This window comes from Streptomyces sp. NPDC087440, from assembly GCF_044744005.1.
Lineage (GTDB): Bacteria > Actinomycetota > Actinomycetes > Streptomycetales > Streptomycetaceae > Streptomyces.
Window position 1 is genome coordinate 1 of sequence record NZ_JBIUXN010000013.1, and the last position, 115,343, is coordinate 115,343.

General features: G+C 72.3%; 96 protein-coding genes (1 of these 96 running past the window's edge). 61 read left to right on the forward strand and 35 right to left on the reverse strand.

The window, feature by feature from the left end; genetic code table 11:
* The first annotated feature begins 170 nt into the window (after positions 1-170).
* The 3 genes from panD (at position 171) to ACIO3O_RS24260 (ending at position 3,982) form a co-directional block, all read left to right on the forward strand.
* Positions 171-596 (forward strand): aspartate 1-decarboxylase, encoded by a 426-nt coding sequence (gene panD / locus ACIO3O_RS24250; RefSeq protein ID WP_401749139.1) that lies wholly within the window; start codon positions 171-173, stop codon positions 594-596.
* A gap of 641 nt (positions 597-1,237) precedes the next feature.
* Positions 1,238-2,449, forward strand: coding sequence for a Cmx/CmrA family chloramphenicol efflux MFS transporter (locus ACIO3O_RS24255; protein WP_401749141.1), 1,212 nt, complete (start codon positions 1,238-1,240; stop codon positions 2,447-2,449).
* A gap of 114 nt (positions 2,450-2,563) precedes the next feature.
* Positions 2,564-3,982: a transglycosylase family protein gene (locus ACIO3O_RS24260; protein WP_401749142.1), complete on the forward strand. Its 1,419-nt coding sequence runs from the start codon at positions 2,564-2,566 to the stop codon at positions 3,980-3,982.
* Here ACIO3O_RS24260 and ACIO3O_RS24265 read toward each other — a convergent pair.
* Both ACIO3O_RS24265 and ACIO3O_RS24270 read right to left on the reverse strand, forming a co-directional pair.
* A complete protein-coding gene (locus ACIO3O_RS24265; RefSeq protein ID WP_401749144.1) occupies positions 3,972-4,913 on the reverse strand; it encodes a DMT family transporter in 942 nt (313 codons plus the stop codon). The two genes, ACIO3O_RS24260 and ACIO3O_RS24265, sit on opposite strands and share 11 nt — an antisense overlap.
* Positions 4,914-5,076: 163 nt before the next feature.
* Positions 5,077-5,829 carry a carbonic anhydrase gene (locus ACIO3O_RS24270; protein WP_401749146.1) on the reverse strand — a complete coding sequence of 251 codons (753 nt, stop codon included), beginning with the start codon at positions 5,827-5,829 and terminating at the stop codon, positions 5,077-5,079.
* Positions 5,830-5,910: 81 nt separating this feature from the next.
* On the opposite strand from ACIO3O_RS24270, the gene ACIO3O_RS24275 reads away from it, so the two are divergent.
* The 4 genes from ACIO3O_RS24275 to ACIO3O_RS24290 all read left to right on the forward strand — a co-directional run bounded on the left by ACIO3O_RS24275 (position 5,911) and on the right by ACIO3O_RS24290 (position 10,723).
* A complete protein-coding gene (locus ACIO3O_RS24275) occupies positions 5,911-6,624 on the forward strand; it encodes a (2Fe-2S)-binding protein (RefSeq protein WP_401749566.1) in 714 nt (237 codons plus the stop codon).
* A 10-nt stretch (positions 6,625-6,634) separates the two neighbouring features.
* Entirely contained in the window at positions 6,635-7,807 is a 1,173-nt protein-coding gene (gene glgA, locus ACIO3O_RS24280) for a glycogen synthase (RefSeq protein WP_401749147.1), read from the forward strand.
* A 29-nt stretch (positions 7,808-7,836) separates the two neighbouring features.
* Positions 7,837-9,054 carry a glucose-1-phosphate adenylyltransferase gene (gene glgC / locus ACIO3O_RS24285; protein ID WP_401749149.1) on the forward strand — a complete coding sequence of 406 codons (1,218 nt, stop codon included), beginning with the start codon at positions 7,837-7,839 and terminating at the stop codon, positions 9,052-9,054.
* Positions 9,055-9,211: 157 nt separating this feature from the next.
* Positions 9,212-10,723, forward strand: coding sequence for an SDR family NAD(P)-dependent oxidoreductase (locus ACIO3O_RS24290; protein WP_401749151.1), 1,512 nt, complete (start codon positions 9,212-9,214; stop codon positions 10,721-10,723).
* A gap of 66 nt (positions 10,724-10,789) precedes the next feature.
* On the opposite strand, the gene ACIO3O_RS24295 is transcribed toward ACIO3O_RS24290, so the two are convergent.
* Complete coding sequence (locus ACIO3O_RS24295; protein WP_401749152.1) at positions 10,790-13,588, reverse strand: right-handed parallel beta-helix repeat-containing protein; 2,799 nt, start codon at positions 13,586-13,588, stop codon at positions 10,790-10,792.
* Positions 13,589-14,022: 434 nt separating this feature from the next.
* Here ACIO3O_RS24295 and ACIO3O_RS24300 point away from each other — a divergent pair, with 434 nt between their 5' ends.
* Positions 14,023-14,223 (forward strand): hypothetical protein, encoded by a 201-nt coding sequence (locus tag ACIO3O_RS24300; protein WP_401749154.1) that lies wholly within the window; start codon positions 14,023-14,025, stop codon positions 14,221-14,223.
* 64 nt (positions 14,224-14,287) lie between these two features.
* Here ACIO3O_RS24300 and ACIO3O_RS24305 read toward each other — a convergent pair whose 3' ends face one another.
* The 3 genes from ACIO3O_RS24305 to ACIO3O_RS24315 are packed head-to-tail and all read right to left on the reverse strand — an operon-like array spanning position 14,288 to position 17,952.
* Entirely contained in the window at positions 14,288-15,220 is a 933-nt protein-coding gene (locus ACIO3O_RS24305; protein WP_401749155.1) for a winged helix-turn-helix transcriptional regulator, read from the reverse strand.
* A 10-nt stretch (positions 15,221-15,230) separates the two neighbouring features.
* The gene (locus ACIO3O_RS24310; RefSeq protein WP_401749157.1) at positions 15,231-16,712 is read right to left on the reverse strand and encodes a carotenoid oxygenase family protein; all 1,482 of its coding nucleotides are present in this window, start codon (positions 16,710-16,712) and stop codon (positions 15,231-15,233) included.
* Complete coding sequence (locus tag ACIO3O_RS24315; protein ID WP_401749159.1) at positions 16,702-17,952, reverse strand: acetyl-CoA acetyltransferase; 1,251 nt, start codon at positions 17,950-17,952, stop codon at positions 16,702-16,704. The genes ACIO3O_RS24310 and ACIO3O_RS24315 overlap by 11 nt, the downstream gene beginning before the upstream one ends.
* Positions 17,953-18,018: 66 nt before the next feature.
* On the opposite strand from ACIO3O_RS24315, the gene ACIO3O_RS24320 reads away from it, so the two are divergent.
* Together ACIO3O_RS24320 and ACIO3O_RS24325 are read left to right on the forward strand one after the other, a co-directional pair.
* Positions 18,019-19,215 carry an acetyl-CoA C-acyltransferase gene (locus ACIO3O_RS24320; RefSeq protein ID WP_401749161.1) on the forward strand — a complete coding sequence of 399 codons (1,197 nt, stop codon included), beginning with the start codon at positions 18,019-18,021 and terminating at the stop codon, positions 19,213-19,215.
* Between the two features lie 156 nt (positions 19,216-19,371).
* A complete protein-coding gene (locus tag ACIO3O_RS24325; protein ID WP_401749162.1) occupies positions 19,372-21,399 on the forward strand; it encodes a S9 family peptidase in 2,028 nt (675 codons plus the stop codon).
* A 52-nt stretch (positions 21,400-21,451) separates the two neighbouring features.
* Here ACIO3O_RS24325 and ACIO3O_RS24330 read toward each other — a convergent pair whose 3' ends face one another.
* From ACIO3O_RS24330 to ACIO3O_RS24340, 3 genes are all read right to left on the reverse strand, one after another.
* A complete protein-coding gene (locus ACIO3O_RS24330; protein WP_401749164.1) occupies positions 21,452-23,155 on the reverse strand; it encodes a class I adenylate-forming enzyme family protein in 1,704 nt (567 codons plus the stop codon).
* An 88-nt stretch (positions 23,156-23,243) separates the two neighbouring features.
* A complete protein-coding gene (locus ACIO3O_RS24335; RefSeq protein ID WP_401749166.1) occupies positions 23,244-24,227 on the reverse strand; it encodes an LLM class F420-dependent oxidoreductase in 984 nt (327 codons plus the stop codon).
* A 25-nt stretch (positions 24,228-24,252) separates the two neighbouring features.
* On the reverse strand, positions 24,253-25,695 hold the full coding sequence (locus tag ACIO3O_RS24340) for an amidase (RefSeq protein WP_401749168.1): 1,443 nt from the start codon (positions 25,693-25,695) through the stop codon (positions 24,253-24,255).
* A 193-nt stretch (positions 25,696-25,888) separates the two neighbouring features.
* Between ACIO3O_RS24340 and ACIO3O_RS24345 the strand changes: the two genes are divergently transcribed.
* The 8 genes from ACIO3O_RS24345 to ACIO3O_RS24380 all read left to right on the forward strand — a co-directional run bounded on the left by ACIO3O_RS24345 (position 25,889) and on the right by ACIO3O_RS24380 (position 36,209).
* Positions 25,889-27,187, forward strand: a complete 1,299-nt coding sequence (locus ACIO3O_RS24345) for a DUF6777 domain-containing protein (protein ID WP_401749170.1) — start codon at positions 25,889-25,891, stop codon at positions 27,185-27,187.
* 169 nt (positions 27,188-27,356) lie between these two features.
* On the forward strand, positions 27,357-29,357 hold the full coding sequence (locus tag ACIO3O_RS24350; RefSeq protein WP_401749568.1) for a SpoIIE family protein phosphatase: 2,001 nt from the start codon (positions 27,357-27,359) through the stop codon (positions 29,355-29,357).
* 186 nt (positions 29,358-29,543) lie between these two features.
* Positions 29,544-31,004 carry a wax ester/triacylglycerol synthase family O-acyltransferase gene (locus tag ACIO3O_RS24355; protein WP_401749172.1) on the forward strand — a complete coding sequence of 487 codons (1,461 nt, stop codon included), beginning with the start codon at positions 29,544-29,546 and terminating at the stop codon, positions 31,002-31,004.
* A 354-nt stretch (positions 31,005-31,358) separates the two neighbouring features.
* Positions 31,359-32,135 carry a LytR/AlgR family response regulator transcription factor gene (locus ACIO3O_RS24360; RefSeq protein ID WP_401749174.1) on the forward strand — a complete coding sequence of 259 codons (777 nt, stop codon included), beginning with the start codon at positions 31,359-31,361 and terminating at the stop codon, positions 32,133-32,135.
* Between the two features lie 135 nt (positions 32,136-32,270).
* Positions 32,271-32,531: a hypothetical protein gene (locus tag ACIO3O_RS24365; RefSeq protein ID WP_401749176.1), complete on the forward strand. Its 261-nt coding sequence runs from the start codon at positions 32,271-32,273 to the stop codon at positions 32,529-32,531.
* A 106-nt stretch (positions 32,532-32,637) separates the two neighbouring features.
* The gene (locus ACIO3O_RS24370) at positions 32,638-33,030 is read left to right on the forward strand and encodes a hypothetical protein (RefSeq protein ID WP_401749177.1); all 393 of its coding nucleotides are present in this window, start codon (positions 32,638-32,640) and stop codon (positions 33,028-33,030) included.
* Between the two features lie 10 nt (positions 33,031-33,040).
* A complete protein-coding gene (locus ACIO3O_RS24375; RefSeq protein WP_401749179.1) occupies positions 33,041-34,786 on the forward strand; it encodes a cation acetate symporter in 1,746 nt (581 codons plus the stop codon).
* A gap of 211 nt (positions 34,787-34,997) precedes the next feature.
* Positions 34,998-36,209 (forward strand): sensor histidine kinase, encoded by a 1,212-nt coding sequence (locus ACIO3O_RS24380; protein WP_401749181.1) that lies wholly within the window; start codon positions 34,998-35,000, stop codon positions 36,207-36,209.
* Positions 36,210-36,234: 25 nt separating this feature from the next.
* Here ACIO3O_RS24380 and ACIO3O_RS24385 read toward each other — a convergent pair whose 3' ends face one another.
* Positions 36,235-36,744 carry a hypothetical protein gene (locus ACIO3O_RS24385; RefSeq protein ID WP_401749569.1) on the reverse strand — a complete coding sequence of 170 codons (510 nt, stop codon included), beginning with the start codon at positions 36,742-36,744 and terminating at the stop codon, positions 36,235-36,237.
* Positions 36,745-37,023: 279 nt separating this feature from the next.
* Positions 37,024-37,587, reverse strand: coding sequence for a sigma-70 family RNA polymerase sigma factor (locus ACIO3O_RS24390; RefSeq protein ID WP_401749183.1), 564 nt, complete (start codon positions 37,585-37,587; stop codon positions 37,024-37,026).
* A 427-nt stretch (positions 37,588-38,014) separates the two neighbouring features.
* Between ACIO3O_RS24390 and ACIO3O_RS24395 the strand changes: the two genes are divergently transcribed.
* The 4 genes from ACIO3O_RS24395 (at position 38,015) to ACIO3O_RS24410 (ending at position 43,044) form a co-directional block, all read left to right on the forward strand.
* A complete protein-coding gene (locus ACIO3O_RS24395; RefSeq protein WP_401749185.1) occupies positions 38,015-39,247 on the forward strand; it encodes a CapA family protein in 1,233 nt (410 codons plus the stop codon).
* A 183-nt stretch (positions 39,248-39,430) separates the two neighbouring features.
* The gene (locus ACIO3O_RS24400) at positions 39,431-40,432 is read left to right on the forward strand and encodes an ABC transporter permease (protein ID WP_401749187.1); all 1,002 of its coding nucleotides are present in this window, start codon (positions 39,431-39,433) and stop codon (positions 40,430-40,432) included.
* Positions 40,429-41,358 (forward strand): carbohydrate ABC transporter permease, encoded by a 930-nt coding sequence (locus tag ACIO3O_RS24405; RefSeq protein WP_401749189.1) that lies wholly within the window; start codon positions 40,429-40,431, stop codon positions 41,356-41,358. Before ACIO3O_RS24400 ends, ACIO3O_RS24405 begins: the two co-directional genes overlap by 4 nt.
* 39 nt (positions 41,359-41,397) lie before the next feature.
* Positions 41,398-43,044: a hypothetical protein gene (locus ACIO3O_RS24410; protein WP_401749191.1), complete on the forward strand. Its 1,647-nt coding sequence runs from the start codon at positions 41,398-41,400 to the stop codon at positions 43,042-43,044.
* 18 nt (positions 43,045-43,062) lie between these two features.
* On the opposite strand, the gene ACIO3O_RS24415 is transcribed toward ACIO3O_RS24410, so the two are convergent.
* Positions 43,063-43,533 (reverse strand): universal stress protein, encoded by a 471-nt coding sequence (locus ACIO3O_RS24415; RefSeq protein ID WP_401749193.1) that lies wholly within the window; start codon positions 43,531-43,533, stop codon positions 43,063-43,065.
* A gap of 142 nt (positions 43,534-43,675) precedes the next feature.
* Between ACIO3O_RS24415 and lysX the strand changes: the two genes are divergently transcribed.
* Together lysX and ACIO3O_RS24425 are read left to right on the forward strand one after the other, a co-directional pair.
* Positions 43,676-46,978 (forward strand): bifunctional lysylphosphatidylglycerol synthetase/lysine--tRNA ligase LysX, encoded by a 3,303-nt coding sequence (gene lysX / locus ACIO3O_RS24420; protein ID WP_401749195.1) that lies wholly within the window; start codon positions 43,676-43,678, stop codon positions 46,976-46,978.
* A gap of 90 nt (positions 46,979-47,068) precedes the next feature.
* The gene (locus ACIO3O_RS24425) at positions 47,069-47,998 is read left to right on the forward strand and encodes a polysaccharide deacetylase family protein (RefSeq protein WP_401749197.1); all 930 of its coding nucleotides are present in this window, start codon (positions 47,069-47,071) and stop codon (positions 47,996-47,998) included.
* A 29-nt stretch (positions 47,999-48,027) separates the two neighbouring features.
* Here the strand turns inward: ACIO3O_RS24425 and ACIO3O_RS24430 are convergent, their stop codons facing one another.
* On the reverse strand, positions 48,028-48,696 hold the full coding sequence (locus ACIO3O_RS24430) for a class F sortase (protein WP_401749199.1): 669 nt from the start codon (positions 48,694-48,696) through the stop codon (positions 48,028-48,030).
* 324 nt (positions 48,697-49,020) lie between these two features.
* Between ACIO3O_RS24430 and ACIO3O_RS24435 the strand changes: the two genes are divergently transcribed.
* Positions 49,021-49,500, forward strand: a complete 480-nt coding sequence (locus ACIO3O_RS24435) for a hypothetical protein (protein WP_401749201.1) — start codon at positions 49,021-49,023, stop codon at positions 49,498-49,500.
* 188 nt (positions 49,501-49,688) lie between these two features.
* Here the strand turns inward: ACIO3O_RS24435 and ACIO3O_RS24440 are convergent, their stop codons facing one another.
* Positions 49,689-50,270 carry a hypothetical protein gene (locus ACIO3O_RS24440; RefSeq protein WP_401749203.1) on the reverse strand — a complete coding sequence of 194 codons (582 nt, stop codon included), beginning with the start codon at positions 50,268-50,270 and terminating at the stop codon, positions 49,689-49,691.
* A gap of 256 nt (positions 50,271-50,526) precedes the next feature.
* Here ACIO3O_RS24440 and ACIO3O_RS24445 point away from each other — a divergent pair, with 256 nt between their 5' ends.
* Both ACIO3O_RS24445 and ACIO3O_RS24450 read left to right on the forward strand, forming a co-directional pair.
* Positions 50,527-52,053 (forward strand): FAD-dependent monooxygenase, encoded by a 1,527-nt coding sequence (locus ACIO3O_RS24445; RefSeq protein ID WP_401749205.1) that lies wholly within the window; start codon positions 50,527-50,529, stop codon positions 52,051-52,053.
* 70 nt (positions 52,054-52,123) lie between these two features.
* Positions 52,124-52,759, forward strand: coding sequence for a hypothetical protein (locus tag ACIO3O_RS24450; protein WP_401749571.1), 636 nt, complete (start codon positions 52,124-52,126; stop codon positions 52,757-52,759).
* A gap of 134 nt (positions 52,760-52,893) precedes the next feature.
* Here ACIO3O_RS24450 and ACIO3O_RS24455 read toward each other — a convergent pair whose 3' ends face one another.
* A complete protein-coding gene (locus tag ACIO3O_RS24455) occupies positions 52,894-53,655 on the reverse strand; it encodes a hypothetical protein (protein WP_401749207.1) in 762 nt (253 codons plus the stop codon).
* Between the two features lie 25 nt (positions 53,656-53,680).
* The gene (locus tag ACIO3O_RS24460; RefSeq protein WP_401749209.1) at positions 53,681-54,304 is read right to left on the reverse strand and encodes a hypothetical protein; all 624 of its coding nucleotides are present in this window, start codon (positions 54,302-54,304) and stop codon (positions 53,681-53,683) included.
* 258 nt (positions 54,305-54,562) lie between these two features.
* Here ACIO3O_RS24460 and ACIO3O_RS24465 point away from each other — a divergent pair, with 258 nt between their 5' ends.
* The 3 genes from ACIO3O_RS24465 to ACIO3O_RS24475 all read left to right on the forward strand — a co-directional run bounded on the left by ACIO3O_RS24465 (position 54,563) and on the right by ACIO3O_RS24475 (position 59,316).
* Positions 54,563-55,543, forward strand: a complete 981-nt coding sequence (locus tag ACIO3O_RS24465) for an SCO0930 family lipoprotein (RefSeq protein ID WP_401749211.1) — start codon at positions 54,563-54,565, stop codon at positions 55,541-55,543.
* A 330-nt stretch (positions 55,544-55,873) separates the two neighbouring features.
* Positions 55,874-56,686, forward strand: a complete 813-nt coding sequence (locus tag ACIO3O_RS24470; RefSeq protein ID WP_401749213.1) for an SAM-dependent methyltransferase — start codon at positions 55,874-55,876, stop codon at positions 56,684-56,686.
* Positions 56,683-59,316 carry an EAL domain-containing protein gene (locus tag ACIO3O_RS24475; RefSeq protein ID WP_401749215.1) on the forward strand — a complete coding sequence of 878 codons (2,634 nt, stop codon included), beginning with the start codon at positions 56,683-56,685 and terminating at the stop codon, positions 59,314-59,316. The genes ACIO3O_RS24470 and ACIO3O_RS24475 overlap by 4 nt, the downstream gene beginning before the upstream one ends.
* A gap of 75 nt (positions 59,317-59,391) precedes the next feature.
* On the opposite strand, the gene ACIO3O_RS24480 is transcribed toward ACIO3O_RS24475, so the two are convergent.
* On the reverse strand, positions 59,392-60,273 hold the full coding sequence (locus ACIO3O_RS24480) for a LysR family transcriptional regulator (RefSeq protein WP_401749217.1): 882 nt from the start codon (positions 60,271-60,273) through the stop codon (positions 59,392-59,394).
* A 97-nt stretch (positions 60,274-60,370) separates the two neighbouring features.
* Between ACIO3O_RS24480 and ACIO3O_RS24485 the strand changes: the two genes are divergently transcribed.
* The 4 genes from ACIO3O_RS24485 to ACIO3O_RS24500 all read left to right on the forward strand — a co-directional run bounded on the left by ACIO3O_RS24485 (position 60,371) and on the right by ACIO3O_RS24500 (position 65,671).
* Positions 60,371-61,102: a succinate dehydrogenase cytochrome b subunit gene (locus ACIO3O_RS24485; protein WP_401749219.1), complete on the forward strand. Its 732-nt coding sequence runs from the start codon at positions 60,371-60,373 to the stop codon at positions 61,100-61,102.
* A 3-nt stretch (positions 61,103-61,105) separates the two neighbouring features.
* Entirely contained in the window at positions 61,106-63,058 is a 1,953-nt protein-coding gene (locus tag ACIO3O_RS24490; protein WP_401749221.1) for a fumarate reductase/succinate dehydrogenase flavoprotein subunit, read from the forward strand.
* On the forward strand, positions 63,055-63,801 hold the full coding sequence (locus tag ACIO3O_RS24495; RefSeq protein WP_401749223.1) for a succinate dehydrogenase/fumarate reductase iron-sulfur subunit: 747 nt from the start codon (positions 63,055-63,057) through the stop codon (positions 63,799-63,801). The genes ACIO3O_RS24490 and ACIO3O_RS24495 overlap by 4 nt, the downstream gene beginning before the upstream one ends.
* Before the next feature lie 343 nt (positions 63,802-64,144).
* A complete protein-coding gene (locus tag ACIO3O_RS24500; RefSeq protein WP_401749225.1) occupies positions 64,145-65,671 on the forward strand; it encodes an acyl-CoA synthetase in 1,527 nt (508 codons plus the stop codon).
* Here the strand turns inward: ACIO3O_RS24500 and ACIO3O_RS24505 are convergent, their stop codons facing one another.
* Positions 65,672-66,529: a helix-turn-helix domain-containing protein gene (locus ACIO3O_RS24505; RefSeq protein ID WP_401749227.1), complete on the reverse strand. Its 858-nt coding sequence runs from the start codon at positions 66,527-66,529 to the stop codon at positions 65,672-65,674.
* A 101-nt stretch (positions 66,530-66,630) separates the two neighbouring features.
* On the opposite strand from ACIO3O_RS24505, the gene ACIO3O_RS24510 reads away from it, so the two are divergent.
* Positions 66,631-67,197, forward strand: coding sequence for a YceI family protein (locus tag ACIO3O_RS24510; RefSeq protein WP_401749229.1), 567 nt, complete (start codon positions 66,631-66,633; stop codon positions 67,195-67,197).
* 253 nt (positions 67,198-67,450) lie between these two features.
* On the opposite strand, the gene ACIO3O_RS24515 is transcribed toward ACIO3O_RS24510, so the two are convergent.
* Both ACIO3O_RS24515 and ACIO3O_RS24520 read right to left on the reverse strand, forming a co-directional pair.
* Complete coding sequence (locus ACIO3O_RS24515) at positions 67,451-69,793, reverse strand: ATP-binding cassette domain-containing protein (RefSeq protein ID WP_401749231.1); 2,343 nt, start codon at positions 69,791-69,793, stop codon at positions 67,451-67,453.
* Positions 69,794-69,952: 159 nt separating this feature from the next.
* The gene (locus tag ACIO3O_RS24520; protein WP_401749233.1) at positions 69,953-70,966 is read right to left on the reverse strand and encodes an LLM class flavin-dependent oxidoreductase; all 1,014 of its coding nucleotides are present in this window, start codon (positions 70,964-70,966) and stop codon (positions 69,953-69,955) included.
* 70 nt (positions 70,967-71,036) lie between these two features.
* Here ACIO3O_RS24520 and ACIO3O_RS24525 point away from each other — a divergent pair, with 70 nt between their 5' ends.
* On the forward strand, positions 71,037-71,528 hold the full coding sequence (locus tag ACIO3O_RS24525) for an HAD family acid phosphatase (protein WP_401749235.1): 492 nt from the start codon (positions 71,037-71,039) through the stop codon (positions 71,526-71,528).
* Positions 71,529-71,654: 126 nt separating this feature from the next.
* Complete coding sequence (locus ACIO3O_RS24530; RefSeq protein WP_401749237.1) at positions 71,655-72,923, forward strand: extracellular solute-binding protein; 1,269 nt, start codon at positions 71,655-71,657, stop codon at positions 72,921-72,923.
* Between the two features lie 111 nt (positions 72,924-73,034).
* Here ACIO3O_RS24530 and egtD read toward each other — a convergent pair whose 3' ends face one another.
* The 4 genes from egtD to egtA are packed head-to-tail and all read right to left on the reverse strand — an operon-like array spanning position 73,035 to position 77,405.
* Positions 73,035-73,997 (reverse strand): L-histidine N(alpha)-methyltransferase, encoded by a 963-nt coding sequence (egtD, locus tag ACIO3O_RS24535; RefSeq protein WP_401749239.1) that lies wholly within the window; start codon positions 73,995-73,997, stop codon positions 73,035-73,037.
* Positions 73,994-74,749: an ergothioneine biosynthesis protein EgtC gene (gene egtC / locus ACIO3O_RS24540; RefSeq protein ID WP_401749240.1), complete on the reverse strand. Its 756-nt coding sequence runs from the start codon at positions 74,747-74,749 to the stop codon at positions 73,994-73,996. The genes egtD and egtC overlap by 4 nt, the downstream gene beginning before the upstream one ends.
* Complete coding sequence (gene egtB, locus ACIO3O_RS24545) at positions 74,749-76,089, reverse strand: ergothioneine biosynthesis protein EgtB (protein ID WP_401749242.1); 1,341 nt, start codon at positions 76,087-76,089, stop codon at positions 74,749-74,751. The genes egtC and egtB overlap by 1 nt, the downstream gene beginning before the upstream one ends.
* The gene (gene egtA / locus ACIO3O_RS24550; RefSeq protein WP_401749244.1) at positions 76,086-77,405 is read right to left on the reverse strand and encodes an ergothioneine biosynthesis glutamate--cysteine ligase EgtA; all 1,320 of its coding nucleotides are present in this window, start codon (positions 77,403-77,405) and stop codon (positions 76,086-76,088) included. The genes egtB and egtA overlap by 4 nt, the downstream gene beginning before the upstream one ends.
* A 286-nt stretch (positions 77,406-77,691) precedes the next feature.
* Here egtA and ACIO3O_RS24555 point away from each other — a divergent pair, with 286 nt between their 5' ends.
* Positions 77,692-78,525 carry a TIGR02452 family protein gene (locus tag ACIO3O_RS24555; RefSeq protein WP_401749246.1) on the forward strand — a complete coding sequence of 278 codons (834 nt, stop codon included), beginning with the start codon at positions 77,692-77,694 and terminating at the stop codon, positions 78,523-78,525.
* 32 nt (positions 78,526-78,557) lie between these two features.
* On the opposite strand, the gene ACIO3O_RS24560 is transcribed toward ACIO3O_RS24555, so the two are convergent.
* The gene (locus ACIO3O_RS24560; RefSeq protein WP_401749247.1) at positions 78,558-79,040 is read right to left on the reverse strand and encodes a type II toxin-antitoxin system PemK/MazF family toxin; all 483 of its coding nucleotides are present in this window, start codon (positions 79,038-79,040) and stop codon (positions 78,558-78,560) included.
* Between the two features lie 97 nt (positions 79,041-79,137).
* Here ACIO3O_RS24560 and ACIO3O_RS24565 point away from each other — a divergent pair, with 97 nt between their 5' ends.
* The gene (locus ACIO3O_RS24565) at positions 79,138-80,193 is read left to right on the forward strand and encodes a glycosyl hydrolase family 18 protein (RefSeq protein WP_401749249.1); all 1,056 of its coding nucleotides are present in this window, start codon (positions 79,138-79,140) and stop codon (positions 80,191-80,193) included.
* A gap of 127 nt (positions 80,194-80,320) precedes the next feature.
* Here ACIO3O_RS24565 and ACIO3O_RS24570 read toward each other — a convergent pair whose 3' ends face one another.
* Both ACIO3O_RS24570 and ACIO3O_RS24575 read right to left on the reverse strand, forming a co-directional pair.
* Positions 80,321-81,016, reverse strand: coding sequence for an alpha/beta fold hydrolase (locus tag ACIO3O_RS24570; protein ID WP_401749251.1), 696 nt, complete (start codon positions 81,014-81,016; stop codon positions 80,321-80,323).
* Between the two features lie 88 nt (positions 81,017-81,104).
* Positions 81,105-82,355, reverse strand: coding sequence for an MFS transporter (locus tag ACIO3O_RS24575; protein ID WP_401749253.1), 1,251 nt, complete (start codon positions 82,353-82,355; stop codon positions 81,105-81,107).
* Between the two features lie 222 nt (positions 82,356-82,577).
* Here ACIO3O_RS24575 and ACIO3O_RS24580 point away from each other — a divergent pair, with 222 nt between their 5' ends.
* Positions 82,578-83,600, forward strand: a complete 1,023-nt coding sequence (locus tag ACIO3O_RS24580; RefSeq protein WP_401749255.1) for a LacI family DNA-binding transcriptional regulator — start codon at positions 82,578-82,580, stop codon at positions 83,598-83,600.
* 140 nt (positions 83,601-83,740) lie between these two features.
* Positions 83,741-84,931, forward strand: coding sequence for a thiolase family protein (locus ACIO3O_RS24585; protein ID WP_401749256.1), 1,191 nt, complete (start codon positions 83,741-83,743; stop codon positions 84,929-84,931).
* An 80-nt stretch (positions 84,932-85,011) separates the two neighbouring features.
* On the opposite strand, the gene trxA is transcribed toward ACIO3O_RS24585, so the two are convergent.
* Positions 85,012-85,407 (reverse strand): thioredoxin, encoded by a 396-nt coding sequence (trxA, locus tag ACIO3O_RS24590; RefSeq protein WP_401749258.1) that lies wholly within the window; start codon positions 85,405-85,407, stop codon positions 85,012-85,014.
* A 125-nt stretch (positions 85,408-85,532) separates the two neighbouring features.
* On the opposite strand from trxA, the gene ACIO3O_RS24595 reads away from it, so the two are divergent.
* From ACIO3O_RS24595 to ACIO3O_RS24615, 5 genes are all read left to right on the forward strand, one after another.
* Entirely contained in the window at positions 85,533-86,984 is a 1,452-nt protein-coding gene (locus tag ACIO3O_RS24595) for a dihydrolipoyl dehydrogenase family protein (RefSeq protein ID WP_401749260.1), read from the forward strand.
* 233 nt (positions 86,985-87,217) lie between these two features.
* Positions 87,218-88,246: an L-threonine 3-dehydrogenase gene (gene tdh / locus ACIO3O_RS24600; protein WP_401749262.1), complete on the forward strand. Its 1,029-nt coding sequence runs from the start codon at positions 87,218-87,220 to the stop codon at positions 88,244-88,246.
* 91 nt (positions 88,247-88,337) lie between these two features.
* The gene (locus ACIO3O_RS24605; RefSeq protein WP_401749264.1) at positions 88,338-89,531 is read left to right on the forward strand and encodes a glycine C-acetyltransferase; all 1,194 of its coding nucleotides are present in this window, start codon (positions 88,338-88,340) and stop codon (positions 89,529-89,531) included.
* Complete coding sequence (locus ACIO3O_RS24610) at positions 89,528-90,442, forward strand: LysR family transcriptional regulator (RefSeq protein ID WP_401749266.1); 915 nt, start codon at positions 89,528-89,530, stop codon at positions 90,440-90,442. The genes ACIO3O_RS24605 and ACIO3O_RS24610 overlap by 4 nt, the downstream gene beginning before the upstream one ends.
* 204 nt (positions 90,443-90,646) lie before the next feature.
* The gene (locus tag ACIO3O_RS24615) at positions 90,647-92,539 is read left to right on the forward strand and encodes an ABC transporter ATP-binding protein (protein WP_401749268.1); all 1,893 of its coding nucleotides are present in this window, start codon (positions 90,647-90,649) and stop codon (positions 92,537-92,539) included.
* A gap of 125 nt (positions 92,540-92,664) precedes the next feature.
* Here the strand turns inward: ACIO3O_RS24615 and ACIO3O_RS24620 are convergent, their stop codons facing one another.
* From ACIO3O_RS24620 to ACIO3O_RS24630, 3 genes are all read right to left on the reverse strand, one after another.
* The gene (locus ACIO3O_RS24620) at positions 92,665-93,114 is read right to left on the reverse strand and encodes a nucleoside deaminase (RefSeq protein WP_401749270.1); all 450 of its coding nucleotides are present in this window, start codon (positions 93,112-93,114) and stop codon (positions 92,665-92,667) included.
* Positions 93,115-93,148: 34 nt separating this feature from the next.
* Entirely contained in the window at positions 93,149-94,516 is a 1,368-nt protein-coding gene (locus tag ACIO3O_RS24625; RefSeq protein WP_401749272.1) for a purine-cytosine permease family protein, read from the reverse strand.
* Positions 94,517-94,679: 163 nt separating this feature from the next.
* Positions 94,680-95,666 (reverse strand): Lrp/AsnC family transcriptional regulator, encoded by a 987-nt coding sequence (locus ACIO3O_RS24630; protein ID WP_401749274.1) that lies wholly within the window; start codon positions 95,664-95,666, stop codon positions 94,680-94,682.
* 129 nt (positions 95,667-95,795) lie between these two features.
* Between ACIO3O_RS24630 and ACIO3O_RS24635 the strand changes: the two genes are divergently transcribed.
* Together ACIO3O_RS24635 and ACIO3O_RS24640 are read left to right on the forward strand one after the other, a co-directional pair.
* Positions 95,796-97,292, forward strand: coding sequence for an MFS transporter (locus ACIO3O_RS24635; protein WP_401749276.1), 1,497 nt, complete (start codon positions 95,796-95,798; stop codon positions 97,290-97,292).
* A 76-nt stretch (positions 97,293-97,368) separates the two neighbouring features.
* Positions 97,369-98,526 (forward strand): methyltransferase, encoded by a 1,158-nt coding sequence (locus ACIO3O_RS24640; protein ID WP_401749278.1) that lies wholly within the window; start codon positions 97,369-97,371, stop codon positions 98,524-98,526.
* A 47-nt stretch (positions 98,527-98,573) separates the two neighbouring features.
* Here ACIO3O_RS24640 and ACIO3O_RS24645 read toward each other — a convergent pair whose 3' ends face one another.
* A complete protein-coding gene (locus ACIO3O_RS24645; RefSeq protein ID WP_401749280.1) occupies positions 98,574-98,948 on the reverse strand; it encodes a tetratricopeptide repeat protein in 375 nt (124 codons plus the stop codon).
* A 175-nt stretch (positions 98,949-99,123) separates the two neighbouring features.
* Between ACIO3O_RS24645 and ACIO3O_RS24650 the strand changes: the two genes are divergently transcribed.
* From ACIO3O_RS24650 to ACIO3O_RS24660, 3 genes are read left to right on the forward strand one after another with little or no spacing between them, the layout of a single operon-like run.
* The gene (locus ACIO3O_RS24650) at positions 99,124-99,795 is read left to right on the forward strand and encodes an ABC transporter permease (RefSeq protein WP_401749282.1); all 672 of its coding nucleotides are present in this window, start codon (positions 99,124-99,126) and stop codon (positions 99,793-99,795) included.
* Positions 99,792-100,466 carry an ABC transporter permease gene (locus tag ACIO3O_RS24655; protein WP_401749284.1) on the forward strand — a complete coding sequence of 225 codons (675 nt, stop codon included), beginning with the start codon at positions 99,792-99,794 and terminating at the stop codon, positions 100,464-100,466. Before ACIO3O_RS24650 ends, ACIO3O_RS24655 begins: the two co-directional genes overlap by 4 nt.
* Positions 100,463-101,407 carry an ABC transporter substrate-binding protein gene (locus ACIO3O_RS24660; protein ID WP_401749286.1) on the forward strand — a complete coding sequence of 315 codons (945 nt, stop codon included), beginning with the start codon at positions 100,463-100,465 and terminating at the stop codon, positions 101,405-101,407. Before ACIO3O_RS24655 ends, ACIO3O_RS24660 begins: the two co-directional genes overlap by 4 nt.
* Here the strand turns inward: ACIO3O_RS24660 and ACIO3O_RS24665 are convergent.
* Complete coding sequence (locus tag ACIO3O_RS24665) at positions 101,380-102,300, reverse strand: ion transporter (protein WP_401749288.1); 921 nt, start codon at positions 102,298-102,300, stop codon at positions 101,380-101,382. The two genes, ACIO3O_RS24660 and ACIO3O_RS24665, sit on opposite strands and share 28 nt — an antisense overlap.
* A gap of 174 nt (positions 102,301-102,474) precedes the next feature.
* On the reverse strand, positions 102,475-103,641 hold the full coding sequence (locus ACIO3O_RS24670) for a betaine/proline/choline family ABC transporter ATP-binding protein (RefSeq protein ID WP_401749290.1): 1,167 nt from the start codon (positions 103,639-103,641) through the stop codon (positions 102,475-102,477).
* 142 nt (positions 103,642-103,783) lie between these two features.
* On the opposite strand from ACIO3O_RS24670, the gene ACIO3O_RS24675 reads away from it, so the two are divergent.
* Together ACIO3O_RS24675 and ACIO3O_RS24680 are read left to right on the forward strand one after the other, a co-directional pair.
* Positions 103,784-105,082, forward strand: a complete 1,299-nt coding sequence (locus ACIO3O_RS24675) for an alpha/beta fold hydrolase (RefSeq protein ID WP_401749292.1) — start codon at positions 103,784-103,786, stop codon at positions 105,080-105,082.
* An 89-nt stretch (positions 105,083-105,171) separates the two neighbouring features.
* Positions 105,172-105,918 (forward strand): PIG-L deacetylase family protein, encoded by a 747-nt coding sequence (locus ACIO3O_RS24680; protein WP_401749294.1) that lies wholly within the window; start codon positions 105,172-105,174, stop codon positions 105,916-105,918.
* A gap of 71 nt (positions 105,919-105,989) precedes the next feature.
* Here the strand turns inward: ACIO3O_RS24680 and ACIO3O_RS24685 are convergent, their stop codons facing one another.
* Complete coding sequence (locus tag ACIO3O_RS24685; protein ID WP_401749573.1) at positions 105,990-106,505, reverse strand: TetR/AcrR family transcriptional regulator; 516 nt, start codon at positions 106,503-106,505, stop codon at positions 105,990-105,992.
* Positions 106,506-106,799: 294 nt separating this feature from the next.
* Between ACIO3O_RS24685 and ACIO3O_RS24690 the strand changes: the two genes are divergently transcribed.
* The 8 genes from ACIO3O_RS24690 to ACIO3O_RS24725 form a co-directional block, all read left to right on the forward strand.
* Positions 106,800-107,576, forward strand: a complete 777-nt coding sequence (locus ACIO3O_RS24690) for an SDR family oxidoreductase (protein WP_401749296.1) — start codon at positions 106,800-106,802, stop codon at positions 107,574-107,576.
* A 916-nt stretch (positions 107,577-108,492) separates the two neighbouring features.
* Positions 108,493-108,927 (forward strand): SRPBCC family protein, encoded by a 435-nt coding sequence (locus ACIO3O_RS24695; RefSeq protein WP_401749297.1) that lies wholly within the window; start codon positions 108,493-108,495, stop codon positions 108,925-108,927.
* 177 nt (positions 108,928-109,104) lie between these two features.
* Entirely contained in the window at positions 109,105-110,073 is a 969-nt protein-coding gene (locus tag ACIO3O_RS24700) for an NADPH:quinone oxidoreductase family protein (RefSeq protein ID WP_401749299.1), read from the forward strand.
* Between the two features lie 8 nt (positions 110,074-110,081).
* Positions 110,082-111,263, forward strand: coding sequence for an acyl-CoA dehydrogenase family protein (locus ACIO3O_RS24705; RefSeq protein ID WP_401749575.1), 1,182 nt, complete (start codon positions 110,082-110,084; stop codon positions 111,261-111,263).
* Complete coding sequence (locus tag ACIO3O_RS24710; RefSeq protein ID WP_401749301.1) at positions 111,260-112,384, forward strand: acyl-CoA dehydrogenase family protein; 1,125 nt, start codon at positions 111,260-111,262, stop codon at positions 112,382-112,384. The genes ACIO3O_RS24705 and ACIO3O_RS24710 overlap by 4 nt, the downstream gene beginning before the upstream one ends.
* Before the next feature lie 133 nt (positions 112,385-112,517).
* Positions 112,518-114,125, forward strand: coding sequence for an ABC transporter substrate-binding protein (locus ACIO3O_RS24715; RefSeq protein WP_401749302.1), 1,608 nt, complete (start codon positions 112,518-112,520; stop codon positions 114,123-114,125).
* A 41-nt stretch (positions 114,126-114,166) separates the two neighbouring features.
* Positions 114,167-115,132, forward strand: a complete 966-nt coding sequence (locus ACIO3O_RS24720) for an ABC transporter permease (protein WP_401749576.1) — start codon at positions 114,167-114,169, stop codon at positions 115,130-115,132.
* Positions 115,125-115,343 carry the 5' end (the start) of an ABC transporter permease gene (locus ACIO3O_RS24725; protein ID WP_401749304.1) on the forward strand. Its footprint extends 690 nt past the window's final position, so the window shows 219 of its 909 coding nt (coding positions 1-219); it begins with the start codon at positions 115,125-115,127; the stop codon falls past the right edge of the window. The genes ACIO3O_RS24720 and ACIO3O_RS24725 overlap by 8 nt, the downstream gene beginning before the upstream one ends.

Below are 115,343 nucleotides of genomic sequence, written 5' to 3' on the forward strand. Positions count from 1 at the left end.
GCAGGGGGGACCCTGTGGGAGAGTAGGACGCCGCCGAACAAATTTTGATAACGGGAAAGCCCCGCACCATTGGTGCGGGGCTTTTCTGCGTTTACGGAGTCGATTACTGTGGCCCTGTCGGCACGTACCCCTCCCCGGGGCGTGACCCTTTTCGCAGGAGTGAGAACGCCATGCTTCGAACCATGTTCAAGTCCAAGATCCACCGGGCTACAGTGACCCAGGCCGATCTGCACTACGTCGGTTCCGTCACCGTCGACGGCGATCTCATGGAAGCCGCGGACCTGCTGCCCGGCGAGCTCGTGCACATCGTCGACATCACCAACGGGGCCCGGCTGGAGACGTACGTCATCGAGGGCGAGCGCGGGTCGGGGGTCATCGGCATCAACGGCGCCGCGGCGCACCTCGTGCACCCCGGTGACCTCGTGATCCTCATCAGTTACGCCCAGATCGACGACGCCGAGGCCCGTTCCTTCGTGCCGAGCATCGTGCACGTCGACGCCGACAACCGGATCGTCGGCACCGGGGGCGACCTCGCCGAACCCGTGCCCGGAGCGGCCGGCCAGAAGCGGAATCCGCAGGCGGTCGCCGTCGGCTGACGTGTGGACTCGGCGGGCGTGGGCAGCCGCATCGGGAGAGAGTGGGGTTGATCCGCACTTCGAGGAAGACTCCGAAACTCTGGAGGTCGATCAGGCATGACCCAGCCGTTTCCCGATCCCGTGCCGCCCACGCCGACGCCTTCGCCGGGGCCGACCGGACCGGACCCCGGGCCGCTGCCCGGACCCCTGCCGGGACCCGCGCCCGTGCCGCCGGTGCCGTCGCCGGACCCGGTTCCGCCGGGGCCGCTGCCCGATCCCGTGCCGCCGGGGCCGGACCCCGACCCGGCTCCCGAGCCGTCACCGGGACCGATGAGCTGACCGCACGCGGGAAGAACACGGGAGAAGGGGTCGGACGGGAGACGAGCCCGTCCGGCCCCTCCGTCGTGTTCCGCCCGCGCCGGGCCGTGGAAAACGGGTGGACTGTCAACGCCCCGCCTCCGTAGCCTGTGGCGCGTGTCCAGTCCCGAGGCGTCAAGACTCTAGCCACCGGTCGTCCGGTGGCTTCTTCGCGCAGTAGTGCCGTCGCACCGCCGCTGTCGCCATCGCGCGCGGACACTTCAGCGACCCCTGCGCCCTGCCACCCGGACCACCGGCGTCGACCAAGGCTGTGTCGAAACACGACGTCGTTGTGGGGTTCTGCTGTGCCGTTCGCTCTCTACCTGCTCGGGCTTGCCGTCTTCGCCCAGGGCACCTCCGAATTCATGCTGTCCGGGCTCGGCCCGGACATCGCCCAGGACCTGGGTGTGTCGTTGTCCGCCGCCGGGGCGCTGACCTCGGCGTTCGCCGTGGGGATGGTCGTCGGGGCGCCGCTGGCCGCCGCCCTGTCGATGCGCTGGGCGCGGCGGCCCGCATTGCTGCTGTTCCTCGGGGTCTTCCTCGCCGTCCACATCGGGGGCGCGCTCACCACCAGCTTCGGGGTGCTCCTCGTGCTGAGGGTCGTGGGGGCGCTCGCCAACGCGGGGTTCCTCGCCGTCGCGCTCACGGCCGCCGCCGGGATGGTGGCGCCGCACGCCAAGGGGCGGGCCACCTCCGTACTGCTCGGCGGGGTCACCCTGGCGTGCGTGATCGGAGTGCCCGCCGGGGCGTGGGCCGGTCAACTCCTGGGCTGGCGGGCGGCGTTCTGGGCCGTCGCGCTGCTGTGCGTACCCGCCGTCGTCGGCATCCTGCACGCCGTCCCCGCCGATCGGGACACGGCTGTCGTACGAGGTGGAGTGCGGGCCGAGGCGAGGGCGCTGCGGGACGGGCGGCTGCGGCTGACCCTGCTGCTGGGCGCGCTCGTCAACGGGGCCACCTTCTGCACCTTCACCTACCTCGCACCCCTGGTCACCCACGTCACCGGACTCGGCGAGAGCCTGGTGCCCCTGGTCCTCGCGCTCTTCGGGGCGGGGGCGTTCGTCGGGGTCGCGGTGGGCGGGCGTCTCGCCGACGCGCGCCCCGTGCCGCTGCTGGTCGGCGGGGGAGCGGTGCTTGCCGCAGGGTGGATGCTGTTCGCGGTCGCCGCCGGGGCGCCGGTGGCGGTGCTGGTGCTCGTCTTCGTACAGGGAGCGCTGTCGTTCGCCGTCGGCTCCACGCTCATCTCCCAGGTGCTGTACGCGGCCGGGGGCGCCCCGACCCTCGCGGGGGCGTTCGCCACCGCCGCGTTCAACGTGGGCGCGGCGGCCGGCCCGTGGGCCGGGGGGCTCGCGCTCGGGGCGGGGCTCGGGTTCCGGGCGCCGGTGTGGGTGAGCGCGGCGCTGGTCGTGGCCGCGCTGGTCAGCGCCGGTGTCGGGCGCTGTGCAGGGTGGGCGCGGGCCGAAGCGGAACCGGGCGCGGACGCCGGGGGAGGCGGCCGGGAACAGGCCGGGAGGATCTGATTCCGTTTCAACTGGACACAGAGGTACGCGAGTTGCTGGTCTTGTCATGGTCCGTACGGTGCCCTTACTTTTGCGACTGCGATGTGTCGGCAGTGTGAGCGGAGGACGAGGGACATGGCCCCTACCGGACGTCATCGGCGGTACCAGCCCAGCCGTATCAACAGCGCCTCGCTGGCCGCGGCGGGGGGCGTGGGCATGGCGCTGCCGCTCGTGGCCGCCGGGAACGCCGGGGCCGCCCCGGTGGACGTCTGGGACAAGGTCGCCGCGTGCGAGTCGACCAACAACTGGAAGATCAACACCGGTAACGGCTACTACGGCGGATTACAGTTCCGGCAGGCCACCTGGAACGCCTACGGCGGCCAGGCCTACGCGCCGCGCGCCGACCTGGCCACCAAGGGCGAGCAGATCGCCGTCGCGGAGCGGCTGCTGAAGGGCCAGGGGCCGACCGCCTGGCCCGTGTGCTCGGTCAAGGCCGGGCTCGTACGCGGCGGTCCCGCGCCCGACATCAGCGTCTCCAGTCCGGAGAAGGGCAAGACGCAGGACAAGCCGGACCAGAAGGACAAGGCCAAGGACAGCACGCCCGCCCAGGGCACCGGTCAGAAGAAGACCGAGCCGCCCGCGCCGAAGCCCCCGGCCCGCCAGACCCCGCCGCCGAAGACCGCCCCCGAGCCGACGCGTCCGGTCCCCGGCGGTTCCACGGCCGGTGCGTACACGGTGGCCCGGGGCGACACCCTGTCCGAGATCGCGGAGTCGGAGAAGGTGACCGGCGGCTGGCAGAAGCTCTACGAGGCCAACCGCCAGGTCATCGGCAGCGACCCGGACGTCATCCGCCCCGGCCAGCGCCTCCTCGTCCGGATCGGCGTGCCGACCAAGCCCGCCCCGGCGCCGACGCAGCCGCGCGACACCGCGCGGCCCGTCCCCGAGGAGACGGCCGGTGCGGACGCCCGCGCCGACCAGGCGCGCAAGGCGGCCGAGGCCAAGCGTCAGGCCGAAGCCAAGCAGCAGGCCGAGGCGAAGAAGGAGGCCGCCGAGAAGGCGGAGAAGGCCAAGCAGGACAAGGCCAAGGCCGAGAAGAAGACGTCGACCCGCGCCGACCAGGCCTCCTCCCGCTCCGCCGCCACCCGCAAGGGCGGGCTCACCGCCCCCGTGGACGCCGGTACGGGCACCCCGTACCGGGCGGCCGGCGGGTCCTGGTCGAAGGGCTACCACACGGGCGTCGACTTCCCGGTGCCGACGGGCACGACCGTCAAGGCGGTCGGGGCCGGGAGTGTCGTCTCGGCCGGGTACGCGGGATCGTACGGCTACCAGGTGGTGCTCAAGCACCCGGACGGCAAGTACACCCAGTACGCGCACCTCTCCGCGCTCACCGTCCGCGAGGGCCAGAAGGTCGACTCCGGGCAGCGCATCGGGCGGTCCGGGTCGACCGGCAACAGCACCGGACCCCACCTGCACTTCGAGGTCCGCACCGGTCCCGGCTTCGGCTCGGACGTCGACCCCGTCGCCTACCTGAGGGCGGGCGGCGTCAGGGTGTGACGTTCCGGCGGTCGCGGGACCCGGCGGTCCCGCGTGCCGGACCCTTCGCCTGTTGCACGGGCACAGCGGGGAGGAGTTCCACGGGGAGCTCCTCCTCCTTGCCGTCGTTGCGCGCGCGGCCCGTGGTGAGCAGCAGCAGGCCCGCCGCCGAGAGCACGGCCGCGGCGACGGCCAGGAGCGCGCCGGTGGCCCCGTACCGGAATGTCTCCCCGAAGACGCCCAGGCCGACGGCGGACGCCACCGCCGGATTGACCACTGTCACCGTCGCCAGCGGAGCCGTCAGACCCGCGTCACGGTAGGACGCCTGCGACAGCAGCACCCCGGCCGCCGCGAACACCACGACCCCGGGCACCGCCTCCCACTGGCCCGTCAGACCCAGCGAACCCCAGCCCACGGCCAGCGACTTGATGAACACCGAGGCGATGCCGAACGCCACCCCGGCGGCCCCGGCCAGCGCCATCGCGCCGAGCACCGGGCGCAGCACCCACCGTGCCAGCACGAACAGCGCGGCGACCACGCCGAGCGCGCCCCCGGCCACCACGAGCTCCGTGCCGTCCGTCATGGACTGCGAGTCGGCCGTGCCGGTCAGCGACAGCAGAGCGGCCAGACCAACCGTGGCCAGCACCGCGCCCACCCGCGCGGCGCGCCCCGCCCGGCGGTGCAGGAACACCGCCGCTATCGGCAGCGCGAACACGATGGTCAGCGCGCCCAGTGGCTGGACCACGCTCAACGGGCCGTAGACCAGCGCCCCCACGTGCAGCAGCGCGCCCAGACCGTTCAGGGCCAGCGCCGCCCACCAGCCGGGCCGCCGCACCGGGGCGTACCGGTGGCCCCGGTCGGTGACGGCGACCCGCTCCTGGACGATCGCCCCGACCGCGTACGCGACCGCGGAGACCAGGGCGAGCAGCACGGACAGCGCGAGAGCACTCATGCACTCCACGATGGCTCGCGCGGGCCTGCACGTCGTCGTCCTGGAGCAGTCATTGGGGCGTACTGCCGTCGCAGTACGGGGGACGGGCGAGCGGTACGCCACCGTGCGGAGCGCGCGGGGCGCGCGCCCGGAAGGAGGCTCGGGAGGGTGCTCGGGAGGGCGGTCAGAAGGGGTGGAAACTGACCCGGCCGGTGTCCAGGTCGAACCGCGCCCCGGCCACCGTCGCCCCGCCGAACGCCGGGTCCGCGGACAGCGCGTGCCGCACCCGCGTCACGTTGGCCCGCACCGCCTGCTCCACCCAGTCCGCCGCCGAGGAGGGGCCCACGGTCTCCAGTGCGGCCGGGGCGATCGCCTGGACCACCCGGGCGAGATGGCCCTCGGCGGCGGTCCCGGCACGGACGTGCTCGACGGCGGCCGAGACCGCCCCGCACCGCTCGTGGCCCAGGACGACGACCAGGCGCACGCCCAGCTCCTCGATGCCGTACTGGATCGAGCCCAGGACCGCGCCGTCCAGCGCCTGGCCCGCCGTGCGGATGCACAGCAGGTCGCCGATGCCCTGGTCGAAGACCTGCTCGGGCGGCACCCGGGAGTCGATGCAGCCCAGCACCATCGCGAAGGGGTGCTGCGCCAGGGAGACCGCGCGCAGGCTGTCGCGGCCCTGGTGGGGGTGGCGGACCCGGCGGGTCGCGAAGCGGTTGTTGCCCTCCCGCAGCCGCGTCAGCGCCTCGTCGGCGGTGGCTGGGAGGGTGTCGGAACGGAACGTGTGGGTGGGCAGGGAGCGTTGGTGCGGGGCGGCCGCGGCGGCGTCGCGGACCTGACCGGGAGTCAGGGGGGCGGCGAGGCCGCCGGTGAGGGCGGCGGCCAGGCCGAGGAAGGTTCTTCTGTTGCTGCTGCGGTAATTGCTTTTCGTGGTCACCCCGTCATGGATACGGTGAGGGGGTAACGGCCACGCCGTATTTACTGAAAAATTGGTTCTTGTGGGTGAAAGGCGGACATGGTGGACTTTGTCGAGCTGGGCTCGGTGAACGGGTTCTTCGCTCTGCGCACGGGGGAGCCCGGCGGGGGCGGCCATGTGCCGCTCTCCCAGGTGTACGGCGCGGATCCGGCCCCTCTGGCCTTCCGCATCGACAAGGTCGCCGCCCGGCTGAACGCGCCCGAACGCCGGGTCGCCGCCTCCATCGCGCACCTCGGCATCGTCGCCCGCCTCTGGTCGATAGCCCTGGGCTCCGCCGCGCTGTACGACGCGGTGCCCGACCTCTCCGCCGACCGCCTGCACTGGGACGCCGACGGCAGCTCGCCCGACGACCTGCTGCTCACGGAAGTGCGGATGCTGCCCGCCACCGCCGAGACCCTGCGCGAAAGCGTCCAGTACGGCCACCTGCTGCCGCTCGCCGAGGCCTTCCGGCGCGACGGCGCCGTGGCGCCGGGCCTGCTGTGGGGCAACGCCGGGTCCGCGCTGGCTGCCGCAGTCTCCCAACTCCGGCTCTGGGCACAGGAGAAGGACCGCCCGGAGGTCGGCAGGCGGGCGGCCGTGATCGCGCACGAGCTGTTCGCCCACCCGGATCTGCACTCCACCGGCTCCCTCAAGGCCGGGGCCTTCCGCCGCAACAGCTGCTGCCTGTACTACCGCTGCCCCGGCGGCGGGCTCTGCGGCGACTGTGTTTTCGATCGCGCACCGCAGCGGTCTTCCGCGCAGCCGGGATCTGAGTGACCATCATGGGGTGAAGGTGGGGCTGATCACGCGCGAGTATCCGCCGGACGTCTACGGAGGCGCCGGCGTCCATGTGGAGTTCCTGGCCCGCGAGTTACGGGGCCTGGTCGACCTCAGGGTGCACTGCTGGGGCAACGGGGAGGGGGACGCCGGGACCGTCCGCCACCGGCCCGCAGCCGAACTGCGGGGTGCGAACGACGCACTGCGCACCTTCTCCGTCGACCTCTCCATGGCCGCCGCCCTCGAAGACCGCGACCTCGTCCACTCGCACACCTGGTACGCGAACCTCGCCGGACACTTCGCCAAACTCCTCTACGGCATACCGCATGTGATGACCTGTCACTCGCTGGAGCCGCTGCGCCCCTGGAAGGCCGAGCAGCTCGGCGGCGGCTACGCCCTCTCCAGCTGGGCGGAGCGGACCGCCGTCGAGGCGGCCGACGCTGTGGTCGCCGTCTCACGCGGCATGCGCGACGACATCCTCGCCTGCTACCCGGACCTCGACCCGGCCAGGGTCCACGTCGTGCACAACGGCATCGACACCGATCTCTACCAACCGGCGGCACAGACGGACGTGCTGGAGCGGATCGGCATCGACCCGGAGCGCTCCTACGTCCTGTTCGTCGGCCGCATCACCCGCCAGAAGGGCGTCCCGCACCTGCTGCGCGCCGCCCGCGCCCTCGACCCCGACGCCCAGCTCGTCCTGTGCGCCGGGGCCCCGGACACCCCCGAGATCGGCGCCGAGTTCCGCGAGCTGGTCGAGGAACTGGAGCGGGTGCGCGACGGAGTCTTCTGGATACCGGAGATGCTGCCGCGCCCCGACGTCGTCCAACTCCTCACCCACGCCGCCGTGTTCGTCTGCCCCTCGGTGTACGAACCGCTCGGCATCGTCAACCTGGAGGCCATGGCCTGCGGGACCGCCGTGGTGGCCTCCGCGGTCGGCGGCATCCCCGAGGTCGTCGACGACGGGCGCACGGGACTGCTCGTACCGTACGAGAAGAAGCGCGCGGCCCGGCACCCCGAGGAGTTCGAGAACGCCCTCACCGAGGCGCTGAACCGGGTCCTGGACGAGCCGGAGGCGGCGGCGCGCATGGGCGCGGCAGGGCGGGTACGCGCAGTGAGTGAGTTCGGGTGGGACGCCGTGGCCCGGCGGACCGCCGAGGTGTACGCGGAGTTGGTCAAGTGACCCTTGCTGGTTGACCCTTGGGGGCGGCGATGCGCGGTGGACCTTCGGTGCTCGGGATCGTACTGGCAGGCGGGGAGGGCAAGCGGCTGATGCCGCTCACGGCCGACCGGGCCAAACCGGCGGTGGTGTTCGGAGGGACGTACCGCCTCGTCGACTTCGTCCTGTCGAACCTCGTCAACGGCGACATCATGCGCAACTGCGTCCTCACGCAGTACAAGTCGCACTCCCTCGACCGGCACGTCACCACCACCTGGCGGATGTCCAGCCTGCTGGGCAACTACGTCACGCCCGTCCCCGCGCAGCAACGCCTGGGCCCGCGCTGGTACTTGGGCAGCGCTGACGCCATCCTCCAGTCGCTCAACCTGGTGCACGACGAGCAGCCCGACTTCATCGCGGTCTTCGGCGCCGACCACGTCTACCGCATGGACCCCCGCCAGATGCTCAAGCAGCACGTCGAGAGCGGGGCCGGGGTCACCGTCGCGGGCATCCGGGTGCCCCGCAAGGACGCCTCCTCGTTCGGGATCATCACCCCGGCCTCCGACGGCACCCGCATCGAACAGTTCCTGGAGAAGCCCACCGACCCGCCCGGGCTGCCCGGCGACCCGCGCCACGTCTTCGCCTCCATGGGCAACTACATCTTCACCACCAAGGTCCTCATCGACGCCCTGCTGCGGGACGCCGAGGACGAGGACTCCGTGCACGACATGGGCGGCAGCATCCTGCCCCAGCTCACCGAACGCGGCACCGCCCAGGTCTACGACTTCACCGACAACCACGTCCCCGGCGAGACCGCCCGCGACCACGGCTACTGGCGCGACGTCGGCACCCTCGACACGTACTACGACGCCCACATGGACCTCGTCGCCGAACAGCCCGAATTCAACCTCTACAACAAGCGCTGGCCCATCTACACCCACTTCGGGCAGCTCCCGCCCGCCCGCTTCTGCTCGGCGGGCATCGCCAGCGAGTCCATCGTCGGCCCCGGCTGCGTGATCAGCGGACAGGTCACCGGATCGGTGCTCTCGCCCGGCGTGGTCGTGGAGCCCGGTGCCGTCGTCCAGGGCTCCGTCCTGCACGACAACGTCCGCATCGGCCGCGGCGCGGTCGTCAGGAACGCCATCCTCGACAAGAACGTCGACGTGCCGCCCGGGGCGACCATCGGCGTCAATCCGGAGCGTGACGCCGAGCTGTACACGGTGTCGCAGAACGGCGTGATCGCCCTGGGGAAGGGCCAGGCCGTCTCGTAATCGCCCGGGGCAAGGGCCAGGAGTCTCGTAACGCTGCGTGTCCGGACACCTCGCGGTTTGTCGCGCTCGCCCCTGCCTCCGTACGATTCCTCTTTTGAGGACTCGTCGGAGGACTCACAGCACGTGCGAGCAGAACGAACGAGAGACGGCAGCGGCGATGACGGTGACAGAGGACAGCCCCGCAGAGGACAGCCCTGTGGAGCCCGGTGAGTCCGGTGAGTACGGGCCCGGCATCGACCCGGAGCGCATGGCGCTGGTCCTCAGCGTCCTCGCTGAGCTGGACCGGCTCGACGTCGACCACCCCGACGCGATCACGATCCGCCGGGCCACCGCCGGGATCTACCGCACGGTGAAGCAGCGCCGTCGCCAGGACCGCCGCGCCGCCAAGACGGCCAACGACAAGGCCGTCACCGAGGCGACCGCCACCGGCTCCGCCGAGCGCATCGACGACGAGACCGAGGGCCTGCTGCCGAAGTCGGCCACCGAGGAGGGCCGGATCGCCGGGATACTCCAGCGGCCGCGCTCCTGCTACGTCTGCAAGACCCGCTACGTCGAGGTCGACTACTTCTACCACCAGCTCTGCCAGCCCTGCGCCGCCCTGAACCGGGCCAAGCGCGACGTCCGCGCCGATCTCACCGGCAAGCGCGCCCTGCTCACCGGCGGCCGCGCGAAGATCGGCATGTACATCGCGCTGCGGCTGCTGCGCGACGGCGCGCACACCACGATCACCACCCGCTTCCCCAAGGACGCCATCCGCCGCTTCAAGGCGATGGAGGACTCCGCGGACTGGATGCACCGCCTGGAGGTCGTCGGCATCGACCTGCGCGACCCCGCGCAGGCCGTCGAGCTGGCCGGTCGGGTCGCCGAGGCGGGCCCGCTGGACATCCTGATCAACAACGCCACCCAGACCGTGCGCCGCCTGCCCTCCGCGTACGCGGCCCTGGTCGACGGCGAGAACGCGCCGCTGCCCCCGGGCGAGCTGCCCGCCCACCAGGTGATCGGCGCGTTCAACTCCGGAGCCGTCGACGGCCTGGCCGCCCTGCCGCTCGGCGTCAGCGGCCTGGACGCCCAGCAGGTCGCCGACCTGGCGCTGGTCGCGGGCAACGCCAGCATCGAGCGGCACCGGGACGGCAGCGCCATCGACGCGGGCGGCCTCGTGCCGGACGTCGTCGACACCAACACCTGGGTGCAGACCATCGAGCAGATCTCCCCGGTGGAGCTCCTCGAAACCCAGCTCTGCAACTACACCTCGCCGTTCATCCTGATCAGCCAGCTGCGCCCGGCGATGGCCGACGCCGCGAAGAAGGCGAGCAGCGGGCGCGCGCACATCGTCAACGTCTCCGCGATGGAGGGTGTGTTCGGGCGCGGCTACAAGGGCGCGGGACACCCCAACACCAACGCCGCCAAGGCCGCGATGAACATGGTGACGCGGACCAGCGCCCAGGAGATGTTCCAGACCGACGGCATCCTGATGACCTCCGTCGACACCGGCTGGATCACCGACGAGCGCCCGCACTTCGACAAGCTGCGCCTCGCCGAGGAGGGTTTCCACGCCCCCCTCGACCTGGTCGACGGCGCGGCCCGCGTGTACGACCCGGTCGTGCGGGGCGAGGCGGGCGAGGACCTGTACGGGGTCTTCCTCAAGGACTACGCGCCCGCCGGCTGGTAGTCCGACGTTGCGGGGGCCGCCAACAGACGGCCCCCGCAGGTCACTCGACCCTCGTGTGCGGCAGGATCACGTGACCTTGAAGGCGTCGACGATCAGGTAGTCGCCCGTCTTCATGACGCCCTTCAGCGTGTGCACGCCGGGTGTCAGACCGGCCTTGGAGAACACCGTCTTCTGGTGCTGGCGCGTCGCACTGCGGTTGTCGATCGTGGTGACGAGGACGCCGTCGAGATAGAGGTCGACCTCGCCCTCGTCGGTGTTGGTCTGCGTGATCAGGTCCACGGCCGTCCCGTTGAAGGCGAACGCGAAGGAGTCGCCCTTGCCCTGGGTGGCGTGCACGTCGTTCAGCCAGCCGCCCGAACCGCCCCGCGAGGGGTTCTTCCAGTCCCAGCCGCCGCCGGTGTAGACGACGCCCGAGGTGTTGTTGAACTGCTCGCCTCCGGTGGGCCGTTGGACGGTCAGCTCGGTCGCGGCCTGGTTGCGCCAGACCTTCAGCTTCACCTGGGCGCCGGGCGCGGTCTTCGCGTACACGCTCCAGAAGCTGGCCCGGTCGGTGACCTGGGTGCCGTTCACCTCGCGGATCACGTCGCTGGCGCGCAGCCCCTGCCGGTACGCGTCCGAGGCCTCCGGCACCTGGGCGAGATAGAGCCCGTTGGAGTCGGTCAGGCCGACGGACGACTTGATCTCGTCGGAGTAGATCCGGGTCGCCCCCGCCCCCAACAGGGCCTCTTGGAAGGCATCCTGGGTGTCCGGGGCGGGCGCGGTGCGCCAGACCAGCGGCGGCGGTACGGGCGTGCCCGCCTTGCCGAAGCCCGTCATCGGGACGTTCTTGAAGCCGAGGCCGAGCGCGGGGGAGTCCGCCTGCACGGTGTAGTCCAGCTTCTTCGGATCGGCGTACGGGCTGGAGCCGGTGAACTTCGGATCGGCGACCAGCGACCGCGTGTCGAGACCCTTCGCCCGCCAGGCGTCATTGAGGTCGGAGACCGAACTCCCCCTGTTCCAGAAGAGGTTGTCGTTGACAACCGGCTTGCTCTTCGCGGTGTCGACCTGGATCAGGTCGTACGGGTCGTCGGTGACGAAGATGTTCTTCTCCACCGTGTCGCCGCTGTCCGCGAACCAGACGTGGAAGTGCGCGCCGCCGTTGACGAAGATGTTGTTGCGGACCGTGCGGTGGAAGCCCTCGCGCAGCTTGACGCCGCCGTTGAGCAGGAGGTTGTTCTCGACGACGTAGTTCGAGGAGCCGTCGTCGAGGTCGATGTTCCAGTGCGAGTCGTGCCAGATCCGGTTGTGCCGGATCACGGTGGGCTCGGCGTCCAATTTCGCGTACGACTTCTTCGTCGCGTCGTCGGCGGTCAGCGGCCAGAAGCGGTCCCGGCCCCAGGCGTTGAAGGGGCCGTGGTCGGAGGTCTCCTTCACGCAGTTGAAGAGGCTGTTGTTCTCGATGACGTGGCCGCCCCAGGTGCCGTCGTTGATGTCGACGCAGGCGCGCGGGCCGTCGTGCACGGTGTTGCCCGAGACGGTGACGCGGCTGCTCATCGAGATCTGCACACCGGAGGTCTGCTTCTCGAACTGCCCGTTGTCGTGCAGGTAGTTGTCGGCGATGCGGATGTCGCGCGGGTAGTTCTCCGACTTCGGCCCGGGCGTGGTGTCGGTGATGGTCTTGCGCATGTTGTCCCAGGTGGACGGCTCGCGCACGGCGTCGGGCCGGCCGACGACCGCGACGTCGGTGGCCCCCGAGCGGCTGAACTCGCTGCCCGTGACGGACGACTTGGAGGCGTACCCGTCGATGAAGACGCCGTTGCCGCCGACCTGGTCGAAGAGGGAGTCCCGGATCGCGACGTTCTCGGTGTTCCTCAGGTACACCGCGCCGGTGCGGGCGATCGCCCAGTCGCCGAGCTGGAGTTTTTCGTACGGTGCCGAGAAGAGCGTCCGGTGGGTCTGGGTGAAGGTGAAGCCGGTGAAGGAGAGGTCGCGGACCGGGGCGGTGGCGCTCGTGCCCTCGACGCGGACGAGCTGCGGGAGCTCCGCCGTCTCCACGGTCACCTTCGTGAGGTCCACCCCGGCCGGGGCCTGGAGGTACAGCTTGCCCGCTGCCTTGTCGTAGAACCACTCGCCGGGGGCGTCCAGCTCCTCGAAGACGTTCTCCACCATGCGGTACGTCGCGTGCAGCCCGGAGCCCCGGTTGTTGTCGCCGACCCAGGCCAGCTGGGGGGTGCCGTCCGCGTTCCGGCCGGTGACCTTGAAGGAGTTGCCGCCCCACATGCCCTGGTGCAGGCCGCGGACCAGGGCGGTGGTGGGGTTCTGCCAGCGGGCGACGCGCTGGGCGGATATCGCGTCGGCCGCGTATCCGCCGAGGATCTTCGTCGCCGGGTTGTAGTTCGGGTAGCGGGCCAGGGTCTGCCGCTTGCCGTCGAGGAACAGCTCGTCGAAGTCCAGGCCCGTGCCGACGTCGGCGACCTGGACGGAGCCGGCGTGGGTGCGCCAGGGCGCGGTGACCTGCCTGCCGCCCTTGAGGACGACCTTCTCGCCGGGGGCGGCCCGGTAGGCGACCGGCCCCGACGCCGTGCCCGAGTCCTCGGGGCCGAAGGCGAGGGTGCGGGTGAGGCGGTACGTACCGCCGTGCACGGTGACGTTCACCGGGCGGCCGGGCGCCGTCCTCGTCGCCTGCCGGGCGAGTGCCTGGGCCCGTTCGAGCGTACGCACCGGAGCCTGCGCGGTGCCGGATGCGGCATCGTCCCCGGTGGGGGAGACGTGCACCTCCGCGGCGAGCGTGAGGGGCGGCGCGGCACCCGCCGCGGCGGGCGGCACGACGACGAGACCCGCAGCAAGGGCGAAGGCGACGAGCGCCTTGACGGGGCTTCTGCTCACGAACGGCTCCTCAGGGAGTGATGGCCAGCCAGGTGCCCGCACCCGGCTCCGCACCATTCATCCGAGGAAAGGTGAGGCTGAAGGGAAGCGAGAGCGAAGAATGGCGGGTTGGGTCGCGAGCAAGCTAAGGAGACATCCGATCACTGTCAAGAGAGCACACAGTGAAGGAATTGCTCTGCGGCACGGGCCGAAACTCGACGGAATCCATCGAGCGCATGGGCGCTCATATGGGTACTCTGTTCGTCACGGACAGAGCGACACCCTCGGCCCGTACACGGGAAGCGCCCACCACCACGGCGGCTCCCGCACGCAAGACCGGCGCCACCGCGACGGAAGAGCCCTTTCCTTCATGCCCCGTGGGGCGAGTTCGGCGGTCCCGGTACGAGGACCGCGCGGACACGTCCGACGGGTTACGCGACACAAAGGAGTGCGCGGTGACACCAGAAATGACCCAGCAGGACCAGCGAAGGTCCGAACGGGCGACGACCTACACCACCAAGGCCGCGGCGGGCGGCCGGGCGGGCAAGCCCAAGAAGATCGGCAATCTGGAAGTGTGGGCCAGGTCGGCACCGATCCGGCTCGCCGGGTACGAGGACGACCTCGCGGAGCCGCACATCCTGCCCGGCGTCGACTAGACCGGACCGCACGTGCAGGACGGGCCGCACCCCTCGCCGGGGTGCGGCCCGCCCTGCACCTGTGTCAGCGGTCCGCCGCCCCCACCACCACGACCTCCCGCTCCGACAGCTCCCCGCCGCACTCCCCGCACAGCAGCCGGGGCGTGAACTCCCGCCCGCAGCCCCGGTGCAGGGACACCAGCGCCGGGCCCTCCGGAGACGCGTACCACCGCTGACCCCAGTCGATCAGCGTCATCACCACCGGGAAAAACGCACGGCCCTTGGGCGTGAGCCGGTACGCACCGCCCTCGGCCTCCAGCACCCCCAGTGCCGCGAACGTCCGCAGCCGGTCCGCGACCATGGACGGCGGAGCGCCGAGCCGCTGCTGGAACTCGCTGAAGCGGTGCGCCCCCAGGAACGCCGCCCCCAGCATCGCCACCGACCACCGGTTGCCGAGCAGCGCCATCGTCTCCGGGAACAGCCCGGCCCCGCCCTCGGTCCCCGACGCGCTGCGCCTGCGGGTCGCCGCCGACGGGATGGACCGGCCGTCCTCCCCGCTCGGGCCCAGCTCACTGCGTACGTCACGGGGCTCGACGGCGTCCCCGCACCCGCCGCACGCGAGCACCGGTTCCATCCGCCGCCCGCACCCCGCGTGCCGCATCCACGGCAGTACTTCGCTGTGGGTGTCCACCCATTGGTACTCCCACCCCCACACGGCGACCAGAACCGGCCAAACCGTACGACCGCGCTCCGTGAGCCGGTACGCGTACCGCACCGGGCGCTCCTGGTACGCGACCCGCTCCAGCAGCCCCTGTTCGGCGAGCCTGGTCAGCCGGGAGGTCAGCACCGCGTCGGAGATCGGCAGCCGCGCCCGCCAGTCGGCGTAGCGCCGCACGCCCTGGAGCGCGTACCGCAGGATCAGCAGCGACCACTCGTCGCCGAGCAGGCCGAAGGCGGTGGCGACGGCGTTGGGACCGCCGGCGGGCAGCGGGACGGGGTGCTGCACGGCGGCGGTCACTTGCGTACTCCTAGACAGTCGGGGGCCCGTCGTGCCATCCCCGGAGCGCCGAGCCGGGGGCCCAGGTCGCGTGGGTGCCGCTGGAGATTCGCTCGGGGAGCCGGATGCGGGCGAGAGGTCCGTCGGACAGGCGCGCCGCGTCGAAGACCAGGCACTCGGAGCGGTCGGCGTTCATGTCGGTGGTCAGGGTAACAAGGTAGGCGTCGTCCTCCGAGGCGCCGCCCGCGCGCGGGACGACGGTCGCCTCGCTGCCGAACACCTCGTCCCCGTACGCGTACCTCTCCTGCGCGCCGGTGAGGAGGTCGTGCTTGACGATGCCGTCCATCAGGAACCAGCCCGGCTTCTGCGTCGCCGCGTACGTGTAGCGGTACGGGCGGGCCGCCGTGTCCGGGTTGATCACCCCGAACTCCGTGTAGCGCTCGCTGAGTTGCTCCTCCTTGACCCGGCCGGTGGTCAGGTTGAGCCGCCACCGCCACAGGGTGACCTGCATCCGCTCCAGCGCCAGGAAGCGGAACATCCGCTGGTAGACGCCCTCGCCGCGCGGGTCCGGCGGCTCCGGGCAGCCCTGCCGGAAGCCGTCGAGGACGATCTCGTCGCCGTCCTCGTAGGCGTTGGTGAAGTGCAGTACGTAGGTGGGGTCGGCTTCGAACCAGCGGACCTCGGAGCCCAGGCGGGGCAGGACCGCGAACCGCGACGGCAGGTCGGGGTGGAAGCGGGAGGCGTACTTGCCCTGGTCGATGAGGTGCTGGTCCCAGAAGAGCGGGAAGTCGTTGAGGATCGCGTAGTTCTCGGTGAACGCCATGTCGTGCGGCAGGCGCGGGCCCGGCAGGGGCACGTCGGTGAGGTGCTTGAGCCGGTTGTCGGGGCCGACCACGCCATAGCGCAGGTACGGGGCCTCGGTGGCGTACGAGAAGAAGAGCAGTTCGCCGGTGCGCTCGTCGACCTTGGTGTGCGCGGAGACACCCCAGTCGGGGGCCCAGACGGACGTGCCGAGGGTGTCCAGGGTGAGCGGGTCGAGGCGGTAGAGGTCGCCGCACTGCCAGAAGCTGGACAGTGCCTGGCCCGCGTGGACGACGATGTCGGTGCTGGAGGCGTCCTTCATCCGGGTCCGCGCGCCCCAGCCGTCCGGGCGCTTGGCGACCGAGGGGCGCTCCGCGATGCCCGCCCACAGGGACTCGCCCGCCTCCTGCTCGGCGAGGAAGCCGTCGGTGCGCACGAACCGGTTGCGGTAGAAGGCCTTCCCGTCGCGGAAGCCCACGACGTGGACCATGCCGTCGCCGTCGAAGGGGTGGTAGAGCCTGGTCGCCGGGTGCACGGGGTTCTCGGTGTTGCGCAGGTACACGCCGTCCAGGTCGGCGGGGATCTCGCCGACGACGTCGAGGTCCTCGGCCTTCCACTCGGTGGTCTGCGGGCGCCATGGACCCGTGCGGTACGGGTGGTCGTCGTCCTCGGGGAGGGTCGACAGGGCGCGTCCGACGATCTCAACGTCCATGACCGGTGTCTCCTTCTGCGGCTTCGACTTCTGCGGCTTCCACGACGAAGCCGACCGTGGTGGTCGTGCTGCCGCCGATGTTCAGTGTGGTGAAGCGGCGGGCGCCCTCCACCTGGAACTCCCCGGCCCGGCCCGTGACTTGACGGCTCGCGTCGAGCAGCATGCGGACCCCCGTCGCGCCGACCGGGTGGCCGCCGCCGATCAGTCCGCCGGACGGATTCACCGGCATCCGGCCGCCGATCTCCAGGTCGCCGCTCTCCACGGCCTTCCAGCCCTCGCCCGGGGCGGTGATGCCGACGTGGTCCAGCGCCATGTACTCCGACATGGCGAAGCAGTCGTGCGTCTCCAGGCCGTCGGTGGCGTCGATGCCCGCGATGCCGGCCCGGTCGAACGCGTCGCGCATCGCCCGGCGGACGTGGGGCAGGACGTACGGGCCGTCCTTGCTGCGCTCGGTCTTGCGGGCCAGCGGGAGACCGACGGTGCGGTGTCCCCATCCGGCGATACGGGCCAGGGGGCGGCCGGTGCGGTGCTGCGCGAGCCAGCGGTCCGAGACCAGGACGACACCGGCCGCCCCGTCCGTCATCTGGCTGCACTCCTGGCGGCGCACCCGGCCCTCGACCCGCGGGTTCGCCGCGTCGTCGGCGGTGAAGCTCGCCCCGGTGAACGTCCAGTCACGCGTCTGCGCAAGGGGGTTGGCGCGGGCGTTGCGGAAGTTCAGCTCGGCGATCGCACGCAGGTGGGCGTCGTCGAGGCCGTACCGGCGGTCGTACTCGTCGGCCAGTTCGGCGAACATGTACGGCCACAGGAAGCGCGCCTCCTGCCCCTCGTGCCCGACCCAGGCCGCCGCGCCCAGATGGCGGGCCGCCTCGTCGCCGGGCACCGTCTTCTCCAGCTCGGCACCCAGCACCAACGCGCAGTCGTAGCGCCCCGATTCGAGGTCCGCCATCGCGGCCAGCACCGCGATCGACCCCGAGGCGCACGCCGCCTCGTGCCGGGAGGCGGGGACGCCCCACAGCTCCTCCGTCACCGTCGCGGGCATGCCGCCCAACTGGCCCTGTCCGGTGAAGAGTTGACCGAAGGCGTTGCCGACGTGGATCACGCCCACGGCCTCCGGCCCGATTCCGGCCGACTCCAGGGTGCCGTGGACCGTCTCCCGTACGAGATCGGAGAAGTCGAGGCCCGTGCGGCTGAAGTTCCGTGCGAAGTCGGTCTGGTGGCCACCCAGCACCCACGTGTGCATCCAGCACCTCCGCTGTGAAGTCTGTTGTGTCACTGCCCGTGATGCTACAACTAACAGAGTTACTCGGTGAAGGGAAGCGACCTGATGCCCGACGTCTACGTCCTCGACTACGTCCGCACGCCCCGGGGCAAGGGATCCCCGCGGGGCGCCCTGCACGGAACGTCCCCGGTGGAGCTGGTGGTCGCGCTCCAACACGCCCTGGTGGAACGGGGGTTGCGGGCGGACGCGGTGGAGGACGTGATGATCGGGACCGCCTCCCAGGTCGACGAACAGGGCGCCAACCTCGCCCGCACCGCCACCCTGCTCGCGGGCTGGGGACACGGCGTCCCCGGCGGCACCCTCAACCGCTTCTGCGCCTCCGGCATCGACGCCGTGGCGCAGACCGCCGCGCGCCTGAAGTCCGGGGACCTCGGGCGGCTCGCGGTGGCCGGGGGAGTGGAGTCGACCTCACGGGTGCCGATGTTCAGCGACCGGGGCCCGCTGTTCTGCGACCCCGCCACGGTACGGACGATCGGTTCCGTGCACATGGGCATCGCCGCCGACCTCAACGCCACGCTGGAGGGCTTCACCCGGGAGGAGCTGGACGCGTACGGGCTGGAGACCCAGCACAAGGCGGCCGCGGCCCGCGCCGAGAAGCGGTCCGCGCGCAGCCTCGTCCCCGTCGCGGGCCTGGACCACGACGAACTCGTCCGCCCGCAGACCACGGCCGACTCCCTCGCCGCCCTGGAACCCGCCTTCGCGGAACTCGGCGCACAGGGCCAGGACGCGCTCGCGCTGGCCGCGCACCCCGAGGCGGGAACCGTCCGCCACCTGCACACCGTGGGCACCTCCCCGGCGCTGGCCGACGGGGCGGCGCTGCTGGTGCTGGGCACGGACCACGCGGCGGGCCCGCCCCGGGCCCGTATCGTCGCCTCGGCCACCGCGAGCACCGACCCCGTGATCATGCTCACGGCGGGGCAGACCGCCGTCGAGCGGGTGCTCGCCAAGGCGGGGCTGCGCCCGGCGGACGTCGACGTCTTCCAGTTCGCGGAGGCCTTCGCCGCACTGTGCCTGCGGCTGCGCCGGGACCTGGCGGTGGGCCCCGAGCGGCTCAACCCGGGCGGCGGCACCATCGCCACCGGCCACGCCTTCGGGGCGACCGGCGCGATCATGGTCGGCGAGTGCGTGGAGGAACTGGAGCGCACCGGCGGGCGGTACGGGGTGGCGTCGGTGAGCGGGGCGGCGGGGCTGGGGGTGGCGGTGCTGGTGGAACGTATCGGGTGACCCGCCGTGCGGACGGACGGACGGACGGACGGACGGGCTGGCCGGCGGGCAGGCCCCCCCGCGCGGATGACCAGGCACGTTGCCCGTGTGAGGGGCTGGTGAGCCCAGAGCGAATTCCCTGGTGCCGACCTGGGGGCGCGGGTGAGGATGACGGGCATGTCTGCAACGTCCAGCGGCAAAACCGCATTTCACGACTTGTCCGCCTTCTTCGCCACCCCGCGCGTGGGCGCGCTCGCGCTCTCCCCGGACGGCACCCGCCTGGTCGCCGCCGTGCAGTCCCTCAACACCGAGGGCACCGCGTACGTCTCCGGGCTCTGGGACGTCGACCCGGCGGGCGAGCGCGAACCGCTGCGCCTGACCCGGTCCGTCAAGGGCGAGTCGGCCCCGAAGTTCGCCGCCGACGGCACCCTCCACTTCCTCTCCGGCCGGGAGAACACCGACGCGGCCGCCGAGAAGGGCGAGGGCAAGGACGGCGCGACCCTGTGGGCGCTGCCCGAGCGAGGCGAGGCCCGCAGGATCGCCCGCCACCCCGGCGGGATCAGCGGCTACGCCCTCGCGGCCCGCACCGACGCCTTCGTCTACTCCGGCAGCCTGCTGCCCGGCGCGGCCGACGCCGAGGCGCACGCCAAGCTGACCAAGGCCCGCGAGGAGGCCAAGGTCACCGCGATCCTCTACGAGGGCGGACCCACCCGCTTCTGGGACCACGACCTGGGCCCCGGCGAGCAGCACGCCTTCGTGCGCGGCCTCGCCGAGGACGCCGCGCCGGTCGACGCGGGCGGGCAGGGAGCCGTGGACGAGGGCGGCGTCGCCCTGTCCCCGGACGGCACCCGGGTGGCGTACGGCCGCTTCGTGCGCGGACGCGTCCCGAACGAGAACCGGAGCGCGGTCGTCGTCGCCGACGCCGCGACCGGCGCGGAACTGCACGTCGTGGACCGGCCCGGCTTCCAGTACGACAGCCCGGTGTTCACCAGCGACGGCACGGCCGTGGTGCTGGTGCGGGAGCTGGAGGAGACGTACGAGACGCCGTACGACATGACGCTCGTACGGATTGACGTGGCGACCGGCGAGGAGACCGACCTGCTGCCCGGCTTCGACAACTGGCCCGGCGGCGTCGCCGTCTCGCCGGTCGCGGGCGACGGCACGCTCTGGTTCACCGCCGACGAGCTGGGCCACCACCCGGTCTTCCGGCGCGACGCGGACGGCACGGTCACCCGGCTGACGGCCTCCGGTGCGTACGGCTCGCTCCAGGTCTCCCCGGACGCCTCGACGCTGTACGCGCTGCGGACCAACATCGACGAGGCCCCGGTGCCGGTCCGGCTGGCGGCCACGGGCGAGGACCAGAGCCCGGTCGCGCTCAAGGCCCCCGGCACGCTGCCCCACCTGCCCGGCACGCTCACCGAGGTCGAGACCACGGGCGAGGACGGCTTCCCGCTGCGGGCGTGGCTCGCGGTGCCGGACGGCGCGTCGGCCGACGCGCCCGCGCCGCTGCTGGTCTTCGTGCACGGCGGACCGCAGGGGTCGTGGAACGCGTGGACGTGGCGCTGGAACCCGTGGCCGTTCGTGGCCCGTGGCTATGCGGTGCTGATGCCGGACCCGGCACTGTCGACCGGCTACGGGCAGAAGATGCACGAGCGCGGCTGGGGCCAGTGGGGCGGACAGCCCTACCGCGACCTGATGGCCCTCACCGACGCGACGGAGGCGCGCGACGACATCGACGAGACGCGCACCGGGCTCGCGGGCGGCTCGTACGGCGGGTACATGGCGAACCGGGTCGCTACCAGCACGGGCCGCTTCCGGGGAATCATGTCGCACGCGTCGATCTGGGACACGGCGGCCTTCCAGAACGACTCCGACGCGTCGTGGTTCTTCCGCCGGATCTTCGGGCACTCGGAGACCCGGCCGGAGCGCCACCGGGCGAACTCGCCGGTGCTGGGGGCCTCGCGGATCACCACACCGATGCTCGTCATCCACGGGGCGCTGGACTACCGGGTGCCGGTGGGGCAGGGGATGGCCCTGTTCCAGGACCTCCAGCGGTTCGAGGTCCCGGCGAAGTTCCTGTACTTCCCGGACGAGAACCACTGGGTGCTGAAGCCGAACCACGCGGTGGTCTGGTACGAGACGGTGCTGAACTTCTTCGACGAGAAGGTCAAGGGCGAGGAGTGGGTGCGGCCGAACCTGCTCTGACGGACGCCTGACACCGGACGCCGGGGGGCTCGCCCCCTGGCGTCCGGCACGGTCACGTGCTCCGCAGCTCCCGCTTCAGGACCTTGCCCACCGGGTTGCGCGGCAGCGCCTCCCGCACCAGCAGCCTCTCCGGCAGCTTGTACGACGCGATGTGCAGGCCCTGCAGATACGCGACCAGGTCCGCCAGCGTCACCGTCGCCCCCGGCACGGGGACGACGACCGCGCACACCTTCTCCCCGAGCACCTCGTCCGGGTAGCCGACCACCGCCACCTCCGCCACCGAGGGGTGGCCCGCCAGCAGGTGCTCCAGCTCGGCCGGGGCGATGTTCATCCCGCCCCGGATGACCAGGTCCTTCGCCCGGTCCACGTACCGCAGGAACTCCCCCTGCTCGCCCGCGATCTCGAAGACGTCACCGGTGCGCAGGAAACCCGACTCGTCGAAGGGGGAGGGGAGCTGGGAGCCGTTCAGATAGCCCGCGAAGACCTGCGGGCTCTTGATGCGCAGCTCGCCCGGCACCCCGGGCTCCTCGATGTCCTCCCCGGTCTCCCGGTCCACGATCCGCAGCTGCGTCCACGACGCCGCCAGCGTCGACCAGCGGTCGGCCGGTCCGTGGCCGTAGCGCGGGAAGTAGCGGGCCCGCTGTTCCGGGTCCGGGACGTCGTAGGGGTCGGTGAGCATGCCGGTGCCCTCGTTGGAGCCGAAGAAATTGATCACCCCGATGCCGTGCCGCTCCTGCCAGCCCCGCACCATCGCCACCGACAGCGGCGCCGACCCCGACCCGATCCGGGTCAGCGAGGACAGGTCGGTGAGCGCCATCAGGTCCTCGCGGGCCAGCAGCATCGTCAGCAGCGCGGGCGGCGCCACCGTGTAGGTCACCCGCTCCCGTGCGATCTGCCGCAGGAACACGGGCAGGTCGAAGGGGTGATGCTGGACCAGGACGCAGCCGACCCGCAGCCAGGGCAGGAACAGGCCTGCGAAACCTGCCATGTTGACCATGGGGAAGGGGTTCAGCAGCACGTCGTCCGCCGTCATGCGCGGGGCCTCCGCGCAGGTGCGCGCGACGGCCAGCCAGTCGTTGTGGCAGCGCGGCACCCCCTTCGGGGTGCTCTCGGTGCCGGACGTCCAGCAGATCGTCACGCAGTCGTTCGCGTCGACGGGATGCTTCTCCGTGTACGCCGCCACCTCCGCCGTGTCGTACGGGAGGGCCAGTTCGGCGGTGAGGGAGACCACACCCGCGGGGAGCCCCTCCCCGTAGGCGAACACGGTCCGCAGCGAAGGGAGTTGACGGCGCAGGCCCGCCACCTCGGCCGCCACCCGGCGCTCCCCGATCCGCCCCGCCGTCAGGAACGCGTCGAACTGTGCCAGAGTGCCCAGCTGCACCGTCTCGTGCTCCCGGTACTGCACCGGCAGTGGAGACACGATCACCCCGATGCGCCAGCACGCCAGGTACACGCAGACCTGCTCCACCGTGTTCGGCAGCTGGACGCCCAGGACGTCGCCCTGGGTCAGGCCGTGCCGCAGCAGCAGGGCCGCGACACGGTCCGCCGCACCGTCCACCTCGGCCCAACTCAGCCGCAGTGGGGCCGAGTCCATCAGGTCGTTCTTGTTCAGCGGGTCGACCAGTGCCAGGCGGTCCGGGTGTTCGCGCACTCTCGCGCGCAGCAGCGAGTCCGTCGTCTCGCCCTCCCACCAGCCCGCCGCCGTGTACTGCGCCACCCGCTCCGGCGGATGCAGCTTCCGTGCCCCGACCCCCATGTGCCGTCTCCCTCTGCGCTGTTGGAAAGAGGTGCCGTGAAACTCCCCCCGTGGGGTGGGGAGTCGAATCGTGTGGGGGGGGGGCGGACTAGTGCGGGCTCAGCACGGTCAGCGTGCGTTCCCCGCAGGGGTCCGCGTCCGTGCTCGACGGTACGAGAGCGACCTCGTCCACCCCCGCCGCCGCGTACTCCGCCAGCCGGGCCCGGATCGTGTCCGCGTCCCCGACCAGGCCCACCGCCGCCGTGATCTCCGGCGGTACCGCGGCAAGCAGCTCCTTCGGGTGCGGCCGGGTGCGCGCGTACGCCACCACCTCGCCGAAGCCCGCCGCCTCGAACATCGCGTCGTAGCCGGGCGCCGCCAAGTAGCCGACCACGCCGCGCCGCAACTGCTCCACCGCCTTCGCCGACGGGTCCACCGCCGCCGTCACCCAGGCCGCCACGCGGGGCGGGGTGCGGCCGAACTCGGCTGCTGCTGAATGGAGTTGACGTACGAGATCGGCTGCCGAAGCGGGAGTGAGGAGGTTGAGGACCATCCGGTCGGCGTGCGCCGCCGCCGTGCGCACCGCCATCGGGCCGAACGCGGCCACCGTCAGCGAGGACTTCGGGGCGGGCAGGCGCAGGCGGTAGCCGCGGGTGCGGGCCCGGGTGCCGTCCGTCGTCGTGCGCTCGCCGTCCAGGAGCGGGCGCAGCGCCTGCGCGCACTCGCGCAGGGCCGTCCCCGTCCTGCGGTGGTCGCGGCCGTGCCAGTCCCGTACCACCACCGGGCTCGACGAGCCGATGGCGACGGAGACGGGACGTCCCGTCAGGTCCGCGACCGAGGCGACGCCCCGGGCGATCGTCATCGGGTCGCGGACCCCCACCGCGAGCGGGCCCAGCGTGAGCGGGACGCGCGGGGTGCGGGACGCGACGGCCGTGGCGAGCGAGAAGACGTCGTACGTCGCCATCTCGCCCAACCACAGCCCCGCGTACCCGAGTTGGTCCGCGAGGGCCGCGGTCGTCAGTGCCTCCTGCGGCGGGCGGTCCTGCCAATAGCCCGGCGACACGGAGAGTTCGAGGTTCCCGGAGAGCTCCACACGCCGGAAACTACAATAAGCAGAGTTACTTGACCAGGTGGTGTGCGGCAGTTCGTTCCCACGGCTTCAGCGACTCGATGCGGGCGGCGAGCGCCAGCAGCAGCTCCTCACCGCCGGTCCGGGTCACCAGCTGTACGGCGCAGGGCGCGGCCGAGCCGGGAAGGGTGCCCAGCGGGAGGGTGAGCGCGGGCCAGCCGGCCAGGTTCCAGGGCGGAGTCGTGGGCGCGTACGCCGTGTTGACCAGGAGGTTGCGCAGCCAGCCGCGCTCGTGCCAGGGGGCGGCCTCGGGGGCGCGGCGGGCCAGCGCGGGCATCAGCAGGACGTCGTACGCCTCGAAGAACGGGGTGAGGCGTTCGCGCAGGAGCTCCCGGTGGTCGGTGCGCAGGAGCGGGGTGCGGGCGAAGAGACGGCCGGCGGCGGCGTGGCGGCGGGTGCGGGGCGCCAGCAGGCTCGGGTCCAGGCCCGCGGCGTCCTTGGCGGTGCCGCCGGTCCAGCGGGCCAGCACCGAGGTGGAGAGGGAGAGCGGGTAGGGCGGGTCGTCGTGGCGGACGGTGTGGCCCGCGTCGACCAGCAGACGGACGGCGGCGCGGACCGCGTCGGCGTACGGGCGGGTGATCGACGTGCCCGCCAGGGGGCTGCGGGTGGAGGCGGCCAGGCGGAGGGAGGTGGTGTCGGGGAGCACGGGTACGGGGGCGCGCTCTCCGGCGGGCACGGGCGTGCTGTCCCCGGCGGGCGCGGGTGCGGCGGTGCTCTCCCCGGCGAGCACCGCGAACATCAGGCGGGCGTCCTCGGCGGTCGCGGCGAGCGGCCCGTTCTCCGACATGCCGTACCAGTCGCCGTCGCCGATCCCGGCGGGCACCCGGCCGTACCCCGGCTTGAGGCCGATCACCCCGCAGTTCGCGGCGGGTATGCGCAGGGAGCCCATGCCGTCGTTGCCGAGCGCGATCGGCACCATTCCGGCCGCGACGGCCGCCGCACTGCCGCCCGAGGAGCCGCCCGCCGTGCGGGAGAGGTCCCAGGGGTTGTGCGAGGTGCCGTGCACGCCGTCGGTGGTGCCGAACACGCACAGCTCCGGGACGTGGGTGAGGCCGACGACGATCGCGCCCGCCGCGCGCAGCCGGGCCACCGTCTCGTGGTCCTCCCCGGCGGGCACGGGGGAGGTCGCCGCGGAGCCGTTACGGGTCGACTCGCCCCGTACCGGAAGGTTGTCCTTCACCGCGACCGGCACCCCGGCCAGCGGCAGCCGGTCCAGGTCGGAGCGGTCGAGGAGGGCGTCCGCCTCGGCCAGTGCCCGCGCGGTGCGCACGAAGCGGAACGCGCCCACCCGGGCGTCCAGGGCCTCGATGCGGGCGAGCGAGGCGGCGACGGCCTCGCGCGGGGCGAGCCGCTTCTCGCGAACGGCGGCGGCGATCTCAAAGGCCGTGCCCAGCGGGGCGAGGGCTGCGGCGGAAGTGGTGGCGTCAGTCATGCGGGCCACTGTGCCGGGCGGGGGCTCGGGCGTCGAGGGTGCGCGGGTGCGAGGGCGGCGGCGGGGATTCCGTCCACTTGCGGGGGGCCCGGATGTGCGGCAGACATAGAAGGAGATAAGCGGGTAATCGTACGTTTCAGCGAGGCCGGTGCGCTGGGACGGGCTGGGCGAGGAAAGAGGACGGGAGAGCCGCGTGCACTCATCCAAGCGTCGCCACACCGTGGTGACAGCGGTGTCGGCCGTGTCCCTGGGGCTGCTGGTGGCAGGGTGCGGCTCCGGCAGCTCCGGCCCCGGCGACACCACGGACGTCGGCGGTCAGGACGTACTGCTTCAGCCGGTTGCCGCACACGGGCCCGATCCGTTCACGGAGTCGACCGCGAAGACCACCACGCCGTTGCCCTCCACGACCACCCCCGCCCCCACCCGGACGGCGAGCGCCTCCCCGTCCGCCTCGGTACGGCGCGTGCAGCGGGTCTCCGGCGGGACGCCCGGGCTCTACGGCGGCACGCAGTCCGTCTCCAGCTGCGACGTCGAGCAGCAGATCCGCTACCTCACCGGGTCCGGCGCCGACCAGGCGAAGGCGCGCGCCTTCGCCGACGCCAGCCGCATCGACCTCGCGGCGATCCCGCGCTTCCTGCGCGGACTCACCCCCGTCGTGCTGCGGGCCGACACGCGCGTCACCAACCACGGCTTCAGCAGCGGCTCCCTCACCTCCTTCCAGTCCGTCCTCCAGGCGGGCACCGCCGTCATGGTCGACGCGAACGGCATGCCGCGCGTGCGGTGCGCCTGCGGAAACCCGCTGCTCCCGCCGACCGTGGTGCAGGGCACGGTGTCCCACAAGGGGCAGCCGTGGAAGGGGTACCGGCCCACCGAGGTCGTCGTGGTCACGCCCGCGCCGGTCGTCATCAACAACCTGACCATCGTGAACGTCGTCAACAACACCTGGATCGAGCGCGAGACCGGCTCCGAGGGCGAGAAGGACAGGAAGCCCCCGGCGGACGCCAAGCTGTCGGACCCCCCGGCCCCGGACGAGCTGGGCGACCAGCGGGCCGGTGAGCCGGAGGACGGCCGGGAGCAGACGCCGGGCCGTGACGAGGAGAAGACGCCGGGCACCTCGGAGTCGCAGAGCACGGAGCCGGGGTCCACGGAGTCCGGCTCCACCGAGCCGGGGACCACCGAATCCGGGTCCACCGAGCCGGGCACCGGCGACACCCCCTCGGAGTCCGACACCCCGTCGGACACGAGGTCGGACACCCCGTCGGACACGCCGTCGGAGTCCACGTCCGACACCGACGCGCCCGTGGTTCCGTCGCCCACCACCCCCTGCCCCACGCTCACCCCGGGCGTCCCGGCTCCGGCCACGCCCCTGCTCGTACCGTCGGGCTGCCCCACCCCGACGCCGAACCACAGCACGGCGCTCCAGCTGCCCTCGGACCCGGACTCCGACCCCGAGTGGGAGACCGGGACCGAGCCCGGACCGGACGGTGGCTGACCCGCCGCCCGACCGGCGGACCGGCCTGCCCGGAACCCCACCCCCGGACGGGCCGGTCGAGTCCGCCCCCGCCCAGGAGGCCCCCCGTCCGGACCGCACCGCCGGTGCACCGGCCGGCCCCCACCCGGACCGGCCCGTACCGACCGGGGCCGCCCTCGCGCTCAACCACATGGGGATCTTCGACTGGGACCTCGACCAGTCGCACCTGGACCTCGACGACTCCGCCCTGGAGGTCTTCGACCTGCGACCCGGCGAGTACGACGGCACCCCTTCGGCCCTGTTCGCCAAGGTCGCCCCGGGCGAGAGCGAACGGATGGACGCCGTCGTCTCGCAGGCGCTGAAGAGCGGCGCCGCCTCGTACGGCTCGTACTTCCGGGTCCGTCTGCGCGACGGCTCGCTGCGCTGGGGGCACACCCAGGGGGTGATTCGCCGCGACGCGGCAGGCCGCCCGTACCGGATCATCGGCGTCGTGCGCGACGCCACCCGCGAGCTCGACGACCTCGCCGCGCGCACCGAGCAGGACACCGCCCGGCACGGCGGCACCGGAGTCGTCGCCGACACCACCGCGGCCCTCGCGCACGCCCGCAGCGTCCGCGACGTCATCGACGTCCTCAAGGACGCCCACGAACTGGGCAGGTTCCAGTCGTCGTCCCTGGTCATGGGCCTGGTCGAGGCGGGCCGCATCCGGCTGGTCGCCGAGGGGCCGGAGTTCATGCCGGGCACCCGCTACACCCGGATCGACGACGCCGCCTACCCGATGAGCGAGGTGGTGCGCACGCTGACACCGCGCTTCATCGAGTCGGGGGAGGCCTTCGCCGCCGCCTACCCCCGGCTGTGGGAGCACGTCTCGAAGTTCCAGGTCAGCTCGGCCGCGTACCTCCCGCTGATCGCGCAGGCCCGCCCCATCGGCGCGCTCGGGCTGCTCTACAGCGGCAAGTGCGGCTTCAACGCCGACGAGCGGAACCTCCTCATCGCGCTCGGCTCCAGCATCGCGCAGAGCCTCAAACGGGCCATGCTGTACGAGCAGGAGAAGGACCTCGCCGAGAACCTCCAGCAGGCCATGCTGCCCCGGCGGGTGCCCACCGTCCCCGGAGCCAACGTCGCCGTCCGCTACCGCTCGGCGCGCGACGGGCAGGACGTCGGCGGCGACTGGTACGACGTCATCCCGCTGCCCGGCGGCCGGGTCGGCGCGGTCATCGGCGACGTCCAGGGACACGACACCCACGCGGCCGCCGTCATGGGCCAACTGCGCATCGTGCTGCGGGCGTACGCCGCCGAGGGACACACCCCCGCCACCGTCATGGCCCGCGCCTCCGGGTTCCTGCACGAGCTGGACACCGACCGCTTCGCCACCTGCACGTACGCCGAGATCGACCTCACCACGGGCGTCGTCCAGCTCGTCCGCGCCGGGCACATGGACCCGCTGGTGCGGCTCGCCGACGGGTCGTGCCGCCGGATACCCGTCGAGGGCGGGCTGCCGCTGGGTCTGTCCGCGGAGTTCGGACAGCTCGAATACCCGGTCAGCACACGGGAGTTGGACCCGGGGCAGACACTGATCCTGTACACCGACGGGCTCGTGGAGCAGCCGGGCGCCGACCTCGACGACGGACTCCAGGCCCTCGCCGACCTCGTCCACGAGGGCCCCCGCGACATCCAGCAACTCGCCGACCGGCTCTGCGAGTCCGTCGACGAACGCGACGGCGGCGACGACGTGGCCCTGCTCCTGCTGCGCCGCCGGACCGCCGACGCGCCCCGCGCGGGCGGCCGCCTCCAGCAGCACGTCGCCCCGGGCGACCCCGAGTCGCTGGCCTCGGCCCGGCAGATGATCCGGGCCGCGGTGCGCGCCTGGGGTGCCGAGGGCCGCGGCGACGAGATCGAACTCGCCGCCGACGAGCTGATGGTGAACGCCCTCATGCACACCGACGGCGGGGCCCTGCTCACCGTACGCATCCTGGACGCCCCCGAGCGCAGGCTGCGCGTCGAGGTCGCCGACGGTTCCAGCGCCCTGCCGCGCCGCAGGGAGGCGGGCGACGCGGCGGTGTCCGGACGCGGGCTGCTGCTGGTGGACCGGCTCGCGGACGTGTGGGGCGTGGAGCCGAGGGGCGAGGGCAAGGCGCTGTGGTGCGAGTTCATCGTGCCGTCACGTGGTGGACAACATGGCGGTGTATGAGGCGAGTTGGCCGGATGTCTCGCGTGCGGTCGGTAACTGTCCGCGTACTGGACGTACTTGACCGTAACCGACCGGTCGCGATTGACTGCGGGCTTCGCGGCCCCGGGCTGCGTGCTCCCCGGCTCACGGCCCGGTCCGTCACCCCTGGGTCGCGGCTCCGCCGATCTTCGACGACGTGAGGGCTCCTTGACCATCGAGACGAGCGCCGAGACTGCTGAGGGCGCCGAGAGTGCTGAGAGCGCCGTCAGTGCCGAGTTGCTGGCCCCGCTCGACCTGGCGTTCTGGCATCTCGAATCCGCCGAACACCCCATGCATCTGGGTGCGTTGGCCCTCTTCGGCGGTGACGAGGACTCCCCGGACGGCGAGGACCTCCTCGATCTGCTCGCCGCCCGCGCCGCCGCGATACCCCGGCTCCGCCTGTCCGTACGGAACACCTGGCTGCCCCTCGGCGGTTCCGCGTGGGTCGCCGCGCAGGACTTCGACGTACGCCGTCACGTGCGGCGCATCCTGCTGCCCGCCGAGGGCTTCGCCGCCGAAGCCGCCCTGCTCGCCGGTGAGTTGATGGAGCGTCCGCTCGCACGCGGGCTGCCGCCGTGGGAGATGTACGTCCTGACCGCCGACCGGGGCGGCGAGTGCGCCGTCCTCGTCAAGCTGCACCACGCGCTGGCCGACGGCATGCGGGCGGTCGCGATCGGCGCCGGGATCTTCGACCAGATCGCGGGGGCGAAGGCCCGTCCGGTACGGGCGCGCACGACCCGCCCGCAGGTGCCGCCCGCCCGCTTCCCCGGGCCGGGGCGTGCGGTGGGGCTCGCCCGCGACCGGCTCGGCGAGGTCGGGCAGGTGCTGGGCATCGGGGCGTCCGTGGTGCGGGCGGGCCGCCTGCACACGCTGTTGCCGCTGCCGGGCGGCGGCCCGGACGCGCTCGCCGCCCGGTCCAGCGGCACGCGACGGCTCACCACGGCGGCGCTCGACCTGGACGACGTGCACCGGGTCCGCCGGGCCTGCGGCGGCACCGCCAACGACGTACTGCTCGCGGTGGTGGCGGGGGCGCTGCGGCGCTGGATGGGGGAGCGGGGGGAACCGGCAGGAGGCGACCCGCGGGCGCTGGTGCCGGTGTCACGGCGGCGGCCGGGGGGTGGGTCCGCCGCCTCCGGCAACCTGCTCTCCGCATACCTCCTCTCCCTGCCCGTCACGGAACCGGACCCGCTGGTGCGGCTGGCCGTCGTCCGGGACGGCATGGCGCGGAACAAGGCGGCGGGGCCGTCGCGGGGGGCCGGGGCGGTGGCGCTGCTGGCCGACCAACTCCCCGCCTTCGCGAGCAAGTTGGGCGCGCCGCTGGCGGGGAGTGCGGCCCGTGCCCTCTTCGACGTGCTGGTCACGAGTGTGCCGCTGCCCCGGACGGAGCTGTCCCTGGGCGGGCGTCCGCTGCGGGCGGTCTATCCGATGGCCCCGTTGGCCCGGGGGCAGTCCCTTGCGGTCGCGCTCTCCACGTACGGCGGGCAGGTGCAGGTGGGGGTGGTCGCCGACGGGAAGGCGGTGCCGGACGGGGATCGGTTGGCGGGGTGCGTGGGGGAGGAGTTGGCGGTTCTGGTGCGGGCGGTCGGGGCTGAGGTCCGGACCGGTCCCCAGCCCCGCCCCTTCACCTAAACCCGCGGGGCTGGGTGGTGGGCTGCTGTTCCTGAGGGGGCTACGCCCCTCGCCCCCTGCACGGGCTGCGCCCGCGCGTCCTCAAACGCCGGACGGGCTGAAGTGCCTGGCGCGGGCTGAGTTGCTGGCGCGAGTTGGGGTGCTGGCGCGTGCGCAGTGATGCTGGCGCGCCCCTGACATGCCGCCCGCCCCTGACATGCCGCCCGAAGGGCAGGCATGTCAGGGGCGCGGGGAACTGCGCGACCAGCCACGACGCACCCGCACGGGAACCCGCCTCGGCACCGGGTGCCGACCCGACCCGCCCCCACCCCACCCAGCCCCGCCCCGCGCCCCAGCGGCCCGTACCGTGTCCCCATGCTCCGCGCCCTCGCCGTCGACGACGAAAAGCCCGCCCTGGAGGAACTCCTCTACCTCCTGCGCGCCGACCCCCGCATCACCAGCGCCGAGGGCGCCACCGACGCCACCGAGGCCCTGCTGCGGATCAACCGGGCCCTCGACGCCGGGCCCGACGGCGCCGACGCCATCGACGTCGTCTTCCTCGACATCCACATGGCCGGGCTGACCGGCCTCGACGTCGCCCGCCTCCTCGCCGGGTTCGCCCGGCCCCCGCTCATCGTGTTCGTCACCGCCCACGAGGGCTTCGCCGTCCAGGCCTTCGACCTGAAGGCCGTCGACTACGTTCTCAAGCCGGTACGCCGGGAACGCCTCGCCGAGGCCGTGCGCCGTGTCGCCGCCGGAGTGTCCAGCGCGCCCGCGCCGCGCGTCCCCAAGGAGACGCCCGCCCCGCAGGACCAGATCCCGGTCGAACTCGGCGGCGTCACCCGCTTCGTGCCCATCGCCGACATCGCCTACGTCGAGGCCCACGGCGACTACGCCCGCCTGCACACCCTCGCCCCGGGCCCCGGCCACCTCGTCCGCATCCCCCTGTCCACCCTGGAGGAGCGCTGGGCCTCCCGCGGTTTCGTACGGATACACCGCCGCCACCTCGTCGCCCTCAGCCGCATCGAGGAACTGCGCCTGGACGGCGGTACGACCACCGTGCGCGTCGCCGACGCCGAACTCGTCGTCAGCCGCCGCCACGCCCGCGAACTGCGCGAACTGCTGATGCGCCGGGCCGGCGGAAGCCGCTAGCGCACCGGCCCGCACGACCGCCCGGCGCGTGTCCCGCACCGTTCACCGACGCACCACCACCACAGAGCGAACCGCCACCCGCATCCCGCCCCCGCACCCCTACTCTGACCCTCAACCACAGGGTGAGGGAGCGGGATGTCCGAAGTCGAAGCGCTGCTCGCGGAGCTGCATGCCCTGCCCGCGATCCACCCCCGCGCCCCGGACGAACTCGACGCCCTCCTCACCCGGATCAAATGCGCCGCCGCGCGCTGGGCCGACGTGCTGTACGAGGTCCAGGAGTCTGCCCAGCCGTACGCCTCACCCCGTACCGCCGCCGCCCTGGAGGTCGCCTTCCGGCGTGCGGAGCAGTCGTACGTGGAACTGGAGATCGCCCTGAACGCCCCCGGCCGCCCCTGAACCCCCGGTCCTCGGCCTACCCCCTGACCGGCACCTCTGCATAGACTCCAGCAGCCCCCGGACCACCGCCGAGATCCCGTACCCGAACGACCCGGAGCCCGCACCCATGCCCGCAGCCCCGCGCCCCCGCCGCGAGACCGTGACCGGTGTGCCCCGGGCGGGCAGGAAGCCCGGCAGCCGTGCGCCGGGGCACGCGCCCGCCCGCTCCGAGATCAGCGAGCAGACGCCGCTGGGCGCCACCTACGTCCGCTCCCTGATGCGCAGTCAGCTGCGCACCGCCCTCCTCGGCCTCGGCGCGCTCACCCTGCTGGTCGGTGCGCTGCCCCTGCTCCTCCAGCTCCCGCGCGTCCTCACCGGCACACCCCTCGCGCCCGGACCCCACCTGTGGCTGGTGCTCGGCGTCGTCGTCTACCCGGTGATGTGGCTGATCGCCCGCTGGTACGTCCGCCGGGCCGAGCGCAACGAACGGGACTTCCGCGGCCTCGTGGAAGGCCGTTGACCCACCCCTCATGAACCACGCGTACGCCGTCGCGGCCGTCACCGTCGTCGTCCTCGTCACCCTCCTCATAGGTGCCCTCGGACTGCGCATATCCCGCACCACCTCCGACTTCTACGTCGCCTCGCGCACGGTGGGCCCCCGCCTCAACGCCGCCGCGATCAGCGGCGAGTACCTCTCCGCCGCCTCCTTCCTCGGCATCGCGGGCCTCGTCCTCCTCCAGGGCCCCGAGATGCTCTGGTACCCGGTCGGCTACACCGCCGGATACCTCGTCCTGCTCCTCCTGGTCGCCGCCCCGCTGCGCCGCTCGGGCGCGTACACCCTCTCCGACTTCGCCGAGGCCCGGCTCGAATCACCGCCGGTGCGCAAACTGGCCAGCCTGTTCGTCGTCGGGATCGGATGGCTGTACCTGCTGCCCCAGCTCCAGGGCGCCGGGCTCACCCTGGAGATCCTCACCGGCGCGCCGGGATGGGTCGGCGGGCTCGTCGTCGCCGTCGTCGTGACCGGTGCGGTCGCCGCCGGAGGCATGCGCTCCATCACCTTCGTGCAGGCCTTCCAGTACTGGCTGAAGCTGACCGCGCTCCTGGTGCCCGCCCTGTTCCTGGCCGGGGCCTGGTTCGGCGACGACGCCCCCAGGGCCCGCTTCGACGCCCCCGCCACCTTCCGCGAGCACACGTCCGTACGCTTCCAGGAGACCGTACGGATCGAACTCGACCGGCCCCTCACCCTCACCGCCTCGGGCACCGTCGACGACCGGCCGTACGTCAACGGCAGCCTCACCCTCGACAGCGGCTCGCACCGGATCTCCTCCGGCACCACCCTGCGCTTCCCCGCCGGGGCGGAGGTCCCCGAACAGCGCGACACCCACGCCACCGGGGCCGCCATCTGGTCCGAGCCCCTCGCCGACAGCCGCGAGGAACACCCGCTGTACGCCACCTACGGGCTCATCCTCGCCACCTTCCTCGGCACCATGGGCCTGCCGCACGTCGCCGTGCGCTTCTACACCAGCCCCCACGGCACCGCCGCCCGCCGCACCACCCTCGTCGTCCTCGCCCTGATCGGCGTGTTCTACCTGCTGCCGCCGGTGTACGGGGTCCTGGGCAGGATCTACGCTCCCGAACTGGCCCTGACCGGGGACGCCGACGCCGCCGTGCTCGTCCTGCCGGAACGGCTCATCGGGGGAGTGGGCGGCGACCTGCTGGGGGCGCTCCTCGCGGGCGGGGCGTTCGCCGCGTTCCTCTCCACGGCCTCCGGGCTGACCATGTCGGTGGCCGGAGTGCTCACGCAGGACGTGCTGCCCTCGCGCGGGGTGCGGCACTTCCGGCTGGCGACGGTGGTGGCCATGGCGGTGCCGCTGGCGCTGGGGGCGGTGACGGCGGAGGTGCCGGTGGCGGACGCGGTGGGGCTGGCGTTCGCGGTGTCGGCGTCGTCGTTCTGCCCGCTGCTGGTGCTGGGGATCTGGTGGCGGGGGCTGACTCCGCCGGGGGCGGCGGCGGGGCTGGTCGTCGGGGGCGGGGCGGCGCTCACCGCGGTCATGGCGACCCGGGCCGGAATCCCGGCCTCCGGCTGGGCGTACTCCCTGCTCGCCTGGCCCGCGGTGTGGTCGGTGCCGCTCGGCTTCCTGACGATGGTGCTGGTGTCCCTCGCGACGCGCAGCCGCATACCGGCAGGCACGGCCGCCATCCTGGCCCGGCTGCACCTGCCGGAAGAACTGACACCCAAACAGACCGGGAGCACTGCTCCGGAGGCGGAGCGGTGACCGGATGCGAGAGCACTGCTCGCGGGACGGGCCGCTGCTCGCGCGGCAGAGCACCGCTCACATCCCGCGGCAGAGCACCGCTCGCATCGCGGAGCAGTGCGCCAGGCCGAGTGCACCGCTCACGGCGCAGACCAGTACCCACCAGCCGAGCGCGCCGCTCGCAGCGCAGACCAGCGATCACCAACCGGAGCACCGCACCAGGAGCAGAGCAGTGACCATCAACGAGATCGCCGCTCTCGCCGCGGCCGGAGCACTGCTCCTCGCCGCAGGCATCGCTCTCGGTCGCCTCTCCGCCCGCCGCGCCGAGAAGAACCTCGACCTCGGCACCCCCGTCGAGCGCGCCACCTTCCTCACCCTGCACACCGCCTCCCTCGCCGCACCCCCGCTGCGCGCCGGGCTCACCGAGGACACCGCCCGCAAGGCCGCCCGCCGGCTGCGCTCCCTCCTCGGCACCGAGACCCTCTGCCTCACCGACCGCACCACCGTCCTCGCCTGGGACGGCCCCGGTGCCGCCCACCACCAGGAGACGGTGATGCTCAAGGTCGCCGAGATGCTCGACTCCGGCCGCAGCACCTGCGTCCACACCGCCTGCGACGACCCCTCCTGCCCGCTCCGATGGGCCGTCATCGCCCCGCTCACCGGCGAGGACGGCGTGCTGGGCGCCCTGGTCGCCTACGGGTCGCGGGAGTCGGCGGTCCTGGTGCGGGCCGCCACCGAAGTCGCCCGCTGGGTCTCCGTACAGCTGGAGCTGGCCGAGCTGGACCATTCCCGCACCCGGATCGTGGAGGCGGAGATACGGGCGCTGCGCGCGCAGATCTCCCCGCACTTCATCTTCAACTCCCTCGCCGCCATCGCCTCCTTCGTCCGCACCGACCCGGAACGGGCCCGCGAACTCCTCCTGGAGTTCGCCGACTTCACCCGCTACTCCTTCCGCCGCCACGGCGACTTCACCCAGCTCGCCGACGAACTGCGCTGCATCGAGCAGTACTTGGCGCTGGCCGGGGCCCGCTTCGGCGACCGGCTCAAGGTCACCCTCCAGATCGCCCCCGAGGTGCTGCCCGTCGCCCTGCCCTTCCTCTGCCTCCAGCCCCTGGTGGAGAACGCCGTCAAGCACGGCCTGGAGGACTCCCGGGAGGACTGCCGGATCACCCTCGCCGCCCAGGACGCGGGCGCCGAGGCCATCGTCACCATCGAGGACGACGGCGTCGGCATGGACCCCGACCGGCTCCGCCGCATCCTCGCCGGACAGGAGCCCGCCACCGCGGGCATCGGCCTGTCCAACGTGGACGAGCGGCTGCGCCAGGTCTACGGCGACGACTACGGCATCGTCGTCGAGACGGCCGTCGGCGCGGGCATGAGGATCACGGTGCGCATCCCCAAGTACCGCGCGGGGGTGCACAGTTCACCGCGCGCGGAGGGCTGACGGGACCCAGAAGAGCTGACGGGGCTCAGAAGAGGTGCACCGACAGGTGCCCCAGCGGCAGCCCCAGCTGCCACGCCGGCAGCCACACCCGCGCGTTCTCGTCGACCAGGTCCGCCAGCTCCGGCAGCCCGGGACCGTCATCGCCCCCACCGGTGGCAGCGTCGTCGTCGCGCGCCGCGAGACCCGCCTCGACGCCCGTGCCGCCCAGGTCCGTGGCCAGCAGCTCCGTCGACTCCAGCCACTGCCAGGACGCCCTGGCCAGCTCCAGGTCCGGGCCGCCGTCGCCCCGATCGGCGCGGGCCGCGAAGCATTCCCGTACCCACTGCTCCCACGGATGGCCGTACGCCGTGAGCGACAGCCATTCGTCGAGCTGGGAGATCACTCCGACCCCGGACAGCTCGTCCGTGGAGTCCGACAGGTACACGGTCAGCGCGAGTGCCTCGCGCCCCGCGCGGAACTCCAGCGTGCCGGGCGGGATCAACTGCCCGGTGCGCAGGAGCTCGTCGGCGATGTACTCGGCGTACAGCCATGCCATGGGTACGGCAAGGCCGCTTCCGCCGGTGCCATTGGCGCTCTCGGGCAGCACAGCATTCCACCTTCTCCGGTCGAGCTTGCGGTATCCGGGACTCCGGACGGGGGCCCCGGCGAAGAGCTTTCACGCTGAGAGGGGTTTGGCGGGGCGTCTTTACCGAACTTGACGGCGTGCTTTCGAAATCGTCGCGCCGAACCCGTGGCGTGGGAGAAAGAGGTGTACCGCCGGTACGCATGTGACGCACGCGGTTTCGGCCCCGCGCGCGCGAAAGGCACTCCGGACTCAGGCCGCACCCCGTTCCGCGCGCCCGCCGACCCCGACGTCGTACCCCGGCAGCACGGTGCGCAATGCCCGGAGCGCGTAATACGTACGGGACTTGACGGTTCCCTCCGGAATGCCCAGCTCGCTGGACGCCTCCGCCACCGAGCGCCCCCGGAAGTACACCTGCACCAACACCTCCCGGTGCTCCGTGCGCAGCGCCCGCACCGCCTGTCGCACATCCAGCTCGGTGGCCGAACGCTCCGCGAGGTCGACCGGCACGGGGGAGTGGTCCAGCACCTCGGCCGTGACCTCGCGGGGGCGGGCCCGGCGGGCGCGCCGGGCGTCGATCGCGAGCCGCCGACCGACCGTGAACAGCCAGGGCCGCATCGAGTCGTGGTCGCTGGCGAGCGCCTCCGGGTGCTGCCAGGCCCGGACCAGCGTCTCCTGGACGAGGTCCTCGGCGCGCTGCCGGTCTCCGTGGGTGAGGCCCAGCAGGAAGGCGAAGAGCGCCTTGCCGTGCTCGCGCTGGAGCGCGGCGAGGGCGCGTTCGTCGGTGCGGGGGACAAGGGACGGGGAGAGGGTCACCGTTGACGCTCCTTCGGGCGAGCGGGCAGGGAGGGGCGGAAGGGGACTGTCGGGAAGGGCGAGCAGGGAGTGACGGAAGGGACGGGCCGGGTCGGGTGATGGCCATCACAACCGGGCCGAGTTCAGGGGCGAAGATAACCGTCGGTGTGCGCCAGTGCTGGCAGGCGGTGCGCGGCGTGCGAGCAGGAGGCCGGTGCGTGCGACGAACGGTCGAGCCGTGCGACGAGTGGTACGACGAACGGTCGGCGGCCCGCGCGGGTCGAGCGGTGGCCCGCTTCGGGGCCGTTCGGGCGCTCTTGCCCTCAGTTGGCGGTAAAGGTCCTTGACTTCACGGGTGCGCCCGGGTGGATTCTCTTTGCGCATGTCCGGCACATGTTCGAAACGCTCTTTCGCCCTATGCAACAGACACCCGAGGGAAGCCGATCCGATGAAGCAGCGCACGGTGTTGCCGTCCCCGACAGCCCCCGTTCCGGCCCGGCGCGTCGCCCGGCGGCGGCACGCCGTGACGGCGGTCGCCGCCCTGGTGCTCGGGGCCACCGCCTGCACCGCGGCCCCCACCACCACCTCGCCGCCCGCGACGCAGCAGGCGGCCAGGAAGCAGACCACCCCCAGGCCCGGAGCCCCCGCCACCCCGCAGCGCGGCTTCACGCTGGTCGCCTCCGGCGACGTGCTCCCGCACGACTCGATCATCCGCCAGGGCCGCACGGACGCGGGCGGCGACGGCTACGACTTCGCACCGATGCTCGCGGGCGTCAAGTCCGTCGTCGCGCGGGCCGACCTGGCGATCTGTCACATGGAGACCGTGTACGGAGGACCGGACGGCCCCTACAGCGGCTACCCGGCGTTCGTCTCCCCGCCCCAGGTCGCCGCCGGGCTGCGCGCCACCGGCTACGACTCCTGTTCCACCGCCTCCAACCACACCCTCGACGACGGCCGCGCCGGAATCCGCCGCACCCTCGGCGCCCTGGACAAGGCCGGAATCGCCCACGCGGGCTCGGCCCGCACCGCGGCCGAAGCCGCACGTCCGGCGCTGCTGAAGGCCGGCACCGCCAAGGTCGCCCAGCTGGCCTACACGTACGGCACGAACGATTACCCGCTCCCCGACGGCCAGCCCTGGGCGGTCAATCTCATCGACCGCGCCAAGATCGTCGCGGATGCGCGGGCCGCCCGGAAGGCGGGCGCCGACGTGGTCGTGGTCTCGCTGCACTGGGGCACCGAATGGCAGGACGAACCCGACGAGAAGCAGATCTCCCTGGGGCGTGCGCTGACCGCCTCGGCCACCGCCGGACGCCCGGACATCGACCTGATCCTGGGCACGCACGCCCATGTCCCGCAGGCCTACGAGAAGGTCAACGGGACGTACATCATCTACGGCATGGGCGACCAGGTCGCGGGCACCATGTTCAACCACTCCGGCGCCCAGGACGACCGCGGCAACATGAGCAGCATCGGCCGCTTCACCTTCGCCCCGCCCGCGGCCCCCGGCAGGCGCTGGGAGGTCAAGAAGGCGGAGTTCGTCCCGCAGTTCTTCGACCTGAACTCCAACCGGGTCCTCAACCTCGGCTCCCCGGACTCCGGTTACGGCGAGACCCGGGCGCACATCCGCCGCGTTGTCCTCAGTCGGGGTGCCGCCAAGTACGGCCTGACGATGGGTCATTGACGGCAGAAGGGGCAGCATGAAATGCGACCGGAAGTGAAGGCAAAAGTCCAACTGCGCATTCACTTCTGACTGTTGACGCGTCTCCCGGGCGCGCCCATGATGTGGCCACTCCATTCGGAAAGCTCCTTTAGTAAAGGGGGCCTTCCGCCTCGCCGCCTCATGCCGTGACGCCAGGGAGCACGTGTGACATCCCCTGCAACGCCTGTAACGAAGAAGAGGCCACGGCCCGACACGCCGTCCGAGGACGACCGCCCGAGTCCGCCACCGACGAACCGGCGCGTCCCCCTGCGCGTCCGGCTGCGCAACCACGGGGTGATGCTCGCCCTGATGGTGCCCGGCCTGGCCTTCTTCCTGGTCTTCTTCTACGTGCCCATGCTGGGCAACGTCATCGCCTTCCAGGACTACCAGCCGTTCATCGGCTTCCAGGACAGCGCCTTCACCGGCCTGGCCAACTTCCAGGAACTGTTCGCCGACCCCGCCTTCTGGGAGTCCGTCCGCAACACCCTGGTCTTCGCCCTGCTCCAACTGCTGCTGTTCTTCCCCGCCCCCCTCGCTCTGGCCCTGCTGGTCAACAGCCTGATCAGCGGACGCACCCGGCGCTTCGTGCAGAGCATCGTCTACCTGCCGCACTTCATCAGCTGGGTCCTGGTCGTCGCCCTCTTCCAGCAGGTCCTGGGCGGTGCGGGACTGCTCAACAACTTCCTGCGCGACCACGGAATGCAGCCCTGGGACCTGATGACCAACCCCGACACCTTCCCCCTGCTGATCACCGCGCAGGCGATCTGGAAGGACGTCGGCTGGGGAATGATCATTTACCTGGCGGCGCTCGCCAGTGTCGACCAGAGCCTGTACGAATCGGCGGCCGTCGACGGCGCCGGCCGCTGGCGGCGCATGTGGCACATCACCCTGCCCGCCGTCCGCAGCGTCACCGTCCTGCTGCTGGTGCTGCGCCTCGGCGACGTCCTGAGCGTCGGCTTCGAACAATTCCTGCTGCAACGCGACGCGGTCGGCGCCCGCGCCGCCGAAGTCCTCGACACGTACGTCTTCTACCACGGCGTGGTCTACGGCGACTGGGGCATCGGCGCCGCCGCCGGACTGGTCAAGGGCGTCGTCGGCGCCCTGATGATCTGGGGTGCCAACAAGGCCGCCCACGCCTTCGGAGAGCAAGGGGTGTACAGCAAGTGACCCTCGGCATACCCCCGCTGACGCGCCGTCAACAACGCGTCCCCGACCGGCGGCCCGCCTGGGAGGAACCTCCGGGCCCGGTCGGCAACGCCACCAAGGCCGTCGTCATCGCCGTCATCGTCGCCGTGATGGTGCTGCCGTTCCTGGTGGTCCTGTCCACCAGCCTCGCCTCCCGCGAGGAGATCACCGCGGCCGGCGGCTTTGTCCTCTTCCCCACCGAGCCCACCCTGGAGGCGTACCGGACCATCCTGTCCGGCGGGCTGATCACCCGTGCCGTCCTGGTCAGCGTCGGCATCACCGCCGTCGGCACCAGCCTCTCGCTGCTGACGACGATCACCCTCGCCTACGCGCTGAGCAAGCCGGGCGTGCCGGGCCGCAAGCCGGTCCTGCTGCTGGTCCTGTTCACCCTGCTGTTCGCGCCGGGCATGATCCCGATGTACATCGTCGTCAAGGAGCTCGGACTCCTCGACTCCTACTGGGCGTTGATCCTCCCCGGCCTGGTCAACGCCTTCAACCTGGTCGTCATGCGGGCGTTCTTCATGAACATCCCCGAGGAGCTGTACCAGGCCGCCCGTATCGACGGGGCGGGGGACTGGCGCATTCTCACCCGGATCGTGCTGCCGCTGTCCAAGGGCGTCGTCGCCGTCGTCGGGCTCTTCTACGCGGTGACGTACTGGAACGCCTTCTTCAACGCGATGCTCTACCTCAACGACTCCGGGAAATGGCCCGTCCAGCTGATCCTGCGCACCTACGTCGTGCAGAACAAACAGCTCACCGGAGACGCCCTCGGCGTCACCAACATGCCGCCGCAGCAAGCCATTTCGATGGCCGTGGTGATGATCGCGCTGCTGCCCATCCTGGCGCTCTACCCCTTCCTCCAGAAGTACTTCACCAAGGGCGTACTCACCGGCGCCATCAAGGGCTGAACCTCTTCCCCCTCCCTCACCCCGTTGCGGAGAATCCCCATGAACGGCATGTCCCGCCGCACCTTCGTCGGTATCGGAGCGGCCGTCGCCGCCGGTGCCGCCGCCCCCACGCTCACCGGCTGCGGCTCCGCCACCCCGAAGAAGACCGAGGCCGCCTCGGCGAGCGTCAAGCTGCCGACGTACGTCCCCTACGAAGGCGTCAAGCCCGACCTCCCCGGCAACAGCAAGGGCCTGGAAGCCGGATTCCTCTCCTACCCCAAGAACCTCGTGCGCAGCGTGGCCAAGCCGCCAGGCGACGGCTCCAAGGTCACTCTGCTCACCGAGATATGGACCCCGCCGCCCGCCGCCCAGGACGCCAACGCCCACTGGCAGCAGCTCAACAAGAAACTGGGCGTCGACCTCTCCGTCATCATGGGCACCGACCCCGGCTACGACCAGAAGTTCGCCGCGACCGTCGCGGGCGACGCACTGCCCGACCTGATGTGGATTCCGCCCAACCAGGGAATCCAGCACGTCGCCCAGCTCCTGGAGGCCAAGTGCGCCGACATCACCGAGCTGGTCTCGGGCGACGCGGTCAAGGCCTACCCGCACCTCGCGGCCATGACCCCCCAGCACTGGAAGACGGCCGTCGTCAACGGCCGGATCTGGGGCGCCCCCAGCCCGTACCCCGCCTTCGGGCAGGTCTACAGCGGCAACCCGAACATCTGGGACAAGGCCGAGGGACTGTCCGCGAGCAGCCCCGACGAGTTCCTCGCCAAGTGCAAGGAGGTCACCGGCGGCAAGGTCTGGGCCCTGGAACCGATCTACAACAACGCGGTCAGCGTCATGAGCCAGTGCTTCGGCGCCCCCAACAAGTGGGAGCGCGCCAAGGACGGCTCGCTGACCTTCTGGCAGGAGACCGACGCGTACGCCGAAGCCCTCAACTTCGTCATCAAGCTGAAGCAGGCGGGCGTCTTCTACCCGGGCAACCCGGAGATGGCCGACGCCTACCTCAAGATGGCCCAGGGTTCCATCGGCGCCTGCGTCTACGCCAACCCCACCAACGCCCGCAAGGACCTGCGGATCAACGCCCCCGAGCTGACCTCGCAGATCCTGGTGCCGTTCGCCGCCGGCGGCAGCGGCGGCCCCCGCCACCACCTCCACCTGGGCACGATCGGCTACACGGCGATCAAGAAGGGCGACGAGAAGCGCGTCAGGATGCTCCTGTCGATCCTCAACTACCTGGCCGCGCCCTTCGGCACCGAGGAGCGCGAGTTCCAGGAGTTCGGCACGCGCGACCTCGACTTCACCTTCGACAAGAACGGCTTCCCCGCCCGCACCGCCCAGGGCAAGAAGGAGGTCGAGGGCCTGCGCAGCGGCATGGAGACCGCCACCGTCTCGCCCTCCGCGCTCATGGCCTCCATGTTCGAGGGCAACGCACGGGTCCAGGACGTGAAGGACGTGTACGCCGTCGAGCAGAAGCTCATCCCGATGGGCATCGCGCTGCCCACCGCGGGCCACTACTCCGACGCGTACACCGAGTACTACCCCCGCATGTCGACGGACGCCAAGGACCTGGTCAACGACATCGTCAGCGGCCGCAAGAGCATGAAGGAATGGAAGCCGTTCTGGGCCGACTGGAAGAACCGGGGCCTGGACAAGATGCGCAAGGAGTTCCAGAAGTCCATGGACAGGAGCGGCGAGTAGGCCACCGCGCCCGGCCGGTTACGGCACCACCGTGACCGGCCAGCGCCCCGCCTTCACCAGCCGTACCGCCACCGACCCCACGAACCGGTGTCCGGCCGACTCCGACGCGCCCACCACCACCGCGTCCGCGGTCAGCTCGTCGGCGGCCGTGACCAGACCGTTGTACGGGTCGCCCCGGAAGGTGTGGAACTCCCAGCGCACCTCGAAGATGCCCTTCACCCGCTCCGTCGCCCGGCGGATCTCCGCGATCAGGTCCTCGGCGATCTCCTCCGTGGTCCCGGCGACCGGCGCGCCGAGCGCCGCCCCCGAGGGGATCAGCGGCTGGACGTACACGAGGGCGAGCAGCGCGTTCTGCCGCCTGGCCAGCCCTCCCGCGTACGCGGCGGCGCGCAGCGACGAAGGGGAGCCGTCCACTCCGGCGACGATCACCTTGGGGCCGTCGGTGCCGCGTTCGAAGGCATGGCGCTGTTGTTCGGGCTGTTCGGTCACAGGGCGGAGGTTATCCCGTACGGCGCGCGGTCCGAAACGAGCGGCGCGCACGAGCTCGTACGGGCCGAAAAGACACCCACCCGCAGGTGAAACGCCCTACCCCGGGAGGCGTCGGGTCGCCGCGCTCCCTAGAGTTTGCCCCATGAGTGTCAGCGTGGAGGAGACTCCCACCAGCCGCAACCGCTTCCTCAGCAGGGTGCCCGACGGATTCGCGACCTTCTTCGGTCTGCTCGGTCTGTACTGCGCCCTGCTCGCGATCAGTCAGCCGCTGCGCAGACTGGTGAGGCCGTTCACCGAACTCCTGGAGTTCATCACCGTCCCGGTGAGCGCGAACCTGGCGTACGCGGTGTTCTTCTTCCTGCTCGCCGCCGCCGTCGGCTCGCGCAAGAAGATCGCCTGGTGGCTGGTGGTCGCCTACCTGGTGCTGCTGCTGGTCGGCGACATCCTCTTCATCGTCGACGAGGGCTGGAAGGCCCACCTGGCGTCCGCCGTGGTGGCCGTCGCCGCGCTGGTGGTACTGATCCTGGCCCGCCGCGAGTTCTACGCGGCCTCCCGGCACGGGGCGGTCCGGCGCGCGCTGGGCGTCCTCGTGGTGTCGCTGGCCGCCGCGGTCCTCGTCGGCTGGGGGCTGATCTCGCTCTTCCCCGGCACCCTGAAGAGCGACGAGCGGGTGCCCTGGGTGCTCGTCCGCGTCTTCGGCGGCGTGCTGTACGGCGACTTCGAGGGCCACGGCCCCCGCTTCCTCTACTTCCTCTTCGGCCTCTTCGGCGCGCTCGCCCTGCTGGCGTCCGCCGCCACCCTCTTCCGCTCGCAGCGCATGGAGTCCTCCCTGCACGGCGACGAGGAGCCCCGCATCCGGGCCCTCCTCGCCGCGTACGGCGCCCAGGACTCCCTCGGCTACTTCGCCACCCGCCGCGACAAGGCCGTCGTCTTCGCCCCCAACGGGCGCGCCGCCGTCACCTACCGCGTGGAGGCGGGCGTCTCGCTGGCCTCCGGCGACCCCGTCGGCGACAAGGCGGCCTGGCCGCAGGCCATCGAGGCCTGGCTGGAGATGGCCAAGCAGTACGCCTGGGCGCCCGCCGTCATGGGCGCCTCCGAGGAGGGCGCGACCGCGTTCGCCCGGGCCGGGCTCAGCGCCATGCAGCTCGGCGACGAGGCCATCCTCGACGTGAACGCCTTCGACCTCGACGGCCGCGACATGCGCGTCACCCGCCAGGCCGTCAACCGGGTGCGCCGCACCGGGGCCACCACCCGCATCCGCCGCCACTTCGCGCTCTCCGACGCGGAGATGGAGCAGATCATCGACCGCGCCGACGCCTGGCGCGGCACCGAGACCGAACGCGGCTTCTCCATGGCGCTGGACCGGCTCGGCGACCCCGAGGACGGCGACTGCCTCCTCGCCGAGGCCTTCGACGCCGACGGCAAGCTGATCGCCCTGCTGTCCTTCGTGCCCTGGGGCAAGGACGGCATCTCGCTCGACCTGATGCGCCGCGACCGGCAGGCCCCCAACGGGGTCATGGAGTTCATGGTCGCCGAGATCTGCGCCCAGGTGCCCAAGCTGGGCATCCGCCGGATCTCCCTCAACTTCGCCGTCTTCCGCTCCGCCTTCGAGGAGGGCGCGCGGATCGGCGCGGGCCCGATCCTGCGGCTGTGGCGCAGGCTGCTGCTGTTCTTCTCCAAGTGGTGGCAGCTCGAAGCGCTCTACCGCTCCAACGTGAAGTACCAGCCCGCCTGGTACCCCCGCTTCCTCTGTTACGGCGACGCGGGCTCCCTCGCCCGGGTCTCGCTGGCCTCCGGCATCGCCGAGGGCTTCGTGGCGGTGCCGAGCCTGCGCAAGATGTGGGGCCGCGGCCATTCCCCCCGCCGTACGTTCACCAACCCGGCCAGCACCGCGGGCCTGCCCTCCATCGAGGCGCTCGGCCTGGTCGGCCCCGCCACCGACGTGGACGCCGACCCGACCGCGCACCTGCCCGAGCAGATCCGCATCCGCCACCGCAAGCTCACCAAACTGCGCGCCGAGGGCACCGACCCCTACCCGGTCGGCGTCCCGGCGGCCACCCACACCACCGTCGCGATCCGCACCGCCCACCCCACGGCCGCGCCCGGCACCCGTACCGGCGAAACCGCCACCGTCTCCGGCCGCGTCATGGTCGTCCGCGACTTCGGCGGCGTCGTCTTCGCCGATCTGCGCGACTGGTCGGGCGACCTCCAGATCGCCTTCACCCGGGACGGCTCGGGAACGGAGATCCTCGACCGGTTCACCGCCGACGTCGACTTCGGCGACCTGGTGTCCGTCACCGGCGAGATCGGCACCTCCGAGAAGGGCGAGCTGACCCTCTTCGTCACCGACTGGCAGCTCACCGGCAAGTGCCTGCGCCCGCTGCCCGACAAGCGCCTCGGCCTCACCGACCCCGAGGCCAAGGTGCGCAGGCGGTACGTCGACCTGGTGGCCAGCCCCGACGCCCGCGAGGTCGTCCGCTCCCGCTCGGCCGTCGTCCAGGGCCTGCGCCAGGGCCTCCTGGAGCGCGGCTACCTGGAGGTCGAGACGCCGATGCTCCAGCAGATCCACGGCGGCGCCAACGCCCGCCCCTTCACCACCCACATCAACGCCTACGACCTCGACCTCTACCTGCGCATCGCCCCCGAGCTCTACCTCAAGCGGCTCTGCGTCGGCGGCATGGAGAAGGTCTTCGAAATGGGCCGCACCTTCCGCAACGAAGGCGTCTCCTACAAGCACAACCCCGAGTTCACGATGCTGGAGGCGTACCAGGCGTACGCCGACTACGACGTCATGCTCGACCTCACCCGCGAGCTCATCCAGGGCGCGGCCACCGCCGCCTTCGGCTCGCCGATCGCCCGCAAGACGGACGCCGACGGGAAGGTCGTCGAGCACGACATCTCCGGGATCTGGCCGGTCAAGACGCTCTACGGAGCCGTCTCGGAAGCCCTCGGCGAGGAGGTCGACGCCGACACCGAGGAGCCCTTGCTGCGCCGCCTGTGCGACCGCGCCGGAGTCCCGCACACTCCGGAGAACACCCGCGGCGACCTCGTCCTGGAGATGTACGAACGCCTCGTCGAGGAGCGCACCACGCTGCCCACCTTCTACAAGGACTTCCCCACCGACGTCTCCCCGCTCACCCGCCAGCACCGCAAGGACCCGCGCCTCGCGGAACGCTGGGACCTGGTCGCCTTCGGCACGGAACTCGGCACCGCCTACTCGGAGTTGACCGACCCCGTCGAGCAGCGCCGCCGCCTCATGGCGCAGTCGCTGCTCGCGGCGGGCGGCGACCCGGAGGCCATGGAGGTCGACGAGGACTTCCTCGACGCGCTGGAGTACGCGATGCCGCCGACCGGCGGCCTGGGCATCGGCGTCGACCGCCTGGTCATGTTCCTCACCGGGCGCACCATCCGCGAGACGCTGCCGTTCCCGCTGGTGCGCCGCTGACCGGCCTGACGTAGTTCCAACGGGTGCAATCGGGACCCGCACCCGGAGTGGATCAATGCCTCGCACGCCACGGCGTGCGAGGCATTAGTCATGAAAGAAGATCAGCAGTCGATGTCCGGTGATGGCGGCGGTGCCGGTGAGGGCGCCGGGGACGGTCGCGGAGGTGTGTCCGGCGAGGGCGAAGGCCGTTCCTTCCTGGGCCGCCGCGGCCTGCTGCGCCTCGCCGCCTGCGTCGGAGCCGCGGCCACGGTGCACGTGCTGACCGCCGACCCGGCCGACGCTCCGGTCGCCCCGGCCTCGGCGAAGCCCCGGCTCGCCGCCGGTCCGCCGCAGGCCGCGGCGCCGCTCAAGCCGTCCGCGTACCGGCTGCGCCCCATGACCGCGTACGCCGCACCGAAACTGCGGCCCGCGCAGCCGCCGGTGCGCCGCAGGCCGTTCCTGAAGATGGACGCCCCCGGCCGCACCATGGTCCTCACCTTCGACGACGGGCCCGACCCCCGCTACACCCCGGACATCCTGCGCACGCTGCGGCGGCACGGGGCGCGCGCCATGTTCTTCGTCTGCGGCGAGATGGCCGTCGACAACCAGGACCTGCTGCGCGAGATGATCGACGACGGCCACGTCATCGGCAACCACTCCTGGTCGCACCCGCTCATGCCCAAGCTGTCGCGCTCGCGCATCCGCTCCCAGATGGAGCGCACCAGCGACGTCGTGGAGCAGGCGGTGCGCGAGGCGCCCCGCTGGTACCGGGCACCGTACGGAGCGTGGAACCGGGCCTCGTTCGAGATCGGCGCGGACCTCGGCATGGAGCCGCTCGGCTGGACGGTGGACACCCTCGACTGGACCGAACCGGGCAGCGAGGCCATCATCCGCCGGGTGCGGGCGGGAGCGGGCTCCGGCGTCGTGGTGCTGTCGCACGACGCGGGCGGCAACCGCAGCGGCACCGTGCGGGCACTGCGCACCTACCTGCCCGAACTGCTGGACCAGGGGTACCGGATCACGGTTCCGCAGGACGTGTAGACGCCGTACGGGACCGGTGGCCGCCCGGGCTAGCGGGTGGCCACCAGCCGGGCGAAGACCACCACGTTCCCCGCGTAGCCGCTGTCCCGGTCGTAGCCCCCGCCGCAGGTGATGACCCGCAGCTCCGGGCGTCCGGTGTCGCCGTACACCCGGGCGCCCGGGAAGTCCTCCTTGGCGTACACCTCCACCCCGTACACCTCGAAGACGGCGGTACGTCCGTCGAAGCGCGCCACCTCCACGTGCTGGCCCTTGCGCACCGATCCCAGGCCGAAGAAGACGGCGGGTCCCGTGGAGTTGTCGACGTGCCCGACGACGACGGCCGTGCCGCTCTGACCGGGGGAGATGCCGTTCTGGTACCAGCCCGCCAGGTTGGCGTCCTGCGGGGGAGGGGCCTCGATCCAGCCCTCCTGGTCGAGCCCCACGTCCACGGTCGGCGCGTCCACCTTGAGCGCCGGGATGCGGATGCGAGAGGCGGGCGCGTACGGCAGCGGGGCCACCCCCGAGGGCCGCCGCTGCGCCGCCGGCCCGTCGGAACCGTTGTCCCGGGCGGCCGCCGCCGCGGGCTGCGGCGGCCCGAAGCCGATCTCGCTGCCGTTGCGCAACAGGGCGAGGCCGGTGAGCATCGCCAGCGCCAGGGCCCCCCACGGCGCACGCCGCCTGGGGTGCGCGCCGCGCCATTCCTGCCGTTGGTGCCCCATGATGCCGCTCCCTTCGTCGCACCCGGCCCGCCCGCCGTGCACGGTCCTGCCGTTCTGCTACGGACGCTAAGCGCGCCGTGCCGAGGCGGCGAGGTGCACAGGGCGAACGGGTGGCGGGCACGGAAATTGACGTTCCGTGAGATGACGGGCCGTCACCTGAGGGATCGTCAGCCCCGAAGTCACCGGAACGGGCCGTTACGTCACCAATCCGGCTCAGTGCGAAGTGCGCGTCCCACAGGGCCAAGTGAGGGTTCGTCATGGAAGGCGTACTCGTCGAATTTCCCGGAGCACCGCCCCGGAGCGTCTTCCCATGGAGGTTCTACGATGCGTGCTTCACGTGCCTACGCGGCGACCGCGCTCGCCTGCGCGGCCCTGGCCCTCTCGGCACCGGCGGCGTTCGCCACCAACGGCCCCAGCGACGTCACGGTCAATCCGTACTCGGTCCACCAGGGCAGCACGATCTCGATCGCGGCGACCGGTTGCGGGCACGGCGGAACCGTGACCTCCAACGCCTTTTCCGCCGTCAGCCTGTCGGCCGGGTCAAAGGGTTACGCGTCCGCCCGGATCAACGACAGCGCCACCCCCGGCCACTACAACCTGGCCGTCAAGTGCAGCGACAACGCGATGGTCGCCACCCACCGCTTCACCGTCCTCGCCGGACGCGGCGCGCACGGCGGCCTCGGCGGCTCGCACGGCCCCAGCGACATGGACATCGCGGTCGGCGCGAGCCTGGTGGCCTCGGCCGCGCTGGGCGGCGCGATCTTCGTGGCGCGCCGCCGCAACGCGGTCGGCGGCCGGGCCTGACCGCCGCGCACGCACCCCACACGCCGGTGGGCCCGAGTCCCCGTACAGGACTCGGGCCCACCGGCGTGTGACCTTCGGACGCACGCGCGCCGACGTGCCGTCTTCAGCTGTGGTCAGGCGTGCGGTCTTCAGCCGCTGTCAGGCATGCGGTCTTCGGCCGCGGTCAGGCGTGCGGTCGTCGGCCGCGATCAGTGGCGGCGCGCGCCCGCCGCCCGGCGGTGCACCGCGTAGAACGTGCCGCCCACCGCCAGCACCACCAGGGCCGCACCCCCGGCGACCTGGGTGGTGTCCATGCCGCCGATGCTGCCGCCGAGGCCGCCGCGCACACCCCGCGCGGGGGAGGCGGTGGTGATGGGGGCGGCCGACGTGGTGCGCGACGGCAGCGAGGTCGAGCTGGTCGTCGGCAGCGCGCCGCCCGCGATGGTCAGGGCGGCGGAGCCCTTCGTGCCGTCGCAGGTGAAGGCGATGTCGTACATCGCGCCGGGCTTGGAGTCCCAGCCGACGGTCACCTGCTGGGCCTTGCCGGGCTGGATGACGACGGTGTCGAAGACGCCCGCGGTGGCGGTCGCGGGGCCGGTGCAACCGGGGGCCGCCAGGGTGACCTTCCCGCCGGCGGCGATGGTGGAGGGCGACACGGAGAACCCTGCCGAGCCCTCCTTCTTGGCGCCCTGGTTGCCGTCGGCCGCCTGGGCCGGGGCGACGACGCAGGTCAGTGCGGCGGCCCCGAGGGCGGCCGCGGCGGTGGTGGTGGCGAACCGACGTGCACGCATGAAGACTCCTCCGGATCTCCGAGGAGCAATGGCGGAACGGTTTCCACGCTTATGTCTGAAATGCGCCTCGATAGCCGAAACGCTAGGAGAGTTGGGGGAGCCCCGCGATCACAGTCGCGCGAATGGGGCACGGGTGTCCCCCGGTCGGCTCTGACGTCAAAGAAAACGTTACTGAGTTGCATGTGAGTCTCGGTTGTGTTTTCTTCGTGTGGTGAAGGAACCATGGGCAGAGAACATCCGCAACGGAGGAACAGACGTGACGACGAGCGTGCTGATCGTGGGCTCCGGCCCGACCGGACTGACCCTGGCCCTGGAGCTGGCCCGGCGGGACGTCCCGGTCCGGGTGGTCGACAAGTCCCGCGCCTTCCCCCGGAGTTCGCGGGCCAAGGGGCCGAACCAGCGCACCCTGGAAGTGCTGGAGGACCTCGGCGTCGTACACGAGGTGATGGACGCGGGACGCGCACCGGTCCCCATGCGCAAGTACCGGGACGGGCTCGCCGTGGCCGACGCCGACCCCTACGCGGGCAGGCGTCCGACGCCCGACGTCCCGTACGACCGGGGACGGCTGCTGGCCCAGTGGAAGCTGGAGGAGGTCCTGCGCGACCGGCTCGCCGCACACGGGGTGCACGTCGAACTGGGCGTCGAGATCGACTCGTACGAGGAGACCGCCACGAGCGTCGTCGCCCGCACCCCCGACGGCCGCGAGATCGAGGCCCGCCACCTCGTCGGCTGCGACGGCGGGCACAGCCGCATCCGCACGCTGATGGGCGCCACCTTCGAGGGCGAGACCCACGAGGAGCAGCGCATGGTCAACGGCGACGTCGCCCTGACCGGCGCGCACGGCCTGAGCCGCGACCACTGGCACCAGTGGTTCGACGAGGACGGCGCGGTGATGCTCTGCCCGATCCCCGGCACCAGCGACCTCTGGTGGTTCCAGGCCGGACCCGAGACCGCCGCCGACGGCACCCCCGTCCCACCCTCCCGCGAGAGCTTCCAGCGGCTCTTCGACCGGCACGCCCGCATCCCCGGCGTCACCGTCACCGACGCCGCACTCCTGTCCACCTACCGGGTCAACGTCCGTATGGCCGACCGCTACCGCACCGGCCGTGTCCTGCTGGCGGGCGACGCCGCGCACGTCCACCCCATCGCGGGCGGCCTCGGCATGAACACCGGCATCCAGGACGCGTACAACCTGGGCTGGAAGCTGGCGGCGGTGGTCACGGACGCGGCCGACGCAGCCCTCCTCGACACCTACCAGGAAGAACGCCTCCCGGTCGCCGCCTGGACCCTCGACACCTCCTCGCGCCGGCTCGACGCGGTGATGGCGGCCATCCGCAAGCCGGGCGGCGGCCTGGACGCGGGCATCACGGACGTCACGAGCGGCCTCGGCATCGGCTACCGCTGGAGCTCCCTCGCCCCGCCCACGACCCTGGACACCGCCGTCCGTCCGGGCGACCGGGCCCCGGACGCCCCCTGCACCCCGCTCCGTCTCTTCGAGGCCTTCGCGGGCCCGCACTTCACCCTGCTGGCCTTCGGCGAGGCGGCGGCGCGGGCCCTCGGCGAGGCACCGGACGCGGTACGCACGTACGCGGTGGACGCGGGACCGCACAGCGACCTCGCCGACCGAAGGGGCCACGCCAGGGCCGCGTACGGAATCCAGGGCGACGCCCTGGTCCTGATCCGCCCGGACAACCACATCGCCCTGATCGTCGACCCCGCACAGGCGGATGCCGTACGGAACTACCTGCACGCCCTCCGCGAGCCGTCGGGCGTGCCCGCCTGACCCGAGGGCCGCCCGTGCCGCGCGGGGCTGGACAGGCCGTGCGGCACGCGCCGATCATGGGCCCGTGATCATGGATGCGAACTTCCGGTGGGACGAGTTCAACCGGCTGAGAGCCACGCTGGGTTACCTGACCCCGGCCGAGCTCGTCGAGCTGGGCAGCCGGGGCACGACCGTCCTGGACCCGTTCTCGGTCATCCTGTCCCGGAACGTGGAACTGGGCCCGGGCAACGTCCTCCACCCGGGCGCGGTCATCGAGTGCGACGACGACAGCACCTGCGTCGTGGGCGGCTTCAACGTCCTGCACGGAGCGACGCGGATCGCCGCGAGCGGTGGCGGCGACATCGGCATCGGCAACGGAACCGTCATCGGCGAGGGCGGCACCCAGATCAAGGCGACCTCCCCGAACTCCCCGATCACGGTCGACGACGGCGCCCGCCTGGCCAACGGCGCCGAACTCCTCGGCCACACCCGGGTGGGCGCGGGCGCCCAGATCCTGGGGCCCGTCTCGGCGGGCTTCGTCACCCTGGCTGCGGGCGAGCCGTACACCCACCCCGACCCGGATGCCCGCGGCGCCGTCCTGAAGGGCTTCGGCCGCGCCCGCCACCTCCGCCTCGCCACCGGCGAAGTCCTCAACGGCACGGGCGACTTCGCCTCCGCCCCGGTGGAACGGCAGCGGGCGTACCACTCGGACGCCCCGCGGAGGTGACGCCGGACGGCGGCGGGTGCGAAGCGCGCCCCGTCGGCAGGACGCGCGATCGCCCACAGCGAGACGCTGCCGCCTCCCCCGGCGAACCGGGTGGAAACGACAGCGTCTCGTGGGTGTTGGGGACTGCTCCGGGGCTACTCCGAGCCCGGGAACTTGTTCACGAACGGGTCCGGGGTCGCGGCGATGCCGTGGCCGAACGGGGCGTCGAGGTCCCAGATGAGGAAGAGCAGGAAGGCGATCATCACGCTGAACAGTCCGGCGAGCAGCAACTCGCGTGGCGTGCGCCGGATTTGGAGCGTGAAGATCAGACCGACCGTGATCAGTGCTCCGGTGATCAGGCCGAACCAGACGATGGGCGGCATCGTCGCCTCGGTGTTCTGGGCACGCTGGTCACGGGCGTCGTCGGCTGCGGCGACCTGGTCGACCAGGGGCTGGTAGGCCTGGCCCTCCAGGTCGGTCTTGGGGGCGTACAGCGTGACGTCCTGGCGGACGCGGGCCAGGAGTTCGTCGCCCTTCTCGGTGACCTCGCTGTGGTCGACCATGTGCTGCCACTCGGTCTGGACGACGTAGGTGACGTAGGCGTCGATGTCGGCACGGATACGGGTGCGGACGTCGGCGGGGTAGACCTCGGCGCGGGCGCTGACCTCGTGCAGGGCCTGGGCCTCCAGACGTACCGACTCCTGGGCGGCACCGCGGCCCTCCCAGACGCCCGCGATGGCGAGGCCGAGGACGATCGCGTAGATCACACCGATCATCATCGTCATGTATTCGAGGACGTCCGGCGTTTCCGTCGGGTCGTCGTCCTCGCCGATCCGCCGGTTGTTGATCATGACGATGGTGAGGACGACGGCGCAGGCAGCGGCCATCGCGATGGTCAGAACAAGCCATTCCGACACGGGGAACCTCCTTCGGTGAGGCCGCTCAGCGGGACGAGCGGGGGCGCAGGACCGCGACGGCGAACACCGCGGGCGCTGTGATCATGAGCGTGAGGGTCAGCATCGAGGTGTGTCCCTCGGGCTTCTTGCGGACCGGCTTGCGGTAGGCGGGCAGGGCGATCGCCCTCGCCGGGGGCGGTGGGGCCTTGGCGACGGGCGGGGTGGGTGCCGGGGGCGGCGGAGGCGGTGGCGGAGGTGCCGGCGGGGCGGGTTGTGGGCGTACGGGGGCGGGGGCGGCCTGCACCGGCTTCGGTGCGGGCTTCGGCGGCTTGGGCTTGGGCTTCGGTGGCGGCGGTTTCGGCGGCGGGGCCGGAGGTTTCGGGTCCGGCGGCAACGGCGGAGGCGGAGGCGGCGGGGGAGGCGGTGGTGGTGGCGGGGGTTCCGGCGGAGGGGGCGGTGGTGGCGGCGGGGTCGGGGTGGGCCAGCAGGCCGCGCTGTCGCCGCCCGCGATCGACACCGCGACCCCCTGGTCGGTGGACGCGTAGGCGCAACTGTCCGCGGAGGCGGGCACGGAGCCGGCCAGCAGCCAGCACAGGGCGGCCGAGGACAGGAGACGTACGAGGACCGGACCGGGCTTCCGGCGTGATCCGTACAGGCGTGATCCGTACACGAGGGGCATCATGAATCTGCTCAACGAGCGGCACACGGCAGAAGTAATTGATTCGCCTGATGGTTGGGACTTTCCCGAATTTGCGTTTGGGACGGGATCGGATGTGCGGATGGTGCCGCGTGCGGTCGGCGGGCGGGCCGCGGAAAGTTTTTCGCGGAGCGTTGAACACGCGGCCGGCCCGCGTACGTATCCAGTGCCGAGAGCGACGCGCATCGGCGTCGCCCCCCACTTCGGGAAGCTCGGGAAACGGGAGTCGACATGGGTACCTGGCGGAACGTCTCGCTCGCGGTGACGGCCGCGGCAGTGCTGACACTGACGACGGCATGCGGGCAGGACACCACAAACGCCTCCCCGGGAGCCCGGTCCGTGGCCAACCCGGCCCCCGCCGACGGGTACGGGTACGGCGACGGCGAGGACAAGGCCGCGGCCCCCAAGGCGGCCGGACAGCTCGCCGCCCGCGACGACGCCACGGTGGGCCGGATCGTGACCGACAGTGCGGGCATGACCCTCTACCGGTTCGACAAGGACACCGCGAAACCCCCGACGTCGCATTGCGAGGGCGACTGTGCGAAGGCCTGGCCCGTGGTGCCCGCAGGCACCGCCACCGCCGTGCCCGGCACCGACGCGTCCGCCCTCGGCTCGGTGACCCGCGCCGACGGCACCAAGCAACTCACCCTCGGCGGCTGGCCCCTGTACCGCTTTGCCCAGGACACGAAGGCCGGGGACGTCAAGGGGCAGGGCGTGGGCGGCACCTGGTTCGCCGCCGCGCCGGACGGGAAGAAGGCCGCGCCGGGTGCGCGGACCGCGCCGGAGCCCGCAGCCCCGGTCGCCCAGAAACCGGGTGCGCAGGAACCGGGCGCGCAGAACCCCGCCGACCTCCCCGGCATGTCCGTCCGCAAGGACCCGAAGCTGGGCGAGATCGTCGTGGACGGGCGCGGGATGACCGTCTACCGGTTCAAGAAGGACTCCGCCTGGCCGATGAAGAGCGCCTGCACCGACGCCTGCCTCGCCAAGTGGCCCGTCGTCCCGCCGGTGCCGAAGAACGACACCGTCGGCATCCTCAAGAAGGGGTACGTCGTCTTCCACCGCCCCGACGGCGCGAAACAGCAGACCATCAACTGCTGGCCGCTCTACACCTTCTCGGGTGACAAGCAGGCCGGAGACACCAACGGGCAGAGTGTGGGCGGCACTTGGTACGCCGTGTCCCCCCAGGGCAAACTCGTCGGCGCCCCCAAGTAGCCCCCGGTCGGCCCGGCACAGCCCCCGGCGGCCCCAAGTAGGTGCCGCGCCCCGCTTCCTCGTACAGTTCGGCCCGTCGGACCCGCACGCGCGGGGACGACGGGCCGAGTGCGTGCGGCGACATCGCCCGGAGGTGCCCCCTGGACGGGGCGGATCTGCCGGGAGATGCCGTCAACCGCGCACATGCTTGCGGGGTGTGACCGAGAACGGACCGCCAATTTCCGTTTTCGCTCGCTCTGCTGGCGGCGGATCAGTAGCCTCGGCTCGAACACCGGGCACGGACGTCCCTTCCGTGCCCGCATTCGTCGCGGCGACTTGTTGGAGACCTTGATGGAGCGTCCCGCCTGGGCCCCGCCCGGCATCGACCTCTCGATGCCGAGCGTGTCCCGCATCTACGACTACTACCTGGGCGGTTCGCACAACTTCGAGGTCGACCGGGAGGCGGCCCGCCGGGCCATGGAGTTCCTGCCGGGTCTGCCCAAGATCATGCAGGCCAACCGGGCGTTCATGCGCCGCGCCGTGCGCCACGCGCTCGCCGAGGGCGTCAACCAGTTCCTCGACATCGGCTCCGGCATCCCCACCTTCGGCAACGTCCACGAGGTCGCCCAGGGCGCCGACCCGGCCGCCCGCGTGGTGTACGTCGACCACGACCCGGTGGCCGTCGCGCACAGCCAGGCCGTGCTGGAGGGCAACGAGCGGACCGCCGTCGTCGCCGCCGACCTGCGCAAGCCGAAGGAGATCCTCGCCGCCCCGGAGCTCACGGGCCTGATCGACCTGGACAGACCGGTGGCGCTGCTGCTCGTCGCCGTCCTGCACTTCCTGGAGGACGCCGACGACCCGCAGGCCGCCGTCGCCGCGCTCCGCGACGCGCTCGCGCCGGGCAGCCTGCTGATCGTCACGCACGCCGCGTACGAGGGCATCCCGCTCGACGAGAAGACCGCCGGCGGAGCCGTCGACGTCTACCGGCAGATCAAGAACCCGCTGATCATGCGCACGCACGACGAGGTGGCCCGCTTCTTCGACGGGTACGAGATGGTGGAACCCGGCCTGGTGAAGATGGCCGAGTGGCGGCCCGAGACGCCCGTCGCGCAGGAGGACCCGTACGCGTTCTCGGGCTTCGCAGGGGTGGGGCGCAAGGCGTGAGCGCGCAGGCGCAGACCCCGGACGGCGGCCGCCCCCCGGCCCCGTCCGGCGGCACCGGCATGGCGTCCGGCGACGGCGAACCACCCTCCACCGGTCGGAGCGGGCCACGCTCCACGGGCCGGTCCGGGCCACCGGACGCGGGGGGCCCGGACCGGTCGGCGCCCGGCGGTACGCCGTCAGGCCCTGGCGGTACGGCGGCGGGCTTCGGCGGTACGCCGTCGGCTCCCGGCGGTACGCCGTCCGGCCGGGCGGACCTCGCCCCCGGGGTCTCGGGCGCGCCCCGCGACCGTACGGCGTCCGGCGGAGCCGTCGTCCCGGGCCGGGGCCCGGCTACCGGCAGCGGAAGCGGCTCGGTGCCCGTGCAGCCGTCACCCCCGACCCGTACGACCGCGTCCGGAGGCCCCGCACCCGCGTCCGGAAGCCCTGCCCCCGCGTCCGGAAGCCCCGCGACCCCCGCCGCCGACAGCGGGTCCGGCCCCGGCGAGGACGCCCCCGGCAGCCCCGAGGACCGGCTGCGGCGGTTCGCGACCATCTGGAGCCGGGCGATCTTCCCGGCCACCGCCACTTCCCTGACCCGCCCCGAGTTCGAGCAGCTGCTGCTCCCGCTCGCCCGGCGGCTCGGCACCGCCCTGCACGGGCGGCCCTTCGACACCGCCCCCGCGCACGCGGTCGGCGAGGCGCTGGTCGCCGCGCACTGCACCGATCCGGACGCCCTCGTCCGCAGCCTCGGCGTCGTCGACTCGTACCTCGTCCTGTACTGCGCCGAGCCCCCCGCCGAGGGCGACACGCTGGCCGCCGAGGAGAACCGGGCCCGCTGCGCCCGCCTCCAGCACTCCATCGCCGCCGGGTTCGCCAAGGCCCTGCGCGAGCGCACCCTGCGCGAGCAGGAGGCCATCGCCCGCTCCGCCCTGAGCGCCCGCAGCGAGGCCCAGCAGGCCCTGCACGCCACCGAGGAACGCTTCCGGGCGGTCTTCGAGGGAGCCGCCGTCGGCATCGGCATCGCCTCCCTCGACGGCACCATCCTGGAGGTCAACGACACGCTGACCCGCATGTTCGGCGGCCTGGAGGCCCAGGTCAAGGGCCGCAAGGTCACCGACTGGGGGCACCCGGAGGACTCCGCGCAGGTCTGGCGGATGTACGAGGAACTGGTGCGCGGCGAACGCGACCACTACCGCAGCGAGAAGGCGTTCTACCGGGGCGACGGCACCGTCCTGTGGACCAACCTCACCGTGTCCCTGCTGCGCGACGCCGAGGGCCGTCCCCAGTACCAGCTGGCCCTGATGGAGGACACCACCGAACGCCGTCTCCTCAACCTGCGGCTGCGCTACGAGGCCACCCACGACGCGCTCACCGGGCTGCCCAACCGCACCCTGTTCTTCGAACGCCTGGAGAAGGCGCTCGCCGCGAGCGAGAACGCCCGCTTCGGCCTCTGCTACCTGGACCTCGACGGCTTCAAGGCCGTCAACGACAGCCTCGGCCACTCGGCGGGCGACCGCCTCCTGGTCGAGGTCGCCGACCGGCTCCAGGCGTGTGCGACCGCGCCCGGCGAGATGGTCGCCCGGCTCGGCGGCGACGAGTTCGTGGCGCTCACCACCGGTGCCGCCACCCGTGCCGACGTGGACGACCTGGCCGCCCGGATACTGTCCGCGCTGGCCACCCCGATCCACCTGGAGGGCCGCGAGATCACCGTGCGCGGCTCCATCGGCATCGTCGAGGGCCCGGCCGGCGAACGCGGTCCCGCCGACGTGCTGCGCAGCGCCGACATCACCATGTACCGGGCCAAGTCGGCGGGCGGCAACCGCTTCGAATTCGCCGACCGGGAGGCCGACGAGCGCGCCATCACCCGGCACGGCCTCACCAACGCGCTGCCCGCCGCCCTGGAGCGCGGCGAGTTCTTCATCGAGTACCAGCCGCTCGTCCACCTCGGCGACGGCAGCGTGCACGGCGCGGAGGCCCTGGTCCGCTGGAGCCACCCGCAGCACGGCGTCCTCGGGCCCGACCGGTTCATCCCGCTGGCCGAACACACCGGTCTCATCGTGCCGTTGGGCCGCTGGGTGCTCCAGGAGTCCGTCACCCAGGCCCGCGTCTGGCAGGAGCGGCACGCCGACGGCGGCCCGCTGCGCATCAACGTCAACCTCTCGCCCACCCAGCTCCACCACCCCGGCCTGGTCGCCGACACGGTGGAGGTCCTGGAGCGGGCCGGACTCTCCCCGGGCGCGCTGTGCCTGGAGGTCACCGAGTCCGCGCTGATAGGAGCCGACGAGGGACTGCTCAAGCCGCTGCGCCAACTCGCCGACATGGGCGTCGACATCGCCCTCGACGACTTCGGCACCGGCTACTCCAACCTCGCCAACCTGCGCCGCCTCCCGGTGAGCGTCCTCAAGCTGGACCGCTCCTTCACCCAGAGCATGCAGCGCGCGCCCGCCGACCCCGTCGACCTGAAGATCGTCGAGGGGATCGTCGCGCTCGCCCACAGCCTGGAGCTGGCGGTCACCGTCGAGGGCGTCGAAACGGGCGCGCAGGCCGACCAGTTGAGGGACCTGGGCTGCGACACGGCACAGGGCTGGTACTACGCCCGCCCCGGAGCCCCGGACCGCATCCACTCCCTGGCGCTGACCGACGCGATCTGAGGGGTACGAGGAGGGGGCGGCCGGAGTCCGATTCCGGCCGACCCCTCCCCGTAACACCTCTCCGGGCGCAAGCGCTCAGGCGTGCGCCTCCAGCAGCACCCGTTGCAACTCCCGCGCCGCCCTCGGGGGTGCCACGTCGCTGCGGTGCGCCAGTGCGATCGTGCGGCGCAGCCCCGGGCGGGCCAGCTCGGTGACCCGCAGCCCGGTGCCCGCCCGCTCCGCCACCATGCGCGGCACGACCGCCACCCCGAGTCCCGCCCGTACGAAACCCAGTACCGCGTCCAGCTCGCCGCCCTCGACGGTGAACGTCGGCTCGAAGCCCGCCGAACGGCAGGCGGCGACGGTCAGTTCGCGCAGGTCGTAGCCGTGCCGGAACATCACCATCGGGGTGTCGCGCAGGTCCGCGATGCGCACCGGGCGGCGCGGACCGCGTTCGGTGGGGGAGGAGACCACCACCAGGTCCTCGTGGAGGAGTTCGATCGTGGTGAGGGCGGGGGAGGGGGTGGGCAGTGGCAGGACGACGAGGGCCAAGTCCAGCGCGCCGCGTGCCAGTTCGCGTACGAGGTCGTGCGATCCGCCCTCCTCGACCAGGAGTTGGATGCCGGGGTGTGCGTCGTGAAAGGTGCGCAGCACGTCCGGGAGCAGGCCCGTGCACAGGCTCGGTGTCGCGCCGAGGCGGACCCGGCCCCGGCGCAGCTGCGCCAGCTCCTGCACCTCGCGGCGGGCGGTGTCGGTGTCGGCGAGGATGCGCCGGGCGAGGGGGAGGAGGGCCTCGCCCGCGTCGGTGAGGGCGATGTTCCCCCGGGCCCGGGTGAAGAGGTCCGCGCCCAGCTCGCGCTCCAGGGAGCGGATCTGCTGGGACAGCGAGGGCTGCGCGACGTGCAGCTCCTCGGCGGCGCGGGTGAAGTGCCGGGACTCGGCGACGGCCACGAAATAGCGGAGCTGCTGGAACTGCATGCCCGCCAGTCTAGATGCATCGATAGGTAAAGGCTATGGAGATGAGCCGGACCATGTCTTGGACCTCTGGGGTCCTTCGGCCCTAGCGTCTTGAGTCATGGCTCTGGCAACGCGGCAGGACACCCCGCCCACCCGAAAACCGCCCGTGCGGCACACCTCAGGACTTCGCGGATTCTGGGCCTCGACCGTCGGCAAGAAGACGGTCATGGCCGTCAGCGGACTGATCATGCTCGGCTACCTCGTGGCCCACATGATCGGCAACCTGAAGATCTTCTTCGGGACGGACGAGTTCAACGGCTACGCGCACTGGCTGCGCACCATGGGCGACCCGGTGCTGCACTACGAGTGGGCGCTGTGGATCGTCCGCGTGCTGCTGCTCGCCGCGGTCGTCGGGCACGGCGTGGCCGCGTACCAGCTCAGCCGGCGCGACCTCCGGGCCCGGCCCGTGGAGTACGCCCACCGGCGCAAGCGCGCCAGCTACGCGACGCGCACCATGCGCTGGGGCGGCATCATCCTCGCCCTGTTCATCGTGTGGCACCTGCTCGACCTGACCACCCTCACGGTCAACGAGAACGCGCAGTCCGGGCACCCGTACGAGAACGTCGTCGCGACCTTCTCCACCTGGTACGGCAACACGATCTACAGCGTCGCCATGCTCGCCGTCGGCCTGCACGTCCGGCACGGCTTCTGGAGCGCCGCCCAGACCCTCGGCGTCGGCAACGCGACCCGCGAGCGCGTGCTGAAGACGCTGGCCAACCTCCTCGCCCTGGTGCTGACCGTGGGCTTCCTCTCCGTGCCGGTCGCGGTCATGACCGGATTGGTGGGCTGACACATGACTTCGTCGTACGTCGACTACGCGACCGGGGACCCGGTCGCCGACGCCAAGGCCCCCACCGGGCCGGTCGCCGAGCGCTGGGACACCCGCCGCTTCGAGGCCAAGCTCGTCAACCCGGCCAACCGCCGCAAGCACACCGTCATCGTCGTCGGCACCGGCCTCGCGGGCGGTTCGGCGGGCGCCACGCTGGCCGAACAGGGTTACCACGTCGTCCAGTTCTGCTTCCAGGACTCCCCGCGCCGTGCCCACTCCATCGCCGCGCAGGGCGGCATCAACGCCGCGAAGAACTACCGCAACGACGGCGACTCCGTCCACCGCCTCTTCTACGACACGGTCAAGGGCGGCGACTTCCGCGCCCGGGAGTCCAACGTGCACCGGCTGGCGCAGATCTCCGTGGAGATCATCGACCAGTGCGTCGCGCAGGGCGTGCCCTTCGCCCGGGAGTACGGCGGCCTGCTCGACACCCGCTCCTTCGGCGGCGTCCAGGTCTCCCGCACCTTCTACGCCCGTGGCCAGACCGGGCAGCAGCTCCTGCTCGGCGCGTACCAGGCGCTGTCGCGGCAGATCGCCGCCGGGAACGTCGAGCTGCATCCGCGCACCGAGATGCTGGACCTGATCGTGGTGGACGGGAAGGCGCGCGGGATCGTGGCGCGCGACCTGATCACCGGGGAGATCTCCAGCCACTTCGCGGACGCCGTCGTCCTCGCCTCGGGCGGCTACGGCAACGTCTTCTACCTGTCGACGAACGCCATGAACTCCAACGCCACCGCCATCTGGCGGGCCCACCGGCGCGGCGCGTACTTCGCCAACCCCTGCTTCACCCAGATCCACCCGACCTGCATCCCGCGCACCGGCGACCACCAGTCCAAGCTGACCCTGATGAGCGAGTCGCTGCGCAACGACGGCCGCATCTGGGTGCCCAAGGCCAAGGGAGACCGGCGCCCGGCCCGCGAGATCCCCGAGGACGAACGCGACTACTACCTGGAGCGGATCTACCCCTCCTTCGGCAACCTCGTCCCGCGCGACATCGCCTCCCGCGCCGCCAAGAACGTCTGCGACGAGGGCCGGGGTGTCGGTCCCGGCGGGCAGGGGGTCTACCTGGACTTCGCCGACGCCATCGCCCGGATGGGCCGCAAGGCCGTCGAGGAGAAGTACGGCAACCTCTTCGACATGTACGCGCGGATCACCGCCGAGGACCCGTACGAGACGCCGATGCGGATCTACCCCGCCGTGCACTACACGATGGGCGGACTGTGGGTCGACTACGACCTCCAGACCACGGTCCCCGGCCTCTTCGCCGTCGGCGAGGCCAACTTCTCCGACCACGGCGCGAACCGCCTCGGCGCGTCCGCCCTGATGCAGGGCCTGGCCGACGGGTACTTCGTCCTCCCGGCCACCATCAACGACTACCTCGCCCGGCACGCCGCGCAGGACCCGGTCGACGCCTCCCACCCGGCGGTCGCCGACGTCGTACGGGAGACCGAGGAGCGCCTCGCGAAGCTCCTCGCCGTCGACGGCGACCGCACCCCCGACTCCTTCCACCGTGAACTCGGCGAGCTGATGTGGGAGTTCTGCGGAATGGCCCGCACGGAGGAGGGCCTGCGGAAGGCCCTCGACCGCATCCCGGAGATCCGTGCGGAGTTCTGGCGGCGGATCAAGGTTCCGGGCGTCGGCGAGGAGTTCAACCAGTCGTTGGAGAAGGCCAACCGCATCGTCGACTACCTGGAGCTGGCCGAGCTGATGTGCCTCGACGCCCTGCACCGGGAGGAGTCCTGCGGCGGCCACTTCCGCGAGGAGTCCCAGACCCCGGACGGGGAGGCCGCCCGCGACGACGAACGCTTCGCGTACGCCGCCGCCTGGGAGCACACCGCCACCGGTGCCGCCCCCGTCCTGCACAAGGAAGACCTCGTCTTCGAGTACGTCCACCCCACCCAGCGGAGCTACGCATGAGGCTCACCCTGCGCGTCTGGCGCCAGAAGTACCCCAACACCCCCGGGGAGATGGCCCGTTACGACGTCGACGGCATCTCGGCCGACATGTCCTTCCTGGAGATGCTCGACACCCTCAACGAAGAGCTCATCCTGCGCGGCGAGGACCCCGTCGCCTTCGACCACGACTGCCGCGAGGGCATCTGCGGCGCGTGCTCGCTCGTCATCAACGGCGACGCGCACGGCCCCGAACGCACCACCACCTGCCAGCTGCACATGCGGTCCTTCAACGACGGCGACACCATCGACGTCGAACCGTGGCGGGCCTCCGCCTTCCCCGTCGTCAAGGACCTCGTCGTGGACCGGTCGGCCTTCGACCGGATCATCCAGGCCGGCGGTTACGTCAGCGTGCCGACCGGCGCGGCCCCCGAGGCGCACGCCACCCCCGTGCCCAAGGCCGACGCCGACTTCGCCTTCGAGCACGCCGAGTGCATCGGCTGCGGGGCCTGCGTCGCCGCCTGCCCCAACGGCTCGGCGATGCTCTTCACCTCGGCGAAGGTCAACCACCTGAACGTGCTGCCGCAAGGTGCCCCCGAGCGCGAGACCCGGGTCCTCGACATGGTCGCGCAGATGGACGACGAGGGCTTCGGCGGCTGCACCCTCACCGGGGAGTGCGCGACCGCCTGCCCGAAGGGGATTCCGCTGCCGTCCATCGCTGCCATGAACAAGGAATGGCTCCGCGCCAACCGCAAGGGCCGCCGCTGAGGGCTCCGCGCCCTGCCGGGCGGCATTCGGGCCCCGGTCCGGACGCGCAGGGCGGGCGCTGTGGCCGCGCGACGGACGCAGGGTGCCCCGTGGGCCCGGAAGCCCTCGGCCCGTTGCCCGGCCACTGTGGGCGTGGGGGCGGACCCGGTGTGGCCCGAGGGCAGGTCGGGCACGCCTCGCGGACTCGCCGCCCTGCCGGGCGGAGCTGTGGCCACGGGACGGGCCCGCCGGGTCCGGGGCGGGCGCCTGGGCCTGAGGTGGGCCTCGGGCCCGGTCCGGCGGGCCCGAAGAGATCCGGTGACAGTAGCTGACGTACCGTCAAAAGGCGGGTAGTTTCCGGTTCATGTATCCGGGAGCGTACGACCCCGCGCATCCGGCCGTCGTCACCTCCGACGGCGGCCGGACCCTGACCTACGGACAACTCGAAGAGCGCTCGCTGCGGTTGGCCAACCATCTGCGCGCGGCCGGACTGCGCCGGGGCGACCACCTCGCCCTGCTCTCCGACAACGACCCGCGCGTCCTGGAGGTCTACTGGGCGGCGATGCGCTCGGGCCTCTACCTGACCGCCGTCAACCACCACCTCACCGCCGAGGAGGCCGCGTACATCGTCGAGGACTGCGGGGCCACCGCCCTCATCACCTCGACCGCGCTCGGCGGGCTCGCCGAGGACGTCGGCCGACTGGTGACACGTGCCACGCTCCGGTTGGAGTACGGGCGCGAACTGGGCTCGTACGAAAAGGCCCTCGCCGAGGCGTCCCCCGCAGCCCCGGCCCACCAGCCCATCGGCGCCGACATGCTCTACTCCTCGGGCACCACCGGCCGCCCCAAGGGCATCCAGCCCGACCTGGCCGAGGGCGACGTCCGCGAGTCGCCCACCCTCTACGTCCCGCTCTTCACCGCCATGTACGGCTTCGCCGCCGACTCCGTCTACCTCTGCCCCGCACCCCTCTACCACGCGGCACCGCTCCGCTTCTGCGGCGTCGTCACCGCCACCGGCGGCACCGTCGTCCTCATGGACTCCTTCGACGCCGAGGGCGCGCTCGCCGCGATCGAGCAGCACCGGGTCACGCACGCCCAGTGGGTGCCCACCATGTTCGTACGCATGCTGAAGCTCCCCGAGGCCGCCCGCACGCGGTACGACACGTCCTCGCTCCAGGTCGCGATCCACGCCGCCGCACCGTGCCCCGTCGAGGTCAAGCGGCGGATGATGGAGTGGTGGGGCCCGGTCCTGTACGAGTACTACAGCTCCACCGAGGGCAACGGGATCACCTTCATCGGCCCCGAGGAATGGCTCGCCAAACCGGGCTCCGTCGGCCGCGCCGGACTCCTCGGCGAGCTGCGCGTCTGCGGCCCGGACGGGGCGCTGCTGCCCGTCGGCGAGACCGGCACGATCTACTTCGAGCGCGAGGAACTGCCTTTCCGCTACCACAACGACAACGGCCGCACCCGCGAGGCCCAGCACCCCGACCACCCGAACTGGACCACCACCGGGGACATCGGCCACGTCGACGCGGACGGCTATCTCTTCCTCACCGACCGCACAGCCTTCATGATCATCTCGGGTGGGGTGAACGTCTACCCGCAGGAGGCCGAGGACTGTCTCGTCCTGCACCCCGAGGTGGCCGACGCGGCCGTGATCGGCGTGCCGGACCCGGAGATGGGCGAGGCCGTCAAGGCGGTCGTCCAGGTGGCGGAGGGGGTGTGTCCGTCGCCCGAACTCGCCGCCGAGATCCTGGAGTTCGTACGATCTCGGATCGCGCACTACAAGGCCCCGCGCAGCGTCGACTTCGCGGCGGCCCTGCCGCGCACGCCCACCGGGAAGCTGGCCAAGTCGGCGCTCAGGAAGGCCTACTGGCCCCAGGAGGCGTGATCAGCCGTTCACCGCGCGCAGCGCTCCCGGCCTGCGCCCGGTGAGCCGGTCCAGGGCGGCGGCCGTGGCCTCGTCGCCGGGGAGGTGCACCAGGATGCGCTGGCCGTCCGGGTCCGGGAGGTCCAAGGTCTCGTACGCCAGGCGCAGTTCGCCCGACTCCGGGTGGACGAGGCGCTCGACGCCGCTGCGCACCGGCAGCTTCGGCGGGGCGGCGAGCCGGTGCGCGAACTCCGACCCGGCGGTCAGGGCCAACTCGGCGGCCAGGTGCGAGACATGGGGGTCGTCGCGGGCCAGGTCGAAGCCCACCATCCCGAACTGGGCATCGGCCACCCGGCCCCAGTCGGGATAGGTGTCGCGGGCGCGCGGATCGGTGAAAACGTACCGCAGCACGCTCGGCTGCGCCTCGTCGAGCAGCCCGACCGGACCCATCAGACGCTCGTACCCCGTGGTGCAGGCGACGACCTCACTGAGCCGGTTGAGCAGGACGGCGGGGGAGGGGTCGAGCCGGTCCAGGAGCGCCTGCACGGTGGGGCGCACCTGGCGGACAGGGGTCTCGGCCGCCGGACACAGCAGCTTGTGGTCGTTGGTGTGCTTCAGCAGCCGGCCCAGGTGCAGCCGGGTCTCGCCGGACAGCCGCAGGGCGTCGGCGAGGGCGGCCAGCACCTGGGCGGACGGGTTGCGGTCCCGGCCCTGTTCGAGGCGGGTGAGGTACTCGACGCTGATGCCCGACAGGGTCGCCAGCTCGGACCGGCGCAGGCCCGGAGTGCGGCGGCGCGGCCCCTCGGGCAGGCCCACTTCGGAGGGCGTCACGGCCTCCCGGCGGGCACGCAGGAAGGCCCCCAACTCGTTCTCGCTCACCCTCGGATCGTAACCCCGCCGTCCGGAGCGGAGGGTGGCCCTCCCACTACTACCCTCGGGCCGGTCTTCCTCCGGGGCGGACCGTCCCGCAGCGTGGAGGCATGACCACTGACGCACACACCACGTCCCTCGCCCCGCTGATCCCGCTGACCTCGGGTCGCTGGGAACTCGACACCGCCCACTCCTCCGTCGCCTTCACCATCCGCCACCTCGGCATCTCCAAGGTGCGCGGCCGCTTCGCCGAGGTGGACTCGGCCCTCGTGGTCGGCGCCACCCTGGAGCAGAGCTCCGTGCACGCCACGGTGGCGCTCGCCTCGATCGACACGGGCAACGAGGCCCGCGACGCCCATGTCCGGGCGGCCGACCTCCTCGACGTCGAGAAGCGCCCGACCATGACCTTCCGCTCGACCGCCGCGCACGGCGAGGGGGAGGAGTGGGCCCTGGAGGGCGAACTGACCATCGGGGACGTCACCCGTGAGGTGTCGTTCGAGGTGGAGTTCGGTGGCCTGGTGGACACGCCGTTCGGCAGCAAGCACGCGGGCTTCGAGGCGCAGGGCCAGATCCGGCGCAGCGACTTCGGGCTGAACTTCGGGGCGGCGGACGCGATGCTGGGCGATGTCGTGAAGATCCAGATCGACGCACAGTTCGTGGAGCCCGGGCAGGCGTAGGTCGTCTTCGCGGATCGCGGCCCGGCCGCGCCCACCCGTGCCCCGTCAGGGGCGCGGGGAACTGCGCGACCAGCCACGACGCACTCGCACGGAACCGTGCATGCCCCCGCGGGTTGAGGTGAAGGGGCGGGGCTGGGGGCCCTTTGCCCAGGTGGGGCAGGGCCGCACCTGTCCGGTTGCCGGGCGGCGGGCCCAGGCCCGTCGGCGACGTGCACCCTCGCAGGCGCGTCACCACCGAGCCGTCGCGGGGTGCCTAAGCCCGTCCGGCGAACTCCCTCGCCAGGTACGGAGCGGTCCGGCTCTCCGGAGAGCCGGCCACCTCCCTCGGCGGCCCCGCCGCCACCACGCGGCCGCCCGCGTCACCACCCCCCGGGCCCAGGTCGATCACCCAGTCGGCGCCCGCGACCACGGACATGTCGTGCTCCACCACGACCACCGTGTTGCCCGCGTCGACCAGGCCGTGCAGCTGGCGCATCAGCACCTCCACGTCGGCCGGGTGCAGGCCCGTCGTCGGCTCGTCCAGGACGTACAGGGTGGGCCCGCGCCGCGTGGTGGCCCGCTGCAACTCGCTGGCCAGCTTGATGCGTTGGGCCTCGCCGCCGGACAGCTCCGTCGCGGGCTGCCCGAGCGTGAGGTAGCCGAGGCCGACGTCCAGCAGGGCGCGCAGGCTGCGGGCGGCGGCGGGGGAGTCCGCGAAGAAGTCGGCCGCCCGCTCCACCGTCAGGTCCAGCACCTGGGCGATGTTCAGGCCCTGGTGGGTGACCTGGAGGGTCTCGGGGTTGTAGCGCGCGCCGTGACAGTCCGGGCACGGCGTGTACGTACTGGGCAGGAAGAGCAGTTCCACCGAGACGAAGCCCTCGCCCTGACAGGTCTCGCACCGTCCGCCGGACACGTTGAAGGAGAACCTGCCCGCCCGGTAGCCGCGCGCCCTGGCTTCCGGTGTCTGGGTGAACAGCTTGCGCACCACGTCGAAGAGGCCGGTGTACGTCGCCAGATTGGAGCGCGGCGTGCGGCCGATCGGCTTCTGATCCATCGTCACCAGCCGCTGTACGCCGGGGAGTTCCTCGGTGATCGAGGCGGCGAGGGTGGACTTGCCGGATCCGGACACGCCGGTGACGGCGGTCAGCGTGGCGAGCGGGAGTTCGGCCTCCACGTCGTGGAGGTTGTGCCGGGTGACCGGGCCCAGCTTCAGCCACCCGGACGGCTCGCGCACCTCCCGTACCGGCAGGGGCTCGTGCGCGAACAGATAGGGGCGCGTCGCGGAATCCGGTACGTCGGCGAGCCCTGCGGGCGGGCCGCTGTGCAGCACCCGGCCGCCGTGCACTCCCGCCGCCGGGCCCACGTCCACCAGCCAGTCCGCGCGCCGCACCACGTCGAGGTGGTGCTCGACGACGAAGACGGAGTTGCCCGCGGCCTTGAGCCGGTCGAGGACCACGAGGAGGGCCTCCGCGTCGGCGGGGTGCAGACCGGCGGACGGTTCGTCCAGGACGTACACGACGCCGAAGAGACCGGACCGCAACTGCGTTGCCAGGCGCAGCCGTTGGAGTTCGCCGCCGGACAGGGTGGGGGTGGTGCGGTCCAGGCCGAGGTAGCCCAGACCGAGTTCCGTGACGACGGCGATGCGGGCGCGCAGGTCGTCGGTCAGGACGCGGGCCGTCTCGGTGCCGGGAGGCGTGTGCAGGACGCGGTCCAGTTCGGACAGGGGGAGCGCGGCGAGTTCGGAGATCGTGCGGCCCGCGAAGGTGACGGCGAGCGACTCCGGGCGCAGGCGGCGGCCGTCGCAGGCGGGGCACGGGTCGCTGGTCAGGAAGCGTTCGGCCTTGGCGCGCAGGGACTGGCTCTTGGTGTCGGCGAAGGTGTGCAGGACGTAGCGTTGGGCGCTCATGTACGTGCCCTGGTACGGGCGTTGGATGCGGCCCGCGTCGCGCACCGGGTGCACGGTGACGACGGGCTGCTCGTCCGTGAACAGAATCCAGTCGCGCTCCTGCTGCGGCAGGTCGCGCCACGGCTTGTCGACGTCGTACCCGAGGGTGTCGAGGACGTCGCGCAGGTTCTTGCCCTGCCAGGCGCCCGGCCAGGCGGCGATCGCACCCTCGCGGACGGAGAGGGCGGGGTCGGGGACCAGGAGGGCTTCGGTGGTGCGGTGGACCAGGCCCAGACCGTGGCACTCGGGGCAGGCGCCCGCGGCGGTGTTCGGCGAGAAGGCGTCGGAGTCGAGGCGCTCGGCGCCCTCGGGATAGTCGCCCGCGCGGGAGAAGAGCATGCGCAGCGAGTTCGAGAGGGTGGTGACCGTGCCGACGGAGGAACGCGAGGAGGGGGCCGAACGGCGCTGCTCCAGGGAGACGGCCGGGGGCAGCCCGGTGATCTCGCCGACCTCGGGTGCGCCGACCTGGTGGATGAGGCGGCGGGCGTAGGGGGCCACGGACTCGAAGTAGCGGCGCTGGGACTCCGCGTAGAGGGTGCCGAAGGCGAGGGAGGACTTGCCGGAGCCGGAGACGCCGGTGAAGACGACGAGGGCGTCGCGGGGGATGTCGACGTCGACGTCACGGAGGTTGTGCTCGCGGGCACCGCGCACGTGGATGTACGAGTCGTGCATGGGGGCTCCGGGGGCGAGGGGCAGGGGATATGGGGCAAACGCCCCAATCCTAGGCCCCGCTCGTTGCCTGGGCCCCTTCGGGGGTACGGGCCCGGGCGCGCCCGGGGCGGCCGGGCCGGGGCCGTGGCCCGAGTCGTCCGCCCCTGCCCGAGGCGGCCCTCACGCGCCCGTCGGGGCGAAGAGTTCGGCCAGGTGGCGGTACGAGGCCAGCAGGCCCGCCCGGTCGTGGGTGCTCGTCGTGACCAGGACCTCGTCCGCCCCGGTCGCGCCGATGACCTCCGCCAAGGCCGCTGCCACCTGCGACGGGGTGCCGTACAGCTGGCCCTCCAGGCCCTTCTCGTAGAAGTCGCGCTCCTTGGGCGGCATCGCGCCGGACCGGGCGAGCTCCTCGATCCGCTCGGCCGGCGGCAGCGGCGGGAAGGTGCCCTGCGTGCGGGAGTGAGCCATCGACCACGCCTCGGGGATCAGGAGGCGGCGGGCTTCCGCCTCCGTGTCCGCCACCGCGACCGTTCCGGCGATGGTCACGTAGGGGCGCGAGGACCAGATCGACGGGCGGAATTCCGCGCGGTAGCGGTCCACCGCGGCCATGAGTTGTGACCGGCCGCGCAGGTCGCCGATGACGACCGGCAGCCCCGCCGCCGCGGCGATCGACGCCCCCTCGCCGACGGCCAGCACGAAGGGCGGCACCCGCAGGCCCTCCGCGGGGTACGCGTGGACCGGGCCGTCGCCGGTGAACCAGCCCAGGAGCGCGTCGAGTTGGGACGCGAAGCCCTCCGCGTCCTCCTTGTCGCGGCCCAGCGCCCTGCGTACACCGTCCGTGAAGCCCACCGACCGGCCCAGGCCCATGTCGATCCGCCCCGGGAACAGGGACTCCAGAACGCCGAACTGCTCGGCCACCACCAGGGGTTGGTGGTTGGGGAGCATCACGCCGCCCGTCCCCACCCGGAGCGTGGAGGTCGCCGCCGCGACCGCCGCGGCCAGCACCGTCGGCGCGGAACCGGCCACCCCCGGCACGCTGTGGTGTTCGGACACCCAGAAGCGGTGGTATCCGAGAGGCTCCAGCTGCTGGGCGAGACGCACCGTATCGCGCAGCGCCTGGGGGCCGTCGTGGCCCTCGCGCACGCGGGAGCGGTCCAGTACGGAGAAGCGGGTCCGGGAGATCACTGTGCTCACACCAGGGTCAACGCGCGAACGCCCGGAAGATTCCCGAACGGGTGCGCGCGCCACTGCCTAGGCTGGAGACATGACTGACAACAGCCGACTCCCGCTGGCCGTCTTCGACCTCGACGGCACCCTCGCCGACAGCGCCCACCGGCAGCGCTTCCTGGAGCGCAAGCCCCGTGACTGGGACGCCTTCTTCGCTGCCGCCCCCGCCGACCCGCCGCTCGCCGAAGGGGTCGCCCTCGCGCTGCGCAGCGCCGAGGACAGCGAGGTCGTCTACCTGACCGGCCGCCCCGAGAGGTGCCGAGCCGACACCGTCGCCTGGCTGGCCGCCCAGGGGCTGCCCGAGGGGCGGCTCTGGATGCGCCCCGACCACGACCGCCGCCCGGCCCGCCAGACCAAGCTGGAGATGCTGAAGCGGCTGGCGCGGACCCGTGACGTGCGGATGCTCGTCGACGACGACCTCCTGGTGTGCGACGCGGCGGAGCAGGCGGGATTTCCTGTCGTACGCGCCCGCTGGGCGGATTCCTCGCCCGCGATGAAGGACGCCCAGGGGCCTCAGGGGCGAACCTGAGGTGATGGGAGTGTGGGGAACATGCGGTGTGCTCGCGGTGGGGCGTGGTGCCCGCTGTGCAAGAAGTGCCCGGTAAACCCTTGACCCGCCGATTGGTCCATGCCAATTTCTTGAAGCGTGAACCTTGTGCCACAGCGAGTGACATCCGCCTCCCTTGCCACTGTCCTGTCCGCGACCCTCCTCACCGGTTGCGGAGCGTTCGGCCTGTCGTCCGGCGACGACGCGACCCGCACCGTCACGGTCTGGCTGATGGAGAACAGTGCTTCTCCGGACTTCCTCAAGAGGTTCACCGCCGACTTCGAGGCGAAGAACGCGGGCATCAAGCTGGACATCCAGATCCAGCCCTGGGTGGGCATCGGCCCGAAGATCACCAAGGCGCTGAAGGGCAGCAACCCGCCGGACGTCATCGAGGTCGGCAACACCCAGGTCGCCCAGTACGCCGTCGGCGGCGGCCTGGAGGACCTCACCCTGGAGGCGATGCGCGACCTCGGCTCCGACGACTGGCTCCCCGGCCTCGCCGAGCCCGGCAGCATCGACGCGGCCCAGTACGGCATCCCCTGGTACGCGGCCAACCGCGTGGTCGTCTACAACAAGGACCTGTTCGCGAAGGCGGGCATCAAGCAGCCGCCCGCCGACCGCCGGCAGTGGATACGCGACACCCGCAAGCTGAACACCGCCGGAAACCAGGGCATCTACCTCGCGGGCCAGGACTGGTACACGCTCTCCGGATTCATCTGGGACGAGGGCGGGGAACTCGCCGTCGAGAGCGGTGGGCAGTGGTCCGGCACCCTCGACAGCAAGGCCGCGCTCGCCGGAATGGACTTCTACAAGGAACTCCAGGCCCTCGGGCAGGGCCCCAAGGACGCCGACGAGGAGCACCCGCCGCAGCGCGAGGTGTTCGGACGGGGGAACGTCGGACAGATCGTCGCCACCCCCGGCACCGCCAAGCTCATCGAGGACAAGAACCCCGCACTGCGCGGCAAAATCGGCTTCTTCCCCGTCCCGGGGAAGTCCGCGAAGCGGCCCGGCACGGTGTTCACCGGCGGCTCCGAACTGGTGGTCCCCCGCGCGACCGACCAGCGACGGTCGGCCGTGAAGGTGGTTTCGGCGCTGGCGGGCGACAAGTGGCAGGTCGAGCTCGCGCGCGCCATGAACTACGTGCCCAACAAGGCCAAACTGTCCGCGGCCGTCGGCGGAGAGGAGGGCTTGCTGACCATGGCCAAGGGCGCCAAGTACGGTCGTGCCACCCCGTCGTCGCCCAAGTGGGGCGACGTCGAGGCGAAGAACCCGATCAAGCCGTACATGACGCAGGTGCTGACCGGCGCCGACCCGAAGACCGCCGCGAAGGCGGCCTCGCTGAGCATCACGACCACGCTCCAGAAGGTCGGCGAGTAGCTGCGGGAGGGGGCACGGGGCGCGTCGGCCCGTGCCCCCGCCGGACCTCCTGGTGGAGTGCCCGTGCCCCTGCCGGACCTCCTGGTGGAGTGCGGACGCGTCGGACACGGACTAGTCGGGGACGGACAACGACAGCGCGAAGCGGCCCCCGCGGTCCGTCCACCAGTGCCGCAACTCCACTCCCGCCGAGGCGAGTTCCTCCCGTACGCCGTCCCTGCGGAACTTCGCGGACACCTCCGTCCGCAGTTCCTCGCCCTCCTCGAAGGCGACCGCGAGACCCAGCTCCCGGATCTTCACCGTGAGCGCGGACCGGGCCCGCAGCCGCATCTCGACCCATTCGTGCTCGGCGTCCCAGCGCGCCACGTGCGCGAAGTCGTCCGGGTCGAAGTCGGCGTCCAGCTCCCGGTTGAGGACGGACAGGACGTTCTTGTTGAACGCGGCGGTCACCCCCGCCGCGTCGTCGTACGCGGACACCAGGGTGGACTCGTCCTTCACCAGGTCCGTGCCCAGCAGCAGCGCGTCCCCCGGCCGCATCAACGCCCGCAGCGACTTCAGGAACACGGCCCGCTCGTCCGGGAGCAGATTGCCGAGGGTGCCGCCGAGAAACGCCAGCAACCGGGGCCCGGGCGTCCCCGGCAGCGTCAGCCCGCGCGTGAAGTCGGCTATCAGCGCGTGTACGGAGAGTTCCGGGCGCTCGGCGAGCAGCGCGTCGGCGGCCGAGGTGAGCGCGCTCTCGCTGACGTCGACCGGCAGATAGGTGTGCAGGCCGGGCAGGGCGTCCAGGAGGATGCGGGTCTTCTCCGAGGAGCCCGAACCCAGTTCGACGAGGGTACGGGCCCCGGTGACCTGCGCGATCTCGCGGGCGCGTTCGCGCAGGATCTCCCGTTCGGCGCGGGTGGGGTAGTACTCGGGCAGGACGGTGATCTGCTCGAAGAGTTCGCTGCCGCGCGCGTCGTAGAACCATTTGGGCGGCAGCGACTTCGGGGCGCGCCCGAGGCCCTGGAGGACGTCGGTGCGCAGGTCGGCGGCGGTGGCGTGCACGGGCAGGGTGCGGGTGACGGAGTACGGGCTCACGCGGTGGGCTCCTTGAGCGGGGTCAGCAGGACGTCCGTGCGGGTGGCGGCGAGCAGCGTGCGGTCGGGGACCTCGACCCAGTGCGGGTCGTCGTCGTACGGCTCGGAGGCGACGACGGTGGACCGGCCGGGCTCGGCCAGGTACCAGAGGGTGTCGCCCCAGGTGGTCGCGGTGACGGTGGTGCCGTCGGTGAGCAGGAGGTTCAGCCGGGACCCGGGCGCGGCGGCGGCCACCTGAAGGACCGTGTCGGCGAGCGCCTGCCCCGGCTCGGTGCCCGAGCGCAGCCGGTGCAGGACGAGTGCCCACACCAGGGCCGAGTCGCTGCGGGCCTCCAGGGTGAGCAGCGCCTCGGCGGGCAGCCCGGCGGCGGGGCCGCCGAGCGAGGCGGGCCAGCCGCGCACCGCCCCGTTGTGGCTGAACAGCCATCGCCCGGCCGCGAACGGCGCGGCGGCGGCCTCCCCGTCGGCCCCCGGCTCGGTGGCGTCCCGCACGGCGGCGAGCACCGCCCCGGACCGTACGACCCGGGCCAGATCGGGGAAGTTGGCGTCGGCCCACATCGGGCCCGTGCGCCGGTAGCGGGCGGGCACCGGGTCGCCCTCGGCGTACCAGCCGACGCCGAAGCCGTCGGCGTTGACCGTGCCGTGCTTCTGGTGGAGCGGAGCCCACGCCTGCCGGTACAGCCCCAGCTTCGGGGTCACGATCAGCGCGTCCAGCGGCACGTCGCCCCCCAGGTAGGCAAGGTGACGGCACATCAGAGCTCACCCTCTCCGGCGTCCCGCGCGGTGCGGAACCCGGCGAAGATCTGCCGTCGCACCGGCAGGTCCCAGTTGCGGAACGTCCCCCGGCACGCCACCTCGTCCACCGCGAAGGAACCCCCGCGCAGCACCTTGTGGCCGGGCCCGAAGAAGACTTCCGAGTACTCCCGGTACGGGAACGCGGCGAACCCCGGATAGGGCAGGAAGTCGCTCGACGTCCACTCCCACACGTCACCGATCAACTGCCGTATCCCGAGCGGGGATGCACCGCCCGGATACGCCCCCGCCGGAGCCGGGCGCAGATGCCGCTGACCCAGGTTGGCGCGCTCCGGAGTCGGGTCCGCGTCACCCCACGGGTAGCGCAGCGACCGCCCCGACGCCGGGTCGTGCCGGGCGGCCTTCTCCCACTCGGCCTCCGTCGGCAGCCGCCGACCCGCCCAGCGCGCGTACGCGTCTGCCTCGTACCAGCTCACATGCAGGACCGGTTCCTCCCGGGGGACGGGCTCCACCACCCCGAAGTGCCGCCGCAGCCACTGCCCGCCCTCCCGGTGCCAGAACAGCGGTGCCTCCAGCCCGTGTTCGCGCACCAGGGCCCAGCCGTCGGGAGCCCACCAGCGGGCGTCGGCGTACCCGCCGTCCGCCATGAAATCCTGGTAGGCCCCGCAGGTCACCGGTGTCGAGTCCAGGAAGAACGACGGCACGAAGGTGGCGTGCGCGGGCCGCTCGTTGTCCAGCGCCCACGGCTCCACGGAGGTCCCCATCGTGAACGGGCCGCCGGGAACCAGGACGTCATCCGGCAGCGCGGCCGCGCGCTCGGGCGCGGGCGGCGGGGGAGCGGTCAGGGCGGCGGGACCACGCCGCAACTGATGGGTGATCAGCATCGTCTCGTCGTGCTGCTGCTCGTGCTGGGCGACCATCCCGAACGCAAAACCCGCGTCCACCAGCGGAGCCCCCCGCAGCGGGCTGCGCTCCAGTACGTCCAGGGCGCGTCCGCGCACCTCGGCCGCGTACGCGCGGGCCTCGGCCGGGGCGAGCAGCGGCAGCGTCGGCCGGGCGGCGCGCGGGTGCTCGAAGGCGTCGTACACCGAGTCGATCTCCGGACGCAGCGCCTCGCGCCCGCCGACGGTGCGCAGCAGCCACTGTTCCTCCTGGTTGCCGATGTGCGCCAGGTCCCACACCAGCGGTGACATCAACGGCGAGTGCTGGGCGGTCAGTTCGCCGTCGTCGACACAGGACGTGAGCAGTTCGGTGCGGTGGCGCGCACCGGCCAGCGCCGCAAGGGCGCGGCTGCGGAGCCCCTCGGAGTCCACGTCCAGGGGCTGAGCGGTCTCGGTCATCGAAGAGGGTCCTCACCGGAGTCGGGGAAGGAGGGGAGCACCGGTCCGCCGGTCGGGTCGAGCCCGGCGTCCAGCAGGTCGTCCGCGGGGCAGCGGCCCCGCTCCACATAGCGCCGGACGTACGTGTCCACCGCGTCCCGCACCGCCTGCGGCGCGCCGAGCCGGGGCAGGGCGTCCTGTGCGGCGGCGAAGCAGGTGACGGCGGCGGCGTGCAGCTCGGGGTCCGCGAGCCCGTCGCGGGCGGCACTCTCCCAGAGCGGATTGCGCGGTGCCGGGCCCGAACCGGCCCTGTGAGCGAGGGAACTGACGGCGTGCCAGGCCGTCTCCGTGGCCTGTGGGTCGTCGAAGAGGGCGGCTGTCACGGCGAGCGGGACCGCCCAGCCGTCCGCGCCGGGCTGCGCGTCGATCATCCGCAGCTCCAGATGCCCCTGCGGGCGCACCGGCGGGAACAGGGTCGTCAGGTGGTACTCCAGGTCGGCGCGGTCGGGGGCGCGCGGGGCCCGGCTGCGGGTCCACTCCCGGAAGGTCAGCCCCTCGGGGACCTCCCAGGGCTTGCCCTCCTCGGCCCGTACGCACAACACCGGCGCGTCCAGCGCGCGCTCCGCCCAGGCCGTGCGCGGTTCGGCACCGGCCGGCGGGGCGAGGGTGCGGCCCGCCTCGATGTCGCCCCACAGCGCCTGCCGGTGCGACCGCCACCCCGTACGACTCCCCTGCGCGTAGGGCGAGTTGGCGAAGGAGGCGGCGAGGACCGCGCCCAGCAGATGGGCCAGCGTCCACCGCCTGGCCAGGCCCTGCGGCCCCGGGCCCTCGTGCCCGGCGTCCACACACACCTGGATCGACGCCGAGGAGCACATCATGGTGCGGCCCGCCGGACCCGCCCGGTCGAGGGCGGTCTCCATGGCGTCGTACCGGGGCTCCCGCAGGAAGCGGCGCGGCGGCTGCCACGGGTCCTGGCCGAATCCGGCGAGCGCCAGACCGAGGTCCCCCAACGCGCCGCGCACGGCGGCCAGATCGGCGGACACCGAGTCCAGGAGCTGGGTGAGGGAAGCGGCGGGCAGTGAGCTGAGCTCCAACTGGCCACCGGGTTCGACGGTGAGCCCCGACCGCAACGGCAGCTTCCGGGCGGCCTCGTGGGCGGCGGCGAGACGGTCCCGGGCGACGGGCAACTGCGGTGCGCCGGCGTCGTGGACGAGCCATTCGAGTTCCACACCGAGCATGCGGGGCGGGCCCGTCTTGAAACAGATGCAGCGCAGCAGGTCCGCCGCCTCCGTCTCGGTGATGGGTGGCCCCTCGCCGGTCAACTGAGCTGTGGGCATGGACAGTTCCTCCTCCGTACCACGTGACGTCCCCTCCGGTTCACTCGACGGCCTCCGCCCGGCACGGCCCCCAGGGCCGGGACACAGCAGACCACCCAACCCACTGACCGGGCCCCGCACAAGAGGCACCTTTTGGCCGTTGCGGGCCACGTTCCAAGCCGTGCTCCGGGCCGTGCCCCGGGCCGTGCTCCTGGCCGTGCACGCCGCGGTGCCTCCCCACCTCCGCCTCCCCTCCTGCCGGTAAATCCCGTTGCGGTGCCGCTCGTCCGGCCCGCACGATCACCCGGTGAGTGCACGCATGCGCCAAGTGGCGCGAGAAACCGAGAGCATCTGTGCCGCCGGGCAGTACATCTGCCCCCGAGGGCGGAACGTATCCATCGCCGCCGAACTGGCCGAGGCCGTCGCCACCACCCGCATGTACGGACCCGAACCCGTGCCCGCCCGCCCCGGCACCGACCGCGCCACCGCCTTCGAGGTGACCGCGGAGAGCAGCACCGAGGCCGCCCGCCGCCTCACCGGCGAGGCCGCCGACCCGGTCGCCGTGCTCTGCTTCGCCTCCGCCCGCAACCCCGGCGGCGGCTACCTCAACGGGGCGCAGGCCCAGGAGGAGGCGCTCTGCCGGGCCTCCGCCCTCTACACCTGCCTGCTGCGCGCCCCGGAGTTCTACGCCCACCACCGCGCGGAACGCGACGTGTTCTACACCGACCGCGTTATCCACGCCCCGGGCGTCCCCGTCTTCCGCGACGATCGCGGCGCGCTGCTGTCCGACCCGTACCGCATCGGCTTCCTGACCTCGCCCGCCCCCAATACCGGGGTGATCCGCCGCAACGACCCCGTACAGGTGCACCGCGTCCCGCAGGTGCTCGCCCGGCGGGCGGAAAGGGTGCTGGAAGTCGCGGTCGCCCAGAGATACCGGCGGATCGTGCTCGGGGCGTGGGGCTGCGGCGTCTTCCAGAACGACCCCGCCACCGTCGCGGGCATCTTCCGCGAACTCCTCACGGGGGACGGCCGGTTCGCCGCCCACTTCGAGCGGGTGACCCTCGCCGTGCTCGACCGCACGGGCAAGGGCCCCACGCTCACGGCCTTCCGGGCCGCCTTCTCCGGCGCCCTGGCGGCCTGAGGCTCCGTCACACCGCTCTGTAGAGCCCCGGCTCAGCCGCGCCAGCCGTACCGCTCGCCCAGCCGCCCCGCCACGCGGTCGAACGTGCCGCGGTCCAGGGCGCACGCCTCGCGCCGCATGCCCTGCTCGTGCACCCGCAGCACCCGGTCCAGGTCCACCCAGGACTCGCGCCCCGCACCGTCCCACGGGCCCGAACCGATCGGCAGCCACTCCCGGTCGTGGTCGTGCCGCTTGCTGGAGAGCCGCACCGCGAGCAGCGTGCCCGCCTCCTCGCGGGCCACCACCAGCACCGGACGGTCCTTGCCCCGCCCGTCGTTCTCCTCGTACGGCACGAACGTCCAGACGATCTCGCCCGGATCGGGGTCGCCGTCGTGCTCGGGCGCGTACTCCATGCGCACCGGCCCGATGTCGTACGGCTCCACCTCCACCGTCGCGGTCGGTCCGCAACTGCCGGGAAGGTCGGTGCGCCGCTCCGGGTCGCTCTGTGTGCTCTGGTCGTCCAGTGAAGTCGTCACGCGAGCAGCGTAGGGGGTCACGGGCGCGGGACGCCGGATGCGGCCGACCGGCCCAGCGCACGGCGCGTGCCGGGCGCGGCGGCCACAGGCTCGGGCCATGAACCCGACGCTGCCCGCCCTGTTCGCCGCCCTCGGACTCCTGGTCGCCGTGCCGCCCGCCCCCGAGAGCGCCCTCGAAAGAGCCTCCGAAGCGGCAACCGAGGCCGCCCCGCCCCGCACCGTCTCCGCGTGGCTGCCGTACTGGGACCAGGAGACGGGCTACCGCGACGCCCTCGCGCATGCCGAACAGCTGCACACCGTCAGCCCCTTCTGGTACCAGGCCAAGGCGGCCGACCGCGTCGAGGCGCACGACAACGCCGAGGACACCCGCATCGTCGACGGACTGCACAAGGCCGGGATCAAGGTCGTGCCGACCGTCATGGAGACCCTCCCCGCCGGAGCCCTCGCCGCGATCCTCACCGACCCGAAACGCCGCGCCAACCACCTGCGCACCCTCCTTGTAGTCGCCGAACGCGGCGACTACGACGGGCTCGAACTCGACTACGAGACCATCGCGCCGACCCCCGAACCCGCCTACCGGAAGGTCCGCGCCGGATACGCGGCCCTCGTCACCGACCTCTGCGCCGCCCTGCACACGAAGGGGAAGACGTGCGCCGTCGCGGTCACCCCGCAGACCGACGGCAGCGGCCGCATCTGGGACTACCCGGCACTGGGCCGGGCCGCCGACCGGGTCCGCATCATGGCGTACAACCTCCACTGGGAGGGCGGGGAACCCGGCCCGCTGGCCACCCCGCAGTGGTACGACCGCACCCTCGCGCACGCCACCGCCGTCATCCCCCGCGCCAAGATCGAGATGGCGCTGCCCGCGTACGGCTGGGACTGGACGCCCGGCGGCCCGACCCGGCACGTGACCTGGAAGGAGGCCGAGGCGCTGCGCAAGCGGACCGGCGCGCCCTACCGCCTCGACGCGGCCGCCGGGTCGCCCCACTTCACGTACGAGGAGAACGGGCGCGAGCGCACCGTCTGGTACCAGGACGCGCGCGGAGTCGCCGCCCACCTGCCGGTGCTGCGCAAGCACGGCGTCACGCAGACGGGGCTGTGGGCGCTGGGGTTCGAGGACCCGGCGGTGTGGAAGGTGCTTGCGGCGGGGTGACACGCGGGGGACGGAGCCCACACGGAAGCGGCCGGCCCCCTCCGCAGGGGACCGGCCGCTCGGCCGTCTCGACCATGAGCCGGACCGTGGACTAGACCACGACCCGTGCTCCGGCGCGGACCATGGACTAGATCCAGCCATCCAGCGAGGCCATGAAGCCGTCGAAGTCGTCACGCTGAATCGTGTGACCCGCACCCGTCACGGTGCGCACCTCGAAGCCGCGCTCGCGCAGCAGCGCGGCCCGCTCCTCGTTGATGATCAAGCTCGGGTCGGCGAGCTGCACCAGCGACGGCACGACCGGCTTCGCGGGCAGCAGGTCGCGGCCCGCGAGGTCGGCCAGGCCGAGCGCGGTCCTCTCGTCCCAGAGCGCCAGCGTCGCCAGCTCCACGTCCACGTCCTCGTCGGCCCAGCGCGGGTTCATCCCCGCGATGACCTCCCGGGGGGCGGACTTGAACTGGACGAAGACCTCCGGGCCGAAGCCCTCGGGAAGCTCCATGTGCCACGCCGGGTCGGAGTACACGGCGCGCCGCGGGCGCAGCCGGTCCACGGCGAGGGAGAGCGTGAGACCGCCCAGCGAGTGGCCGATGGCCAGCTCCGCGCCCTCGGGAAGCGTCTCGACGAGGTCGTCGGCGAAGTCCTCGGGGGTGTAGGAGTCGGCGCGGTCGCTCAGGCCGTGGCCGCGCAGGTCCACCGCGACGACGCGGTAGCCCTTGTCGGCGAGCGCCGGGCCCACGGTGCGCCAGGCGCGGTGGTCGGCCATGATGCCGTGGATCAGGAGAGCGACGCGGTCGCCCTCGCCCCAGGTGTGGGTGTTCAGCTGCACGTGCGTGCCTTTCCAGGGTGGGGGGCCTTGTGGGCCGTTGTACGCCTCCGGGGCGGGCCGGTGTGCACCGGCCCGCCCCGGAGAGGATTCAGCGGACGCTGCGGATCGGGTAGACCGCGAGGGCGCCGAGCAGGGAGAGGACGGCGGCGACCACGAAGAGCGCCGTGTATCCACCCGAGAGCTCCACCACCATTCCGGCGACGAACGGGGCGGCGATCTGCGGACCGGCGTTGGCGACGTTGAGGATGCCCATGTCACGGGCGGCGTCCTCGGACTTCGGCAGCACCATCGTCACCAGAGCGGTGTCCACGGCCATGTAGCAGCCGAAGCCCAGGCCGTTGACCACGCCGAAGAGCAGCATCGCGGTCCAGCTGCTGGAGAGCGCCGGGAAGACCATGGCGAGGGCGGCGAGCAGGGCGGAGATGGCGACGAACAGCTTGCGGCGGTTGTACTTGTCGGACAGCCAGCCGCCGAGGACGGTGGACACCACGGAGGCGGCCGAGTTGACCGTCGTGAGGATGAACGCCGCGGTGGGGGCCTCCATGCCCGAGGGCAGCTTTGTGTGGTCCGTGAGGATGTACATCTGGAGGCCGAGGACGGCGAAGTAGCCGAGGATGAGCAGTGCTCGTCCGATGAAGGCCCAGCGGAAGTCGTGGTTGGCGAGCGCGCTGGCGAAGGTCTTGACCTGCTCCTTGAACGGCACCGGGGGCTTGCCCGGACGGCGCTCCTCCTTGGCGCAGGTCGTGAAGATCACGGCAGCGACGGCGACGATCACACCGAAGATCAGGTAGCCGGTGCGGTAGCTGTCGGAGACGGCAGCACCGATCAGCGCGCCGATCGTCGAGCCGATCGGCATGCCGAGGCCGACGGCCGCCGACGCCTTGCCCCGCGAGGCCACCGGGATGCGGTCGGGGACCACCGAAGTGAGCGCCGCCTGGTAGAAGTTCATCGCCGCCTGGCCCAGGCACCAGAAGATCGTGACCAGCAGGACGGTGTTCACACCGCCGAGCAGCCCCATCACCACGAGGGCGCCGATGCCGCCGCCCAGAATCCACGGGTTGCGGCGTCCGGAGCGGTCGGACAGCGCACCCGCGATCGGGTTGAAGACGGTCGCGAAGATCGCGGAGACACCCATGATGAGGGAGAAGTTGCTGACCTTGTTCGCCGGGTCGATGTCTGCGACCTGGAGCGTCAGCAGGAAGCCGGGAACGCCGATGTAGAGGGCGTACATGGCCGTGTTGCCGAGAAGCAGCAGCGGCAGCAGCCCACGAGTGGGGCGGGGCGCCTGAGCGGAGTCGGTAGCGGCTGCAACGCCGGTGCCGGGGGAGGAAAGGGCCACGCTGCCCTCCAGTGTCAAGAGAACGGTGAATGGGATGAGGGGTGGGCTCCGGAAACGACGGACACGCCTTCCGCGAAGGGGGAGTGCGTGTGGGGTGTCGCGCCGGGAGCTCCGAAAGCTAAGGTGACACGTGTCAGTGACCCGTGTAAACGCTTTGTAGCACCGAAATCCGGCCAACCGCTAGACCTTGTGACGCACCAGTCTGGAAAGATGCCGAACGCGATGAGCCAGACACCGAAGAAGTCAGCCGAACTACCCGTCCCCACCAGCACCGATGTCGCACGCCTGGCGGGCGTTTCGCGCGCCACCGTGTCCTACGTGCTGAACAACACCTCGGCCGTGCGGATCAGCGAACCGACCCGCCGCCGGGTCCGCGAAGCCGCCGAGGAACTCGGCTACGTCCCGCATGCTGCCGCCCGCAGCCTGCGCGCGGGCCACACCCGCATGGTCCTGCTGCCGACCGCACACATCCCCGTCGGTCCGCTGTACGGACAGTTCTTCAACGAGTTGCACTGGGCGCTGCGCAACCTCGACTACACGGTGGTGCAGTACGGCAGCCTCGGCCTCAGCGGCGACGAGGCCGCCCGCGCCTGGGCCGAACTGCGTCCGGTCGCGGTGGTCTCGCTCGGGGAGATCACCCTGACCGCCCGCGGTGTCTCCCTCCTCAAGAGGTCGGGCGCCAAGGCCGTCATCACCATGGGCCCGCAGCGCGTCGAGGGCGCGCACTCCCTGGTGATGGACCAGCGCGAGGTCGGCATCGCCGCCGCCCGGCACCTGCTGGAACGCGGTCACCGCCGGATCGGGGCGATCCTCCCGGAGGAGCCGGGCCTGGAGCTCTTCTCCAAGCCCCGCCTCGCGGGACTGCGCAAAGCCGTCACCGGCACCGGTGCTCGCGTCGAACCGCTCGGCATGCGCTACGACGAGGAGTCCGCGGCGGCGCTCGCGGCCCGCTGGCGCGACCTCGACCTGGACGCGGTCTTCGCGTACAACGACGAGTACGCCCAGCTCCTCATGCGCGCCCTCCAGGACGCGGGTGTCGACGTGCCCGGCGAGACCGCCGTGATGGGCGCCGACGACCTGCTGATGGGCAAGCTGCTGCGGCCCAGCCTCAGCACCGTGCACATGGAACTGCCGCCCGGCCAGTTCCTCGCCGACCTGGTCGACCGGCTGGTGGCCCACCCCACGGACCAGGTCGAGAACCACGACCTGATGGGGGCGCACGCGGTGCCCCGGGAATCCAGCTGACCCCGGGTGGCGCGTCCCGTCGTTGACAGCCGACGGGACGCGCCACAGACTCGGGCACCGGTGATCAAGGACGATCACAGGCGGTCGCGCACCGGTGTCCCGCTCCGGTCCGAACGCCCTTGACCCGGAGGAGAGTTCCGATGCCCACGAGCATCCGTGACGTGTACGTCGTCGACGCCGTCCGCACACCGATCGGCAAGTTCGGGGGCGCGCTCGCGGGCGTCCGCCCCGACGACCTCGCCGCCCATGTCGTACGGTCCCTGGTCGCCCGCACCCCGGACCTCGACCCGGCGCGCATCGACGACGTCTACTTCGGCGACGCCAACGGCGCGGGCGAGGACAACCGCGACGTGGCCCGCATGGCCGTGCTGCTCGCCGGACTGCCCGTCACCGTCCCCGGCGTCACCGTCAACCGGCTCTGCGGCTCCGGCCTGGAGGCCGTCATCCAGGCGGCCCGCGCCATCGCGCTCGGCGACGCCTCGGTGGCGATCGCGGGCGGCGTCGAGTCGATGTCCCGCGCCCCCTGGGTCCTCCAGAAGCCCGAACGGGCCTTCCCCGCCGGCCACCAGCAGCTGCACTCCACGACGCTGGGCTGGCGGATGACCAATCCCGCGATGCCCGCCGAGTGGACCGTCTCGCTGGGCGAGGGCGCCGAGCTCGTCGCTGACAAGCACAAAATCGGCCGCGCGGAGCAGGACGCCTTCGCGCTGGCCAGCCACCAGAAGGCGGCGGCCGCCTGGGCCGAGGGGCTCTACGACGGCGAGGTCGTCCCGTACGCCGGCGTGGACCTGGTCCGCGACGAGTGCATCCGGGAGTCCTCCACCCCCGAGGCCCTGGCGAAGCTGAAGCCCGTCTTCCGCCCCGACGGCACCGTCACCGCCGGGAACTCCTCGCCCCTCAACGACGGCGCGGCCGCCCTGCTCCTGGTCGACGAGGAGGGCCTGCGGGCCACCGGCCGCGAACCCCTGGCCCGCATCCGGGCCTCCGCCGTCACCGGCATCGAGCCGCACCTCTTCGGGCTCGGCCCCGTCGAGGCGGTGGGCCGGGCGCTGGCCAAGGCGGACCGTACCCTCGACGACCTCACCGTCTTCGAGCTGAACGAGGCCTTCGCCGCCCAGTCGCTGGGCTGCCTCGCCGAGTGGCCTGGCCTGGACCCCGCCGTCGTCAACCCGCGCGGCGGCGCGCTCGCCATCGGCCACCCGCTGGGCGCCTCAGGGGCGCGGCTCGCGGGCGCGGTGGCCCACCAGCTCGCGGCGGCCGGATCGGGCACGGGCCTGGCCGCGCTGTGCATCGGGGTCGGGCAGGGGCTGGCGCTGGTGCTGGAGCGCTGAGCGTTCGTCCGTATACGACCGTGGGCGCCACCTCGCACAGAGGTGGCGCCCACGGGTCGTACCGCGCGGAGACGGACGCGTCAGCCCGCTTCCTTGGTCTCGCCGGAGGCCGCCTGGGCCTGCGCCTGCTCGATCGACTTGCGGACCTCGTCCATGTCCAGGTTGCGGGCCTGGCCGATGACGTCCTCCAGAGCCGCCTCGGGGAGCGCGCCCGGCTGGGCGAACACCGCGACGTTGTCCCGGACGATCATCAGGGTCGGGATCGACTGGATCTCGAAGGCCGCCGCCAGCTCCTGCTGCGCCTCGGTGTCGACCTTGGCGAAGACGAGGTCCTCGTGACGGTCCGAAGCGCTCTCGTACACCGGGGCGAACTGACGGCACGGGCCGCACCACGAGGCCCAGAAGTCGATCAGAACGAAGTCGTTGTCGGTGACGACCGAGTCGAAATTTTCCTTCGTGAGTTCGACAGTGGCCATGTTGTGCTCCTCTTCCGTCATTCAGGGCTTCGCCGTCCCCGCTCAACGGTGCACGGCGACGCCCTATTCCGCAGGTCCGCCTTCCCCTGTGGTCGCGGCCCACACCACCCATCAGACTGAGCTTCATGACACCTGTCACAGGAACCGAAGAAGACCGGACGACGCGCGCGTACGACGTGGTGGTGCTGGGCGCCGGGCCGGTGGGCGAGAACGTCGCCGACCGGGCCCGCGCGGGCGGGCTGAGCGTGGCCGTCGTCGAGTCCGAGCTGATCGGCGGCGAGTGCTCGTACTGGGCGTGCATGCCCAGCAAGGCGCTGCTGCGCCCGGTCGCCGCCCGGGCCGACGCCCGCCGCGTACCCGGACTGCAGCAGGCCGTGCAGGGCCCCCTGGACACCTCCGCCGTGCTCGCGCACCGCGACGACTACACCTCGCACTGGAAGGACGACGGCCAGGTCGGCTGGCTGGAGTCGATCGGCGCGGACATCCACCGGGGCCACGGCCGCCTCGCGGGCGAGAAGAAGGTCGTGGTCGAGGGCCCGGACGGCACCCTGACCACGCTCACCGCCCGACACGCCGTCGCCGTGTGCACCGGCACCCGGGCCGTCGTCCCCGACCTGCCCGGCATCGCCGACGCCAAGCCGTGGACCAGCCGCGAGGCGACCAGCGCGCAGGCGGTTCCCGGGCGACTGGTGGTCGTCGGCGGGGGAGTGGTCGGCGTCGAGATGGCCACCGCCTGGCAGGCCCTCGGCTCGCAGGTCACCGTGCTGGTGCGGGGCGAGGAGGGGCTGCTGCCGAGGATGGAGCCCTTCGCGGGCGAGCTGGTCCGGGCGGCGCTCGAAGAGGCCGGGGCCACGGTCCGTACCGGAGCGTCGGTGTCCGCCGTGCACCGCGACGGGGCGACGGTCACCGTCACCCTCGACGGCGGCGACACGATCGAGGCCGACGAGATCCTCTTCGCCGTGGGCCGCGCTCCGCGCACCGACGACATCGGCCTGGACTCCGTCGGCCTGAAGCCCGGTTCCTGGCTCGACGTGGACGACAGCTGCCGGGTCACCGGCTCGGACTGGCTGTACGCGGTCGGCGACGCCAACCACCGGGCGCTCCTCACCCACCAGGGCAAGTACCAGGCCCGGATCGCCGGTGACGTCATCGCCGCCCGGGCGCAGGGGCACACCGTGGACACCGCCGCGTGGGGCGCGCACTCCGCGACCGCCGACCACGACGCCGTGCCCCAGGTGGTCTTCACCGACCCCGAGGCCGGATCGGTGGGCCTGACCCTCGCGGAGGCCGAGCGGGCCGGACGGCGGGTGCGCGCCGTCGACTACGACATGGGCTCGGTCGCGGGAGCCGGCCTGTACGCCGACGGCTACACGGGCCGCGCCCGCATGGTCGTCGACCTCGACACCGAGACCCTCGTCGGCGTCACCTTCGTCGGCCCCGCGATCAGCGAGCTGGTGCACTCGGCGACGGTGGCCGTGGTGGGCGAGGTGCCGATCGCGCGGCTGTGGCACGCGGTTCCCTCCTACCCGACGATCAGCGAGGTGTGGCTGCGGCTCCTGGAGACGTACCGGGGCTGAGCGAGACGCAGCGAGGCTGTCCGTGACGCAGCGGGGCCGAGGAGCGACCGGCGGGCGGATGTGCGAATGAAGCTCCTCTTGGGGGCCACTTAAGAAAACCTCGATGGACGCGGCGGCCGCAGATCGGCAGATTGGAGCCCACAGACGATCACCATGGACATTCCGTGGCGCATCGCCATGGAACGGCGCCGTCCGCGCGCCGCCGTCACGTACTACCTCCAGGAGCCACAGCCATGCGAGCACTCGTCAAGCACAAGGCCGAGCCCGGGCTGTGGCTCATGGACGTCCCCGAGCCCGAGACCGGTTCCGGCGACGTGCTCATCAAGGTGCTGCGCACCGGCATCTGCGGCACCGACCTGCACATCCGCAACTGGGACGGCTGGGCGCAGCAGGCCGTGACCACGCCCCGCGTGCTGGGCCACGAGTTCGTCGGCGAGGTCGCGCACGTCGGTGCGGACGTCGCGGACATCAAGGTGGGCGACATCGTCAGCGGCGAGGGCCACCTGGTGTGCGGCAAGTGCCGCAACTGCCTGGCCGGCCGCCGCCACCTGTGCCGGGCCACCGTCGGCCTCGGCGTCGGCGTGGACGGCGCCTTCGCCGAGTACGTCGCGCTGCCCGCCTCCAACGTGTGGGTGCACCGTACGAAGGTGGACCTCGACGTCGCGGCGATCTTCGACCCGTTCGGCAACGCCGTGCACACCGCGCTGTCCTTCCCGCTGGTCGGCGAGGACGTCCTGATCACCGGTGCGGGCCCGATCGGCATCATGGCCGCCGCCGTCGCCAAGCACGCGGGCGCGCGCAGCGTCGTCATCACCGACGTCAGCGAGCCGCGCCTGGAGCTCGCCCGCAAGGTCGGCGCGACGCTGGCCGTCAACGTCGCCGAGTCGTCCATCGCCGAGGCACAGCACAAGCTGGGCCTCAAGGAGGGCTTCGACATCGGCCTGGAGATGTCCGGCCGCCCCGAGGCCATGCGCGACATGGTCGACAACATGACGCACGGCGGCCGCATCGCCATGCTGGGCCTGCCCGCCGAGGAGTTCGCCGTCGACTGGGCGAAGATCGTCACCTCGATGATCACGGTCAAGGGCATCTACGGGCGTGAGATGTACGAGACCTGGTACGCGATGACGGTCCTGATCGAGGGCGGCCTGGACCTGAGCCCCGTCATCACCGGTTCGTATGGCTACCAGGACTTCGAGGCGGCCTTCGACGAGGCGGCGACCGCGAAGAGCGGCAAGATCATCCTCAACTGGGAACAGTGAGCCGGGGGCCCGGTCCGCCCCGGCCGGGCCGCGTCCCCGCAGCTCGCCCCGTCCCGCCCGACACCCCGAACCCCTAGGGAGCCCACCCCTCATGTACGCGTCCGTCCGTGACGAACTCCGCGCCACCCTCGACGAGATCCGCGAGGCGGGCCTCTTCAAGCCCGAGCGCGTCATCTCCAGCCCGCAGAGCGCCACCGTCGGGGTCACCGCCGACGGCTCGCAGGCGGACGTCCTCAACTTCTGCGCCAACAACTACCTCGGCCTCGCCGACCACCCCGAGGTCGTCGCCGCCGCCAAGGACGCCCTGGACCGCTGGGGCTACGGCATGGCGTCCGTGCGCTTCATCTGCGGCACCCAGGAGATCCACAAGGAGCTGGAGGCCCGCCTCTCGTCCTTCCTGGGCCAGGAGGACACGATCCTCTACTCCTCCTGCTTCGACGCCAACGGCGGCGTCTTCGAGACCCTCCTCGGCCCCGAGGACGCCGTCATCTCCGACGCCCTCAACCACGCCAGCATCATCGACGGCATCCGCCTCTCCAAGGCCCGCCGCCACCGCTACGCCAACCGCGACCTGGCCGACCTGGAGAAGCAGCTCCAGGACACCCAGGACGCCCGCCGCCGCCTCATCGTCACCGACGGCGTCTTCTCCATGGACGGCTACGTCGCCCCGCTCGCCGAGATCTGCGACCTGGCCGACCAGTACAACGCCATGGTCATGGTCGACGACTCGCACGCGGTCGGCTTCGTCGGCACGGGCGGTCGCGGCACCCCCGAGCTGCACGGCGTGATGGACCGCGTCGACATCATCACCGGCACCCTCGGCAAGGCCCTCGGCGGCGCGTCCGGCGGCTACGTCGCGGCCCGCGCCGAGATCGTCGCCCTGCTGCGCCAGCGCTCGCGCCCGTACCTCTTCTCCAACTCCCTCGCCCCGGTCATCGCCGCCGCCTCCCTCAAGGTCCTCGACCTGCTGGAGTCCGCCGGTGACCTGCGCGAGAAGCTCGCCGCGAACACCAAGCTGTTCCGTACGAAGATGACCGAGGCCGGATTCGACATCCTCCCCGGCGACCACGCCATCGCCCCCGTCATGATCGGCGACGCCGCCGAGGCGGGCCGCATGGCGGAGCTGCTCCTGGAGCGCGGGGTGTACGTGATCGGCTTCTCGTACCCGGTGGTGCCGATGGACAAGGCGCGCATCCGCGTCCAGCTGTCGGCCGCGCACTCCACCGAGGACGTCGAGAGGGCGATTGCGGCATTCGTCGACGCTCGGGCGACACTGGCTGGGTGATCGACCCCAGACGGCTCCGCATTCTGAGGGCCGTGGCGGACCACCGTACGGTGACCGCCGCGGCCTCCGCGCTGTACCTGACCCCCTCCGCCGTGTCCCAGCAGCTCAACGCGCTGGAGCAGGAGACCGGGCACACCCTGCTGATCCGCAGCGGCAAGGGGGTGGAGCTGACGGCGGCGGGCGAGATCCTGCTCGCCCACACCCACGCCGTCCTCGCCCAGCTGGAGCGCGCCGAGGCCGAACTCGCCGACTACGCGGGCGGCGTCGCGGGCGAGGTCACCGTGGTCTCCTTCGCCACCGGCATCGCCGAGGTCGTCGCCCCCGCCGTGGGCCGCCTGCACGCCCTGCACCCCGGCATCACCATGCGGGTCTGGGACGCCGAGGGCGACGAGAGCCTCCCGCTGGTGCTGGGCGGCAAGGCGGACGTGGCGGTCGCCGTGGACTACCGGGGAGCGCCCCGCGAGGACGACCGCAGGCTGGCGCGGGTGCCCCTGTACGCCGAACCGTTCGACGCGGTGCTGCCCGCCGCGCACCCCCTGTGCGCGCACCCGGAGGTGGCGCTCGCCCGGCTCGCCGACAGCGACTGGATCGGGCCCTACCCGGGCAACCCCTGCCACGACATGGTGCTGCTGGCCTGCGAGCTGGCCGGTTTCCAGCCGCGCCTGAAGCACTCCTCCGACGACTTCCGTGCCGTCGTGGCGCTCGCGGGCGCCGGTGCCGGTGTCGCGCTCGTGCCGCGTTCCGCCCTGCTGGGGATGGAGCTGAAGGACGCTGTCGTACGTCCCGTCGCGGGGCCTGCGGCGACCCGCCGGGTGTTCGCCGCCGTACGGCGAGGGGCCGACGAGCACCCGTTGATCCGGCCGGTGCTGGACGCCCTGGTGGCTTCGGCGGCGGGGCTCGCGACGGGGTGACGGGCCACTGCCCGACGGTGTTCCCGGTGGTGCTCCTGTGCAGCGGAAGGGTCAATTCCCTTGATGGGCACACTCGTTCGGGTTGTGTTCAGGGAATCGGTTGACCGCAAGTCCGGTTGAGGTTTTAGCGTTCATCGTGTTCCCCAGCCGCCACGGCCGACGGGACGGGAAGAACGTCGGACCCACGCACGCCGGAGGCACCCCGTGGACATGGAAGTCACCGCCTGGACATCGATGCACAGCGTCATGACCGCGGAGCAGGACAAACGTCCCTTCTCCAAGGCCACGCTGCGCCGCATCACCGCATTCGCCGCACCCCACCGGACGAAGATCATCCAGTTCCTGGTGCTCAGCGTGATCACCGCCCTGCTCGCGGTCGCCACCCCGGTGCTCGCCGGGCGGGTCGTGGACGCCATCGTCAAGGGCAACCAGACCGGGACCGTCACCCGGCTCGCCCTGCTCATCGCCGTGATCGCCGTCGCCGAGGCCGGACTCGCCCTCGCGACGCGCTGGCTGTCCTCGACCCTGGGCGAGGGGCTGATCCTCGACCTCCGTACGGCGGTCTTCGACCACGTGCAGCGGATGCCGGTCGCCTTCTTCACCCGCACCCGCACGGGCGCGCTGGTGAGCCGGTTGAACAACGACGTCATCGGCGCCCAGCGGGCCTTCTCCAACACCCTCTCCGGCGTCGTCTCCAACCTGGTCACCCTGCTGCTCACCCTCGCGGTGATGCTCAGCATCTCCTGGCAGATCACGCTGTTGGCGCTGGTCCTGCTCCCGGTGTTCGTCGTGCCCGCCCGCCGGATGGGCTCCCGGATGGCCAGGCTCCAGCGCGAGGCCGCCGGGCACAACGCCACCATGGGCACGCAGATGACCGAGCGCTTCTCCGCCCCCGGCGCGACCCTCATCAAGCTCTTCGGGCGGCCCGCCGACGAGTCCGCCGAGTTCGCCGCCCGCGCCCGGCGGGTGCGGGACATCGGGGTGCGCACCGCCATGGTGCAGTCCACCTTCATCACCGCCCTCACCCTCGTCTCCGCCCTCGCGCTGGCCCTCGTCTACGGGCTCGGCGGCTTCTACGCCCTGCGCGGCAGCCTCGACCCGGGCGCCGTCGTCGCCCTGGCGCTGCTGCTGACCCGGCTGTACGCCCCGCTGACCGCCCTGGCCGGGGCCCGCGTCGAGGTGATGAGCGCGCTGGTCAGCTTCGAGCGGGTCTTCGAGATCCTCGACCTGAAGCCGCTGATCGCCGAGAAGCCGGACGCCCGGAAGGTCCCCGAAGGGCCGGTCTCGGTCGAGTTCGACAACGTCACCTTCGGCTACCCGTCCGCCGACAAGGTCTCCCTCGCCTCCCTCGAAGACGTCGCCGTCCTCGACAACCGGGGCGGCACCGACGTCCTGCACGACGTCTCCTTCCGCGCCGAACCCGGCCAGATGATCGCCCTCGTCGGCTCCTCCGGAGCGGGCAAGTCCACCATCGCGCAACTGCTGCCCCGGCTGTACGACGCGGACGCGGGCACCGTGCGCATCGGCGGCGTCGACGTCCGCGACCTGAGCGCCGACTCCCTGCGCGGCACGCTCGGCATGGTCACCCAGGACGGCCACCTCTTCCACGAGTCCGTCCGCGCCAACCTCCTGCTGGCCCGCCCCGAGGCCACCGAGGACGACATCTGGGACGCCCTGCGCCGCTCCCGCCTCGACGGGCTCGTCGCCTCCCTGCCGGACGGCCTGGACACCGTGGTGGGGGAGCGCGGCTACCGGCTCTCCGGCGGCGAGCGCCAGCGCCTCACCATCGCCCGCCTGCTCCTCGCCCAGCAGCGCGTCGTCATCCTCGACGAGGCCACCGCCCACCTGGACTCCACGTCCGAGGCGGCCGTGCAGGAGGCCCTCGCCGAGGCCCTGGACGGGCGGACCGCCGTGGTCATCGCGCACCGGCTGTCCACCGTGCGGGCCGCCGACCAGATCCTCGTCGTGGAGGACGGCAGGATCGTCGAACGCGGCACCCACACCGAACTGCTCGCCGCCGGCGGCCGCTACGAGCAGCTCCACCGCACCCAGTTCGAGCGCCCCCGCACCGAGGAGGCGACGGACCCGGTCCACTGAGCAGGCACCCGGCCGACGCGGCCTGCGGCATCGCCCGGACGGGCCGGTGCCGTTCGGGCGCAGGGCGCAACACAAAGGGGCGGGAGCGGCACGACAGTGCCTCTCCCGCCCCTCCGGCGCCGGTGCTACTCGCCGATGTCCTCGTTCCACAGCTCCGGCTTCGCCGCGATGAAGTCCTTCATCATCTGCACGCACTCCGGGTCGTCCAGCTTGATGATCTCCACGCCGTGCTCGGCCAGCCAGTCGTGCCCGCCGTGGAAGGTCTCCGACTCGCCCACGATCACTCGCGAGATGCCGAACTGGCGCACCAGGCCCGAGCAGTACCAGCACGGCGACAGGGTCGTCACCATCGTGGTGCCCCGGTACGAGCGCTGCCGCCCGGCGTTGCGGAAGGCGGAGGTCTCCGCGTGCATCGACGGGTCGCCGTCCTGCACCCGGAGGTTGTGGCCCCGGCCGAGGAGCGTGCCGTCCGCGCCGTAGAGGGCGGCGCCGATCGGGATGCCGCCCTCGGCGAGACCGGCCTTGGCCTCCTCGACGGCGGTCGCCAGCCACTGACGGGCCTGGTTGTCGTCCATGGTGCTTCTCCTAGCGCTCTGTACGGGGTGGTGGTTACGGCCGGCGAGTGTCGCGGCGGCGCAGTGCCGCGTACAGCACCGCCCCCACCACGAAGCCCACCAGGCAGGTCAGGTCACCGACGGCGGGCCAGGTGGCGGGCACCCAGCCGACGTACACCGTCTGGTTCGAGAACAGCGGCACCGACACCGCGAAGCCCACCAGCAGGGCGATCAGCCCGGCTCGCTCGCGGTACGAGGTGTCCTGCATCCGGCGCATCAGCTCACGGTCCGGGGTGCTGCCGCGCAGCCACTGCTCGGCCAGGACGACGCCCAGCCACGGGGCGATCCAGTACGCGATGACCAGCAGGAAGTGCTCGAAGGCCGCACCGGCGTCGGCCAGCGACAGCCAGCCCGCGACGGTGCCGACCGCACCGACGAGGGCGACCAGCGTGGCGCGCCCCATCCAGCGCGGCAGACGCAGCGACAGGGACGAGATCGACACGGCGGCCGAGTAGACGTTGAGGGTGCTCGCGGCCATCGCGCCCAGGATGATCGCCACCAGGGTGAGGTTCGCGAGCCAGCCCGGGAGCTGCGCGGTGAACGCGCCCGTGGGCGTGGCCCCGGCGGGCGCCAGGACCGTACCGGAGGCGGCGCCGATCACGGACACCACCGCGATCGACACGAACAGCCCGAGCCCGGAGTACAGCCGTGTGCGGCGCACCGGCGTCTCGGCGGGCAGGTAGCGCGAGTAGTCGGAGGCACAGGGGTTCCAGCCCGCCGTGAAGCCGAAGCAGGCGCTGAAGGCCAGCAGGAAGCCGCCGAGGCCGCCGCCGTGCCCGGACGAGGAGCCCAGGTTCGCTCCCTGGAAGATCCAGACGCCCGCCAGCAGGAAGACGCCCGCCAGCACCGGGAAGGCGTACCGCTCGAAGCGGTGCACCAGGTCGTGGCCGACGTACCCGATGACGATCTCCAGGACCACCAGGATCAGCAGGCTCGGCAGCGGCGGCAGGCCGGTCAGCGAGTTCAGCGCGAACGCGCCGCCGACGCTGTTGACGGCGAACCAGCCGATGCCGGCGACCGCCGCGTTGACGCCCGAGGGCACCGCGTTCCCGCGGTATCCGAACGACAGCCGGCCGAGCACCATCTGCGGGACGCCGAAGCGCGGGCCGTCCGCCGAGAGCACCCCGTGCGCCAGCGAGCCGAGGCCCGCGCCGAGCACCAGCGCGGCGACCGCCTGCCAGAAGCTCAGCCCGAAGGCGACGACCGACAGCACACCGATGTAGAGCGTCGCGAAGCCCACCTGCGGCGACGCCCAGGTCCACAGCAGCTGACGGGGGTTGCCGTGACGCTGTTCACGGGGGACGGGTTCGGCGCCGTGCGCCTCGACGGCGATGACGGGCGCCGCGCTGGGAGAAGTGGACATGAGCCTTTGGGGGGTGCGAGGGGCCAAGGGAGCGGGCCGCGCGCACACGGGCGGGCCCGTACTAGTGTGCGGCACCCGGTGCGGTGCGGCTGACCTGGGGCCTTGGAGGTGGAATGTGATCTTCCGCTTCCTTCGAAGACCCTGGCCGTTCCCCTCGTGCCGGTCAGGACAGCCCCCGGCCGCCCTTCCCCTCCTCGTACGTCAGCTGCTTGACCCGGCGCAGCACGGGCGTGCACTCCACGTGCTGCACCCCCTCCAGGCGGCCGATCTTCTCGCTGAGGTACGTGTAGAGGGCCTCGGTGTCCCGGTTCAGGACCACGGCCAGGACGTTGCACGGTCCGGCGGCGGCGCTCGCGAAGGCCACCTCGGGATGCGTCGCCAGGGCGGCCCCGACCGTGGCCAGCGCGGACGGTGCCGCGGTGATCCACAACAGGGCGGCGCTGGTGTGCCCGATGCGCTCCGAGTCGAACTGCACGTCGACGAAGAGCGCCCCCGACGCCTGCAACGCGTCCAGCCGCCGCCGCAGCGCGGACTCCGAGCGTCCCGTCGCCTTCTGGAGCTCCGCGAAGGTGGCCCGGCCGTCCCGCTCCAGGGCGGCGACCAGGGGTTCGTCGTCCGGCGTGATGCGGGCGCTGCCGTCCGCCTCGTACCGCGGACGCAGCGCCTCGGCCTGGTCGGGCGCGAGCGCGTCGCTCTTGCGCAGCCAGCCCTCGGGGCCGCCGTAGAAGCGGTGCAGCAGTTGGTACGCGCGGATCTCGACGATGCGGGGCGTGCGCGGCAGCTTGCCGAGCAGCAGTTCCTCGTGCTCGCCCCGGGTGCGGGCCCGGGTCATGCAGCCGATCTCGGTGCCCCCGGAGGTCAGCGCGATCCAGGCGGTGTCGGAGCGGCGGGCCAGCGCGCGGGCGATGGTGTCGGAGGAGTCCGGCGTGCAGCGCAGCCGCAGCATCCACGACTCCTGGCCGTGCACGACGTGGTCGCGGACGCCCACCACCCGCACCTGCCCCTCCGTGCACAGCCGCCTGAAGCGGCGGGCGACCGTCTGGTCGGAGACCCTGAGAACGGACGCGATCCGGCTGAACGAGGCGCGGGCGTCGACCTCCAGGGCGTGCAGCAGCTGCCGGTCCAGCTCGTCGAATCCGTGGGATTCCATCGTCCAAGTACCCCTGAGTGTCGGTTTCCGCCGTCGCTGGAGTGCTGGGTAGGAGATCCCGGCGTCCGGGGCCGATCGTACGGGAAGCCGGTCGACCTGTCCGGCGTCGTACCGGAAGGAACTGTGATCATGCGTAAATGGGGGCCGCTCGTGGCGGTCTGTCTGGGCACCTTCATGCTGCTGCTCGACGTGACGATCGTGATCGTCGCGCTGCCCGACATGGCGGGCTCGCTCGGTGCCTCGCTCTCCGAGCTCCAGTGGGTCATCGACATCTACGCCCTGGCCCTCGCCGCGCTGCTGCTCGGCGCGGGCGCGGCGGCCGACGTCACGGGCCGGCGCCGGATGTACGCGGCCGGGACCGCCGTCTTCGCGCTGGCCTCGCTCGCCTGCGGACTGGCGTCGAGCCCGGCCCTGCTGATCGCGATGCGCGGCCTGCAAGGGGTGGGCGGTGCGGCGATGTTCGCGACCACGCTTTCCCTGCTCGGCAGTGCCTACCAGGGCAAGGACCGCTCCGTCGCGCTCGGCGTGTGGGGCGCGGTCAGCGGCGCGGCCGCCGCGATAGGCCCGGTGCTCGGCGGGGTGCTCACCCAGGCCCTGGACTGGCGGTGGATCTTCTTCGTCAACCTTCCGGTGAGCGCGCTCGCGATCGTGATGACGCTGCGCTCGGTGCCCGAGTCGAAGGCACAGGGCGGGCGGCGCGTCGACCTGGCGGGCACGGTCGCCTTCGCGCTGTTCGCCGGAGCACTCACCTTCGCCGTCGTCCGGGCGGACGCCGAGGGCTGGGCGTCCGCGCCGACCCTGGCGACGCTCGCCGTCGCGGCCCTCGCGCTGGCCGTCTTCGTGGTCGTCGAGCGGCGTGCCGCGCACCCGCTGCTCGACCTGCGACTGCTGCGCAGGCCCTCCTTCGCCGTGGTGATGCTGGCGGCGCTGGCGTTCAACGCGGCGGCCTTCGGCGTGCTGCCGTACACCTCGATCTGGCTGCAGACGCTGCTGGGGCTGAGCCCGGTGCGCGGCGGGCTCGTGGTGCTGCCGCTCGCGGTGGCGTCGTTCCTGGTGGCGGCGGTCGGCGGACGGCTGCTGCACGGGGTGTCGCCGCGCCTGGTGATCGGCGGCGGACTGGTGCTCATCGGCGGCGGCACCCTGGCGCAAGGGGTGCTGGACGCGAACTCCGGGTGGGGCGTCCTGGTGCCGGGGTTCGTGGTCACCGGCATCGGCGTCGGTCTGGTGTCACCGGCACTGGCGGGAGCCGCACTGGCCTCCGTGCCGCCGCGCAACGCCGGAATGGCGGGCGGCGCGGTCAACACCTTCCGCCAACTCGGCTACGCGCTCGGCGTCGCCGTCTTCGGCACCGTGCTCACCGCCCGCATGACGGACTCCCTGCACGGGGCGACCGCGGACGCACAGGAGGCCGCGCACGTCCTCGCCGGAGGCGGAGCCGCCGCCCTGCGCGGCCGTGTCCCCGACGAGGCGCTGTACGCCGCCTTCGCCTCCGGACTCGACGGGGCGGCCCTCGTTGCGGGGGCGGCGGGCGTGCTGGCCGGAGTCGCGGTGCTGGTGTTCCTGCGGCCCGCCGCAGCCACCCGGCCGGGGCCGGATCCGGTACGGGCTCCCGTGCATACGGGCTGACCTGCTGCGAAGGAGGACGCCGCCGGACGGGGGAGGCGACCCCGCGTCCGGCGCAGGGGGTTAGCCTGAACCCACAATGAATCGTTTGACGACGCCCTGGGGCGTGTCCGCACTCGCCCGCTTCCCCGAGGACCCCCGCGACACGCTGCGCGCGTGGGACGCCGCCGACGAATACCTCCTGCGGCATCTGGCGGGCTCCGACGACGTCCCGCCCACGGATCTGACCGGCAGTGTCGTCGTCCTGGGCGACCGGTGGGGCGCGCTCGTCACCGCACTGGCCGCGCACCACCCCGTACAGATCACCGACTCCCACCTCGGCCACGAAGCGACCCGCGCGAACCTCGCGCGCAACGGCGCGGACCCGGACTCCCTGCGCCTGCTGTCGACCCGGGACACCCCGCCCGAGCGGATCGACGTCCTGCTCGTCCGGGTGCCCAAGAGCCTGGCGCTCCTGGAGGACCAGCTGCACCGGCTCGCCCCCGGCATCCACGAGGGCACCGTCGTCATCGGCACCGGCATGGTCAAGGAGATCCACACCTCCACGCTGCGCCTCTTCGAGCGGATCATCGGCCCCACCCGCACCTCCCTCGCGGAGAAGAAGGCCCGCCTGATCTTCTGCACGCCCAGCGCGACCCCCGAACGCACCACCGACCCGTGGCCGCTGACGTACACCCTGGACGGCGACGCGGGCGCCGGCTCCGGGATCACCGTCACCAACCACGCCGGAATCTTCTGCGCCGAGCGCCTCGACATCGGCACCCGGTTCTTCCTCCAGCACCTGCCCCCGGGCACGGACCCGGCGCGCATTCTGGACCTCGGCTGCGGCAACGGGGTCGTCGGCACGGCCGCCGCGCTGGCCCGCCCCGGGGCCGAGGTGCTGTTCGTCGACGAGTCGTACCAGGCGGTGGCCTCGGCGGAGGCGACGTACCGGGCGAACGTGCCCGAGGGCGGCAAGGCCGAGTTCGCCGTCGGCGACGGCACCGCGGGCATCCCCGCCGATTCGGTCGACCTGGTGCTGAACAACCCGCCGTTCCACTCCCACCAGGCGACCACCGACGCCACGGCCCGGCGCATGTTCGCCGGGGCGCGCGAGGTGCTGCGCCCCGGCGGAGAACTGTGGGTGGTGGGCAACCGGCACCTCGGCTACCACGTGCGGCTGCGCCGCCTCTTCGGGAACTGCGAGGTCGTCGCGAGCGACCCGAAGTTCGTGGTGCTGCGCGCCGTCAAGAACTGACGGCGCGCAGCACCCGGGTCAGGCCTTCCCCAGCAGCAGGACCCGGGTCAGACCTTCTCCAGCGCGTCGAAGTCGCCCGACAGGGCGGCTGCCGTCCGCAGGTACGGCCCGGCCTCCTCGTGCCGCCCCTGGCGCTCCAGGGTGCGCCCCAGCATCAGCTGCGCGTAGTGCTCGACCGGGCAGCCGTCGAGCACCGCCCGCAGCTCCGTCTCGGCCTTGCCGAGCTGGGCGGAGTGGTAGTACGCACGGGCCAGCAGCAGCCGCGGCGAGGTCAGCTCCGGGGCCTCGTCGACCAGGGAGCGCAGCACGCGCGCCGCCTTGTCGTACTCCTTCGCGTCGAAGAACAGCTGCGCACGGTCCCAGCGCTCGGCCTCGGTGCCCTGCTGGTAGTACGCGTCGTTGAGGTTCACCTGCACGTTCACGTGGGGCCTTTCTTCCTTCGGGCGACGCCGTCCCCGCGGGGCCGGGTCACCGGGTGTGTGCCGTTCACTCCCCCCAACACACACGGTTGGTTGAACATTCCACTACGGGTGCGCGGGGCACCCGTACGGTCCCCCCGGACGGGCGCCCCTCCCGCCCCCGGGCTGCAATGGACCCATGACGGCGCCCCCGGACGACTGCCTCGCCCGCAACGACTGGATCTGCGGCGCCTACCTCTCCAGCCGCCGCGAGATCCTCTGGGACGCGGTGCTCCAGCACCTCCAGCTCACCGTCGTGTCCGTGCTGCTCGGGCTGGTCATCGCGCTGCCCCTGGCGATCGCCGCCCGCCGCTGGCGCTGGGCGGCGGCCCCCGTCCTCGGGCTGACCACCGTGCTCTACACCATCCCCTCGCTGGCGATGTTCTCGCTGCTGCTGCCGGTGTACGGGCTCTCCGCGTCCCTGGTGATCGCCGGGCTCGTCCTGTACTCGCTCACCCTTCTCGTCCGCAACCTCCTCGCCGGACTGCGCTCCGTGCCCGAGGAGACCCGGCGGGCCGCGCGCGGCATGGGGTACGGGCCGGTCCGTCTCCTGCTCGCCGTCGAACTGCCGCTCGCGCTCCCCGCCGCCATGGCGGGCCTGCGCATCGCCACCGTCTCCGCGGTCTCCCTGGTCACCGTCGGTGCGATCGTCGGCCACGGCGGCCTCGGCAACCTCATCTACAGCGGCATGAACACCTACTTCAAGGCACAGGTGCTCACCGCCTCCGTGCTCTGCGTGATCATCGCCATCGCCGCCGACCTGCTCCTGCTGGGCGCACAGCGCCTGCTCACCCCCTGGACGCGCGTATGAACACCCTCACCGCCGCCTGGGACTGGCTCACCAGCGCCGCGCACTGGAACGGCGACGGCGGCATCTGGAGCCGCCTGGGCGAACACCTCTTCCTCACCGTCGTCTGCCTCCTGCTCAGCTGCCTGGTCGCCCTGCCGATCGCCCTCGTGCTGGGCCACCTCGGCAAGGGCGGGGCGCTCGCCGTCAACATCTCCAACGTCGGCCGGGCGGTCCCCACCTTCGCCGTGCTGGTCCTGCTGCTGCTCACTCCGCTGGGCACCCGGGGGGAGTGGCCGACGATCATCGCGCTGGTGCTGTTCGCGGTGCCGCCGTTGCTGACCAACGCCTACGTCGGGATGCGGGGCGTGGACCGGGACACCGTACGCGCCGCCCGGGGGATGGGGATGACCGGCCGCCAGCTGATGTTTCACGTGGAACTTCCGCTCGCCCTGCCGCTGATCCTCACCGGTGTACGGATCGCCGCCGTGCAGCTCGTGGCGACGGCCACCCTCGCCGCGCTCGCCGGGGGCGGGGGACTGGGGCGGATCATCACCGCCGGGTTCAACCTCGCCAGCACACCACAAGTGGTGGCAGGGGCCGTACTGGTGGCCGTCTTCGCCCTGCTGGTGGAAGGGCTCTTCGAAGTGGCGCAACGTCTTGCGCCCAACTGGGCGAGAGGGAGGGCCGGATGAGACGGCGACGGTACGGGGCCGCTCTGCTGCTCCTCACGACGACGGCCACCGCCTGCGCCACCGGACCCTCGCTGGAGAACCGGGGCGAGGTCACCGCCGCCCCCGGCGACAGCCGGGACCTGACCATCGGCTCGGCGGGATTCACCGAGAGCGACCTGCTGGCCCAGATGTACGCCCTGCTCCTGGACCGCGCCGGATACCGGACCTCCCTCCTGTCCGTCACCAACCGGGAGCTCTACGAGCCCGCCCTGGAGAGCGGCCAGATCGACGTCGTCCCGGAGTACGCGGCCACCTTCGCCGACTGGCTCAACGCCAAGAAGAACGGAGCCGACGCCGCCCCCGTCGGCTCACCCGACCTGGACGCCACCATGAAGGCCCTGCGCGGCCTGGCACAGCCGCGCGGGCTGACCGTGCTGGATCCGGGCCGGGCCGTCGACCAGAACGCCTTCGCGGTCTCCGCCTCGTACGCCGCGAAGCACAACCTCACGACGCTCTCCGACCTGGGGAAGTCGGGGCTGCCGGTGCGGCTGGCGGCGGGCGACGAGTGCGTGCAGCGCCCCTACTGCGAGCCCGGGCTGAAGAAGACGTACGGGATCAACATCACCGCCGTGGACCCCAAGGGCGTCGGCACCACCCCCGCCAAGCAGGCGGTGCAGAGCGGGCAGGACCAGATGGTGCTGACCACCACCACCGACGCCACCCTCGACGCGTTCGGCCTGGTCCTGCTGAAGGACGACAAGCACCTCCAGAACGCGGACTACATCGTGCCGGTGGTGAACAGGGCTCGGGCGGGCTCCGAGGGCGTCACCAAGGCGCTCGGCAAGCTCAACACCGTACTGACGACGGAGGATCTGGCCTCGCTCAACCAGCAGGTGGACAGCTGGCGGCGGCTGCCGCAGGACGTGGCCAGGGCCTACCTGGAGTCCAAGCGGCTGATCTGAAGGAGCCGTTCGGCGTCGTCGAGGGCGAGCCGGGCGGCCAGGATGCGGTCGTGCACCCCGAACGCGTCCAGCGGGTCCGCGTCCTGGTCCGGAGCCCCGTGCGGCTCCGGCAGTTCATCGGCCTTGCGCTCGGCGAGGTCGGAGTCGCGGGCCTGCTCCAGGGAGTTGATGACGACGCCGATCAGCAGGTTGACCAGCAGGAACGAGCTGAGGAGCACGTACGAGCCGTAATAGGCCAGCGACCAGGGGGAGATGAGCAGCCCGGCGTGCACCGCGTCGCCCAGGCCGTCCAGCGACATCAGGATGAACAGGGTCACCACGGCCCGGCCCAGCGAGCCGTAGTGCCCGGGGTCGGAGGCGGAGAAGCACAGCCAGCCCACCATCGCGTACACGTACAGCAGCAGCGTGCCCACCATCAGGAAGCTGACGGTGCCGGGCAGGCACTTGCCCAACGCGGTCACGATCACCCGGAGTTGCGGCAGGAAGCGCGCCGTGCGCAGCACCCGGAAGAGCCGCAACAGGCGCAGCAGCGTGGTGTTGTCGCCGGTGAGCGGGAGGAAGGCGAACAGCACCACGGCGGCGTCGAAGACGTTCCACGGATTGCGGAAGAAGTCGCCCGGCCGGTCCGCGTGCGCGGCGGCGCGCAGCAGGACCTCCACGGTGAACACCGCCAGGAAACAACCCTCCAGCACCGAGAGGGGGTCGTGCCAGCGCTCCGCGAGCCCCGCGTACGTCTCGACGCCCAGCAGTACGGCATTGGCGAGGATCGCGGTCATCACGAGGGCCGAGAACACGGGGGCGTCGACGAGGCGGCCGGCCCGGTGCGACAGTGCCTTGCGCCAGGTCCCGCGCAGTGCGGGAGAGACGCGGATTCCGCGATGCATATTGGTCATGAGGTCGAGTCCGCCCGGCAAAGTGTGTGAGGAGACAAAGGTCGTCCCAGCCCTATCCGAGGGCCACACCGTTCACACCGGACCCGGTGCTTCTCATCACTGCGGCGGACGGCGTGCACACCTGCGCGAGTAAGCCCCCGGCGCGCCGATACGCCCCCCGGGCGCCCAGTGCGGCTACGCGTCCGCGACCGAGTCGAACGCCACCTCGTGCGGCTGGACGCCCAGCAGGTCGGCGTCCACCGAGCGGCGCAGCGCCTCGTGCAGCTTCACCGGGGTGAGCACACCCACCAGCCGCGCCCCGTCCAGGACCGCCACCCACCCGGCGTCCCACTGGAGCATCTCGCTGAACGCGTGCTTCAGCGGCGCGCCCATCGGCACCCACGCGTTCATCCGGCGCGCCAGGTTCCCCACCACCAGGTCGTCCGAACCCACCCGGGCCAGGTCGTCGGTGGACACCCAGCCGTGCAGCTCGCCGCGCTCGTTGAGCACCACCGCCCAGCGGGCGCCCTCCGCGCGCAGCCGGACGGCCGCGGACGCCACCGGCTCGTCCAGGCGGGCGCGCGGCGGCTCCTGGAGGTCGTCGGGCTGGATGGCGGTCACCGACAGCCGCTTCAGGCCCCGGTCGGCGCCCACGAACTGGGCCACATAGGGGGTGGCCGGGGCGCCGAGCACCGCCGCCGGTGTGTCGAACTGCTCGATGTGCCCCTGCCCGTACACGGCGATCCGGTCGCCCATCCGGACCGCCTCCTCGATGTCGTGCGTCACCAGCAGCACGGTCTTGCGGACGGTCGCCTGGAGGCTCAGGAACTCGTCCTGGAGGCGCTCGCGGACCACCGGGTCGACCGCGCCGAAGGGCTCGTCCATGAGGAGCACGGGCGGGTCGGCGGCCAGGGCGCGGGCCACCCCCACGCGCTGGCGCTGGCCGCCGGAGAGCTGCTCGGGGTAGCGGGACCCGTACACGGAAGGGTCGAGGCCGACCAGGTCGAGCAGTTCGGCGGCCCGGGCCCGCGCCTTCTCCTTCTTCCAGCCGGTCAGGAAGGGCACGGTGGCGGTGTTGTCGAGGATGGTGCGGTGCGGGAAGAGGCCGACCTGCTGGATGACGTACCCGATGCGGCGGCGCAGCTTCACCGGGTCGACGGACGCGATGTCCTCGCCGTCCATCAGGATGCGGCCCGAGGTCGGTTCGATGAGCCGGTTGACCATCATCATGGTGGTCGTCTTGCCGCAGCCGGACGGGCCCACCAGGGTGACCAGTTCGCCCTCGGCGACCTCGAAGTCCAGGCCGTCGACGGCGGTGGTGCCGTCCGGGTACACCTTGCTGACCTGCTCGAACCGGATCATGTACGCACGCTAGGCGCGCGCGGGGCTGCGCGCACACGGGCCGGGACCGACCGGGTGGGACGGGAGGGTGCCGGGAGGACCCGAGCGGCAGTGTGCTGAACTGATCGCAGACGATCGTCACAGGAAGTGAGCAGGAGCGAGAGTGCCCAGTTATCGCCAGCCCGGTACCGTCCTCACCGACCACCGCTTCACCGTGCCCCTCGATCACGCCGACCCCTCCGGCGAACAGATCGAGCTGTTCGCCCGCGAGGTGGTGGCCGCCGGACGCGAGGGCAGCGACCTGCCGTGGCTGGTCTACCTGGAGGGCGGCCCCGGCTTCGGCGCCCGCCGTTTCGTCGGCCAGGGCGCCTGGCTCGGCCGGGCGCTGCGCGAGTTCCGGGTGCTCCTGCTCGACCAGCGCGGCACCGGCCTCTCCAGCCCCGTCAACCGGCAGACCCTGCCGCTGCGCGGCGGCCCCCACGCCCAGGCCGATTACCTGGCGCACTTCCGGGCCGACTCGATCGTCCGCGACTGCGAGACCATCCGCCCCCTGCTGACCGGCGGCGCCCCCTGGACGGTGCTCGGCCAGAGCTTCGGCGGATTCTGCGCCACCCACTACCTCAGTGCCGCCCCCGAGGGCCTCGCCACCGTCCTCATCACCGGCGGCCTGCCCTCGCTGCACGCGCCCGCCGCCGACGTCTACCGAGCGGCCTACCCGCGCGTCGAACGCAAGGTCGCCGCGCACTACGCGCGCTACCCGCAGGACGTCCGGCGGGCCCGCGACATCGCCGCCCACCTGGCCGCCCACAAGACGATCACCCCCAGCGGGTACACGCTCACCCCCGAAGCCTTCCAGTCGCTGGGCCTGGGACTCGGCGTCGACGGCGGCAGCCACCAACTGCACTACCTGCTGGAGAACGCCTTCGTGCAGACCTCCGAAGGGCCCGCCCTGTCGGACGCCTTCCTGGAGAACGTGCAGGCCTCGCTGTCCTTCGCCGGACACCCCCTGTACGCCCTCCTGCACGAGTCGATCTACGGACAGGACCAGGAGCCCACCGCCTGGGCCGCCGAGCGGGTGCGCGCGGAGTTCCCCCGCTTCGACGCCGCCACAGCACTCGCCGGGGACGGACCGCTGCCGCTGACCGGCGAGACCATCCACCCCTGGCACTTCGAGGTCGACCCGGCGCTGCGCCCCCTGCGCGAGACCGCCGAACTCCTGGCCGCGCGCACCGACTGGACCCCGCTGTACGACCCGGCGCGCCTGGCCGCCAACGAGGTGCCGGTCGCCGCCGCCGTCTACCACGACGACATGTACGTCGACACCGCGCACTCCCTGCAGACCGCCCGCGCGATCCGGGGCCTGCGCACCTGGGTCACCGACGAGTTCGAGCACGACGGGGTGCGGGCGGGCGGCCCGCGCGTGCTGGACCGGCTGCTGGCGCTGGCCCGCGACGAGATCTGAGCCGGGGAAGACCCCGGGGCGGGGCGGCGGCGCGAACTGGTCGCCGCCCGCCCGGGGTTGATGTCAGTGCCGCGACTTATCCTGCGCGTATGACTACAGCAATGCCGTTCGATCAGCTCCAGCCCATGCCGGAGGACTGGCAGCGGGCCCTCGCCGTCGTCGCGCACCCCGACGACCTGGAGTACGGCTGCGCGGCCGCCGTCGCCGGGTGGACGGACGCCGGACGCGAGATCACGTATGTCCTCGCCAGCCGCGGCGAGGCCGGAATAGACACCCTGGAACCGGCCAAGTGCGGTCCGCTGCGCGAGCAGGAGCAGCGGGCGAGCGCGGCCGTCGTCGGGGTGTCCGAGGTCGAGTTCCTCGACCACCGCGACGGGGTGATCGAGTACGGTCCCGCGCTGCGCCGCGACATCGCCGCCGCCATCCGCAGGCACCGCCCCGAACTGATCATCACCCTCAACCACCGGGACACCTGGGGCACCAGCGTCTGGAACACCCCCGACCACCTCGCCGTCGGCCGCGCCACCCTGGACGCGGCGGGCGACGCGGGCAACCGGTGGATCTTCCCGGAGCTCACCGAGCAGGGCCTCCAGCCCTGGGACGGGGTGCGCTGGGTCGCCGTCTCCGGCACCGTCTCGCCCACGCACGCCGTCGACGCCCGGCCGGGCCTGGAGCGCTCGGTGCTCTCCCTGCTCGAACACCGGGCGTACATCGAGGCGTTGACCAACGAGGACCCCGAGCAGTACTGCCGCGGATTCCTCACCGCGAACGTGGAGGCCAACGCCCAGCGCTTCGGCGGGATACCCGCCGTGGCCTTCGAGGTCTTCCACCGCTGAGCCGACGCCCGTGAACCCTGTTGCGCCTTTCGGCCGTCGCGTGAACCCTGTTGCGCCGTGGGGCCGTCGCGTCAGCCGTCCAGGCGCAGCAGGGCCAGCGCCCGCGCCGACACCTCGGTGAACTCCTCGTCCCCGCCCGCCGCCGCCCAGTGCTCCAGAGCGACCGTCACCGTCTCGATCAGCACGGACGCCAGCAGGACGTTCTCCAGCGAGTCCACCTCCTCGCCCGTGCGGGCTGCCAGCACCGGCAGCAACTGCTCCCGCAGGTCGTGCGCCGCAGCCCGCCACCGGGTCCGCACCGCGGGCACCTCGGTCATTACCCGGATCAGCCGCCGCATCCGCGCCACCCCGGCCCGGCGGGGCCCCGCCGTCGACGACACGAACGCCGCCTGCACCGCGTCGGCCACCGTCTCGTCCGCCGGACGTCGGGCCAGGTGCCGGGCCAGTTCGCCCACCCCCGCCGCCATCACCGGGGTCAGCGCGTCCTCCTTGGCCTGGCAGTACCGGTAGAAGGTGCGCAGCGAGATGCCCGCGTCCCGGGCGATGTCCTCCACCGTCGTCGCCGCGTAGCCGCGCGTCGAGAACAGGGCCCACCGCCGCTTCGGCGATCTCCTGCCGGGTGGCCTCCTTGCGCCGCTCCGTCAGGGACGGCCGCCGCTCGGGGGCGTCCTCCTCGTACCGCGCCTCCCCGTGCCGGTCTTCCTCGTACCGTTCGCCGTTCTTCGTCACGCGGACCAATCTGTCACATCACAGCAGCTTGGCACGTTGTGCCATGCGGGCATAGGGTGGCGTCATTCGTTGATCATTTTGTTGATCGTGACCACCGGGCCCGCGCAGGCGCCGTACCGCCGGGGCGCGGCCCGCAGAACAGGGAGTCCTCCATGTCCCGTACCTACCTCGTCACCGGCGCGTCCTCCGGCATCGGCAAGGCCGCCGCCGCCCGGCTGCGCGACCAGGGGCACACCGTGATCGGCGCCGACCTCAAGGGCGCGGACATCGAGGCCGACCTGTCCACGACCGAGGGGCGCGCCGCACTCGTGGCACGCGCCACCGAGCTGAGTGGCGGCCGCCTCGACGCCGTCATCGCCTGCGCGGGCATCGCCGCCTTCGACCCGCTGACCATCAAGGTCAACCACTTCGGCGCGGTCGCCACCCTGGAGGGCCTGCGCCCGCTGCTCGCCACGTCCGACGCCCCGCGCGCCGTCGTCATCTCCTCCGTCGCCTCGGTCCACCCCGCCGACGAGGCGCTCGTGGACGCCGCGCTCTCCGGCGACGAGGACGCGGCGGTGGCCGCAGCCCAGGCGGCCGTCGACCGGGGCGAGAGCCACGTCATCTACGGCTCCTCCAAGCAGTCCGTCGCCCGCTGGGTACGCCGCACCGCCGCGACCGAGGACTGGGCCGCCGCGGGCATCACCCTCAACGCCATAGCGCCCGGCACCATCGTCACGCCGATGACCCAGCCGATGATCGACAACCCGGAGATGCTGGCCGTCGTCGACAGCACCGTCCCGATGCCGCTGAACGGCCATGCCACCCCCGAGCAGGTCGCCCCGCTCCTGGAGTGGCTCACCTCGGCCGAGAACACCCACATCACCGGCCAGGTCGTCTTCATCGACGGCGGCGCGGACGTGGTGCTGCGCGGCGACCGCACCTGGTGAGGGGCGCCCGCACCGGCCGCGTCGCCTGACCGGCCACCCGCAGCGACGGGTGCGGGGCGCCTGGCGGCGCTTGTGCGGGGCTGGTGGTTCGACCGGTGCGTACATCGGCCGGGCGGGCTGATCGGCGCCGGTGCCGCGCGGGCCTGCCGCCCCCGCGGGCCGACTGAGACGCGTACCGTGCGTGCGGCTGACCAGCGCCCGCGCCGACTGCGCGGCTCGACCGGTACTCGTAGCGTGCGTGGGACCCCTCGGTGCCCGTGCTGCGCACGCCGGTCGGCGGGTACCCGTGCCGGCCGTGCGGGCTGGTCGGTCGCACGTACGGGTCGGCCGGCAGCCGTACCGGCCGTGCGGGCTGGTCGGTGTACGTCCTGTGCGTGCAGGCCGGCCGACAGTCGTACCAGCCGCGTGGGCTGAGTGGCACCCGTGCCGCACGCGCCGGTTCGGCCGTTCCCCGTACCGGCCGTGGTGGTGGACCGGTTCTGGTCCGGGCTGCGCGGGGCGGTGGGTGTGCGTGCCGTGCGCGTAGGCCGGCCGACAGCCTGGAACCGGCCGTGCGGGCGGCCCGGCACGTGTACCGGGCACGTGGGTTGGCCGGTTCCCGCATCGGCCGTGCGGCCTGCCCGGCACGTGTACCGGGCACGTGGGTTGGCCGGTTCCCGCATCGGCCGTGCGGCCTGCCCGGCACGTGTACCGGGCACGTGGGCTGGCCGGTTCCCGAACCGGCCGTGCGGCCCGTCCGGCACGCGTACCGGACGCGAGGGCTGTCCGGCAGTCGTCGCCGCCCTGCACGTCGACCCGCACCGGCCACGCTCGCCGCCCCCCCACCAGCCGCACACCGCGCCCCGCACCCGACCGACACCACCCACCACCCACCACCCACCCCCGCACCTCCATCGACCACCCAAGGAGCCCCCGCATGACCACGCACCAACTGCGCCGCACCGCCACCGTCGCCGCGTCGCCCGCTGAGGTCTGGGGCCTCGTCGGCGGGTTCGGCACGCTCGGTGACTGGCACCCGCACGTCCCCCCGGCCGCCATCGAGGACGGCGCCGACCCCGAAACGCCCGGCGCGGTGCGGGTGTTCGCGATCGACGGCAAGGTCGTCGCCCGTGAGCGCCTGCTCGGCAAGGGGGAGACGGCCTACACCTACACGGTGATCGACCCCATGCTGCCGATCACCGACTACGTCGCCACCCTCGCGGTACGCCCGCACGCCGACGGCGCCGAGATCCTCTGGACCGCCGACTACGCGGGAGCCGACGAGGTCGTCCCGCAGGTCGAGGCGATCTTCGGCGACGGCACCTACGGCACGGGCCTCGCCGCCCTCCAGGAGAAGTTCGGCGCCGCCTGACCGCACAGGTCGCCCCCTGCCCGCGCGGCAGCCCCGACATCAGGACGGGGCTGCCGCGCGTCGTCGTTTCCCCGGCGGGCGGCCCTCTCGTACAGGAGAACCCTTCCCGACCGCACAAGCGACCGCTTAGTATGCGCGTGCACGGTACCGGCGACGACAGCGCGTGGAGGCCCCCTGATGCAGGCATGGCGAGTGCACGAGAACGGCGAGCCGGGGACGGTGATGCGCCTGGAGGAAGTGGACCGGCCGGTGCCGGGCGACGGGCAGGTGCTGCTCAGGGTGCGCGCCGCGAACATCAACTTCCCCGACGCGCTGCTGTGCCGGGGCGAGTACCAGGTCCGCCCGCCGCTGCCGTTCACGCCGGGCGTGGAGATCTGCGGCGAGACCGAGGACGGGCGGCGCGTGATCGCCAACCCGGCGCTCCCGTACGGAGGTTTCGCCGAGTACGTCGTCGCGGACGAGGCCACGCTGCTGGACGCCCCCGACTCGTTGGACGACGCGGAGGCGGCTGCCCTGCACATCGGCTACCAGACCGGGTGGTTCGGCCTGCACCGTCGTGCGCACCTCCAGGCGGGGGAGACCCTCCTGGTGCACGCGGCGGCCGGAGGCGTCGGCAGCGCGGCGGTCCAGCTCGGCAAGGCGGCGGGCGCGACGGTGATCGGTGTCGTCGGCGGGCCCGAGAAGGTCGACGTGGCACGGGAGCTGGGGTGCGACCTCGTCATCGACCGGCGCAGTGAGAACGTCATCGGCGCGGTGAAGGAGGCCACCGGCGGACGGGGCGCGGACGTCGTCTACGACCCGGTCGGCGGCGAAGCGTTCACCCAGTCCACCAAGTGCGTCGCCTTCGAGGGCCGGATCATCGTCGTCGGCTTCGCCAGCGGCACGATCCCCGCCCCCGCCCTCAACCACGCGCTGGTGAAGAACTACAGCATCCTCGGCCTGCACTGGGGTCTCTACAACGCCAAGGACCCCGCAGCCGTCGCCGCCTGCCACGCCGAGCTGACCCGGCTCGCCGCCGAGGGCGCCATCAAGCCCCTGATCAGCGAGCGCGTGCCGCTCAAGGACGCCGCCGACGCTGTGCAGCGCGTCGCCGACGGCCGCAGCACCGGCCGCGTGGCCGTCGTACCGGAAGGAGCGTCCCGATGAGCGACTCGGTGATCAGTGCCGCCGAACTCCGCACCCGTACCAAGGAACTGCTCGCGGCCCACCCGCCCGAGAGCACGGACCGCACCGACTTCCTCAAGGCCCGCTTCGACGCCGGACTCGCCTGGGTGCACTACCCCGTCGGCCTCGGCGGACTCGGCGCGCCCCGCGACCTCCAGGTCGTCGTGGACGCCGAGCTGACCGCGGCCGGAGCCCCCGACAACGACCCGCGCCGCATCGGCATCGGCCTCGGCATGGCCGCGCCGACGATCCTGCGGTACGGCACCGACGAGCAGAAGCAGCGCCTCCTGCGGCCCCTGTGGGTCGGCGAGGAGGTGTGGTGCCAGCTCTTCAGCGAGCCCGGCGCGGGCTCCGACCTCGCCGCGCTCGGCACCCGCGCGGTGCGCGACGGCGACACCTGGACCGTCAACGGGCAGAAGGTGTGGACCTCCAGCGCCCACCTCGCCCGCTGGGCGATCCTCGTCGCCCGCACCGACCCCGACCAGCCGAAACACCGGGGCATGACGTACTTCGTGTGCGACATGACCGACCCGGGCGTGGAGGTGCGGCCACTGCGGCAGATCACCGGCGAGGCCGAGTTCAACGAGGTCTTCCTCAGCGACGTCTGCATCCCCGACAGCATGCGCCTCGGCGAGGTGGGGGAGGGGTGGAAGGTCGCCCAGACCACCCTGATGAACGAGCGCGTCTCCATCGGCGGCGCCCGCATCCCCCGCGAGGGCGGCATGATCGGCCCCGTCGCGAAGACCTGGCGCGAGCGCCCCGAACTGCGCACCCACGCCCTGCACCAACGGCTCCTCGACCTGTACGTCGAGGCCGAGGTCGCCCGCCTCACCGGCGAGCGCCTGCGCCAGCAGCTCGTCGCGGGCCAGCCCGGACCCGAGGGCTCCGGAATGAAGCTCGCCTTCGCCCGCCTCAACCAGGAGATCAGCGGACTCGAAGTCGAACTGCGCGGTGAGGAGGGGCTGTTGTACGACGACTGGACCATGCGCCGCCCCGAACTCGTCGACTTCACCGGCCGCGACGCCGGATACCGCTATCTGCGCTCCAAGGGCAACTCCATCGAGGGCGGCACCTCCGAAGTGCTGCTGAACATCGTCGCCGAACGCGTTCTCGGACTGCCCGCCGAGCCGCGCACCGACAAGGACGTCGCCTGGAAGGACCTGGCCCGATGAGCCGCACGACCGAAGCGTCCGCACCGCGCACCCCCGACCTGCTGTACTCCGAGACCGAGGACGACCTGCGCGCCGCCGTGCGCGGCCTGCTCGCCGACCGCAACGACTCCTCCCGCGTCGCCGTCCGCGCCGAGGAGGGCGACCCGTACGACACCGACCTGTGGAAGGCGCTCGCCGCCGACATGGGCGTCGCCGGGCTGCTCGTGCCGGAGGAGCTGGGCGGGCAGGGGGCCTCACACCGGGAAGTCGCCGTCGTACTGGAGGAGTTGGGGCGGGCGATGGCTCCCGCGCCGTACCTCACCAGTGCCGTGGTGGCGACGGAGGTGCTGCTGGGGTGCGACACCGGGAAGGCCGAAGTTGCCGAGCTGCTGGGCGAGTTGGCGGCCGGTCGGCGGACCGCCGCGCTCGTGGTCGGGTTCGGTGCCGGGCCCGACGACGTGCACCTGTGGCCCGGGCTCGACGGCGTGCTCGCGGGCGTCGCGGACGCGGCCACCGCCGACGTGCTGCTGGTGCCGACCGCCGGGGGCCTGTACGCGGTGGAGCGGAACGGGGCGGGCGTGTCCGTCGCGCCGCAGATCCCGCTGGACCTGACCCGCCCGCTCGCCGAAGTCACCCTCGACAGCGCGCCGGGCACCCTGCTCGCCGGGGCCGACACCACCCGCGCGGCCGTCCGCAGAGGTCTCCTCGCCGGGGCCGGACTCCTTGCCTCCGAGCAACTCGGCCTCGCCGAATGGTGTTTGGAGGAGACCGTCCGGTACACCAAGGAGCGCCACCAGTTCAACCGCCCCGTCGGCTCCTTCCAGGCGCTCAAGCACCGCATGGCGCAGCTGTGGCTGGAGGTCGTCTCCGCGCGTGCCGCCGCCCGCAACGCCGCCGACACCCTCGCGGCGGGCAGCACGGAGGCGCCCTTCGCGGTGGCGCTCGCGCAGGCGTACTGCGGCAGGGTCGCGGTGCACGCTGCCGAGGAGTGCGTCCAGCTGCACGGCGGAATCGGGATGACCTGGGAGCATCCCGCGCATCTCTACCTGAAGCGCGCCAAGGCGGACTCGATCGCCCTCGGCAGCTCCGGGGCCCACCGGGAGGCGGTGGGCCGCCTGGTCGGGCTTCCCGTCCCGGACTGACCGGCGATCCGCCCGCTGACCTGCGGCGCTGTCCCACCCGTCGAGGGGGTGGGGCAGCGCGCACCCCTTTACGTACTGTTTAATTGCCTGCTGTTTGCAATAACAGTTGATCTCCAAGAGGGGTGTGGGCGCCATGACGGCCCGAAGGATACGGACGGCGGCCGCCGCAACGCTGGCCGGAACCCTGGCCATCACCGCGGCGGCCTGCTCCAAGCCCGGCGGCACCGCGAGCACCGGCACCGGTGCCAAGAACGCCAAGGACTCCGCCGTCGTCGGCATCGCGTACGAACCGGAGTCCCTCAGCCCGCTCCTGGGCTACGGCAAGGACGGCAACTCCAAGATCTTCGACGGGCTGCTGGCCTTCGACGCCGGGATGAAGCTGAAGCCCGCGCTCGCCGCCGAGCTGCCGAAGGTCAGCGACGACGGCCTCACGTACACGTACACGCTGCGCAAGGGCGTGAAGTTCAGCGACGGGAAGCCGTTCGCCGCCAAGGACGTCGTCTTCACGTACGAGACCATCCTCGACAAGAAGACCAACAACGCCGCCAAGACCGAGCTGGACGCCGTCAAGAGCGTCAAGGCCGAGGGCGACGACACGGTGGTCTTCACCCTGAAGTACCCGTACGCGCCGTTCGCCGAGCGCACCGTCCTGCCGATCGCCCCCGAACACGTCGCGGGCAAGCAGGACGTGAACACGGGCGCGTTCACCACCCAGCCGATCGGCACCGGCCCGTACCTGCTCACCGGCTGGTCCAAGGGCGAGAAGCTCAGCTTCAAGGCCAACCCGGACTACTGGGGCGGCGCCCCCGCGGTCAAGAAGTTCACCATGGCGATCATCAAGGACGACGACGTCCGGATGACCCGGCTGCGCTCCGGCGACCTCGACGGCGCGATCCTGCCGCCCAACCTCGCCAAGACCTTCCAGGGCGACAAGAGCAAGAAGACGTACGCGGCCAAGTCCTTCGACTACCGGAACGTCACCCTGCCCACCCACAACAAGGTCGCGGGCGACACCGCCGTGCGCCAGGCCCTCGACGTCGCCGTCGACCGCGAGGTGATGGTCGACAAGATCCTCGGCGGCGCCGGGAAGCCCGCCTACGGCCCCGTCCCCACCGACAGCCCCTGGTTCGCGAAGGGCACCGAGCGCGCCCACGACCTGGACAGGGCGAAGAAGCTCCTCGACGACGCCGGGTGGAAGCCGGGCGCCGACGGGGTCCGCGTCAAGGACGGCGTGCGCGCCACCTTCCCGCTCTGGTACCTCTCCGGCGACAAGCTCCGCCAGGACCACGCCCTCGCCTACGCCTCCGACGCCAAGAAGGCCGGCATCGACATCAAGACCCAGGCGGGCACCTGGGAGGTCATCGAGCCCCGGATGAAGCAGGACGCGGTCCTCGCGGGCGGCGGCTCGCCCGGCGACCCCGACTTCGACCAGTACACCCTGCTGAAGTCCTCCCTCGCGGGCGACGGCTTCAACAACATGGCCTGGTACGACAACAAGGCCGTCGACACCGCCCTGGAGGCGGGCCGGCGCACCAACAAGGACGCCGAGCGCAAGGCCGCGTACACGACCGTCCAGCAGGAACTGGTCAAGAACCCCGGCTACACCTTCCTCACCCACATCGACCACCTCTACGTCGTCAACGACAACTGGGACACCCTGACCACCCAGGTCGAGCCGCACGACCACGGCCTGGCGTCCGGCCCCTGGTGGAACGTCGAGGACTGGAAGCCCAAGAAGTGACCTCGGCCGTCGCGGTGCGCCGTCGGCTCCCCCGGGGGCCGATGGCGCGGATGGCGGTCCGGCGGACCCTGTTCGCCGTGCCCGTCCTCCTCGTCGTCACCTTCGGTGTCTTCGCCGTCGCCGAGGCGTCCCCCTTCGACCCGGTCAAGGCGTACGCGGGCACCGCCGGGCTCACCTCCTCGCAGGCCAACCTCGACCAGCTGCGCGCCAACCTCGGCGTCGACCAGCCGCTCGTGGCCCGCTGGTGGAACTGGCTCACCTCCGCTCTCACCGGCGACCTCGGCGACTCCGGCGTCATGCGCCAGCCCGTCGCCGACGTCATCACCGAACGCCTCGGCTGGTCCACCCTGCTGGCCGCCACCGCCTTCCTGATCGCGATCCTGCTGGGCACCACGCTCGGCGTGCTGGCCGCGCGCCGCCCCGGCGGCTGGCTGGACCGCTGCGCCAGCTCCGCCGCGTACACCCTGGAAGCCGCGCCCGCCTTCTGGCTGGGGCTGCTCGCCATGTGGTTCTTCGCGCTCAAGCTGGGCGTGCTGCCCGCGGGCGGACTCACCGACACCGACAGCGACGTCATCACCTTCGGGCAGGTCGCCTCGCACCTGGTGCTCCCGGCCTCCGTCCTCGGCATCACCCAACTGCCGTGGTTCTTCCTGTACGTACGCCAGGGCGTCGCCGACGCGCTGGAGGAGGACCCCGTACGGGGTGCGAGGGCGCGCGGCACCAGCGAGCGCACCGTGCTGTTCGGGCACGCCCTGCGCTCGGGGATGCTGCCCGCGCTCACCCTCGTCGGGTCCCGCGTCCCCGAACTCATCACCGGGGCACTCCTGGTGGAGACGGTCTTCAGCTGGCCCGGCATCGCCGCCGCCACCGTGCAGGCCGCCACCTCCGTCGACTTCCCGCTGCTCGCCGCGCTGACCGTGCTCGCCACGGCCGCCGTGCTGGCAGGAAACCTTCTTTCCGATCTCCTGTACGGAATCGCCGACCCGAGGGTGGGCTTCGATGGCTGACACCGCCGAGCCGTGCATCGCCGAAAAACCGGCACCGGAACCGGTGCGCTGGCGCGCCCACGGGCGCACCCGCCGCTCCACCCGCACCCTGCGCGTGCGCACCTCCGCCGTGATCGTCACCCTCGTGGCGCTCGCCGTCCTCGTCGTGCCGCCGCTGGTCAACCTGGACGAGCAGGCCGTCGACCTCACGCTGAAGCTCCGGCCGCCGTCC

Coding starts and splice junctions, on each gene's coding strand:
- ACIO3O_RS24510 (WP_401749229.1), top strand. CDS start 66,631: ATGACCACTGACGCACACACCACGTCCCTCGCCCCGCTGATCCCGCTG.
- ACIO3O_RS24360 (WP_401749174.1), top strand. CDS start 31,359: ATGCTCCGCGCCCTCGCCGTCGACGACGAAAAGCCCGCCCTGGAGGAA.
- ACIO3O_RS24450 (WP_401749571.1), top strand. CDS start 52,124: ATGGATGCGAACTTCCGGTGGGACGAGTTCAACCGGCTGAGAGCCACG.
- ACIO3O_RS24485 (WP_401749219.1), top strand. CDS start 60,371: ATGGCTCTGGCAACGCGGCAGGACACCCCGCCCACCCGAAAACCGCCC.
- ACIO3O_RS24315 (WP_401749159.1), bottom strand. CDS start 17,952: ATGCACACGTGGGTGCTGGGTGGCCACCAGACCGACTTCGCACGGAAC.
- ACIO3O_RS24670 (WP_401749290.1), bottom strand. CDS start 103,641: ATGATCCGGTTCGAGCAGGTCAGCAAGGTGTACCCGGACGGCACCACC.
- ACIO3O_RS24630 (WP_401749274.1), bottom strand. CDS start 95,666: ATGGAATCCCACGGATTCGACGAGCTGGACCGGCAGCTGCTGCACGCC.
- ACIO3O_RS24665 (WP_401749288.1), bottom strand. CDS start 102,300: ATGACCAATATGCATCGCGGAATCCGCGTCTCTCCCGCACTGCGCGGG.
- ACIO3O_RS24650 (WP_401749282.1), top strand. CDS start 99,124: ATGACGGCGCCCCCGGACGACTGCCTCGCCCGCAACGACTGGATCTGC.
- ACIO3O_RS24580 (WP_401749255.1), top strand. CDS start 82,578: ATGAGCCAGACACCGAAGAAGTCAGCCGAACTACCCGTCCCCACCAGC.
- ACIO3O_RS24340 (WP_401749168.1), bottom strand. CDS start 25,695: ATGACTGACGCCACCACTTCCGCCGCAGCCCTCGCCCCGCTGGGCACG.
- ACIO3O_RS24480 (WP_401749217.1), bottom strand. CDS start 60,273: ATGCAGTTCCAGCAGCTCCGCTATTTCGTGGCCGTCGCCGAGTCCCGG.
- ACIO3O_RS24395 (WP_401749185.1), top strand. CDS start 38,015: ATGAAGCAGCGCACGGTGTTGCCGTCCCCGACAGCCCCCGTTCCGGCC.
- ACIO3O_RS24490 (WP_401749221.1), top strand. CDS start 61,106: ATGACTTCGTCGTACGTCGACTACGCGACCGGGGACCCGGTCGCCGAC.
- ACIO3O_RS24565 (WP_401749249.1), top strand. CDS start 79,138: ATGAACCCGACGCTGCCCGCCCTGTTCGCCGCCCTCGGACTCCTGGTC.
- ACIO3O_RS24525 (WP_401749235.1), top strand. CDS start 71,037: ATGACTGACAACAGCCGACTCCCGCTGGCCGTCTTCGACCTCGACGGC.
- ACIO3O_RS24495 (WP_401749223.1), top strand. CDS start 63,055: ATGAGGCTCACCCTGCGCGTCTGGCGCCAGAAGTACCCCAACACCCCC.
- ACIO3O_RS24410 (WP_401749191.1), top strand. CDS start 41,398: ATGAACGGCATGTCCCGCCGCACCTTCGTCGGTATCGGAGCGGCCGTC.
- ACIO3O_RS24375 (WP_401749179.1), top strand. CDS start 33,041: ATGAACCACGCGTACGCCGTCGCGGCCGTCACCGTCGTCGTCCTCGTC.
- ACIO3O_RS24435 (WP_401749201.1), top strand. CDS start 49,021: ATGCGTGCTTCACGTGCCTACGCGGCGACCGCGCTCGCCTGCGCGGCC.
- ACIO3O_RS24425 (WP_401749197.1), top strand. CDS start 47,069: ATGAAAGAAGATCAGCAGTCGATGTCCGGTGATGGCGGCGGTGCCGGT.
- ACIO3O_RS24680 (WP_401749294.1), top strand. CDS start 105,172: ATGACTACAGCAATGCCGTTCGATCAGCTCCAGCCCATGCCGGAGGAC.
- ACIO3O_RS24595 (WP_401749260.1), top strand. CDS start 85,533: ATGACACCTGTCACAGGAACCGAAGAAGACCGGACGACGCGCGCGTAC.
- ACIO3O_RS24260 (WP_401749142.1), top strand. CDS start 2,564: ATGGCCCCTACCGGACGTCATCGGCGGTACCAGCCCAGCCGTATCAAC.
- ACIO3O_RS24620 (WP_401749270.1), bottom strand. CDS start 93,114: ATGGACGACAACCAGGCCCGTCAGTGGCTGGCGACCGCCGTCGAGGAG.
- ACIO3O_RS24690 (WP_401749296.1), top strand. CDS start 106,800: ATGTCCCGTACCTACCTCGTCACCGGCGCGTCCTCCGGCATCGGCAAG.
- trxA (WP_401749258.1), bottom strand. CDS start 85,407: ATGGCCACTGTCGAACTCACGAAGGAAAATTTCGACTCGGTCGTCACC.
- ACIO3O_RS24325 (WP_401749162.1), top strand. CDS start 19,372: ATGTCTGCAACGTCCAGCGGCAAAACCGCATTTCACGACTTGTCCGCC.
- ACIO3O_RS24470 (WP_401749213.1), top strand. CDS start 55,874: ATGGAGCGTCCCGCCTGGGCCCCGCCCGGCATCGACCTCTCGATGCCG.
- ACIO3O_RS24715 (WP_401749302.1), top strand. CDS start 112,518: ATGACGGCCCGAAGGATACGGACGGCGGCCGCCGCAACGCTGGCCGGA.
- ACIO3O_RS24640 (WP_401749278.1), top strand. CDS start 97,369: ATGAATCGTTTGACGACGCCCTGGGGCGTGTCCGCACTCGCCCGCTTC.
- lysX (WP_401749195.1), top strand. CDS start 43,676: ATGAGTGTCAGCGTGGAGGAGACTCCCACCAGCCGCAACCGCTTCCTC.
- ACIO3O_RS24700 (WP_401749299.1), top strand. CDS start 109,105: ATGCAGGCATGGCGAGTGCACGAGAACGGCGAGCCGGGGACGGTGATG.
- ACIO3O_RS24330 (WP_401749164.1), bottom strand. CDS start 23,155: ATGGGGGTCGGGGCACGGAAGCTGCATCCGCCGGAGCGGGTGGCGCAG.
- ACIO3O_RS24515 (WP_401749231.1), bottom strand. CDS start 69,793: ATGCACGACTCGTACATCCACGTGCGCGGTGCCCGCGAGCACAACCTC.
- egtA (WP_401749244.1), bottom strand. CDS start 77,405: ATGCCCACAGCTCAGTTGACCGGCGAGGGGCCACCCATCACCGAGACG.
- ACIO3O_RS24465 (WP_401749211.1), top strand. CDS start 54,563: ATGGGTACCTGGCGGAACGTCTCGCTCGCGGTGACGGCCGCGGCAGTG.
- ACIO3O_RS24500 (WP_401749225.1), top strand. CDS start 64,145: ATGTATCCGGGAGCGTACGACCCCGCGCATCCGGCCGTCGTCACCTCC.
- ACIO3O_RS24655 (WP_401749284.1), top strand. CDS start 99,792: ATGAACACCCTCACCGCCGCCTGGGACTGGCTCACCAGCGCCGCGCAC.
- glgC (WP_401749149.1), top strand. CDS start 7,837: ATGCGCGGTGGACCTTCGGTGCTCGGGATCGTACTGGCAGGCGGGGAG.
- ACIO3O_RS24290 (WP_401749151.1), top strand. CDS start 9,212: ATGACGGTGACAGAGGACAGCCCCGCAGAGGACAGCCCTGTGGAGCCC.
- egtB (WP_401749242.1), bottom strand. CDS start 76,089: ATGACCGAGACCGCTCAGCCCCTGGACGTGGACTCCGAGGGGCTCCGC.
- ACIO3O_RS24385 (WP_401749569.1), bottom strand. CDS start 36,744: ATGGCATGGCTGTACGCCGAGTACATCGCCGACGAGCTCCTGCGCACC.
- ACIO3O_RS24430 (WP_401749199.1), bottom strand. CDS start 48,696: ATGGGGCACCAACGGCAGGAATGGCGCGGCGCGCACCCCAGGCGGCGT.
- ACIO3O_RS24440 (WP_401749203.1), bottom strand. CDS start 50,270: ATGCGTGCACGTCGGTTCGCCACCACCACCGCCGCGGCCGCCCTCGGG.
- ACIO3O_RS24265 (WP_401749144.1), bottom strand. CDS start 4,913: ATGAGTGCTCTCGCGCTGTCCGTGCTGCTCGCCCTGGTCTCCGCGGTC.
- ACIO3O_RS24365 (WP_401749176.1), top strand. CDS start 32,271: ATGTCCGAAGTCGAAGCGCTGCTCGCGGAGCTGCATGCCCTGCCCGCG.
- tdh (WP_401749262.1), top strand. CDS start 87,218: ATGCGAGCACTCGTCAAGCACAAGGCCGAGCCCGGGCTGTGGCTCATG.
- ACIO3O_RS24695 (WP_401749297.1), top strand. CDS start 108,493: ATGACCACGCACCAACTGCGCCGCACCGCCACCGTCGCCGCGTCGCCC.
- panD (WP_401749139.1), top strand. CDS start 171: ATGCTTCGAACCATGTTCAAGTCCAAGATCCACCGGGCTACAGTGACC.
- ACIO3O_RS24370 (WP_401749177.1), top strand. CDS start 32,638: ATGCCCGCAGCCCCGCGCCCCCGCCGCGAGACCGTGACCGGTGTGCCC.
- ACIO3O_RS24660 (WP_401749286.1), top strand. CDS start 100,463: ATGAGACGGCGACGGTACGGGGCCGCTCTGCTGCTCCTCACGACGACG.
- ACIO3O_RS24625 (WP_401749272.1), bottom strand. CDS start 94,516: ATGTCCACTTCTCCCAGCGCGGCGCCCGTCATCGCCGTCGAGGCGCAC.
- ACIO3O_RS24350 (WP_401749568.1), top strand. CDS start 27,357: ATGGGGATCTTCGACTGGGACCTCGACCAGTCGCACCTGGACCTCGAC.
- ACIO3O_RS24720 (WP_401749576.1), top strand. CDS start 114,167: ATGGCGCGGATGGCGGTCCGGCGGACCCTGTTCGCCGTGCCCGTCCTC.
- ACIO3O_RS24585 (WP_401749256.1), top strand. CDS start 83,741: ATGCCCACGAGCATCCGTGACGTGTACGTCGTCGACGCCGTCCGCACA.
- ACIO3O_RS24605 (WP_401749264.1), top strand. CDS start 88,338: ATGTACGCGTCCGTCCGTGACGAACTCCGCGCCACCCTCGACGAGATC.
- ACIO3O_RS24635 (WP_401749276.1), top strand. CDS start 95,796: ATGCGTAAATGGGGGCCGCTCGTGGCGGTCTGTCTGGGCACCTTCATG.
- egtC (WP_401749240.1), bottom strand. CDS start 74,749: ATGTGCCGTCACCTTGCCTACCTGGGGGGCGACGTGCCGCTGGACGCG.
- ACIO3O_RS24310 (WP_401749157.1), bottom strand. CDS start 16,712: ATGGACGTTGAGATCGTCGGACGCGCCCTGTCGACCCTCCCCGAGGAC.
- ACIO3O_RS24710 (WP_401749301.1), top strand. CDS start 111,260: ATGAGCCGCACGACCGAAGCGTCCGCACCGCGCACCCCCGACCTGCTG.